Annotated in this window: 99 protein-coding genes, 5 tRNA genes and 1 pseudogene (1 of these 105 cut by a window edge); 52 read left to right on the top strand and 53 right to left on the bottom strand. The window is 54.5% G+C overall.

What is annotated here, in order from left to right:
• The 5 genes from waaA to rfaQ all read right to left on the bottom strand — a co-directional run.
• Positions 1-486, bottom strand: partial view of a lipid IV(A) 3-deoxy-D-manno-octulosonic acid transferase gene (waaA, locus tag AX755_RS23605; RefSeq protein WP_013094897.1) — the 5' portion only. 789 nt of this gene lie to the left of the window's left edge; only the first 486 of its 1,275 coding nucleotides appear in the window; it begins with the start codon at positions 484-486; its stop codon lies beyond the left edge, outside the window.
• Between the two features lie 66 nt (positions 487-552).
• A complete protein-coding gene (locus tag AX755_RS23610) occupies positions 553-1,542 on the bottom strand; it encodes a glycosyltransferase (RefSeq protein WP_013094898.1) in 990 nt (329 codons plus the stop codon).
• 11 nt (positions 1,543-1,553) lie between these two features.
• Complete coding sequence (locus AX755_RS23615; RefSeq protein WP_062857566.1) at positions 1,554-2,654, bottom strand: glycosyltransferase; 1,101 nt, start codon at positions 2,652-2,654, stop codon at positions 1,554-1,556.
• Between the two features lie 2 nt (positions 2,655-2,656).
• Positions 2,657-3,784 carry a glycosyltransferase family 4 protein gene (locus AX755_RS23620; RefSeq protein ID WP_062857567.1) on the bottom strand — a complete coding sequence of 376 codons (1,128 nt, stop codon included), beginning with the start codon at positions 3,782-3,784 and terminating at the stop codon, positions 2,657-2,659.
• Positions 3,781-4,851: a putative lipopolysaccharide heptosyltransferase III gene (gene rfaQ / locus AX755_RS23625; protein ID WP_013094901.1), complete on the bottom strand. Its 1,071-nt coding sequence runs from the start codon at positions 4,849-4,851 to the stop codon at positions 3,781-3,783. The genes AX755_RS23620 and rfaQ overlap by 4 nt, the downstream gene beginning before the upstream one ends.
• Positions 4,852-5,001: 150 nt before the next feature.
• On the opposite strand from rfaQ, the gene AX755_RS23630 reads away from it, so the two are divergent.
• A complete protein-coding gene (locus AX755_RS23630; RefSeq protein WP_013094902.1) occupies positions 5,002-5,958 on the top strand; it encodes a polysaccharide deacetylase family protein in 957 nt (318 codons plus the stop codon).
• A gap of 23 nt (positions 5,959-5,981) precedes the next feature.
• Here the strand turns inward: AX755_RS23630 and AX755_RS23635 are convergent, their stop codons facing one another.
• From AX755_RS23635 to rfaD, 6 genes are read right to left on the bottom strand one after another with little or no spacing between them, the layout of a single operon-like run.
• The gene (locus AX755_RS23635; protein WP_062857568.1) at positions 5,982-7,193 is read right to left on the bottom strand and encodes an O-antigen ligase family protein; all 1,212 of its coding nucleotides are present in this window, start codon (positions 7,191-7,193) and stop codon (positions 5,982-5,984) included.
• A complete protein-coding gene (locus AX755_RS23640) occupies positions 7,181-8,089 on the bottom strand; it encodes a glycosyltransferase family 2 protein (protein ID WP_062857569.1) in 909 nt (302 codons plus the stop codon). Before AX755_RS23640 ends, AX755_RS23635 begins: the two co-directional genes overlap by 13 nt.
• A 6-nt stretch (positions 8,090-8,095) precedes the next feature.
• Positions 8,096-9,205, bottom strand: a complete 1,110-nt coding sequence (locus AX755_RS23645; protein ID WP_038982555.1) for a glycosyltransferase family 9 protein — start codon at positions 9,203-9,205, stop codon at positions 8,096-8,098.
• 3 nt (positions 9,206-9,208) lie between these two features.
• Positions 9,209-10,192: a lipopolysaccharide heptosyltransferase RfaC gene (rfaC, locus tag AX755_RS23650; RefSeq protein WP_062857570.1), complete on the bottom strand. Its 984-nt coding sequence runs from the start codon at positions 10,190-10,192 to the stop codon at positions 9,209-9,211.
• 3 nt (positions 10,193-10,195) lie between these two features.
• A complete protein-coding gene (rfaF, locus tag AX755_RS23655) occupies positions 10,196-11,242 on the bottom strand; it encodes an ADP-heptose--LPS heptosyltransferase RfaF (protein ID WP_013094907.1) in 1,047 nt (348 codons plus the stop codon).
• Positions 11,243-11,244: 2 nt separating this feature from the next.
• Complete coding sequence (gene rfaD / locus AX755_RS23660; protein ID WP_013094908.1) at positions 11,245-12,177, bottom strand: ADP-glyceromanno-heptose 6-epimerase; 933 nt, start codon at positions 12,175-12,177, stop codon at positions 11,245-11,247.
• Positions 12,178-12,392: 215 nt separating this feature from the next.
• Here rfaD and kbl point away from each other — a divergent pair, with 215 nt between their 5' ends.
• The 3 genes from kbl (at position 12,393) to AX755_RS23675 (ending at position 16,369) form a co-directional block, all read left to right on the top strand.
• Entirely contained in the window at positions 12,393-13,589 is a 1,197-nt protein-coding gene (gene kbl, locus AX755_RS23665) for a glycine C-acetyltransferase (RefSeq protein ID WP_013094909.1), read from the top strand.
• 9 nt (positions 13,590-13,598) lie between these two features.
• Entirely contained in the window at positions 13,599-14,624 is a 1,026-nt protein-coding gene (gene tdh, locus AX755_RS23670; protein ID WP_062857571.1) for an L-threonine 3-dehydrogenase, read from the top strand.
• A 164-nt stretch (positions 14,625-14,788) separates the two neighbouring features.
• Complete coding sequence (locus AX755_RS23675; protein ID WP_062857572.1) at positions 14,789-16,369, top strand: phosphoethanolamine transferase; 1,581 nt, start codon at positions 14,789-14,791, stop codon at positions 16,367-16,369.
• 71 nt (positions 16,370-16,440) lie between these two features.
• Here the strand turns inward: AX755_RS23675 and AX755_RS23680 are convergent, their stop codons facing one another.
• Together AX755_RS23680 and AX755_RS23685 are read right to left on the bottom strand one after the other, a co-directional pair.
• The gene (locus AX755_RS23680; RefSeq protein WP_038982551.1) at positions 16,441-17,355 is read right to left on the bottom strand and encodes a hypothetical protein; all 915 of its coding nucleotides are present in this window, start codon (positions 17,353-17,355) and stop codon (positions 16,441-16,443) included.
• 15 nt (positions 17,356-17,370) lie between these two features.
• Positions 17,371-18,576 carry a glycosyltransferase gene (locus tag AX755_RS23685; protein ID WP_062857598.1) on the bottom strand — a complete coding sequence of 402 codons (1,206 nt, stop codon included), beginning with the start codon at positions 18,574-18,576 and terminating at the stop codon, positions 17,371-17,373.
• A gap of 206 nt (positions 18,577-18,782) precedes the next feature.
• On the opposite strand from AX755_RS23685, the gene AX755_RS23690 reads away from it, so the two are divergent.
• A complete protein-coding gene (locus AX755_RS23690) occupies positions 18,783-19,583 on the top strand; it encodes a glycosyltransferase family 2 protein (RefSeq protein ID WP_058683613.1) in 801 nt (266 codons plus the stop codon).
• Positions 19,584-19,594: 11 nt separating this feature from the next.
• Here the strand turns inward: AX755_RS23690 and AX755_RS23695 are convergent, their stop codons facing one another.
• The 3 genes from AX755_RS23695 to gpmM are packed head-to-tail and all read right to left on the bottom strand — an operon-like array spanning position 19,595 to position 23,368.
• Positions 19,595-20,527, bottom strand: coding sequence for a divergent polysaccharide deacetylase family protein (locus AX755_RS23695; RefSeq protein ID WP_062857573.1), 933 nt, complete (start codon positions 20,525-20,527; stop codon positions 19,595-19,597).
• A 3-nt stretch (positions 20,528-20,530) separates the two neighbouring features.
• Positions 20,531-21,790 carry a murein hydrolase activator EnvC gene (gene envC, locus AX755_RS23700; protein ID WP_231883376.1) on the bottom strand — a complete coding sequence of 420 codons (1,260 nt, stop codon included), beginning with the start codon at positions 21,788-21,790 and terminating at the stop codon, positions 20,531-20,533.
• Between the two features lie 33 nt (positions 21,791-21,823).
• The gene (gpmM, locus tag AX755_RS23705) at positions 21,824-23,368 is read right to left on the bottom strand and encodes a 2,3-bisphosphoglycerate-independent phosphoglycerate mutase (RefSeq protein ID WP_058650592.1); all 1,545 of its coding nucleotides are present in this window, start codon (positions 23,366-23,368) and stop codon (positions 21,824-21,826) included.
• A gap of 248 nt (positions 23,369-23,616) precedes the next feature.
• Between gpmM and AX755_RS23710 the strand changes: the two genes are divergently transcribed.
• The 5 genes from AX755_RS23710 (at position 23,617) to cysE (ending at position 26,728) form a co-directional block, all read left to right on the top strand.
• On the top strand, positions 23,617-24,048 hold the full coding sequence (locus AX755_RS23710) for a rhodanese-like domain-containing protein (protein WP_013094920.1): 432 nt from the start codon (positions 23,617-23,619) through the stop codon (positions 24,046-24,048).
• An 11-nt stretch (positions 24,049-24,059) separates the two neighbouring features.
• Positions 24,060-24,311, top strand: a complete 252-nt coding sequence (grxC, locus tag AX755_RS23715; protein ID WP_010426371.1) for a glutaredoxin 3 — start codon at positions 24,060-24,062, stop codon at positions 24,309-24,311.
• A gap of 33 nt (positions 24,312-24,344) precedes the next feature.
• Positions 24,345-24,812, top strand: a complete 468-nt coding sequence (secB, locus tag AX755_RS23720) for a protein-export chaperone SecB (RefSeq protein WP_003860835.1) — start codon at positions 24,345-24,347, stop codon at positions 24,810-24,812.
• Entirely contained in the window at positions 24,812-25,831 is a 1,020-nt protein-coding gene (gene gpsA / locus AX755_RS23725) for an NAD(P)H-dependent glycerol-3-phosphate dehydrogenase (protein ID WP_013094921.1), read from the top strand. Before secB ends, gpsA begins: the two co-directional genes overlap by 1 nt.
• Positions 25,832-25,906: 75 nt before the next feature.
• Positions 25,907-26,728 carry a serine O-acetyltransferase gene (gene cysE, locus AX755_RS23730; RefSeq protein ID WP_013094922.1) on the top strand — a complete coding sequence of 274 codons (822 nt, stop codon included), beginning with the start codon at positions 25,907-25,909 and terminating at the stop codon, positions 26,726-26,728.
• Here cysE and trmL read toward each other — a convergent pair.
• The 5 genes from trmL to lldP form a co-directional block, all read right to left on the bottom strand.
• Complete coding sequence (trmL, locus tag AX755_RS23735) at positions 26,725-27,198, bottom strand: tRNA (uridine(34)/cytosine(34)/5-carboxymethylaminomethyluridine(34)-2'-O)-methyltransferase TrmL (protein WP_013094923.1); 474 nt, start codon at positions 27,196-27,198, stop codon at positions 26,725-26,727. The genes cysE and trmL overlap by 4 nt on opposite strands.
• A gap of 45 nt (positions 27,199-27,243) precedes the next feature.
• Positions 27,244-28,584 (bottom strand): MFS transporter, encoded by a 1,341-nt coding sequence (locus tag AX755_RS23740; RefSeq protein WP_029881909.1) that lies wholly within the window; start codon positions 28,582-28,584, stop codon positions 27,244-27,246.
• A 181-nt stretch (positions 28,585-28,765) separates the two neighbouring features.
• Entirely contained in the window at positions 28,766-29,953 is a 1,188-nt protein-coding gene (gene lldD, locus AX755_RS23745) for an FMN-dependent L-lactate dehydrogenase LldD (RefSeq protein WP_013094925.1), read from the bottom strand.
• Complete coding sequence (gene lldR, locus AX755_RS23750) at positions 29,950-30,723, bottom strand: transcriptional regulator LldR (protein ID WP_020686511.1); 774 nt, start codon at positions 30,721-30,723, stop codon at positions 29,950-29,952. Before lldR ends, lldD begins: the two co-directional genes overlap by 4 nt.
• The gene (lldP, locus tag AX755_RS23755) at positions 30,720-32,375 is read right to left on the bottom strand and encodes an L-lactate permease (protein WP_023621174.1); all 1,656 of its coding nucleotides are present in this window, start codon (positions 32,373-32,375) and stop codon (positions 30,720-30,722) included. The genes lldR and lldP overlap by 4 nt, the downstream gene beginning before the upstream one ends.
• Positions 32,376-33,458: 1,083 nt before the next feature.
• Between lldP and AX755_RS23760 the strand changes: the two genes are divergently transcribed.
• Genes AX755_RS23760 through AX755_RS23775 form a run of 4 tightly spaced genes read left to right on the top strand, consistent with a single transcriptional unit; the run spans position 33,459 to position 38,331 of the window.
• Positions 33,459-34,040, top strand: a complete 582-nt coding sequence (locus AX755_RS23760) for a fimbrial protein (RefSeq protein ID WP_062857575.1) — start codon at positions 33,459-33,461, stop codon at positions 34,038-34,040.
• 31 nt (positions 34,041-34,071) lie between these two features.
• Positions 34,072-34,743, top strand: a complete 672-nt coding sequence (locus tag AX755_RS23765) for a fimbrial biogenesis chaperone (RefSeq protein ID WP_062857576.1) — start codon at positions 34,072-34,074, stop codon at positions 34,741-34,743.
• 3 nt (positions 34,744-34,746) lie between these two features.
• Complete coding sequence (locus AX755_RS23770; protein ID WP_062857577.1) at positions 34,747-37,227, top strand: fimbria/pilus outer membrane usher protein; 2,481 nt, start codon at positions 34,747-34,749, stop codon at positions 37,225-37,227.
• 9 nt (positions 37,228-37,236) lie between these two features.
• Positions 37,237-38,331, top strand: a complete 1,095-nt coding sequence (locus tag AX755_RS23775) for a fimbrial protein (RefSeq protein ID WP_038418375.1) — start codon at positions 37,237-37,239, stop codon at positions 38,329-38,331.
• A gap of 33 nt (positions 38,332-38,364) precedes the next feature.
• On the opposite strand, the gene AX755_RS23780 is transcribed toward AX755_RS23775, so the two are convergent.
• The 4 genes from AX755_RS23780 to AX755_RS23795 form a co-directional block, all read right to left on the bottom strand.
• Positions 38,365-38,727, bottom strand: coding sequence for a YibL family ribosome-associated protein (locus tag AX755_RS23780; RefSeq protein ID WP_023621173.1), 363 nt, complete (start codon positions 38,725-38,727; stop codon positions 38,365-38,367).
• A 58-nt stretch (positions 38,728-38,785) separates the two neighbouring features.
• Positions 38,786-39,376 carry a mannitol operon repressor MtlR gene (mtlR, locus tag AX755_RS23785; RefSeq protein ID WP_013094931.1) on the bottom strand — a complete coding sequence of 197 codons (591 nt, stop codon included), beginning with the start codon at positions 39,374-39,376 and terminating at the stop codon, positions 38,786-38,788.
• A complete protein-coding gene (mtlD, locus tag AX755_RS23790) occupies positions 39,373-40,521 on the bottom strand; it encodes a mannitol-1-phosphate 5-dehydrogenase (protein WP_013094932.1) in 1,149 nt (382 codons plus the stop codon). Before mtlD ends, mtlR begins: the two co-directional genes overlap by 4 nt.
• A gap of 102 nt (positions 40,522-40,623) precedes the next feature.
• Positions 40,624-42,531 carry a PTS mannitol transporter subunit IICBA gene (locus AX755_RS23795; protein ID WP_013094933.1) on the bottom strand — a complete coding sequence of 636 codons (1,908 nt, stop codon included), beginning with the start codon at positions 42,529-42,531 and terminating at the stop codon, positions 40,624-40,626.
• 659 nt (positions 42,532-43,190) lie between these two features.
• Here AX755_RS23795 and AX755_RS23800 point away from each other — a divergent pair.
• The 6 genes from AX755_RS23800 to exaC all read left to right on the top strand — a co-directional run bounded on the left by AX755_RS23800 (position 43,191) and on the right by exaC (position 50,342).
• On the top strand, positions 43,191-43,547 hold the full coding sequence (locus tag AX755_RS23800) for a DUF3302 domain-containing protein (protein ID WP_013094935.1): 357 nt from the start codon (positions 43,191-43,193) through the stop codon (positions 43,545-43,547).
• Positions 43,548-43,549: 2 nt separating this feature from the next.
• Complete coding sequence (locus AX755_RS23805; protein WP_062857578.1) at positions 43,550-44,686, top strand: HlyD family secretion protein; 1,137 nt, start codon at positions 43,550-43,552, stop codon at positions 44,684-44,686.
• A gap of 89 nt (positions 44,687-44,775) precedes the next feature.
• Positions 44,776-45,384, top strand: coding sequence for a glutathione S-transferase (locus AX755_RS23810; RefSeq protein ID WP_013094937.1), 609 nt, complete (start codon positions 44,776-44,778; stop codon positions 45,382-45,384).
• Between the two features lie 103 nt (positions 45,385-45,487).
• The gene (gene selA, locus AX755_RS23815; protein WP_062857579.1) at positions 45,488-46,873 is read left to right on the top strand and encodes an L-seryl-tRNA(Sec) selenium transferase; all 1,386 of its coding nucleotides are present in this window, start codon (positions 45,488-45,490) and stop codon (positions 46,871-46,873) included.
• Positions 46,870-48,717, top strand: coding sequence for a selenocysteine-specific translation elongation factor (gene selB / locus AX755_RS23820; RefSeq protein ID WP_062857580.1), 1,848 nt, complete (start codon positions 46,870-46,872; stop codon positions 48,715-48,717). Before selA ends, selB begins: the two co-directional genes overlap by 4 nt.
• A gap of 86 nt (positions 48,718-48,803) precedes the next feature.
• Positions 48,804-50,342 carry an acetaldehyde dehydrogenase ExaC gene (exaC, locus tag AX755_RS23825; RefSeq protein WP_045901928.1) on the top strand — a complete coding sequence of 513 codons (1,539 nt, stop codon included), beginning with the start codon at positions 48,804-48,806 and terminating at the stop codon, positions 50,340-50,342.
• On the opposite strand, the gene AX755_RS23830 is transcribed toward exaC, so the two are convergent.
• Positions 50,339-51,304, bottom strand: a complete 966-nt coding sequence (locus AX755_RS23830) for a LysR family transcriptional regulator (protein WP_061771396.1) — start codon at positions 51,302-51,304, stop codon at positions 50,339-50,341. The two genes, exaC and AX755_RS23830, sit on opposite strands and share 4 nt — an antisense overlap.
• A gap of 117 nt (positions 51,305-51,421) precedes the next feature.
• On the opposite strand from AX755_RS23830, the gene AX755_RS23835 reads away from it, so the two are divergent.
• The 3 genes from AX755_RS23835 to AX755_RS23840 all read left to right on the top strand — a co-directional run bounded on the left by AX755_RS23835 (position 51,422) and on the right by AX755_RS23840 (position 52,977).
• Entirely contained in the window at positions 51,422-52,162 is a 741-nt protein-coding gene (locus AX755_RS23835; RefSeq protein ID WP_013094942.1) for a MipA/OmpV family protein, read from the top strand.
• A gap of 210 nt (positions 52,163-52,372) precedes the next feature.
• Entirely contained in the window at positions 52,373-52,558 is a 186-nt protein-coding gene (locus AX755_RS25035) for a type II toxin-antitoxin system HicA family toxin (protein ID WP_071843252.1), read from the top strand.
• Between the two features lie 14 nt (positions 52,559-52,572).
• Positions 52,573-52,977 (top strand): type II toxin-antitoxin system HicB family antitoxin, encoded by a 405-nt coding sequence (locus tag AX755_RS23840; protein WP_013094943.1) that lies wholly within the window; start codon positions 52,573-52,575, stop codon positions 52,975-52,977.
• 53 nt (positions 52,978-53,030) lie between these two features.
• Here AX755_RS23840 and AX755_RS23845 read toward each other — a convergent pair whose 3' ends face one another.
• Both AX755_RS23845 and AX755_RS23850 read right to left on the bottom strand, forming a co-directional pair.
• Positions 53,031-54,986: a glycoside hydrolase family 127 protein gene (locus AX755_RS23845; RefSeq protein WP_062857581.1), complete on the bottom strand. Its 1,956-nt coding sequence runs from the start codon at positions 54,984-54,986 to the stop codon at positions 53,031-53,033.
• Between the two features lie 10 nt (positions 54,987-54,996).
• Positions 54,997-56,397 carry an MFS transporter gene (locus AX755_RS23850; protein WP_020686524.1) on the bottom strand — a complete coding sequence of 467 codons (1,401 nt, stop codon included), beginning with the start codon at positions 56,395-56,397 and terminating at the stop codon, positions 54,997-54,999.
• 224 nt (positions 56,398-56,621) lie between these two features.
• On the opposite strand from AX755_RS23850, the gene AX755_RS23855 reads away from it, so the two are divergent.
• Positions 56,622-57,440: a helix-turn-helix domain-containing protein gene (locus AX755_RS23855; protein ID WP_020686525.1), complete on the top strand. Its 819-nt coding sequence runs from the start codon at positions 56,622-56,624 to the stop codon at positions 57,438-57,440.
• Here the strand turns inward: AX755_RS23855 and araD are convergent, their stop codons facing one another.
• The 8 genes and pseudogenes from araD to yiaK form a co-directional block, all read right to left on the bottom strand.
• Entirely contained in the window at positions 57,441-58,136 is a 696-nt protein-coding gene (araD, locus tag AX755_RS23860) for an L-ribulose-5-phosphate 4-epimerase (RefSeq protein WP_062857582.1), read from the bottom strand.
• Positions 58,130-58,990 (bottom strand): L-ribulose-5-phosphate 3-epimerase, encoded by an 861-nt coding sequence (locus AX755_RS23865; RefSeq protein ID WP_020686527.1) that lies wholly within the window; start codon positions 58,988-58,990, stop codon positions 58,130-58,132. Before AX755_RS23865 ends, araD begins: the two co-directional genes overlap by 7 nt.
• 2 nt (positions 58,991-58,992) lie before the next feature.
• A complete protein-coding gene (gene ulaD, locus AX755_RS23870) occupies positions 58,993-59,646 on the bottom strand; it encodes a 3-keto-L-gulonate-6-phosphate decarboxylase UlaD (protein WP_062857583.1) in 654 nt (217 codons plus the stop codon).
• Entirely contained in the window at positions 59,643-61,148 is a 1,506-nt protein-coding gene (locus tag AX755_RS23875; RefSeq protein WP_062857584.1) for an FGGY-family carbohydrate kinase, read from the bottom strand. The genes ulaD and AX755_RS23875 overlap by 4 nt, the downstream gene beginning before the upstream one ends.
• 96 nt (positions 61,149-61,244) lie before the next feature.
• Positions 61,245-62,564: an MFS transporter gene (locus tag AX755_RS23880; RefSeq protein ID WP_062857585.1), complete on the bottom strand. Its 1,320-nt coding sequence runs from the start codon at positions 62,562-62,564 to the stop codon at positions 61,245-61,247.
• Between the two features lie 45 nt (positions 62,565-62,609).
• A pseudogene (locus AX755_RS23885) lies at positions 62,610-63,536 on the bottom strand (DUF4862 family protein).
• A gap of 151 nt (positions 63,537-63,687) precedes the next feature.
• Positions 63,688-64,155, bottom strand: a complete 468-nt coding sequence (locus AX755_RS23890) for a YhcH/YjgK/YiaL family protein (protein ID WP_045901943.1) — start codon at positions 64,153-64,155, stop codon at positions 63,688-63,690.
• 10 nt (positions 64,156-64,165) lie between these two features.
• On the bottom strand, positions 64,166-65,164 hold the full coding sequence (yiaK, locus tag AX755_RS23895) for a 3-dehydro-L-gulonate 2-dehydrogenase (protein WP_062857586.1): 999 nt from the start codon (positions 65,162-65,164) through the stop codon (positions 64,166-64,168).
• A 225-nt stretch (positions 65,165-65,389) separates the two neighbouring features.
• Here yiaK and yiaJ point away from each other — a divergent pair, with 225 nt between their 5' ends.
• The gene (gene yiaJ, locus AX755_RS23900) at positions 65,390-66,208 is read left to right on the top strand and encodes an IclR family transcriptional regulator YiaJ (RefSeq protein WP_062857587.1); all 819 of its coding nucleotides are present in this window, start codon (positions 65,390-65,392) and stop codon (positions 66,206-66,208) included.
• Between the two features lie 3 nt (positions 66,209-66,211).
• Complete coding sequence (locus AX755_RS23905) at positions 66,212-66,667, top strand: 4Fe-4S dicluster domain-containing protein (RefSeq protein ID WP_013094956.1); 456 nt, start codon at positions 66,212-66,214, stop codon at positions 66,665-66,667.
• Positions 66,668-66,671: 4 nt separating this feature from the next.
• On the opposite strand, the gene avtA is transcribed toward AX755_RS23905, so the two are convergent.
• Together avtA and AX755_RS23915 are read right to left on the bottom strand one after the other, a co-directional pair.
• A complete protein-coding gene (avtA, locus tag AX755_RS23910) occupies positions 66,672-67,928 on the bottom strand; it encodes a valine--pyruvate transaminase (protein WP_062857588.1) in 1,257 nt (418 codons plus the stop codon).
• Positions 67,929-68,122: 194 nt separating this feature from the next.
• A complete protein-coding gene (locus tag AX755_RS23915; protein WP_062857589.1) occupies positions 68,123-70,153 on the bottom strand; it encodes an alpha-amylase in 2,031 nt (676 codons plus the stop codon).
• Between the two features lie 314 nt (positions 70,154-70,467).
• Here AX755_RS23915 and AX755_RS23920 point away from each other — a divergent pair, with 314 nt between their 5' ends.
• Positions 70,468-71,292 (top strand): protein bax, encoded by an 825-nt coding sequence (locus AX755_RS23920; RefSeq protein WP_014830204.1) that lies wholly within the window; start codon positions 70,468-70,470, stop codon positions 71,290-71,292.
• Between the two features lie 37 nt (positions 71,293-71,329).
• Here AX755_RS23920 and xylR read toward each other — a convergent pair whose 3' ends face one another.
• The 4 genes from xylR to xylF all read right to left on the bottom strand — a co-directional run bounded on the left by xylR (position 71,330) and on the right by xylF (position 76,307).
• Positions 71,330-72,508, bottom strand: a complete 1,179-nt coding sequence (gene xylR / locus AX755_RS23925) for a D-xylose utilization transcriptional activator XylR (protein ID WP_062857590.1) — start codon at positions 72,506-72,508, stop codon at positions 71,330-71,332.
• A gap of 33 nt (positions 72,509-72,541) precedes the next feature.
• Positions 72,542-73,723, bottom strand: a complete 1,182-nt coding sequence (gene xylH, locus AX755_RS23930; protein WP_047024124.1) for a xylose ABC transporter permease XylH — start codon at positions 73,721-73,723, stop codon at positions 72,542-72,544.
• Positions 73,701-75,242, bottom strand: a complete 1,542-nt coding sequence (locus AX755_RS23935) for a xylose ABC transporter ATP-binding protein (protein ID WP_062857591.1) — start codon at positions 75,240-75,242, stop codon at positions 73,701-73,703. Before AX755_RS23935 ends, xylH begins: the two co-directional genes overlap by 23 nt.
• Positions 75,243-75,314: 72 nt before the next feature.
• Positions 75,315-76,307, bottom strand: coding sequence for a D-xylose ABC transporter substrate-binding protein (xylF, locus tag AX755_RS23940; RefSeq protein ID WP_013094963.1), 993 nt, complete (start codon positions 76,305-76,307; stop codon positions 75,315-75,317).
• 370 nt (positions 76,308-76,677) lie between these two features.
• Between xylF and xylA the strand changes: the two genes are divergently transcribed.
• The 4 genes from xylA to AX755_RS23960 all read left to right on the top strand — a co-directional run bounded on the left by xylA (position 76,678) and on the right by AX755_RS23960 (position 81,077).
• Positions 76,678-78,000 carry a xylose isomerase gene (gene xylA, locus AX755_RS23945; RefSeq protein ID WP_014830210.1) on the top strand — a complete coding sequence of 441 codons (1,323 nt, stop codon included), beginning with the start codon at positions 76,678-76,680 and terminating at the stop codon, positions 77,998-78,000.
• A 59-nt stretch (positions 78,001-78,059) separates the two neighbouring features.
• On the top strand, positions 78,060-79,514 hold the full coding sequence (gene xylB / locus AX755_RS23950; protein ID WP_062857592.1) for a xylulokinase: 1,455 nt from the start codon (positions 78,060-78,062) through the stop codon (positions 79,512-79,514).
• A 103-nt stretch (positions 79,515-79,617) separates the two neighbouring features.
• Positions 79,618-80,157: an isochorismatase family protein gene (locus AX755_RS23955; protein WP_020686540.1), complete on the top strand. Its 540-nt coding sequence runs from the start codon at positions 79,618-79,620 to the stop codon at positions 80,155-80,157.
• On the top strand, positions 80,157-81,077 hold the full coding sequence (locus AX755_RS23960) for a GlxA family transcriptional regulator (protein WP_040020961.1): 921 nt from the start codon (positions 80,157-80,159) through the stop codon (positions 81,075-81,077). Before AX755_RS23955 ends, AX755_RS23960 begins: the two co-directional genes overlap by 1 nt.
• Here the strand turns inward: AX755_RS23960 and AX755_RS23965 are convergent.
• Positions 81,070-82,065, bottom strand: a complete 996-nt coding sequence (locus AX755_RS23965) for an acyltransferase (protein WP_029882714.1) — start codon at positions 82,063-82,065, stop codon at positions 81,070-81,072. The genes AX755_RS23960 and AX755_RS23965 overlap by 8 nt on opposite strands.
• 183 nt (positions 82,066-82,248) lie before the next feature.
• Between AX755_RS23965 and AX755_RS23970 the strand changes: the two genes are divergently transcribed.
• The 4 genes from AX755_RS23970 (at position 82,249) to AX755_RS23985 (ending at position 87,557) form a co-directional block, all read left to right on the top strand.
• Positions 82,249-82,554 carry a YsaB family lipoprotein gene (locus tag AX755_RS23970; protein WP_023620070.1) on the top strand — a complete coding sequence of 102 codons (306 nt, stop codon included), beginning with the start codon at positions 82,249-82,251 and terminating at the stop codon, positions 82,552-82,554.
• A 160-nt stretch (positions 82,555-82,714) separates the two neighbouring features.
• Positions 82,715-83,626: a glycine--tRNA ligase subunit alpha gene (glyQ, locus tag AX755_RS23975; protein ID WP_003860141.1), complete on the top strand. Its 912-nt coding sequence runs from the start codon at positions 82,715-82,717 to the stop codon at positions 83,624-83,626.
• 9 nt (positions 83,627-83,635) lie between these two features.
• On the top strand, positions 83,636-85,705 hold the full coding sequence (gene glyS, locus AX755_RS23980; protein WP_013094970.1) for a glycine--tRNA ligase subunit beta: 2,070 nt from the start codon (positions 83,636-83,638) through the stop codon (positions 85,703-85,705).
• A gap of 232 nt (positions 85,706-85,937) precedes the next feature.
• Positions 85,938-87,557 carry an ABC-F family ATP-binding cassette domain-containing protein gene (locus tag AX755_RS23985; RefSeq protein ID WP_062857593.1) on the top strand — a complete coding sequence of 540 codons (1,620 nt, stop codon included), beginning with the start codon at positions 85,938-85,940 and terminating at the stop codon, positions 87,555-87,557.
• 46 nt (positions 87,558-87,603) lie between these two features.
• Here AX755_RS23985 and AX755_RS23990 read toward each other — a convergent pair whose 3' ends face one another.
• Positions 87,604-87,891, bottom strand: a complete 288-nt coding sequence (locus AX755_RS23990; protein ID WP_013094972.1) for an HTH-type transcriptional regulator — start codon at positions 87,889-87,891, stop codon at positions 87,604-87,606.
• Between the two features lie 331 nt (positions 87,892-88,222).
• Here AX755_RS23990 and AX755_RS24000 point away from each other — a divergent pair, with 331 nt between their 5' ends.
• Both AX755_RS24000 and cspE read left to right on the top strand, forming a co-directional pair.
• Positions 88,223-88,933: a DUF3053 domain-containing protein gene (locus AX755_RS24000; protein WP_013094974.1), complete on the top strand. Its 711-nt coding sequence runs from the start codon at positions 88,223-88,225 to the stop codon at positions 88,931-88,933.
• Positions 88,934-89,179: 246 nt separating this feature from the next.
• The gene (gene cspE / locus AX755_RS24005; protein ID WP_003860775.1) at positions 89,180-89,392 is read left to right on the top strand and encodes a transcription antiterminator/RNA stability regulator CspE; all 213 of its coding nucleotides are present in this window, start codon (positions 89,180-89,182) and stop codon (positions 89,390-89,392) included.
• 58 nt (positions 89,393-89,450) lie between these two features.
• Here cspE and ghrB read toward each other — a convergent pair whose 3' ends face one another.
• The 6 genes from ghrB to AX755_RS24035 all read right to left on the bottom strand — a co-directional run bounded on the left by ghrB (position 89,451) and on the right by AX755_RS24035 (position 95,486).
• Positions 89,451-90,425: a glyoxylate/hydroxypyruvate reductase GhrB gene (ghrB, locus tag AX755_RS24010; RefSeq protein WP_062857594.1), complete on the bottom strand. Its 975-nt coding sequence runs from the start codon at positions 90,423-90,425 to the stop codon at positions 89,451-89,453.
• 26 nt (positions 90,426-90,451) lie between these two features.
• Positions 90,452-91,732, bottom strand: coding sequence for an MFS transporter (locus AX755_RS24015; RefSeq protein WP_013094976.1), 1,281 nt, complete (start codon positions 91,730-91,732; stop codon positions 90,452-90,454).
• A 115-nt stretch (positions 91,733-91,847) separates the two neighbouring features.
• A complete protein-coding gene (locus AX755_RS24020; RefSeq protein WP_013094977.1) occupies positions 91,848-92,786 on the bottom strand; it encodes a sugar kinase in 939 nt (312 codons plus the stop codon).
• Positions 92,787-92,789: 3 nt separating this feature from the next.
• Positions 92,790-93,539, bottom strand: coding sequence for a sugar phosphate isomerase/epimerase family protein (locus AX755_RS24025; protein ID WP_062857595.1), 750 nt, complete (start codon positions 93,537-93,539; stop codon positions 92,790-92,792).
• A gap of 104 nt (positions 93,540-93,643) precedes the next feature.
• Complete coding sequence (locus tag AX755_RS24030; RefSeq protein ID WP_062857596.1) at positions 93,644-94,660, bottom strand: LacI family DNA-binding transcriptional regulator; 1,017 nt, start codon at positions 94,658-94,660, stop codon at positions 93,644-93,646.
• 163 nt (positions 94,661-94,823) lie between these two features.
• Positions 94,824-95,486 (bottom strand): OmpA family lipoprotein, encoded by a 663-nt coding sequence (locus tag AX755_RS24035; RefSeq protein ID WP_023620074.1) that lies wholly within the window; start codon positions 95,484-95,486, stop codon positions 94,824-94,826.
• A 164-nt stretch (positions 95,487-95,650) separates the two neighbouring features.
• Between AX755_RS24035 and AX755_RS24040 the strand changes: the two genes are divergently transcribed.
• Positions 95,651-97,972 carry a molybdopterin guanine dinucleotide-containing S/N-oxide reductase gene (locus tag AX755_RS24040; RefSeq protein ID WP_073971508.1) on the top strand — a complete coding sequence of 774 codons (2,322 nt, stop codon included), beginning with the start codon at positions 95,651-95,653 and terminating at the stop codon, positions 97,970-97,972.
• On the opposite strand, the gene AX755_RS24045 is transcribed toward AX755_RS24040, so the two are convergent.
• Both AX755_RS24045 and tag read right to left on the bottom strand, forming a co-directional pair.
• Positions 97,935-98,381, bottom strand: coding sequence for an N-acetyltransferase (locus tag AX755_RS24045; RefSeq protein ID WP_013094983.1), 447 nt, complete (start codon positions 98,379-98,381; stop codon positions 97,935-97,937). The genes AX755_RS24040 and AX755_RS24045 overlap by 38 nt on opposite strands.
• The gene (tag, locus tag AX755_RS24050) at positions 98,359-98,940 is read right to left on the bottom strand and encodes a DNA-3-methyladenine glycosylase I (RefSeq protein WP_013094984.1); all 582 of its coding nucleotides are present in this window, start codon (positions 98,938-98,940) and stop codon (positions 98,359-98,361) included. Before tag ends, AX755_RS24045 begins: the two co-directional genes overlap by 23 nt.
• Positions 98,941-99,099: 159 nt before the next feature.
• Here tag and AX755_RS24055 point away from each other — a divergent pair, with 159 nt between their 5' ends.
• The 9 genes from AX755_RS24055 to dppF all read left to right on the top strand — a co-directional run bounded on the left by AX755_RS24055 (position 99,100) and on the right by dppF (position 109,665).
• Positions 99,100-99,798, top strand: coding sequence for an autotransporter domain-containing protein (locus tag AX755_RS24055; RefSeq protein ID WP_023620076.1), 699 nt, complete (start codon positions 99,100-99,102; stop codon positions 99,796-99,798).
• 238 nt (positions 99,799-100,036) lie between these two features.
• A complete protein-coding gene (locus AX755_RS24060; RefSeq protein ID WP_062857597.1) occupies positions 100,037-101,239 on the top strand; it encodes an L-lactate MFS transporter in 1,203 nt (400 codons plus the stop codon).
• 239 nt (positions 101,240-101,478) lie between these two features.
• Positions 101,479-103,173 (top strand): kdo(2)-lipid A phosphoethanolamine 7''-transferase, encoded by a 1,695-nt coding sequence (gene eptB, locus AX755_RS24065; RefSeq protein WP_023620079.1) that lies wholly within the window; start codon positions 101,479-101,481, stop codon positions 103,171-103,173.
• 91 nt (positions 103,174-103,264) lie between these two features.
• Positions 103,265-103,341 (top strand) — tRNA-Pro (locus tag AX755_RS24070).
• A gap of 620 nt (positions 103,342-103,961) precedes the next feature.
• The gene (gene dppA / locus AX755_RS24075; RefSeq protein WP_023620080.1) at positions 103,962-105,569 is read left to right on the top strand and encodes a dipeptide ABC transporter periplasmic-binding protein DppA; all 1,608 of its coding nucleotides are present in this window, start codon (positions 103,962-103,964) and stop codon (positions 105,567-105,569) included.
• Positions 105,570-105,729: 160 nt separating this feature from the next.
• The gene (gene dppB, locus AX755_RS24080) at positions 105,730-106,749 is read left to right on the top strand and encodes a dipeptide ABC transporter permease DppB (protein WP_014830232.1); all 1,020 of its coding nucleotides are present in this window, start codon (positions 105,730-105,732) and stop codon (positions 106,747-106,749) included.
• A 9-nt stretch (positions 106,750-106,758) separates the two neighbouring features.
• On the top strand, positions 106,759-107,661 hold the full coding sequence (dppC, locus tag AX755_RS24085; RefSeq protein ID WP_020684504.1) for a dipeptide ABC transporter permease DppC: 903 nt from the start codon (positions 106,759-106,761) through the stop codon (positions 107,659-107,661).
• 10 nt (positions 107,662-107,671) lie between these two features.
• Complete coding sequence (gene dppD / locus AX755_RS24090) at positions 107,672-108,655, top strand: dipeptide ABC transporter ATP-binding protein (protein ID WP_013094994.1); 984 nt, start codon at positions 107,672-107,674, stop codon at positions 108,653-108,655.
• A complete protein-coding gene (gene dppF, locus AX755_RS24095; protein ID WP_014830234.1) occupies positions 108,652-109,665 on the top strand; it encodes a dipeptide ABC transporter ATP-binding subunit DppF in 1,014 nt (337 codons plus the stop codon). The genes dppD and dppF overlap by 4 nt, the downstream gene beginning before the upstream one ends.
• A 43-nt stretch (positions 109,666-109,708) precedes the next feature.
• On the opposite strand, the gene coaA is transcribed toward dppF, so the two are convergent.
• Positions 109,709-110,659: a type I pantothenate kinase gene (gene coaA / locus AX755_RS24100; protein ID WP_013094996.1), complete on the bottom strand. Its 951-nt coding sequence runs from the start codon at positions 110,657-110,659 to the stop codon at positions 109,709-109,711.
• 317 nt (positions 110,660-110,976) lie between these two features.
• Here coaA and AX755_RS24105 point away from each other — a divergent pair.
• The 5 genes from AX755_RS24105 to AX755_RS24125 all read left to right on the top strand — a co-directional run.
• A tRNA-Thr gene (locus tag AX755_RS24105) sits at positions 110,977-111,052 on the top strand.
• Positions 111,053-111,060: 8 nt separating this feature from the next.
• A tRNA-Tyr gene (locus AX755_RS24110) sits at positions 111,061-111,145 on the top strand.
• Positions 111,146-111,262: 117 nt separating this feature from the next.
• A tRNA-Gly gene (locus AX755_RS24115) sits at positions 111,263-111,337 on the top strand.
• Between the two features lie 6 nt (positions 111,338-111,343).
• Positions 111,344-111,419, top strand: a tRNA-Thr gene (locus AX755_RS24120).
• 118 nt (positions 111,420-111,537) lie between these two features.
• The coding region (locus AX755_RS24125; protein WP_146095415.1) for an elongation factor Tu at positions 111,538-112,245 on the top strand (708 nt) is incomplete at its 3' end.

Consider the following 112,245-nt stretch of genomic DNA (forward strand, 5'->3'; position numbering starts at 1 on the left):
GTAGCCTTTCGCCGACCGCTCAGACAGACGCGCGTTAGCGATCACCAGTGGAATTTTACGGGCATGCAGAGCGGAAATCATATTCGGCCACAGCTCGGTTTCCATCACGATCACCAGTTTAGGGCGAACGGTTTCCAGAAAACGGTTCATGGCGCAGGGAAGGTCGTAGGGCAGATAGACGTGATGCACGTCTTTACCGAAGGCGGACATCACGCGCTCAGAGCCGGTCGGCGTCATGGTCGTGACGGTGATCGGCAGCGACGGATAACGGTGACGCAGGGCGCGAACCAGCGGGATCGCTGCCAGCGTTTCGCCAACAGAAACGGAATGCAGCAAAATACCGTCCGGGGCAACTTTATTGCGACAGAAGCCATAACGTTCAGCCCAGCGTTTTCGGTACGCAGGCGCTTTACGGCTACGAAGCAGCAGTCTCAGCCACACCAGTGGCTGAATGATATAGAGCAGGGCGGTATACAACAATTCCAAGCGATTATCCGTCTTTTTAGTTTCGGCGGGCAAATTCTAAGCATTTGGGCCAGGTAAAGCTATCTCTTATGCCACATAGCGCTTCAAACGGAAGTAACGACGGCCCAGTCGCCAGCGCAGTCGGGGACTTTTTGCATTTTTCCAGATGAGTTTCCAGATCCCTTTATCGAAAAACTCTTTGATAATAAATGCCTTTTTCTGCTCATCTTTCATGTTGTCGAAAGTATGAATGATGCCCAGCCCTTCTTTGGCAATTTGCCAGTGGCAAGCAGGGATCCCTTTCACTTTATCGGGGTAGCGCTGATTAATGGCATCGAGCATCTGCAGGATTTTCATGTAGTGACGCGCCGAGCGAATGAGCGTGTCGTCATTGTCCGGCATATGAGACACCGACGCAGAGTGAATGTAGTAGTCGTAGTAACGTTCACTGGTGTACTGCACCCGCTCCGCCGCCAGCAGTACTTCTGTGGTCCACGGAATATCCTGATGGCGTAGCCCCGGTTCAAAGTGAAAACCGTGCTCGCGAATAAAGTCATGACGATAGATGTTCAGCCAGGTCACGTGCAGGAACTTACGGGAGTCGAGCGCCATTTTGAGCCATGCAGGGCCGGACATGACGCCCGTTGATGCCAGTTTGTCTTCAGGGAAAATAGGGCGTGAAGGCTTCTTATTATTTTCCCAGACGTAGTTGCCGTTACAGGTAGCGACATCAAGACGTTGCGTAACAGCCATATCAAGCAGGTGCTGATACATGCCGGGTTTAAAGACATCATCAATATCAGGGAAAGAAAGATATTGGCCCGTCGCGACGGCCAGACCGGTATTACGCGCGATGGATACGCCCTGATTTTGCTGCTCAATAACCTGCATCTGCGGCAGCTTTTCGCGCCAGTTTTCGACGATCTGCATCGAACGGTCCGTGGAGCCGTCATTGACGATGATGACTTCCATGCTGTCGATGCGTTGATCCACAAGGCAGGTAAAGAACTGATCCAGGAACGCTTCACCGTTATAAACGGCTACCACCACGCTTAATAATGGCGCTGAATTTTGCATAAGAAACCTGATTATTTTTGATTGTCGACCAAAGCAATATATTGCTGGCAAATGGCCTTGATACCGAACGATGCAATGGTTGCGCGATCAACGACCGGTGGAGAGGTATAAATATCCGCCAGCGTTTTTGCCAGCGACTCGTCATTCATCTCTGCCAGACCGCGGGATAAGTCTCCCTTGAGGATTTCGGCGGGGCCACCTGGACAATGTGTACTGACGGGTGGCGTCTGGCAGATAATGGATTCAACCAGCACATTACCAAAACCTTCGCAGTCAGAACTTAACACTAAAAGGCGTGCCCCTTTAATCCAGGGATAAGGATTAGGTTCGAACGGACGGAAAACCGTTTTGTCTTCAATGCCCAGTTCGCGGGCAAGCTGCTTAAGCTTTTGAATTTTAGCCTCAGAGCCATTGCCCATCATAACCAGCGTAGTATCGAGCTGACTCAGCGCGAACGCCCGTAGCAGGCGATCGTGGCGCTTGTGTTCATGGAAGCGGCCGACGTGAATGATGTAATCCTTTCCCTGCATCTCAAAGGGGGCGTCCGCCAGACGCTGGATTTCAGGAATATCAAAAGGATTATGGATTACCGCCGTGCGTCGGAGATTCAGGGCCAGCGTTTCTGAAAGATCTTTCAACACGGCGCCTGAGACGGCGACCACGTTGCGGTTTTCGTAGGTATGGCGAATTTTAGTGTGTTTAAACCAGCGTGAAAGCCCACGGCGATGGCGAAGGTAGGAGAATGAGAACATGCCATGCACGCAGAACCACACTTTATCGCGCTCCAGGGCGCGGCAGTGCGCCACGATGCGGTCAGTTTTGTGCAGATGCGAGAACACCACATCAAATTTGCCGCTGCGCTCCGCCCGCTCGATAGCCTGATCCAGCAGCCTGGCGCGGCGTGGGATCTCCGTTAGCTTCCGCCACGGTTTTTTGCAGGTATCCTGAACGACCTGATAATCGATGCCTTCCGGAATGGCGTAGTCGCACACTTTCCGCAGCGAGAAGAGAGAGACCTGATGCCCCATCTCTGTTAATCCGCTGGAGAGTGTAAGAACCGTTTTTTCAGCTCCTCCACCGGGTAAACCATCAATAATCATTAGGATGCGCATTTTTAATCCAGTAATTTTTGATAAAGCGAAATAAGCTGACTTGACAGTTTTTCGGGGGTGGCGTCTTTTACACGTTCACGTGCCGCTCGTCCCATATCGTTATTTTTTTCCAGCGAAGGGGTGGCCGCTACCGCCTCCTTCAGGGTGCTGATATCAAGTGCGTCACAGTAAAATCCGTTCTGGCCTTGCTGAATAAATTCTGCCCCACCGCAACTCTCTGATGTAATGACCGGCAAACCGCAGGCCATCGCTTCAAGAATGACGTTAGGGAAAGGATCATACAGCGTTGGTAGCAGTAAACCATCAGATAGCTGATAAAATGGCAGCGTCTCTTTTTGCATCCCCAGAAAACGGATTTGCCCCTCGCAGCCTAATGAACGGGCGAGGTCGCGATAGCGACGTTCTGCTTTATCCTGCCCAACCACAATCAGCCATGCCGTAGTACCCGCAACGGCGCGTATAGCGCTGGCCAATCCTTTTCGTTCAAATCCTGACCCTACGAAGCAGAAAATGACGGCATCGGTCGGCAAACCAAACTGCTGACGCAATGCGATACGTTGTGCCTCTTCTGCCGGAACGAAACGGGTGGAGTCAATTGAATTATAAATCACATGTATTTTTTTTGCGTCAATATCAAAGTCTTCGACGATTTCGCGCTTGATCATCTCCGCATTACAGATAACCGCTTTTAACTCCGGCGCCTGGTACATTTCACGTTCGGCATTCATCACATAGCGGTGATAGCGATCATGCATCAGCAGTTTTGCACGCCAGGCAGGCAGAATGCGTGCGCGCTGCAGGAGCCAGCGTCGGTGTACGCCATCGCCTGCACGATAAATGTCACAGCCCGGAATGCGCTCGTGGCTTTGCACAATATCAAACTGCTGCTGCTGCCAGAGCGCACGTGCGGCATGCGCAAACCCGCGCTCGCGGCTGATGCGGCCCCATTTGCGCGGATCGCAAATATGAATATGCCAGTCGTCCTGCTTCTCACCCTGCCACTCGCGCGTGATGACGTTGAGCTCGAGATTTTGGTTGCTCAGCGCGGTAAGGGCGCGAGACACGAAGCGTTCTGCCCCGCCATCCGGGCGATACTTTTGGCGAACAATCGCCAGGCGATGGTGTTTCATGACAGATATCTCCTTGCGGCGGAGACGACAGCATCAACGGGAATGGCGTCGAGATAGCGTTCTTTTGTTTTGGTATCAATGGCGTCTGGATCGGGCAGTGGGCCGTAATCACCTGCCCAGATGACTTCCCCATTAACCTGCCAGGGTGACCAGAAGGTAAGTTTTGATGGGCCAAACAATGCCACACAGGGGGTCTGAAGCGCAGCGGCCATATGCATCGGAACGGAGTCAACACCAATAAACAGAGACGCATGATCGATAAGCGAAGCCAGTTGACGCAACGTGAGCTGACCTGCCAGCGAGACGACCCCCGTCTCTGGCGAGGCGGCGAGAATGCGATCGATCATCGCCAGCTCTTTTTTATCCGGCCCGGCGGTGAGGACGACAGTGTGGCCATCCTGCTGCAGCGCCGTGATGGTTTGCGCCATTTTGCCTTCGTCCCAGCATTTAAAGAACCAGCGCGACGTAGGCTGAATCACGATGTAGTTGTCTCCCACACCGTTTTGCATCAACTTTTGGTGAGCCTCGTGCCAGTCTTCAGCATGGTAGGCCATGGTCACGGCAGGTTGAGCGGTGACCGGTAATGGCGACAAAATAGAGAGGTTCTGTTCGACAGTGTGCAACGCGTTGTGCCCGGCCACAGAGACCAAATCGCTATGGCAAAACCGCCAGAATGCGTTGTTGCGCTTATTAAAAGCGAACCCGAGTCGTACCGGTGCGCCGGTGAAACGGGTAACGATAGCGCTGCGCCACTGATCGGCAAGATTAATCACCAGGTGATAATGCTGTTTCCTTAACGCACAGAGCAACTGCCACTCTTTTTGCAGATGTTTCAGCGTGCCCAGCTGCTTCCATTTACGGTCGATCCCGTAAACAGTACCGATCGCCGGGTGTGCGGCGAGCATATCGCGGGTTTCTTCATACAACAGCACATCAATCTGTGCCTGCGGCCATTTTTGACGTAACGAATCAATGACGGGAGTGGTCAGCAACATGTCGCCATGATGGCGGAGTTTGATAAGTAAAATGCGCAAATCAGGCGTGTCAGGTAAGTTATTCATCATCATCTTATTGGCGTTGTACTGTTGGCAATTCTAATAGACCTGATAGCGACTTGCACTCTTTCTCCATAATCTCAGGAAATTCCCTGGAAGGGTTTACTCATGCTTCGGTGAGTGCGTAACATAGCGCTAACTTTCCTGTCTTGCGGACTCATTATGAAAAAACCAGCGTTTATCATCACGATTGATACTGAAGGCGATAATCTCTGGCAAAATCACCGCGTCATTAAAACGGAGAATGCGCGCTATCTGGCGCGATTCCAGACGCTTTGTGAGCGTTTCGGTTTCAAACCCGTATGGCTGACAAATTATGAGATGGCGATTGAGCCGGTTTTCATTGAGTTTGCCAAAGATGTGATCGCCCGCGGTCAGGGTGAAGTCGGGATGCACCTTCACGCGTGGAATAGCCCTCCGGAACACGATCTCACCGGAGATGACTGGCGCTGGCAGCCGTATTTGATTGAATTTTCAGATGAGGTGATGCGCGAGAAAGTGTTGTTCATGACCCGTCTGCTGGAAGAGACCTTCCAGACCAAAATGTTAAGCCATCGCGCCGGGCGCTGGGCCTTTGATAGCCGTTACGCCAGACTGCTGATCGAACTGGGCTACCAGGTTGATTGCTCTGTTACGCCGCGCGTGAACTGGCGCAACGCGAAAGGCGCACCGCAGGGGAATGGCGGAACCAATTATCAGCACTTTCCAGACCACGCCTACTTTATTGATACAGACGATATCTCACGAGCGGGCAATAGCCCCTTACTCGAAGTGCCGATGAGCATCCAGTATAAGCATCCGGCCTGGTTGAACACCGTCAAACAGGGCTACGATCGCCTGCGCGGTAAATATCGTTCACCGTCCGTAAACTGGTTGAGACCGTCCGGTGGTAATGCGTCGCAGATGATTCAGGTCGCACAGCAATGCCTGTCTCAGGGACATGACTACGTGGAGTTTATGCTGCATTCCTCGGAATTTATGCCGGGCGGAAGTCCTACGTTTAAAGATGAGGCGGCGATTGAAGGGTTGTATCAGGATCTGGAAGTGCTCTTTAGCTGGTTATCCGATAAGACGGTGGGGATGACGTTGGCGGAGTTTTATCAATACAAGAAAAATTAATGCCCGCATCGCGGGCATTATCTTTAACGTTGCCTTGTTTGCGAAAAAGGTGTGCTCAACGCAAACAGGGTAACAAAGAAGATTAAGGCTTCTGAACTAAGTAATATGACGTCCGTCAGACCATAGAATAATAAAAGAAGCATGGTCGTTAGCAGTAGACCATTTCTGTTTTTGAGCGCGTAAGCGAGCATCGATATATAGAAAAATAATAATATTGCCAGCCCGGGGATACCTTGCAGAGAATATTTTTCAATAAACTCATTGTGCAGATGCACCCGAACAAAACCGAGGGCTGCTGCGAGATGCGGATGTCCATTTTTCACATACTGCTGTGTCCATACTTCTCTCTCTTCGACTGACTGCCCCAATGGGTGGGCAAGTCCATTTTGAATACCAGCACCCCACATGGCAAAACGCGCACCGAGTGACGATGCGCCATAACCTTTTTGATAATTACCTAATTCAACTTGAGTTTGATTTATCTTCGGCTCAATCAATGGCTTGTAACTAATGATAACAATACCTGCTAAAATACATAAGATGATCAGCGTCGATTTAAAATGAATCCTTCTAAAATGATAAAGTGTGAGTACAATTGCCTGAAGTAAATATAATCCCATCGCCGCACGTGTACCAGTCAACAATATGATTAACCAAGAAATTAAAATCGTAATAGCAGCGATAAAATACAGTTTTATTTTTTTCTGCAGATAAAGGCTGTATACAAAAGCGAGTGACAAAACAGAGTAGACATAAGCTGACACAGTGGCGCGATTAATAGCCATTTCGATTCTATCCATACCCTGTGTTACCTGCCACAAGCCATAACCAGTGGCAAGAATAAACCCTGCACCTGAGGCATAAAAGAAATAGTTCTGGAAGGATTCTTCATCAATGTACGACTTAAATCTGTCAAGGTAGAAAATAAGGATACTCGCCAGAATCAATTTTTTACTTGCACCAAGATAATCGCTATAAACGTTCAGGCCTTCGCTATGGTATTCGTACGTCATATACCAGCCAAAATTAAGCAACCCAACTAATAAAATCGGCAATGCGATGGAAAAAGGACGCAGTGTGATCTTTTTATATTCACAAGCTAAGCCAATAATGCTGGCATAAATCGCAATATAGAAAAACTCTCGTTGCTTACCTGAACTGAGCAACGCCAACGCAAGCGAAATAAGACTCAAAATCAGCGTCAGCTGATAGAGCCGCAGTTTTACTTTTTCCATAATGCCTCAATAACCCTTTTTTTATAGCTGAAGCGAACATCGCTGGATAAGAAAAATGAGAGAGAATAAAGTGCTTTTACCCGTTGTTTAACAAGCTGGAAATGCTGGTCGGTCAGATGTTGCCGATGATTACTGTAAATATCAAACCAATGACAATTTATGAGATGTTGAAACGGCTGCGGGAATGTTTTTTCCATCAGCAATGTGCATTCCACAAGCGTTTTGATTTTGCTCGCGTCGAGTTTGCTCGACAAACTGTCGCTACGCTTGATGTAGTAATAGTGCCCGCGACGTTGATAGGCTATTTTACTCGATTGCATCAACATGCCAGGGAATACCGCAAAATCCTCATAACACACCATCGAAGGAATCGGATTACTTTCGTATAACTTGCGATGAATGAATTGACCAATGAGATGTGCCTGAAAATCTTTATGCAGCAGGAAACGTTTTATAGCCTCCCGTTGCGACAACGCAACGGGAGAAAATCCTTGCCAGTTGGGGGTGATTTTTTTGATATCACGAATTTCTAGCAGGCGCGTCAGCAGCATATCAGGACGCTCTGTCTTGAGGAATGCTACAGCGTCCCTGATGCTACCCGGTTTCAGTCGGTCATCACTATCCAGCATGGTAATGTAGTCACCTGATGCCAGAGAGAATGCGCTATTGCGAACAAGGCCTACATTACGAAACTGAACGTGCCGGGAGTGTACATTCGGAAACGCTGGCAACCACGTCTCAATAATATCTTGCGTGGAATCATCGGAGCTGTCGTTAAAGATAATCACCTCAACATCGTCGCCCACATTATCGATGGCATCGTGCAGGCTTTCTAACGTTGTGTGAAGGGTATCTTCGGCGTTATGTGCAGCAATAATGATGCTTAGAAAAGCCATAAAAAATTAGTTTCCCAGGGCATCAAAGGTATATGGGGTTGCGGTAGCTTTTGGTAACGCGCAAATGAAACGTTTGAGTTCGTTTAAGGATTCGTCTGTTACAGCAAAGAGTTCTTCCCTGTCTTGCGAGAAATAGTATTTAGTCTCAAAAACATAAGAACAAATATTGTCGTCGTTACCTATCAGCATCACATTTCCAAGTGGGCGTTGTTCATAGTGGCAGCATGGGCCAAACAGCAGCACTACGGGTACATCTACTGCATCGGCAATATAGACATTGCCTGAATCAGACGCGATATAACAATCCATCCTGGAAATCGCCCACGGAAGATCTTCGAGAGGGATTTTGCCGATGAGGTTAACGACATTAGGAATGTCACCGTAAGCACGGGTGATATCGTCCAGCCACGACTGTTCATCAGGGGCGCCAAACACATAAAACTCGCAGGGCAGGTCGGCGAGACGGTCAATAATTCGCTTCCAGATGACCGGCGGCACCGTTTTGGCTTTATTACCTGCGGCAATGCTGATGCCGATGCGGATCACATCAGGTTTGTCGAGAATTGCCGGGTAGGTCGCCGGTTTGAACAGCGGCTTTGTGGCGTGCTTGGGCGAGTCCTGCCACGTCAACGAACGGTCGGCCAGCTTCAGGTAATTGGTCACTGATAGCGTTTTTTTGCCGTGCTCAACGGTACCGTCGGCGGTGAGATAGAAAATCCCGTGATACCATCTGCGGGTGTAAATGCTTAAAAATTGTTTGTTTTTGGCATTACAGACGGCGGCAAAAAAGAGATTTACACTGTTGGGTTGCAGAAGATAGACGTTGTCGTAGCGGTTCATGATGCGGCAGGCAAAGCTGAGCTTACGCCACAGACTACGCTTATGCTGCTCGATAAAAAAAATCTCTTCGATCGTTTCGTCATGCTTCGCCAGCGCACCTACGCTGCGACTGATGAGCACATCACTTTTTTGCAGGTATGCCAGCAGGGGCGTCGCATTAACAAAATCACCGATTTTGGCTGTCTGAATGACCAGGTTTTTACCTGTATCTTTGCGGAACAGCTTCCGGATAAGCTTCACCGGAAGGAGTAAAATCAGCAGAAATACGTAACTCATTCGTTAGATATCCCTGTCGGAAAGCCAGTGGCTGTCCTGTAAAAATGAAAAAATGGCATCTGCGCTAATGTCCCTCGTTTGTTGAGTCGGGCTGACCATTTGATGCTGGTTTTTACCGTAACCCCCAATCAAACCGGGATCGGTCGGGCCAAAAATCGTGATGTTTGGACGATCCAGCGCCGCGGTTAAATGGCTTAAACCCGTATCAACGGAAACGACAGCTTTAGCTCCGGCCAGCTCTGCAGCAACTTGCGCCAGCGTGAGTTTTGGTAAAACCTCGACGTGCGAAAAACCGGCTGCCAGACGTTCAGCACGCTGGCGCTCATGTTCAGCACCCCACGGCAGTTTAATATGGATGCCGGCAGGTTGCATTAGTTCAATGAGTCTTCGCCAGTGCGTTTCCGGCCAGTGCTTATCATCGCGCGTTGTGGCATGCAGGAAGACCAGCCAGGGCTGCGCTGGCTTCTCTGCATCACGCAGAAAATGCTGCGAAATCGCGTAATCACCCTGCATTTCCGGCTTTGTGTAACCGAGGCTTTTTGCGAATAGCTCGCGGGTGCGTTCCACTGCGTGCTGCTGCTTTGCAATATGGTGACGACGGTTATAGAACAGGCTGGCGAGTGGTTCGCGGGCGGTTTGCCAGTCCATGCCGTGCTTTACACCGTGTGCCAGGCGCGTGACCAGCGCGGCGCTTTTGACCAGCCCCTGCGCGTCGATAATGGCGTCGTAACGCTGCGCCTGCACCGCATCGCGGAAGGCTTTGCGCTCGGCTTTAATCGGTGTGGAAAACCACGCTTTACGCCAGCGGCGGATGGCCACCGGGATCACGCGGTCGACCGCTTCGTGCCAGGTAGGGATCTGCGCGAAGCCTTCTTCCACCACCCAGTCAAAACGAATGCCTGGAATGGCCCGCATGGCGTCCGTCAGCGACGGAAGTGTATGCAGCACATCACCCATCGAAGAGGTTTTAACGATCAGTACCCGCATTCGTTATCCTTCTTCGCTCAGCAGCAGTTCGTTGAGTTCTTCGAGAACGCGCTGCGGCGTGATGTCGATCAGGCTCTGGTGATAACCTTGCGCGGCATCGCCTTTACGCACCTTATGGTAACCCGTGATCAGACGAATAACGCGCGCCTTATTTGAGAGCGGCGGCGTGAAGTCCGGGCTACTTGGACCGTACAACGCAACCAGCGGGCGGTTGAGCGCGGCGGCGACGTGCATCAGCCCGGAGTCGTTGGTGACTACGGCTTTACAGGCAGCAAGTAAAATCACCGCCTGCTCAAGCTGGGTTTCCCCGGCCAGGTTGCGGCACCAGGCCTGCTGTTCTGTGCTGAGGGCTGCAAGAATTTCGTTCCCCGCCTCGTGGTCTTTGGCCGAGCCGAACAGAACGATCTGGTAGCCTTCGTCAATCAACTGCTTTGCCAGCTCTGCGTAGTGATAGTGCGGCCAGCGTTTTGCCGGGCCGAATTCCGCGCCCGGGCAGAAGCCAATCATCGGCCGTTCAGAGGAAAGACCAAACGCGTTACAGGTCTGGGATTTTTCACCCTCGCTGACCTGTAGCTGTGGCCACAGCAGCGGCTGCGGCAGGTCTTTTGCGCTGCGCATCACGCCCTTGTCGTAGGCCAGCGCCACATAGCGCTCCACCATTAATGGCCAGGCCTCTTTATCCAGCACGCGTGCGTCATTCAGCAGACCGTAGCGCATCTCACCGCGCCAGCCGGTACGGTGCGGCACACCGGCGAAGAAGGGCACAAGCGCGGATTTAAACGAATTGGGTAACACGTAAGCACGGTCATAACGCTTCTCGCGCAGACTGTGACCGAGTTTACGGCGTTCGCCAATTTCCAGCGCCCCGTGGCCGAGCGGCATTGGGATGGCTTCATTCACTTCCGGCATACGCGATAACAACGGACGGCACCATGCGGGTGCCATCACGTCGATTATCGCCTGGGGATAACGCGCCTTGAGCGTGCGATAGAGACTTTGCGACATCATCATGTCGCCCACCCATGACGGGCCGATCACCAGAATTCTCATACTTACGCGTCGCGATTCAGCCAGGCCATATATTCCGTTACGCCTTCGGCAACGGTCTTGAACGGCTTGTCATAACCCGCTGCGCGCAGGTTGGTCAGATCGGCCTGGGTGAATGCCTGGTAGCGGCCTTTCAGTTTGTCCGGGAAAGGAATGTACTCAATGCTGCCTTTCTTGTGATACGCCAGCGTTGCGTCAGCCACGGCCTGGAAAGACTCCGCGCGGCCGGTGCCAAGGTTGAAAATACCGGATACCCCATTTTCCCAGAACCACAGGTTCACGGCGGCAACGTCGCCTACGTAGACGAAGTCACGCTTAAAGCCGTCGCTGCCTTCGAACAGTTTTGGACTTTCGCCGTTATTCAACTGAGTGTTCAGATGGAACGCCACGCTCGCCATGCTGCCTTTGTGGCCTTCGCGCGGCCCGTAGACGTTGAAGTAGCGGAAACCAACGATTTGGGAGTTCGCTTCTGGCAACACCTGACGCACATATTCGTCGAAAAGGAACTTGGAGTAACCGTAAACGTTCAACGGCTGCTCATATTCGCGGGATTCAATGAAATCAGAGGTACGTCCGCCGTAGGTGGCCGCCGAAGAGGCATACAGGAACGGAATTTCACGCTCCAGACAGTAGTGAAGCAGCTCTTTAGAGTACTGATAGTTGTTGTCCATCATGTACTTGCCGTCCCACTCTGTGGTGGAGGAGCATGCCCCTTCGTGGAAGATGGCTTCGATCTCGCCGAACTCTTCACCTGCCATAATCTGGATAAGGAAGTCTTCTTTATCCATGTAGTCAGCGATGTTCAGATCCACCAGGTTGACGAACTTGGTGCCGTCTTTCAGGTTGTCAACCACCAGGATGTCGGTGATGCCTTTGTCATTGAGAGCTTTAACAATATTGCTGCCGATAAAGCCCGCGCCGCCGGTAACGATGATCATAACTGTAACCTTTGAAGTGTGGAGTCCGGGGACAATCCCGGACGCTAATGGTTCTATCATATCATTAGTATGGCTGCCCTTCAGCCATTCACCGACATAGCGCAAGGGTACACGTGATTTATGCTGCAAAAACGAGAAGAGATAATGTGTCATCTCGTCATGAACTATAGGTTTGGGTAATATGTGCCGAAATTTGCCGAGTCTGGAGAATTGCAATGCGTGGTGATTTTTACAAACAGTTAAACAGCGACCTTGAAACCGCGCGTGCGGAAGGGTTGTTTAAAGAAGAGCGTATTATCACGTCTGCTCAGCAGGCGGACATCACCGTTGCCGATGGCAGCCATGTGATCAACTTTTGTGCGAACAACTACCTGGGTCTTGCGAATCACCCTGAGCTGATTGCTGCGGCGAAAAGCGGTATGGATACCCACGGTTTTGGTATGGCCTCCGTACGCTTTATCTGCGGCACGCAGGACAGTCACAAGCAGCTTGAGAAAAAGCTGGCGAACTTCTTAGGCATGGAAGACGCAATTCTGTACTCCTCCTGCTTCGACGCCAACGGCGGTCTGTTTGAGACGCTGCTGGGTGCAGAAGATGCCATTATCTCCGACGCTCTTAACCACGCTTCCATCATTGATGGTGTGCGCCTGTGTAAAGCGAAGCGTTTCCGCTATGCCAACAACGATATGGTTGAACTGGAAGCACGCCTGAAAGAGGCGCGTGAAGCGGGTGCTCGCCATGTGCTCATCGCCACCGACGGCGTGTTCTCTATGGACGGCGTGATCGCCAACCTGAAGGGCGTGTGCGACCTGGCGGATAAATACGATGCGCTGGTGATGGTCGATGACTCGCACGCGGTCGGTTTTGTGGGTGAAAACGGCCGTGGCTCGCATGAATACTGTGACGTGATGGGCCGCGTGGACATCATCACCGGTACGCTGGGTAAAGCGCTTGGTGGCGCGTCTGGCGGTTATACCGCTGCGCGTAAAGAGGTGGTGGAGTGGCTGCGCCAGCGCTCCCGTCCGTACCTGTTCTCCAACTCCCTCGCGCCGGCCATTGTTGCCGCCTCCATCAAAGTGCTGGAGATGGTGGAATCCGGGGCTGAACTGCGCGACCGTCTGTGGTCCAACGCGCGCCTGTTCCGCGAAAAAATGAGTGCGGCAGGGTTTACCCTGGCCGGTGCTGACCACGCCATTATCCCGGTCATGCTGGGTGATGCCGTCGTGGCGCAGAACTTTGCCCGTGAGCTGCAAAAAGAAGGCATTTATGTGACCGGGTTCTTCTTCCCGGTCGTACCAAAAGGCCAGGCGCGTATCCGCACCCAGATGTCCGCGGCGCATTCGCCTGAACAAATTGAACGTGCGGTGGAAGCCTTTACCCGCATCGGTAAACAGCTGGGCGTAATTGCCTGAGGACGTGTGATGAAAGCGTTATCCAAACTGAAAGCGGAAGAAGGGATTTGGATGACCGACGTGCCGGAGCCGGAAGTCGGTCATAACGATCTGCTGATCAAAATTCGTAAAACCGCCATTTGCGGCACTGACGTTCATATCTACAACTGGGATCAGTGGTCGCAAAAAACCATTCCAGTACCCATGGTTGTCGGCCACGAATACGTTGGTGAAGTGGTTGGGATTGGTCAGGAAGTGAAAGGTTTTAACATTGGCGACCGCGTCTCGGGTGAAGGACACATCACCTGCGGCCACTGCCGTAACTGCCGCGGTGGGCGTACGCACCTGTGCCGTAATACCATTGGCGTGGGCGTGAACCGTCCGGGCTGCTTTGCCGAGTACCTGGTGATCCCGGCCTTTAACGCGTTCAAAATTCCGGACAATATTTCTGACGATCTGGCCTCCATCTTTGACCCGTTCGGCAACGCGGTACATACGGCGCTCTCTTTCGACCTGGTCGGCGAGGATGTGCTGGTCTCCGGTGCGGGCCCTATCGGGATTATGGCCGCAGCGGTGGCGAAGCACGTGGGGGCACGTAATGTGGTGATTACCGACGTGAACGAATACCGTCTGTCGCTGGCCCGCAAGATGGGCGTCACCCGTGCGGTGGATGTCTCTAAAGAGAGCCTGGCCAATGTGATGGAAGAGCTGGGCATGACCGAAGGGTTTGACGTGGGTCTGGAGATGTCTGGCGCACCACCGGCGTTCCGTACTATGTTGGATACCATGAACCACGGCGGTCGTATTGCGATGCTGGGTATTCCGCCGTCGGATATGTCTATCGACTGGAATAAAGTTATCTTCAAAGGGCTGTTCATTAAAGGCATCTATGGCCGTGAAATGTTCGAAACCTGGTATAAGATGGCGGCATTAATTCAGTCTGGCCTGGATCTGTCCCCGATTATTACACATCGTTTCTCCGTTGATGATTTCCAGAAAGGCTTTGACGCGATGCGTTCGGGTCAGTCCGGGAAAGTTATTTTGAGCTGGGATTAAACCCGCCAGCTGGCACCCGTGTGAACGGGTGCCAGTGCTAATTTTGGTAGTTTGACTTTTCGGAATTTTCTTGTTAATTTTCAATAAAATACCAATCTTTCTTCTCCACGCGTTTATTAATAATAATTACGTCAGGAAGACACTGTCAGGCTTGTCAAAACATTATGTCCACGCACCTTTCGCTGAAGCTGGTTGATACAACTTCACGGTTTACCTCTTTTTTAAATCTGGCGATTTCTCTTTTAATACTTATGGCTGTAAATATTTTACATGCCCGATATAATTTGGTAATTAACAGATCGTTTGTTTTTTTATTGATGTTGTTGATGCTTAAGTGCATAGACAATAAATTAATACGCAATGTACTGGCGATTGTACTCCTCATTCCAGTTGCGGCAGATATTTCTCTCCAGCTATACGCATGGAGAAATTTCGATTCTGCGTTTAGTTATGGGTTTGCAATGAGCATAATCCACACCACACCGGATGAAGCAAGTTCAATGCTCAGCGTGTACTGGCGTGAATGCATTATTTTTATCACACTCTCTGCTTTTTTTATTTATATCGCAAATACGGGTGCATGGCCCGTTGCACCGCGATTTCGTCGCTGGCCTGCCATTGTGCTTGGCGTGACGTTGTTGGCTTTCTATGGTCAGGCACTACAGCACCAGCTCAGGAAAAGCAGCGTCGAAAGTCTGGCGCAGCGCGTGGTTCAGGCGACACCAGTCAGTACGGCAAAAGTTTTTATGCAGGCTTTTGAAGATAACGCGGTCATTGCCAATATCGGTAACAACATTCCTGATTACAAACTCACGCTTTCGGATACCGGTATTGAGAACTACGTACTGGTTATCGGTGAGTCTGAGCGAGCGGCGAATATGGGCATCTATGGTTATCAACGAGATACTACGCCGGAGCTGGAAAAGCAGAAATCGCAGCTCTTGCTGTTCCGTAATGCTGTAGCGCCAGCGCCGGTCACAATTATGGCCGTACCGTTGGCCATGACCGCTGATAAAGTGCATATTCGCGATCCGAAAAAATATGGTGATAATGTTATTAATATTGCCAATAAAGCAGGCTATGAAACTTATTGGTTTAGTCATCAGGGTAAAGGCGGGGCGCATAACAACGTCATCACCGGGATTGCCATGAATACGAAAAAGCATGAATGGCTCGAAGGCGGTTACGATGAAGATCTTCTACCTCTGTTGCAGAATGCATTAAAAGCCCCGGGTAAAAAAGTGATCGTCTTGCATTTATACGGCAGCCATGAACCATCCTGTACGCGCTTTCCGGCAAACCAGGCGGTGTTACATGGTACCAATGAGGCCGATGACTGTTATGACAACTCGGTACGGTATACAGACACATTGATGGGCAAGATGTTTAGTATGCTGGCCAACTCGCGTTCTTCGGTTATGTATTTTTCCGATCATGGTTTGATTCGTGATCCGCAACGCGCTGTCGTTTACTCTCACGGTAATGTGAACCCTCCACGAGAGGCTCTGCACATCCCTGTGTTTATCTGGTATGGGCAACAGGTTGATAAAGCCAGGCAATACACAGGAGACTATTACACCGTCTGGTCTGCTGATGATGTGAACACGCTTGCTGAATTGTGGTTGGGGATCCATCGTCAGGGTCAACCTGTCCAGTCGGTACACTCATGGCTTGCCGGTTACGATAAGAATGTCTCAGTACTGGATACCACAGGTAAGACCTATTACTGGAGCAATATACGTTAGCCTGGACGTGTGATATCTACTGCACATCAAGGTGACGTAAAATAATAAAAGGGGCCTGAGGCCCCTTTTATTTACTGGTTCTTTTTCTCTTCGTCAGTCAAATACCGCACTTTGCGGGTATAATCTTGACCTTTGAACAGTAATTTATTATCTGCTGACTTTATATATTTCTGCCATTCGGAGAGAGGGAAACCGCCATGAGCGCCAATCACCTCTTTTGGAATTACGGCTTCCTGTCCGCCAATTTTTTTGGAAACAGGCCAGTTTACCCAGTCCCCCAGGTTGACGGTTTTTAAATCCAGCATGTCCAGTAGGGCAGTGAGCGGCAACTGGTCAGTTGGGGGCTGACTGTCGTCCATGAGTTCCCAGGTATCCTGAAATAGCGCCAGCCACAATGGGCAAATACGACGCCAGGTCTTTTTGGTAGCCGCAAGGAAGGCACTGTTAACATGGTCAACCAGATACGGCCGTACCATATCTTTATAATACGCTGGCACTTTTTCAACCGGTGCACCGTCCAGTTTGGCAATCATTTTCCCCTGGCGGAAGCTTGAGTAAAGGTGCATATCCGCGATTTTAATCTCTGGCATTTTTAGCAGATTGAGGTCGGAATCGATCATCAATACACCTTCACCGCGCGCCTGTAGCGGGGCGTTAAGTTTCATCAGGCGGCTGAGGTAGATCTGCTTATAACGATAATTTTCCTCACGGACCGGAAGGCTAAGCGTCACTACGCGGGTTTTAGGCGGCAATGTACCAAAGGCTGACTCTGGCTGATCGCTGACGATGACTATTTCGCTAATCCCGGTGGCATAGCGCTCCGCGAAAGTGGCAGAGAGTAATGCTTCTTCGACGAAATCTGCACCGGTACAGGGAATGACAATTGAATCAACCGTAGCCAGTTCGCCCGTCAGGTGAAGAGAGCTGTAAGGAATATTGTGCCGCCCGGTGATATGACGATAGCGAGCGTTAAGAAATTTAAACATATTTATCTCGTTAGTTTATTGCGCGCCAAGCACGGCTTCGACACCGCTGACATACTTTTCAATGGCATAGTTACGACAAACATTTTGCCAGGCCGCTGCAGCCAGTCGAGCCCGCAGGTCAGCATCCGTCCAGATACTATCCAGATGTTGCGCTAGTTGTGAAACATCGCTCCAGGGGAAAAGCAACCCGGTAGAGGCATGGTCAATGAGTTCACCTGTGCCGGTCACCTGGGATCCAATAACGGGGATATTAAGTAGCATCGCTTCCAGCACTACGCGAGGAAGGCCTTCACTTTTAGAGGCGAGGATAAATGCGTCAAACGTGGCGAGGTAATCAAAAGGGGTATTCTGAAAACCAGTGAAGATCACGTGACTTGCAATACCCAGGTTTTGGGCCTGTGCTGCTAACGCATCACGCTCAGGGCCTTCACCGACCAGCACCATTTTCCACTTCGCCTCAGGATGCTTCAGGCTGAACTGCGCCAGTGCTTCAAGCGTATGGTGGTTAGCTTTACGTGGGATCAATGAGCCAATGCTGCCAAACACAAAGGTCTCGTCATCTATGCCCAGTCGCTGACGCATTGCGCTGCGATCCGGTAAAGGCTGGTGGATGTCGATGGCATTGTTAACGGTCGTACACAGATCGGGTCGGATACCATGCTGCAGCAGCACCTGTTCAACGCCATGCGAGACCGCGATGATCTTTGTGGCATGCGCATTGACCAGTTTCACCAGTGGTGGGGACAGAACAGGTTCAATACGGCAGTGCTGAATTAATCGCGCCTGTAGTTTCGCCGCCGCGAGATAACCTTCTTCGTTCGAGCCAGGTTGGTTATTCATATAGAGCGTATCGAAACCACCATGCGAGAAAAGCGTTTCGATTTTGCTGACATTGGGCCTGATACGCCACAGAGTATCGACGTGTCGTGTAAACGCTTTACGGGCATTGCGCGAGAAAAACAGCAGACCACGTCCTGCTTCTTTCAACAATTTTGCCCATGCCGGTTGCTTATGTTGAGGAATGACGATCAGCGGGATCCCAATGCTGTTTAGCACCTGGCCTATGGTTTGACCTCCAGCACGACTATAATCGTTGTAAAAACAACAAGTAATGTCGAATTTGTCGCGATCAATTCGCTTCAGAAGCTCAAGCATACTGTTGGTGCCTCCCCCCCATTCTTTGCCTGTGTCCAGGAGGAGGATTTTACGTTTTTGCGGCATGTCTGAATCCATGTGCTACCCTTGATCTGACCGCATTATAAAGAATCTGCTGAAATAAAATAGATTTTTCTATTGTGATAGTTTTTTCTGTAAGATAAATTTTCAAACACGATTATTTTAAAAGTGTGATTTAAGACTTTAATCGTCTCTTCTCATTTAGATAGTATTAATGAAAAAAATTATGCTGTTATTGAGTGAGTGGAAAAATGTTTAAAATAACGGTCTGCTTATTAACTTTCAACTCAGAAAGGTTGTTACGTGACGTAATTCCGCCTCTTTTAAAAATAGCGGATGAAATCGTCATTGTTGATTCCGGAAGCACAGATAATACACTACATATTTGCCAGAGTTATGGTTTGTCGCCAGTATACAAAAAATATGGCTGGCATGGCGAGCAGATGAACCATGCCGTGTCATTAGCGAGTCATGACTGGGTCCTGTGCATCGACAGTGATGAAATTCTCGATTCAGACACTGTTGATGCTATTTTAAAATTAAAAAGGAGTGACGAACCCGATCCTGGAATGGCATGGCGGATATGTCGTCACTGGTATGTTTTGGGCGAAAAAGTCCGAACATTATATCCTGTCTCTTCTCCTGATTTCCCGGTACGACTTTTTAACCGTAAGCAGGCACGATTTAATAACAGACCCGTAGACGATAAGGTAGAAGGTTTTCACCACTCTGAACGTATGCCCGGTTATGTCAGACATGATACATTTCACACATTGCATGAACTTTTTAGCAAATTGAATGGTTATACAACCCGCCTGGTGCAATATCAAACGATACGCCCCTCTATCGGTCGAGGTGTGATCAGCGCCATCGGCGCCTTTTTCAAATGGTATCTGTTCAGTGGTGCCTGGCGTCAGGGCAGAGTGGGGGCAGCAACAGGCTTGTATGCCACGGCCTACAGTTTTTTGAAGTATTTCAAAGCCTGGTATCAATATCAGGAAAGAAAAGAGCCCGTTACAAAAGAGCAAACGGACTCTCACATTACAGAATAAGCGTTAGCCGATCAGGCTTTCTTACCCCAGCCCTGCCACTGATGTTGAAAATATTGCACCAGCGTACTCTGGCTCATGCTTTCACCAATCACAGAGAAGAACCGGGTCGCATAAACCGGTTCAGGGGCATGTTTCGGCACACAGCGTTTTACGCCGCGGAACGGGTTACGCGGCGCTGATGACCCTGGTTTCCCCTGGTTCGGCGTCGACGTATCAACCTGTGGTTCGTTCAGGAGATCGCTCGGGCGGACCAGCGTGATATCCGAAGGCAAGGTCGGCAGCATTTGCTGCAGGACGCGAACGGTCGACGGATGCGGGTGGCCGATGGCAATCGCGGAGCCATTGCGGCGGGCCAGCTGCACAGCGCGATTAAACTGCACGCGAATGTCTGCTTCGTTCTGCGTATCGTCAAGGAACACCTTGCGCTTAATCACCTTCACCCCCGTTCCCTGCGCGGCACGCATCGCCTGACTGTTGCCGATGGTCATGCTGTCGAGGAAGTAGAGGTTGTAACGCTCCAGCGCCTGCATCACTTTGAGCATCCCGTACAGGCTGGATGTCATCGCGCTGCCCATATGGTTGTTTAACCCCACGGCATACGGCACTTTATTGTAAGCGTCGCGGATAATGCGATCGATCTCATCGCTGCTCATCTCAGGGCGCAGAGTATCTTTTTCCAGCGGTTGTCTGCTGATGGGGGCCATCGGCAGATGGATCAATACCTGGTGGCCGCTGTTGTGGGCCTTGGTCGCCATCTCACGCGCGTGTGGCGCATTCGGGAGGACGGCGACAGAAATGGCTGCCGGCATCGCCAGCACCTGATTTTCATAGTGCGGACGATAACCGAAGTCATCAATCACAATGGCGAGTTTACCGGCGTATACCGGTGCGACCAGCGCCAGTGCGCTGGCGACGGAGAGAACAATTCGACGAAATTGAAGCAAAACTTATCTTCCCAACCACGGCTGTGGATTGACCGCCTGACCCTGGCGACGAATTTCGAAATAGAGTGACGGGCGGCCCTGACCGCCACTGCTGCCCACAAGGGCGATGGGTTGACCCGCGCGCACCTGAGTGCCAACGCTGACCAGTGCGCTCTGGTTGTAACCGTAGAGGCTCATGTCGCCTTTACCGTGTTCAACCACTACCACAAGCCCGTAACCCTGCAGCCAGTCGGCCAGGATCACGCGGCCATCGGCGATGGCTTTTACTTCGCTACCTTCAGACGCACCGATAACTATCCCTTTCCAACGTAGTTCACCCTGCAGCTGTTCGCCATAACGATGCAGAATTGAACCGCGAACGGGCCAGTAAGCCTGACCGCGAGGGGAGCCCAGGCCACCGGTTCGTGACATCAATGAGCGTTCGCTTTCGCTTGGTTTATAGGTCGTGCCTTTACGGGAGGCTTCCTGCTGCTTATCGCGAACGGCCTGCGCCTCGCGAGCCTCTTTTTCAGCGCGGGCTTTTGCCGCGGCCTCCGCTCGGGCGATGCTGTTACGCAGCTTCGATTCGTTGGCGCGCATTTCGCTCAACTGGCTCTGACCAGCCTGAATGGAGGATTCAAGCCCGGAAAGGGTTTTCTTACGTTCGTTGCGAGCCTGCTCGAGCTTTGCCTGCTGGGCCTGCTGTTCGTAGAGCAGCGTCTGCTGCTGGCTCTGCTTCTCTTCCAGCTCGGCTTTTTGCGTGGTGACCTCTTCGCGCGTCTGTTTTAGCTGCGCGATAGTCTCCTGACGCGCCTGGTTCAGATAGCCGAAATAAGCCTGCAGGCGCTGACCGCGCTGGCTCTCTTCACCGCTGAGGATCAGCTGAAGGCCGGTGTGTTCACCCTGGCGGAATGCGGCGTCAAGTTGCGCCGCAAGATTACGTTCCTGCGCATCGCGCTGACGCTCCAGTTTGGCAATCGACGCGTTCATCTCGTCGATCTGTTTATTCAACTGGGAGAGGGTGTTTTGTGTTTCGCGGAGCTTACGTGCGGCGGCGGAGATCGCCTCTTCCTGCTGCTTAAGCTGAGCAAGCAGCGACGCGCGTTGCTGTTGCTGCTGACGTACCGCACGCTCTTTGGCGGCGATATCGGCCTGAATGGATTTCAGCTGATCGCGATCATCCGCGTGGGCGGATGAGGCGCACAGCAATACGCCAGCGCTGAGTGCGCTGGCGTAAAACAGAGGTCTGACTGATAACCTAAGCGGTTTCACGACCCATGTGATTGAAAAAATCGCCTTTCCCCTCATGGGGAGCGATTATTCCACGATGAACAGCGGCTTACCAGTCATCTCTTCAGGGATCGGCATACCCATCAGCGACAACATGGTTGGCGCGATGTCAGAAAGCTTGCCGCCTTCCACTGCTTTCAGTGCTTTATCACCTACATAAATCAGCGGAACCGGCAGGTTGGTGTGGGCGGTGTGCGCCTGTCCGGTTGCCGGGTCGCGCATCTGTTCTGCGTTACCGTGGTCAGCGGTAATCAGCAGCTGGCCGCCAACGGATTCAACCGCTTTGGCAACCTGCTCAACGCAGTGATCCAGCGCTTCAACCGCTTTAATAGCCGCTTCCATCACCCCGGTATGACCCACCATGTCACCGTTCGGATAGTTACAGATGATGGTGTCGTATTTACCGCTAACGATCGCCGCAACCAGTTTTTCGGTCAATTCCGCAGAGCTCATCTCTGGCTGCAGGTCATAGGTAGCGACTTTTGGTGAATTAATCAGAATGCGATCTTCGCCTTTGAACGGCTCTTCTACACCGCCGTTAAAGAAGAAGGTGACGTGGGCATATTTCTCGGTTTCGGAGATACGCAACTGCGTCTTATCGTTTTTCGCCATCCACTCACCGAAGGTATTGGCCAGTGAAGCCGGTGGGTATGCGCATGGGGCGTTGATGTCTGCGGCGTACTCGGTTAACTGGATGAAGTTGATGTTCACCGCTTTCTTACGGGCGAAACCGTCGAAATCGCTGTTAACGAATGCGCGGGTGATTTCACGCGCACGGTCAGCACGGAAGTTCATGAAGATCAGCGCGTCGCCATCTTCCATGGCGGCATCAGCCTGGCCTTCTGCGCGAATGACGGTCGCTTTCACGAATTCGTCGTTTTCATCGCGCGCGTACGCGGCTTCAAGGCCCTCAACGGCAGTCGCAAACTGGAACTCACCTTTTGCCAGCGTCATCAGGTCATAGGCCTGTTCCACACGATCCCAGCGATTATCGCGATCCATGGCGTAGTAGCGGCCAATGATAGATGCCACGCGGCCTTTGCCCAGTGCGGCAAATTTCTCTTCGAAGGCTTCCAGCGAACCTTTAGCGCTACGCGGTGGCGTATCGCGGCCATCCAGGAACGCGTGCAGGTAGATTTTTTCCGCACCGCGCTCAGCGGCCAGTTCAACCATCGCCATAATATGATCTTCATGGCTATGAACGCCGCCGGCAGACAGCAGACCCATGATATGCACGGCTTTTCCTGCGGCAACGGCTTTATCCACCGCACCACACAGCACAGGGTTGGCGAAGAAGGTGCGTTCTTTGATTTCAACATCCAGACGCGTCAGATCCTGATAGACAATGCGCCCGGCGCCCAGGTTGACGTGACCGACTTCAGAGTTACCCATCTGACGATCCGGCAGACCCACTTCCAGGCCGGACGCGTCAATCAGAGTGTGGGGACGTTTCGCCCACAGCGCATCCATGACCGGGGTTTTAGCGTTGAAAATGGCGTTATCCTGTTGATCTTCACGGTAGCCATAGCCATCCAGAATCACCAGTACCATAGGTTTTTTAGAAACCGACATTGCGACAACCTCATGCTCAAGAGTCAAAAATTTGCGTAATTTTACTACAGCTGAATCGTTCAAATAGCCGCAGAAGATCAAAGAAAGGGCAGGGGCAAGATGCTTCTCCGACCATTTTGAGGCATTTTTTTAGGTGGCATGCCGCAGAAAATGGATTAGCTTAGGGTCGCTGGCTGTATTTGCCACAACGCACAGGTATACTCCTGTCTTGGTTTTTTTAATCACTAAGTCGGGAGTAGTTACCCTCCATGCAAGAAATTATGCAATTCGTTAGCCGCCATCCGGTTCTGAGCATCGCGTGGATTGGCCTGCTGGCCGCTGTGCTGTTCACCACATTTAAGGGCCTGACGTCTAAGATTAAGGTTATCACCCGTGGTGAAGCGACGCGTCTGATTAACAAAGAAGATGCCGTCGTGGTCGATCTGCGTCAGCGTGACGATTTCCGCAAAGGGCACATTGCAGGCGCTATCAACCTGCTGCCAGCTGAAATCAAAGCCAACAACGTGGGCGAGCTTGAGAAGCATAAAGCCCAGCCGATTATCGTTGTTGACGGTACCGGCATGCAGGCGCAGGAATCTGCTAGCCTGCTTCATAAAGCAGGCTTCGAAAACGTCTCTGTACTGAAAGAAGGCATTTCCGGCTGGAGCGGAGAAAACCTTCCTTTGGTGCGCGGTAAATAAGGAGTTCAGTGATGGCCAATATCGAGATCTACACCAAAGCGACCTGCCCGTTCTGTCACCGTGCGAAAGCGCTGCTGAACAGCAAAGGCGTAACGTTCCAGGAACTGCCGATCGATGGTGACGCGATAAAACGCGAAGAGATGATTCAACGTAGTGGTCGCACGACGGTTCCGCAGATTTTTATTGATGCGCAGCACATTGGCGGCTGTGATGACTTGTATGCGCTCGACGCCCGTGGTGGACTCGATCCCCTGCTGAGCTAAGAGACTTTAGGACAATTTAAAAAGGGTTTTTCCATGTCAGAACAAAACAACACCGAAATGACTTTCCAGATCCAGCGTATCTACACCAAGGATGTCTCTTTCGAAGCGCCAAATGCGCCACATGTTTTCCAGAAAGATTGGCAGCCAGAGGTTAAACTTGATCTGGATACCGCATCAACCCAGCTGGCTGATGACGTGTATGAAGTCGTACTGCGTGTGACCGTGACCGCCTCTCTGGGCGAAGAAACTGCATTCCTGTGTGAAGTACAGCAGGGTGGTATCTTCTCCATCGGTGGTATTGAAGGCAACCAGATGGCGCATTGCCTGGGTGCATACTGCCCGAACATCCTGTTCCCGTATGCGCGTGAATGCATCACCAGCCTGGTTTCTCGCGGTACATTCCCGCAACTGAACCTTGCGCCAGTTAACTTTGATGCGCTGTTCATGAACTATCTGCAGCAGCAGGCTGGCGAAGGTGCTGAACAACATCAGGATGCCTGATGAGCACTGTCAATGCGTCAATGACTGTGATCGGTGCCGGCTCTTACGGCACCGCTCTTGCCATCACGCTGGCAAGAAATGGTCACGAGGTGGTCCTGTGGGGCCACGACCCAAAACATATCGCAACGCTGCAGCACGACCGCTGCAACGTGGCGTTCCTTCCTGACGTTCCGTTCCCTGACTCCCTGCACCTGGAAAGCGATCTTGCGACCGCGCTGGCAGCCAGCCGCAATATTTTGATTGTGGTGCCGAGCCATGTGTTTGGCGACGTGCTACAGCAGATCAAGCCGCTGATGCGCCCGGATGCGCGCATTGTGTGGGCAACGAAGGGGCTGGAAGCCGAAACCGGTCGTCTGTTGCAGGACGTTGCCCGCGAAGTGCTGGGTACCGAGATCCCGCTGGCGGTTATCTCCGGCCCAACGTTTGCCAAAGAGCTGGCCGCTGGCCTGCCGACAGCGATTTCGCTGGCATCCACCGACCAGGCCTTCTCCGACGATCTCCAGCAGCTGCTGCACTGCGGCAAGAGTTTCCGCGTCTACAGCAATCCCGATTTTATCGGCGTGCAGCTGGGCGGTGCGGTGAAGAACGTCATCGCCATTGGCGCCGGGATGTCCGACGGCATTGGCTTTGGTGCCAATGCACGTACTGCGCTGATCACCCGTGGGTTAACCGAGATGTCCCGTCTCGGGGCGGCACTGGGTGCCGATCCGGCCACCTTTATGGGGATGGCGGGTTTAGGCGATCTGGTGCTGACCTGTACCGACAACCAGTCGCGTAACCGCCGTTTTGGCATGATGCTCGGTCAGGGCATGGATGTAAAAGGCGCGCAGGAGAAGATTGGTCAGGTGGTTGAAGGCTACCGCAATACCAAAGAAGTCCGCGAATTGGCGCACCGTTTTGGTGTCGAAATGCCAATAACCGAGGAAATTTATCAGGTATTGTATTGCGGAAAAAATGCGCGCGAGGCAGCATTGACCTTATTAGGTCGTGCGCGCAAGGACGAGCGCAGCAGTAACTAGTCGGAACCATTGTCACCTGAATGACCCAGCCAGCGCAGAACTGGCTGGTCATTATACTATCGTCTGGAGTAAGCAATGCCGTGTGAAGAACTGGATATCGTCTGGAATAATATTAAAGCCGAAGCCCGGGCGTTGGCCGACTGTGAGCCGATGCTGGCCAGTTTCTACCATGCAACGTTACTCAAGCACGAAAACCTCGGTAGTGCCCTGAGCTATATGCTCGCCAACAAGCTGGCGTCTTCAATCATGCCCGCCATCGCCATTCGTGAAGTGGTGGAAGAGGCCTACGCCGCAGACCCGGAAATGATCGCCTCTGCCGCCTGTGATATTCAGGCCGTGCGCACGCGTGATCCAGCGGTCGATAAATATTCTACGCCGCTGCTGTACCTTAAGGGTTTCCATGCCTTACAGGCGTACCGCATCGGCCACTGGTTATGGAAGGAAGGCCGCCGCGCGCTGGCAATTTTCCTGCAAAACCAGGTTTCTGTGACCTTCCAGGTTGATATTCACCCGGCGGCCAAAATTGGTCGGGGGATCATGCTCGACCATGCCACCGGGATTGTTGTGGGTGAGACGGCGGTCATTGAAGATGACGTGTCGATCCTGCAGTCGGTTACCCTGGGCGGTACCGGCAAAACCAGCGGCGATCGCCATCCGAAAATTCGTGAAGGGGTGATGATTGGCGCGGGTGCCAAAATCCTCGGCAATATCGAAGTGGGCCGCGGCGCGAAAATCGGCGCGGGCTCTGTGGTGCTGCAGCCCGTGCCGCCGCACACCACCGCCGCTGGCGTACCGGCGCGCATCGTCGGTAAGCCAGACAGTGATAAACCATCGATGGACATGGATCAGCACTTCAACGGCATTCACCATACGTTTGAGTATGGTGACGGCATTTAACTTCTGAGAATGGCGCCCGGATACCCCAGCTGGCGCCAGGCTTCATACACCACCACGGACACGGCGTTCGACAGGTTCATGCTACGGCTGTCCGGCATCATCGGAATACGGATTTTCTGCTCAGCGGGCAGGGCGTCCAGAATCGTGGCCGGCAGGCCGCGGGTTTCCGGGCCAAACATCAGATAGTCGCCTGCCTGGTAGCTCACGGCGCTGTGCGCGGGCGTGCCTTTGGTCGTCAGGGCAAACATGCGCTCTGGCTTTTCGCTTTCCAGAAACGCGGCGTAATCATGATGGCGAACCACTGCGGTAAATTCATGATAATCCAGCCCCGCACGACGCAGGCGTTTATCATCCCACGTAAAACCCATCGGCTCGATAATATGCAGGCGAAACCCGGTGTTGGCGCACAGGCGGATAATGTTGCCGGTATTAGGCGGAATTTCTGGTTCGAATAAAACGATGTTAAGCATGCTGCCCCCTTAATTGCGGGGGCAGCATAGCAGAAATGACGGGCACTACGCGACGCCGGGTTCCTGTGGGCGACAGCGCAGCATTTTGTAGACGGTGGCACCCGCGGCCACCAGCGCAGGCAGGCTGAGGATCATCAAAATACTGTCTGCCTGCCACTGCATGGAGAGAAGCTGCGCGCTGGTCATGGTACCCGCCACGCCACCAAAACGGCCAATTCCCTGCATCCACGCGATACCCGTCGCGCGGCATTCGGTTGGGTAGAAGGTGGCGGCCAGGGTTTGCATCCCTGATTGCGCGCCGTTCATGGCGATCCCCATCAGGAAAATCAATCCGCCAAACAGGGCGATGTGATTATGCTCCATGCCGAGCAGCAGGATGAGCGCCATGGTCAGCATAAACCCACCTGCCACCACCCTGTGCGCCTCCCAGCGGTCCATCATCCACCCGGCGAGAAGAATGCCTGCGGTACCGCCGAAGGTGAACAGCGAGGTGAGCCAGGCAGATTCCGCCAGCGGATAACCCATCCCCAGCATCAGCGTCGGCATCCAGCTCAGCAGGACGTAATAAATCACCAGCCCCATAAAGTAGGTCACCCACAGCATCAGGGTGCCGGGCAGCCAGGGCATAGAAAACAGCTGTGCCACGCTCCCTTTCTTAGACGCGACCCGCTCCTCCGCCAGGAAAAAGCCGGTCACGCCATCCAGCGTGCCGCGGGCGAAGCGGCTGGCGATACGGCGGATCTGCATCACGTCTCTTCCACGCTGAACCAGAAACTTCACCGACTCCGGAAAAAATAGCGCCAGCAGCAGCGTCAGGATCAGCGGGGCAATTGCGCCGGTCAGCAGTACGCTTCGCCAGCCGTGGTGAGGAATCAGCCAGGAGGAGATTGCCCCACCCCCCGCCGCGCCCAGAGGAAAACCGCAGTACATGGTATTGATCGCCATGGCGCGACAGCGCTTAGGGGCAAACTCTGAGATCAGCGTGATGGCGTTAGGCATTGCCGCACCCAAACCCAGGCCGGTGAGAAATCGCCACAGCGTCAGGGTGTTCAGGGTTTGCGCCCAGGCGGCGCCCAGGCTTGCAAGACCAAAGAATAAACACGAAAAGACCAGCACGCGCTTGCGGCCCATCCGGTCCGATACCGGACCTGCGATCAGCGCACCCAGCGACAGTCCCAACAGCGCGGCACTCAGTACCGGCCCCAGATCCTGTTTGTGGATCCCCCATTCTGCCGAGAGTGTCGGGGCAATGTAGCCCATTGCCGCTGTATCGAAACCATCGATTGCCAGCACCAGAAAGCCCAGCACAATGAGTAGCCAGTGAAACCATGAAAAGGAACTGTCGTCGATTACCTGCTGAATATCCACCTTACCTGAATAGGCCATACGCTCCTCTCTGATGTGATGTTGTTTTTGTGTTCTTGTATTTGCTTGTCTATACAATTGCGTGTGGCAGGGGATGTCAAATATTCTTATCTAATATGTTATCTAGATGTTATTTACGACACAAAAACGCGCCCGATGGAGGAGATCGGACGCGTGAGTAAGGTTGGTTAAGGGGAGGGGGTCAGGCCGCGTCTCCGTGGGTAAGCGGTGCCAGTGCCGCAGGGATCTTGCTCAGCTCCTGCACCAGAGAATCCTTGCTGATCTCGCCGATTGTTTTCGCCCCGGTGAGAGTCATTGCAACCTTCATCTCTTTCTCAATCAGGTTGAGCAGGTTTGCTACCCCTGCCTGGCCGCTGGTGGCCAGCGCGTAAAGATAAGCGCGTCCCAGAAGTACGCTGTCGGCGCCGAGCGCAATCATACGTACCACGTCCAGCCCGTTACGAATACCGCTGTCGGCGAGGATAGCGATGTCGCCTTTAACCGCATCGGCAATCGCCGGAAGGGCGCGTGCGGATGAGAGCACGCCATCGAGCTGACGTCCGCCGTGGTTCGAGACCACTATCCCGTCTGCGCCAAAACGCACCGCATCGCGGGCGTCGTCCGGGTCGAGGATCCCTTTGATCACCATTGGGCCGTCCCAGAATTCGCGGATCCACTCCAGGTCTTTCCAGGAGATGGACGGATCGAAATTGTTCGCCAGCCAGCCGATATAATCTTCCAGCCCGGTAGGTTTACCGAGATAAGCCGAGATGTTACCCAGATCGTGTGGACGGCCATTCAGGCCCACGTCCCACGCCCACTGCGGATGTGTTACCGCCTGCCAGTAACGACGCATAGCAGCATTCGGGCCGCTCATGCCGGAGTGGGCATCACGGTAGCGCGCGCCGGGAGTGGGCATATCAACGGTAAAGACCAGCGTGGAACAGCCCGCCGCTTTGGCGCGCTCCAGCGCGTTACGCATAAAGCCGCGATCGCGCAGGACGTACAGCTGGAACCACATCGGGCGTTTGATGGTCGGGGCGACCTCTTCAATCGGGCAGACAGACACGGTGGAGAGGGTAAACGGGATGCCTTTGGCATCCGCCGCGGCTGCGGCCTGCACTTCACCGCGACGGGCGTACATGCCACACAGCCCGACCGGGGCAAGCGCTACCGGCATGGAGAGCGTTTCGTTAAACAGTTTCGTCTCAAGGCTCAGATCCGACATATTCTTCAGCACGCGCTGACGCAGAGCCACCTCCGACAGATCTTCCACGTTACGGCGCAGGGTATATTCGGCATAGGCCCCGCCGTCGATATAGTGGAACAGGAACGGCGGCAAAATACGCTGCGCCGCGGCGCGGTAGTCACTGGCTGCTGAAATAATCATGCTTTGTTCTCCCTGGATATATCACTGTCGCCAGGCAGACGGGTAATACGCGCCTGTCGGGCCTGATCTTCATCAAATCGTTTAATGGTGGTGTGGACGAAGCCCAGATGCGCCATCATCGCCTTGCGTGCGGCCTCGGCATCGCCGGCCAGAATGGCGTTGAGCACCGCCTCGTGCTGTTCGGTCAGTTGAGCAAAGACCGGCGGGACCAGATACATGCGCTGGCGGCTCTGCTTCACGGAGGATTGCAGCAGGTCGAAAAAACCGCGCATGGTCTGGAGCAGCACCACGTTGTGCGACGCCTCGGCAATCGCCAGGTGAAAGCGGACATCCGCCTGCGAAGCGATATCCGGGTCGCTGCTTTGCGTGGCGTCGAAGCAGGCCCTGAGCTTCTCTTTATCGGCTTCGGTTGCCCGCATGGCCGCATGCCAGGCGGTACTGGTTTCGATGGCGTGACGGGCTTCGAGGATGTCGAAGCTGTAGTCCGGGTCATTCTCCATCAGGGTTTTGAGCGGCTGGACGATGTTTTGCTCGGACCAGTCGTCATGTTGCCAGCGCACAAAGGTGCCGCCGCCGCGACGGCTTACCAGTACTCCTTCGCTGACCAGCGTCGCCAGCGCTTCACGCAGGGAATTGCGTGACACGCCAAGCTGGGCGGCGAGTTGACGTTCGGCGGGCAATTTCATGCCCGCTTCCAGCTGTTGTTCTTCAATCAGCGCCCGCACGCGAGAGGCAATCTCGTCGGACAGGCGTCTGGGCATGACTATCATGGGATCATCCAGGTTAAGACATAGGCCTGCAGGGTGGTGATCACCCCGACCATGCAGGTGAATATCAGGCTGTGTTTCACGGTAAAACGGAACAGATCCGACTCTTTACCCACCAGCCCTACTGCCGCACAGGCAATGGCGATGGACTGTGGAGAGATCATCTTCCCGGTCACGCCGCCGGTGGTATTCGCGGCCACCAGCAGTACGTCAGAGACGCCAATCTGCTGAGCCGCCGTCGCCTGCAGGGCGGCGAACAGGGCGTTCGACGAGGTATCTGAACCGGTCAGGAACACCCCCAGCCAGCCGAGGAACGGCGAGAAGAAGGTGAAGGCGTGGCCGGTATGGGCCAGCGCCAGTGCCAGCGTTGATGACAGGCCGGAGTAGTTCGAGATAAACGCGAACGCCAGCACCATGCCGATGGAGTAGATCGGCAGCATCAATTCTTTAATGGTCGCCGCAAAGGTCTGTACCGCGGCGGCCGGCTTCATGCGCAGCCACACCACAGAAAGGAGTGCGGCAAACAGGATGGCCGTGCCGGTGGCGGAGAACCAGTCAAACTTAAATACCGCCGCGTACGGCGTGGCGTCGTGCACCACTGGCGGCATACGGGCGACCATCTTGTCGAGGAACGGCACGGAGATGTTAATCACCATGTCGTACAGCGCACCGCCCGGGGCGAACAGGGCCTTAAACGGCGGGATGCTCCACAGCGTTACGGTGGCGGTCAGGAACAGGAACGGTGACCAGGCGCGAACGATCTGCCCGGCGGTATAGCCCGTGCGGGCGAGCGTCTGATCCACGTGCGACGCGCCCATATCGGCAAAGCGGAAGATGCGCACAGGCTGCCAGCGTTTCAGGAACAGCGTCAGACAGACCAGCGACACCAGGGAAGAGATAATGTCCGGCAGCTCCGGGCCAAGGAAGTTCGAGCTGAGATACTGGGCAATCGCGAACGAACCGCCCGCCACCATCACCGCAGGCCAGGTCTCCTTCACGCCGCGCCAGCCGTCCATAATCGCCATGATCCAGAACAGCACGATAATGGTCAGGAACGGCAACTGGCGGCCAACCATCTGACCAATCTCGAAGCTGTCCAGGCCAGTCACCTGGCCTGCGACCAGAATCGGAATACCCATCGCGCCAAACGCCACCGGCGCGGTGTTGACGATCAGGCAAAGACCGGCGGCATAGAGCGGGTTAAAGCCCAGCCCCACCAGTAGCGCGGCGGTGATTGCCACCGGCGCACCAAACCCTGCCGCCCCTTCCAGAAACGCCCCGAAGGAGAAGCCGACAATCAGCATCTGCAGGCGCTGGTCCGGCGTGATGGAGAGAATCGACGAGCGAATGATGTCGAACTGCCCGGTTTTGACTGAGATTTTATAGACAAAGACTGCGGCGATGATGATCCACGCAATCGGCCACAGGCCGTAGAAGAAACCGTAAACAACGGATGCCAGCGCGCGATCGATCGGCATTTTGTAGAAGAACAGCGCCACCAGCAGCGCGATGGCGACGGTGTACGTCGCGGCGAGGTAGCCCTTCAGCTTGAGCTTAATCAGCGCAAAGAAGAAGAACAGGATCGGCAGCGATGCGATCAGGCTGGACAGCCAGATATTCCCGGCCGGGTCGTAGTTTTGTTGCCAGAGGCTCATGCAGGTCTCCTGGGGACCAGACAGCCTATGCTGCGGGTGAGTCTCCGCTCATCTCTGCGTCACAGCCTGTGTAAAAGTGGTCCTGCCAATATTGTGTTGTAGGGGTAATGACAATGAATGGTTAATCAACTGTTGCTATTCGGCAATATATTTGTGACGTGAATCATTGAAACTGTGAACGAAGGATAGCTTTAAAACCCATTGGTAGGACCAAATCCACAATGTTCAGGGGTGAGCATGAACCGGGTCAAAATCGTGTCATTCAGTCAGGCGCGGTGCGTAGCGAAGGGGATAAAGAGAAGCAAGTACCGCAATTATGTTAACTTTAGGAGGGGTTTATGTTTTATTCTGGTTTGTGTTGGGTGTCTTGCGTGTTAAGGGTGTGATTTTTTACCTAAAAATAAAAAATTTTTTTAGGTAAAAATGCGGAATATCATGTTTAGCAAAAAATTACATTTAAGGTAAATTTCACATATAGGATTTAACAGCTTATTACAAACGATCATTTGCTGATCAATGATAAAATATCCTTTATAAGCGCACCTGGCCAGTATAAAAACGATGTTTTTCGGACGATGCTAATAATTTCTTCTAATAATATTCTTAAAAAAATTGATCAAACAATGATCAGTTGTGTAAGTAAAATAATTTAGCTTCGGTATTAGGAGGTAGTTAATAATTCTCAGGGCTATGGAAATGCGTTAAATATGTTATCTGGCTGTTAAATATGAAATGTGAAACAGGCCTGCTGAGCGCTTTTAAGTGCGTAGACGTTAAAAGACATTTGATTTACTATTTATTCAGATACAACGTTACAGAAGATGCTGAATTAAATTTTAACCACAAACTAATCATTGTTATTTGCGGCCTGACGAGTTTTCCAAAACTGTAGGATATAGCGAAAGGGTTTGCAGAAAATATACGGATTGTCACGCTGGGATGGACCCTGATTTATTCTTTGAGGTCGCGTCACCAATTCTGTTAGTACCCTTTGGGTGACGGTTTTAAAATCCTTATAGAACTTATTGTACCTGGTACAACAAATCAATATCTGTTTAATTTACAGAGGGGAAAGTGTTCCTAATGAAAATCAAAAATGTGGCGCTGGCATTTGCCACGGCGGGGTTTCTGTTATCTTCTCAGGCGGTGCTGGCAAGCAGTAATTCAGGCGTTAATACTAGCCTTAATACAGACGCAGGTACACAGAGCACAGGCGGTACAATCAACTTCACCGGCAAGATTACCCTTATTTCCTGTAACATTACTACGGCATCAAAAACCAGAACGGTAGATCTTGGGGCGTGGGCGAAAAGCTACTTCGATGAGCACGTCGAAACAACGCCGCGTGAGTTCAAAATCAACGTCGAAAAATGCCCGGAAACGGTTAAATCTGTGGCGGTGCTGTTTGACGGGAATAAAGATGCGGTTGATGACTCGCTGTTGCAGGTTACGCCAGGCACGGGTATGGCGACGGGCGTCGGGGTGAAGCTTTATAACAGCGATCGCAGCACGGTTATTAAGCCGGGTACGGTTTCAAAAACCACCGCACCAGATGCTCAAGGCAATGCAGAATTAACGTTCTTTGCCGCACTGGACAAAGATGGAACGGAAATCAAAGCGGGTGATGTCAACGCTGTGTCCAATTTCCTGATGGTTTATAACTGATTATTTTTAGCCACCTCCAGAGATAATAGAGATGAAACGTTTGTCGTATATTATGCTCACTGCATTAATGGTTAGCTCTGCGTCAGTTTCCGCAGGCGTAGTAATGGGGGGAACACGGATCGTATACCCGCAAAACAGTAAGGAGGTGGCATTTTCTGTATCTAATATGGAAAGTGCAGTTCCCTATCTGATTCAGTCTTGGGTTGAGAATGACGCTGAAGGGAAAAACCGCGCCGCGCCATTTATCGTTACGCCGCCACTATTCAGGCTTGATCCGGATCAGACCAATACGCTTCGTATTCAATATACCGGCGCGCCGCTGCCCGCAGATCGTGAATCCGTATTTTGGCTCGATATTAAGGCCATTGCGCCAAAGCCAAAAGAGAGCAGCAATGAATTACAAATTAACGTTAAATCGAAATTTAAAATTTTCTACCGCCCTGAAAACCTGAAAGGCGATGCTGCAACCGCCTGGCAAAAGGTGAGATTCTCAACGACGCAGAAAGGGCTTGAGGCCACCAACCCGACGTCGTACTACGTCTCTTTTTATCGCCTCAGCGTCTCGGGGCACAACATTGAGCAACCGGGCATGATCGGCCCAGGCGAAACCCGCGAATGGCCTGTGGCAGCCTCCGGCAGCGTTACCTGGTCGGCTATTAATGATTTTGGCGCTATTACCGCGACCCGGTCGCAACCTCTTTAAACCATGCCTTCTCGCCTGTTTCGTTATGCGCCACTTTCGGTGCTGCTGCTCAGCATAAGCCGCACAGGATGGGCCGAGGATTATTTCGATCCCGCCGCGCTGGAGCTTTCCTCTGCCGAACAGAAAACGGCGGATCTGCACTATTTATCCGAAAAGGGCGGGCAGATGCCCGGCACGTGGCTCGTAACGATTGAGGTTAACGGACGCGAGGAACGGCATCAGGAGATTACTTTCGTCAATGAGAAAGGTAGCCTGCAGCCCGTGTTTAGCGTGCCGCTGCTGGAGACGCTCGGGGTGAATGTGGGGGCGATCCCGGCGCTTTCCCGGTTGCAGGAGGGAGAGACCTTCACGCATATCGCCGATTTTATCCCGGCGGCGCGGACCTCCTATGATTTTAACCAGCAGCGCCTGTTTCTCAGCCTGCCGCAGGCGGCGATGACGCACCGCAGCCGTGGCTATGTGCCTCCGTCGCAGTGGGATGACGGTATTCCGGCGGCATTTGTTGATTACAGTCTCACGGGCGGGCAGGCCCATCATCAAAACGGCGACACGACGTCAAGCTATCTCAGCCTGCGTAACGGCGTAAACCTGGGACCGTGGCGGCTGCGTAATACGTCGGCCTGGAGCTACAGCAACGCGGGCGGCAATCGTTTTCAGTCACAAAGCAGCTGGCTGAGCAGGGATATTCGCAGCCTGAACAGTCAACTGCGGATCGGCGATGCCTGGACTGCCGGCGACCTGTTCGATAGCGTGGCGTTTCGCGGGGTTCAGCTCTCATCCAGCGAAAGTATGTTACCCGACAGCCAGCGCGGCTTCGCGCCGACAATTCGCGGCGTCGCGCACAGCTATGCCAGGGTTTCTGTTTCGCAAAATGGCTATGTGATTTATGAAACCTGGGTAGCAGCCGGGCCGTTTGTTATTAACGATCTGTTCCCCGGCGCGCAAAGCGGCGATTTGCAGGTGACCATCACGGAAAGCGACGGCTCGAAACGCGTATTTACCCAGCCTTATTCTGCAGTACCGTTTATGCGGCGCCAGGGCAGCCTGAAATACAGCCTCAACGCCGGACGCTTTCACTCCGGCTCCAGCGATGCCCGGTCGCCGGACTTTGTTGAAGGCGCTTTTTTCTACGGCTTGTTCTCCAGTATGACGGTATACGGCGGCTTTCGTACGGCGAATAACTACCAGGCCGGCGCCATTGGCGTGGGCAGAGGGTTTGGCGCGTTCGGCTCGCTGGGCGTTGACGATACGCTGGCAAAAAGCCGTTTATCTGACGGCAAAAGCGTAATCGGGCAGGCGTGGCGCGTTCAGTATCAGAAGGATTTTAATACCACCGGCACCGCCTTCAATCTGGCGAGCTATCGTTATGCTTCGCGCAACTTTTATGAGTTTAGCGAGCTGAATCAGTCTGACAGCCAGCAGTTACGGCTCAATAACCGCCGTAGCCGCTCGCAAATAACCTTCTCACAGACGCTGGGGCAGTTCGGCAGTCTTAGCGTTTCGGCGTGGATGCAGGATTACTGGCACACCTCCGGGCAGGATAAAACCATACACCTTGGCTGGTACACCAGCTGGCGGGGCATTTCATGGGGAGCGGGGTATGACTATACCGACTCAGCACGTGAGCAACATCCCGATCGCACCGTGTCGTTTAATATCAATATTCCGCTCGGTAACTGGCTACCGGACAGCTCGGTGAGTTACTTCATCAATAAAAATAACCGTGGGATGTCCACGCAGCAGGTGTCACTCAACGGCAGCGCGCTGGCGAACCGCAACCTCAACTATAGCGTTCAGCAGAGTAAAGCCAGCGAGGGACAAGCCGACAGCACCAGTCTGGCGCTGCAATATAACGGCGGCTACGGCAACGTAAGCCTCGGTTATGATCGCAGCCGAAACGGCGATAATGCCAGTCTCGGCCTCGCCGGGGGCGTTATCGCCACGCAGTATGGCGTCACGCTCAGCCAGCCGCTGGGCGATAGCGTCGCCCTGCTGCGCGTGCCTGGCGCGGCGAATGTTGAGCCGGAGGGCTACAGCGGCATCCATACCGACAGTCGCGGCTACGCGGTTATGCCCGCGCTTTCGGCCTATCGTAAGAATACCGTCAATCTTGATACGGCGACGCTTGGCGAAAACGTCGACGTTGAGCAGAGCGGTCTGACGCTCGTTCCCACCAGCGGCGCGGTGGTGCTTGCTAATTACGCAACGCACATTGGCTATCGCGTGCTGTTCTCCCTGCGATACCACGGCGAGCCATTACCATTTGGCGCCCAGGCCGAGGTGGTGGAGCAAAAACGTCGTTCAGCCAACCGAAGCATGGTGGCTGACGGCGGTCAGGCTTACCTGAGCGGAGTACCGGAGCGCGGCACGCTGCGCGTAACCTGGTATGAAGACGGAGAGCCGCGTCAGTGCCAGACGCCGTTCAAACTGGGGGCGGCTCATATGGCTCCCGGCATCGCTACGCTGTCTCTTGAGTGCCACTAGAGGAATATTATGCGTCACTTTATTCAATGGGTTTTCTACCTCAGTCTACTTTCTCTTTTTGGCATGCTGAGTTTTCATGCGCACGCTCAGGCCTCGCCCTGCCACACCACGCGCAATCAGTGGGTTGTCCAGGTACCCTACGCCATTGGATATGCTCCTGGCACAGCGGACTGGACGCCGGTTTCCGCGCCGATACAGTCTACCGGGGCGGATTTTTACAGCTGCGATGGCGGAAATGACGCCTGGCGAAGTATCGGATTTGTCGAGATGGATAATCCCGTCGGCACCGTGGTGGGGGAAGACGGTGCGTCGCGGCACGTCTACAAAACCCAGATTGAAGGCATCGGCTACGCGCTCGGGTTCCGCGAGCAGCAGTACTGTGGTGCGGATGCCGTGCGGTATATTGACGGCACCAGCCCGGTAGACGGCAACGAGTCCCGCCGTATCTGCGACGCCTCACAGAATCCTGCTTTTGCCAGCGCCTCAACCTATAAGATGCAGTTCTGGGTGGTGTTTTACAAAATACCGACGTCCAGCGCCATGCCTGATGATAACGCCAACTCCCAGGAGCAAAACGTCGGATCGCTGATATTACAGGCGGGAGAAAACAAAGCCAGCGCGACCAGCGTCGCGACACCGGTGCAGATCCGTCTCGCCAGCTTCACGGTCAGGCATACCAGCTGTTCCGTTGGTTCCCGCAGCATTCTGGTGCCGATGGGAACCGTAAGCCAGCGTGAATTTCACGGCACAGGCTCCCGCGCCGGTGGCGGACGCTTCAGCATTCCGGTGACCTGTGAAAATAACACGACGGTGAAGATGGGCTTTTTCGGCGATACCACGCCGGGCAACGATCGGGCGCTGGCGTTAACGAAGCAGCAGGACAGCGCCAGCGGCGTCGGGATCGAACTGCTTTATGGCGACAATACCGGTGCGGTTCAGGGGCAGGTGGTGCCGTGGAACACCCCGCAGGTGTCGGCGCTTGGGCAGGTGGGAGATAACCAGACGCAGACCTTCTGGTTTGATGCGCATTATATTCAGACAGAAGAGAACGTGACGGCGGGAAAAGCGGATGCGATGGCCACGTTTAACCTGATTTACAACTGAGTGTTCCCCTGCCGCTGCGGCAGGGGAGACCGATCAGAACGCCGTCTTACAAAAACCCGTCATCTCTTTCAGGCCCATCTCGCGGCCAAGCTCGGTCATCGGGTGGACCACCACCAGACCCCGTACGCTTTTCTTCAGCTTGCCCATATCGGCCTGCTCTTTTTTGGTAATGGCGCGGCGGTGCGGCATATTCATCAGCTTCTGCGCTTCTTTACTCAGCTTCTGGCTTTTCACTTCGCGCAGGCGCTCGATCTCCGCTTCCAGCTTCGCGGTCTCTTTCTCAAGCTCGGCGTACTTCTCGGCGGAGTCTACCAGCGAGAGACCGGCCATCTGATGGCGGATCAGATCCAGGCGGTCGCTCAGGCGTTTAATTTCGTTCTTTTCGACTTCTTTCATGACAAATAACTCTGAAAACGGGGAATTTAGAGGGAAGGATACACCAATGTGAGCAGGCTTACTTCTGAAACGCTTTTTTTAAGCTGATTCGGGAAATCAGCTCAGTCAGGGAAAGAACCATCGTGGAACGGACAACCTGTTGATAACGCAGCTTTTGCATGGCGTACAGTTCCGGGTCGCTGTTATCAAAATGGGGGGCAGGGGGGAGCGCGGTAACGCAATGCAGCTCGCCGAAGGGGCCAAGGATCTCGTCATCGGTAAAAGTGTACTCATTACCGTCATGATTGAGCTCTTCGCGCAGCGCCATCAACAGCTCCGCATCTTCATACTCTTGCCGGTTCAGCACGCCAAGACCATAAATCAGCTTCAGACGCACGGATAAATCGCCCAGCGGTCCGTCGCCGTCCAGTAACGGTTCTACAGCATATTTTACCGCGTAGTCGTCTTTGCGAAACACCTGAAGTACCAGGATATTCACCGCCTCGGTTAACAACTCGACGGCGGTAATCAGGAAACTTCGTACGGTTTTGCCAGCATTCAGACGCTCAAGCACACGATTTTCAAAGGCCTGGGTTTGTTCCATTATTGCCTGCATATCTGACAATCTGTAATCAGGGCGCAGGATCACCTGCGCCTCACTGTGCATCATTTGGTTGCGTTATATGCGTTAACCGCCTCCGCAACCACGTCGCTGTTGGCGTCCAGACCGGAAATCTGCGCCAGCGCAGCCTGTGCGCCCTGGTCATCAATTAGCTGAGCCAGCTCCTGCGCCTGCGGATCCTGCTCGCTGCGGTAGTGCATCGCGGCGGCAATCCCTTTCACCAGGTTGGCGTGCGGCAGGCCGTATTCCAGCGTACCCAGCAGCGGCTTAATCAGGCGATCGCCCGCGCTCAGCTTACGCAATGGCTGGCGGCCCACGCGCTCAACGTCATCTTTCAGATACGGGTTTTCAAAACGACCGAGGATTTTCTGGATGTATGCTGCGTGTTTATCAGCATCAAAACCGTAGCGTTTGATCAGCACCGCGCCGCTCTCTTCCATTGCCCCTTTTACCACCGCGCGGATCTTCTCGTCGAGGATCGCATCACGAATAGTCTGATGACCGGCCAATTTTCCGAGGTACGCGGTTATAGCATGACCCGTGTTCAGCGTGAAGAGTTTACGTTCCACAAATGCCATCAGGTTATCCGTTAATTCCATACCTGGAATGGTCGGCAGCGCGCCTTTAAATTGGGTTTTGTCCACGATCCACTCGCTGAAGGTTTCCACCGTCACTTCCAGCGGGTCGTTAGTTGCAGATTCTGACGGCGGAACGATACGGTCAACGGCAGAATCCACGAAGCCAACGTGCGCTTCAACCCAGGCTTTGTCTTCGTCCGCAACGGCGGCCAGAACGTGGCCTTTCAGCTGTGTGGTGCCACGCACCATATTTTCACAGGCAATGATGTTCAGCGGGGTATCGATGCCCTGCGCTTTACGTTTTGCCAGGCCTTTTGCGACCGCAGGCGCGATGCGCTCAAGTACCACCGGGCCCACTGCGGTGGTCACCAGGTCAACGCTGGCGATGAGGTCGATAACATCGTCGCCAATGCTGCTTACCGCGTTGACGCCAGAGACCGTTTCAACCTGCTCGTTTTCTCCCACCACGTGTACCTGGTAGCTATGACGGGCATTCAGGGCATCCAGAACGACCTGATTCACATCGGCGAATGTCAGCGTAATGCCCGCGTCTGCCAGCAGTTTGCCGATAAAGCCACGACCGATATTACCTGCGCCAAAATGTAATGCTTTCATAGTGTTAACCTTTATCAATGTTTTTACCCGAGAGGGCTGGGGTGAGGAACGTATACCCCTCACCCTAGCCCTCTCCCCTAAGGGGAGAGGGAAGATACGCTGTTATTTGTTGAGGAGTGCCAGCACTTCTTCAACGCTTTCAGTCTGTGCCAGACGCTCGATGACGGACTCATCATCCAGCGCGTTGGTCAGGCTGGTAATCACCTGGATGTGCTCGTTATTGCGAGCGGCGATACCAATCACCAGACGGGCAATGTCGTCTTCTTCTTCACCGAAGCGCACGCCATCAGGATACTGGCAGAACACCACGCCGGTTTTGAGCACGCGGTCTTTCGCTTCCACCGTACCGTGCGGCACCGCGATGGATTCGCCCAGGTAGGTTGGCGTCAGTTTTTCGCGTTCCAGCATCGCGTCGACATATTCAGGCTGAACGTAGCCGCCTTTCACCAGCTGCTCACCGGCAAAGCGAATTGCCTCTTCTTTGGTGCTCGCGGTACGGCCGAGGAAGATGTTCTCCGCGCCCAGCTTAAACAGGTGAGCATTGCTCTCGTCAAAGCTGTCCTGCAGGCTGGTCCGCACTTTCACTTCGTTGTCTTCGTGACGCTGTGCGGCCACCAGACGTTCAGTCAGGCTGGTGTACAGGCCGCTGTCGAGGAAGTTGGTCAGCGAAATATGCTGTGCCTGCGGTACCTGGCGCATGGCACGTTCGGTCAGGTCACGGTGCGTAATTACCAGGTCAACATCCGGTGGCAGGCTGTTAATGGCGCTGTTGGTCACTGAGATATTGGTCAGGCCTGCATCCTGCACTTTCTTACGCAGCACGCCGGCACCCATTGCGCTGGAACCCATACCGGCATCACAGGCAACGATGATTTTACGCACGTGGCTCAGGTCGTTAGAAACATCACCCGCTGACAGCGGCGTTGCGCCTTTGGACTCGGCTTTCATGTCGTGCATACGACGGGTGGCCGCTTCGATATCGTCATCTTCTTTCACTTTGCTGGTTTTCAGCAGGATAGAAGCGACCACGAAGGAGACTGCCATTGCCGCACAGATAGCCGCGATGTTAGCAAAATAGGCACCTTTCGGCGTCATTGCCAGTACCGCCAGGATAGAGCCCGGAGACGCCGGAGAAACCAGACCACCGTTCAGCACGCTCAGAGTGAACACACCGGTCATACCGCCGAGGATAACGGCCAGGATCAGACGTGGGTTCATCAGCACGTACGGGAAGTAAATTTCGTGAATACCGCCCAGGAAGTGAATGATAGCCGCACCGCCAGCAGACTGCTTCGCGCTGCCGCGACCAAAGAACATGTACGCCAGCAGAACGCCCATACCCGGACCCGGGTTCGCTTCAATCAGGAAGAAGATGGACTTGCCGAGGTCATGAGACTGCTGAATACCCAGCGGTGAGAAGATACCGTGGTTGATGGCGTTGTTCAGGAACAGGATTTTCGCCGGTTCAACAAAGATAGACGCCAGCGGCAGCATGTCGTGCGCCACCATGAAGTTAACGCCCGCCGCCAGAATCTTGGACAGGACTTCAACTGCCGGGCCAATGCCGAGGAACGCCAGAATCGCGAGGATCATCCCGATGATGCCCGCAGAGAAGTTGTTCACCAGCATCTCGAAGCCGGATTTGATTTTGCCATCAACCCAAACGTCGAATTTCTTAATCGCCCAGCCACCCAGAGGACCGGCGATCATCGCACCGAGGAACATCGGCATATCCGCACCGACGATAACACCCATGGTTGTGATGGCACCCACTACGCCACCACGGTCACCGCCCACCAGACGACCACCGGTATAACCGATGAGCAGCGGCAGCAGGTAAGTAATCATTGGGCCAACAAGTTTCGCCAGCGTTTCGTTAGGCAACCACCCTGTCGGAATGAATAATGCAGTGATGATACCCCACGCGATAAACGCGCCGATATTTGGCATCACCATATTGCTGAGGAAACGACCAAAGCTTTGAACTTTGATCTTGAAATCGGATGACATAAAACACCCCTTCTTCTGTTTACGCTTAGGCTTGCGGCCCGAGGTTTATTGTTAATGAGGCGGCAGAGGTAGCCGGGCCCTGTTCTGATGCTGTGAAATCTGGCACTGAATCGTTCAACTGTCCAGACAGCGAAAAATTGTGTGATCACAATCACGTAAATGCAGGGGGTGTGGCGGGAAAAGAGGTGATCTGAATCACAAAACCACAGTCTAAAAAAAACACAATGGGGAGAAAATCGGCAAAACACCCCTGTTTTTGTGAGATGAATCACATTTAGTTGTCGCGGGTTTGTTTCTGAGTTGTGATTTAATTCACAAAAAATTTTTATACGGATTTCTCCGGCTGTGATCGGCGGCAAATTCTTCCTGACGAATGAGCGTCACGATGGTTCTGGGCAACACGCAAAGCTAAAAAACCACTTTTCATGTGTGGTATGGCGAAAAGCGAAAACGTGGATTACGCTCATAATGTAAGGTTAAGTATATTATTATTCAGGATATATTTTGACACGTTTATAAACTTGCATGGAGATATTATAAAAACCGATACTCCCCGGCTCTGAAATAACCAGTCTACCTTTTATGTTTAAAAATAAATTAATTAGGTTGCGTACTGTTTTATTAATTTAATGAGTTGACGTTGTTTAAGTGAGGAGAATATGTTTCTCAACTATTTTGCGCTGGGCGTATTGATTTTTGTTTTTCTGGTTCTGTTTTATGGAATCATCGCCATTCATGACATCCCCTATAACATGGCCAAAAAGCGTAATCATCCCCATGCCGATGCAATCCACACGGCGGGCTGGATTAGCCTGTTTACGCTCCATGCCATCTGGCCGTTCCTGTGGATCTGGGCCACGCTGTACCGGGAAGATCGCGGTTGGGGCATGCAAAACCACATCACCAAACCTGATGAGGTGCCGGGTATGGATGCGCTGGCCAAACGCGTGGCCGAATTAGAACAAAAGCTGGCAGCGGTACAGCCCACTGCTGATACGAAAACGCTGGAGCGCTAATTATGGATCTGTTGATTATTTTGACCTACGTGGCGTTTGCCTGGGCGATTTTTAAAATATTCCGTATTCCGGTCAACCAGTGGACGCTCGCCACCGCTACATTAGGTGGGGTGTTTATTGTGGCGGGCCTTATTTTATTAATGAACTATAACCACCCGTATACGTTTACGGCGCAAAAAGCGGTTATTTCAATCCCAATTACGCCGCAGGTGACCGGCGTGGTCAGCGAAGTCACTGATAAAAATAACCAGCTTATTAAAAAAGGCGAAGTGTTATTTAAACTTGACCCGGGCCGCTATCAGGCACGGGTCGACAGACTGCAGGCCGACCTGGTGACCGCGACGCACAATATCGACGTGCTCAAAGCGCAACTGTCGGAAGCAGTAGCCAACACCACGCGCGTGTCCGCCGAGCGGGACCGTCTGTATAAAGATTACCAGCGCTATCTCAAAGGCAGCCAGGCGAAGGTAAACCCGTTCTCTGAGAGCGATATCGACAACGCGCGGCAGAACTATCTGGCTCAGGACGCGCTGGTAAAAGGTTCAGTGGCGGAACAGACGCAGATCAAAAGCCAGTTAGACAGCATGGTGAACGGCGAACAGTCGCAGATAGCCTCTTTACGCGCCCAGCTGGCCGAAGCCAAATACAACCTGGATCAGACCGTGGTGCGTGCGCCGAGTAATGACTACATCACTCAGGTGCTGATTCGCCCGGGGACGTATGCCGCCGCGCTGCCGCTGCGCCCGGTCATGGTCTTTATTCCTGAACAGAAACGCCAGATTGTGGCCCAGTTCCGTCAGAACTCGCTGCTGCGTCTGAAGCCGGGCGATGAAGCGGAAGTGGTGTTTAACGCCCTGCCGGGGCAGGTCTTCTCCGGCAAGCTCACCAGCATTCTGCCGGTGGTGCCAGGGGGCTCGTATCAGGCGCAGGGGGCGCTGCAGTCGCTAACGGTAACACCGGGAACGGATGGCGTGCAGGCGCTGATAGAACTGGAGCCTAACGCCGACGTTGATGCGTTGCCGGACGGTATTTACGCGCAGGTGGCGGTCTATTCCGACCATTTCGCGCACGTCTCGGTGATGCGTAAAGTCCTGCTGCGCATGACCAGCTGGATGCACTATCTCTATCTTGATCATTAATCCTCGCCGGGCAGGAATGCGACATGCATACCTGCCCTTTTTTCAGTGCTTGATCCATACTGACTTTTTCTGGCATCAAGGATCAGGCAATGAAACTCATCGGCAGCTACACCAGTCCCTTCGTGCGAAAGATCTCGATTCTCCTGCTGGAGAAAGGGATTGAATTTGAATTCGTTAATGAACAGCCCTATAACGCCGAAAACGGCGTTGCGCAGTACAACCCGCTGGGGAAAGTCCCGGCGCTGGTAACGGACGAGGGCGAATACTGGTTTGATTCCCCGATTATCGCTGAGTACATCGAGCTGCTCGGCGTTGCGCCAGCCATGTTACCGGCAGATCCGAAGGCGGCCCTGGCAGTGAAGCAAATTGAAGCGCTGGCCGATGGCATCATGGATGCGGCGTTAACTTCCGTGCGCGAGCAGGCAAGGCCCGTTGCTCAGCAGTCGGAAACGGAGCTGCTGCGCCAGCGTGAGAAAATCAGCCGCAGCCTGGACAGGTGCGAGCAGCTCATCCAGGAGGGCAAAATAGCAACGGATAGCCTGAATCTGGCGACGATCGCTATCGCCTGCGCCATTGGTTATCTCAACTTTCGTCGCGTCTCCCCTGGCTGGTGCGTCGACCGTCCGCTGCTGGTGAAGCTCGCCGAAACGCTCTTCCAGCGCGAGAGCTTCGCCCGTACCGAACCGCCAAAGGCTTGACGCGGGTTATAACACTTCGCGTCAGGAGGCGGTACAATCCCTCCACATGTTAACTCCCTCTCCCGTCGGGAGGGGGGATGATATTTACTCGCCAGGCGCTTCCATGACTACTCATCACTCCCTGTACAGCCAGATCCCCGCTACCGACCGACTCCTTCGTGAACCCCTTATTCATTCCGCTGTTGAGCGGTTCGGCCATACCGCGACGGTTGAGATGTTACGTCTGCTTCAGGACGAGGCCCGGCGCCATATTCAGGCAGAAAATGCCTTGCCCGGCTGGTGCGTGGCGTGGGAGCAGGAGCTGGAACAGAGGCTGGTTGAGAAAGGGCAAAGCGCGTTGCGCCCGGTGTTTAACCTGACGGGGACCGTCCTGCATACCAATCTCGGGCGTGCGCAGCAGGCGGAAGAGGCGGTAGATGCCGTAACGCAGGCCATGCGTTCGCCTGTCACGCTGGAGTACGATCTCGACGGTGCAGGACGCGGGCATCGTGATCGGGCCCTGGCGGATCTGCTTTGTCAGCTCACCGGTGCTGAAGATGCCTGCATTGTGAATAACAACGCGGCGGCGGTCCTGTTGATGCTGGCAGCGACCGCCAGCGGCAAAGAGGTGGTCGTCTCGCGCGGCGAACTGGTGGAGATTGGCGGCGCGTTTCGCATCCCGGACGTGATGCGCCAGGCGGGCTGTACCCTGCATGAAGTGGGTACCACTAACCGGACCCATGCGAAAGATTATCGTGCGGCGATTAATGAAAACACCGCCCTGCTGATGAAGGTCCACACCAGTAATTATCATATCGAAGGATTCACTAAAACCGTTGAAGAGGCCGAGCTGGCGGTGATAGGCCAGGAGCTGAATGTGCCGGTCGTTGCCGATCTCGGCAGCGGCTCGCTGGTGGATCTGAGCCAGTATGGTCTGCCGAAAGAGCCGATGGTGCAGGAGATGATTGCGGCGGGCGTTAGCCTGGTCAGTTTTTCCGGTGATAAGCTGCTGGGCGGGCCGCAGGCCGGGATCATCGTCGGTAAGCGTGAATTGATTGCGAAACTGCAGCAGCATCCGCTGAAGCGCGCCCTGCGTGCCGATAAAATGACGCTTGCCGCGCTGGACGCGACGCTGCGGCTCTATCTCCACCCGGAGAAACTGGCGGAACGCCTGCCAACGCTGCGTCTGTTAACGCGTGATGCCGCCTCGATTCGCGCGCAGGCCGAGTTACTGTTGCCGAATGTCGCGTCGCATTACGCCGATTTCGACGTGCGCATTGAGTCCTGCCAGTCGCAAATTGGCAGTGGCTCGTTACCGGTGGATCGGCTGCCCAGCGCGGCCCTGACCTTCACCCCGCGCGATGACCGCGGCAGCAGGCTTGATGCGCTCTCTGCGCGCTGGCGTGCCCTGCCAACGCCGGTTATCGGGCGAATTTACGATGGCCGAATGTGGCTGGATCTACGCTGTCTTGAAGATGAAGAGCGATTTCTGGAGATGCTGTTGAAATGATTATTGCCACCGCCGGTCATGTTGACCACGGAAAAACCACCTTGTTGCAGGCCATCACGGGCGTGAATGCCGATCGCCTGCCGGAAGAGAAAAAGCGCGGTATGACCATCGATCTGGGTTATGCCTACTGGCCGCAGCCCGATGGTCGCGTGCTGGGCTTTATTGACGTCCCCGGACACGAACAGTTTCTTTCCAACATGCTGGCGGGGGTCGGAGGTATTGACCATGCCCTGCTGGTGGTGGCCTGTGATGACGGCGTTATGGCGCAAACGCGTGAACACCTGGCGATCCTGCAGTTGACGGGCAACCCACAGCTAACCGTGGCGCTGACTAAAGCCGATCGTGTGGACGCGACGCGTATTAACGAGGTGCGCGAGGCGGTGCAGGCCACGTTGCGCGAATATGGCTTTACCGATGCTGCGCTGTTTGAAACAGTCGCCACAGAAGGGCGCGGGATCGACGCACTTCGCCACCATTTGCAGCAGCTTTCGTCGCGGGAACATGCCAGCCATCATCGCTTTCGTCTGGCCATCGACAGGGCGTTTACCGTTAAAGGTGCGGGTCTGGTGGTGACCGGTACCGCCCTGAGTGGGGAAGTGAAGGTGGGCGATACCGTATGGCTGACGGGTATTAACAAGCCGATGCGGGTGCGCGGGTTGCATGCACAAAACCAGCCCGTTGATCATGCCCATGCCGGGCAGCGTATCGCCCTCAATATTGCCGGCGATGCGGAGAAAGCGCAGCTAAACCGCGGCGACTGGCTGCTGTCTGAGGCGCCGCCAGAACCGTCTGAGCGGGTGATTGTCTCCCTGCAGACGCATATCCCGCTCAGTCAGTGGCAGCCGCTGCATATCCACCATGCGGCCAGCCATATCACCGGGCGCGTGTCGCTGCTGGAAAACGATCTCGCTGAACTGGTTTTCGATACGCCACTCTGGCTGGCAGATAATGACCGTCTGGTGCTGCGTGATATTTCGGCGCGAGAAACGCTGGCCGGGGCGCGGGTGGTGACGCTCAACCCGCCGCGTCGCGGGAAGCGTAAACCGGAGTATTTGCAGTGGCTGTCGGCACTGGCGCAGGCCAGTAACGACAAGGCTGCGCTGGAGGTGCATCTTGAACGCGGTGCGGTGAACCTGACCGACTTCGCCTGGGCACGACAGCTCAGCAACGAAGGCCTCCTCCCGCTGACCCAGCAGCCGGGATTTATCCAGGCCGGTAATAACCTGCTGAACGCGCCGGTTGCGGCGTGCTGGCAGCGAAAGGTGTTAAACACGCTTGCCACCTACCATGAACAGCATCAGGATGAGCCTGGCCCGGGGCGCGAGCGCCTGCGTCGTATGGCGCTGCCAATGGAAGACGATGCGCTGGTGCTGTTGCTGATAGAAAACATGCGTGAAAGCGGCGTGATCAAAAGCCACCACGGCTGGCTGCATCTGCCGGATCACAAAGCCGGGTTCACCGCAGAGCAAGAGGCAATCTGGCAAAAAGCGGCCCCTCTGTTTGGCGATGAGCCCTGGTGGGTTCGCGATCTCGCCCGTGAAACGAATACCGACGAGCAGGTGATGCGCCAGGTATTGCGCCATGCCGCGCAGCAGGGGCTCATCGTTGCGATCGTGAAAGATCGTTATTACCGCAACGATCGTATCGTCGCGTTTGCCAGCCTGATCCGCGAACTGGATCAGGCGCGAGGCTCCACCTGTGCGGCTGATTTCCGCGATCGTCTGAACGTGGGGCGAAAGCTTGCCATTCAGATCCTGGAATATTTCAACCGCATCGGTTTTACCCGCCGTCGCGGTAACGACCATTTATTACGGGATTCGTTGCTCTTTCCAGAAACAGCGTGACCCCTGTCGTAAACACCACTCCCGGCTGGCGATAAAATCACCAGCCGGTACTACCCTTGTTGTACACCAACAGCAAGGAGACGGTCATGACAAACAATCCTCCCTCTTCACGCATTCAGCCAGGCGAGTACGGTTTCCCTCTCAAGCTAAAACCCCGTTATGACAACTTTATTGGCGGCGACTGGGTGGCACCCGTCGACGGCGAATACTATTCCAACCTGACCCCCGTCACCGGCCAGCCGCTGTGCGAGATAGCCAGCTCAGGCAAGCGCGATATCGATTTGGCGCTGGATGCGGCGCATAAAGCCAAAGATAAATGGGGACAGACTTCCGTGCAGGACAGGGCGGCGATCCTGTTCAAAATTGCCGACCGGATGGAGCAAAATCTTGAACTGCTGGCGACGGCAGAAACCTGGGATAACGGCAAGCCGATCCGTGAAACGATGGCGGCCGATGTGCCGCTGGCGATTGACCACTTCCGCTATTTTGCCTCCTGTATTCGTGCTCAGGAGGGGGGAATCAGTGAAGTCGATAGCGACACCGTGGCGTATCACTTCCACGAGCCGCTGGGCGTGGTGGGGCAGATTATCCCGTGGAACTTCCCGCTGCTGATGGCGAGCTGGAAAATGGCGCCCGCGCTGGCGGCCGGGAACTGCATTGTGCTGAAACCGGCCCGCTTAACGCCGCTTTCAGTACTGCTGCTGATGGACATTATCGGTGACCTGCTGCCCCCGGGGGTGATTAACGTGGTCAACGGGGCCGGGGGGGAGATTGGGGAATATCTGGCGACCTCAAAACGCATCGCCAAAGTGGCGTTTACCGGCTCGACGGAAGTGGGTCAGCAGATCATGCAGTACGCCACCCAGAACATCATTCCGGTGACGCTGGAGCTGGGCGGAAAATCCCCGAACATCTTCTTCGAGGACGTGATGGCGGAAGAGGACGCCTTCTTCGATAAAGCGCTGGAAGGGTTTGCGCTGTTTGCCTTTAACCAGGGCGAAGTCTGCACCTGTCCAAGCCGCGCGCTGGTGCAGGAGTCCATCTATGATCGCTTTATGGAACGGGCCATTCGCCGCGTGGAGTCGATCCGCAGCGGTAACCCGCTAGATAACGTGACGCAGATGGGCGCGCAGGTGTCGCATGGACAGCTGGAAACCATCCTTAATTACATTGATATCGGCAAAAAAGAAGGGGCGGATGTCCTCACCGGTGGACGCCGTAAAGTGCTCGGCGGCGATCTGCAGGAAGGGTATTACCTTGAGCCGACCATTCTGTCTGGCAAAAACAATATGCGCGTTTTCCAGGAGGAAATTTTTGGACCGGTGCTGGCCGTGACCACCTTCAAAACGATGGAGGAGGCGCTGGAGATTGCCAACGATACGCCGTATGGCCTGGGGGCAGGCGTCTGGAGCCGCAACGGCAATCTGGCGTATAAAATGGGCCGGGGGATCCAGGCCGGACGCGTATGGACCAACTGCTATCACGCCTACCCGGCGCACGCGGCCTTTGGGGGCTATAAGCAGTCAGGCATCGGGCGTGAAACGCACAAAATGATGCTGGAGCATTATCAGCAGACGAAATGCCTGCTGGTCAGCTACTCCGATAAACCGCTGGGGCTGTTCTAGTCATCCAGCTCAGGCCGTCCGTGGGCGGCCTGAGCTATTTGCTGGCGAAGATTATTCAGGACGCCATCCAGAACATATTGCACGCGCCATGGCTGGTATTCACGCTTGCGGAAGATGGCCGTCAGATCCAGCCACCACTCTTCCTGATGCGGGAAGCAGGGAACAAGTGAACCGTTTTTTAACTCTTTTCTCAGGCTCTCTTTCGGCGCAAAGACGATACCGAGATTATTCCTCGCCAGCTCCAGGGCAGTTTGTGTATTGTCGCAAATATAATTCCCGGTAACCCGGTAATCCTGTACATCATCACTGCCATGAACGCGGAACCGCCAGATGTTAGCATCATCCACCAGCATGGAGTCGATTAAAATACAGGAATGATGAATTAAATCTTCCGGGCCGTTTAACGGGTGCTGATTTAAATACTCTTCGGTCGCGAAGGCGGTAACGGAATATTGGGTTAATACACTTGCGACCAGACTTTCATCTTTCGGCTGAGCATAGGTAATTAAAATATCGCAGTCATCCGGAAAGGTCACCCCCTCAGAAAATTCATTGCGGTCCAGATTGTATGTTTTCAGCGAAATACGAATATCGCCAATGTCTTTTATCTGGTGGATCACATGACGAGAGAGATATGTCACGATGCCTGTCGGGGCGTAAATCGTCACCTTTCCACGCTTTTCATGCTTATAATCGGCAATAAAATTAATAAGCTGACTATTTTTATCCAGCGTGGCGTTCACGTAAGGAAGCAAGGCCTCACCAAACTGCGTTAGCGCAAGCTGACGAGTGGTGCGCTCAAAGACCTTGAGACCGACTCGTGTTTCAAAATCAGAGAGATATTTACTGACGTTGGCCTGTGCCATGCCCAGCAGGGCGGCGGCGTCGCCAATGCTGTGGGTGGCGGCGATGACGGAAATTATTTTTAATTCACGGGGTTTTAGTTGTAATTTATTCATCATGCCCACCCATCTATATGATTTTATATATAATATTATATAAACAGCGGCGTTGCATACGCAAATTTGTAACCATTATTATTCGCCTCGCTTGTTCGGCGTTTAAATGGATTACATGGAATGACTATTAAAAACAATTTACTCATCGCTGCCACGTTATTTGCGACCTCATCCGCAATGGCCGGTGACTTTTCACTTGGCGCGGGGGCTGTATTTAATGAGTCACCTTATAAAGGGTATAATGAAAATACCACCGCGGTTCCGTTAATTAGCTATGAAGGTGACCGATTCTATGTGCGCCAGACCACAGGTGGATGGATCCTGTGGAAAGACGAAAAAAATGAATTTAGCCTGACCGCGTCGTGGATGCCGCTGCATTTTGATCCCGACGATAACGACGACCCTCAGATGAAACATCTGGATGAGCGTAAAGCGTCTGCTTTCCTGGGGGGCGCCTATTACCGCCATGAAAACTGGGGCTCGCTGAAAGTGGCCGTTTCCGGCGATGCGATGGATGAAAGCGGTGGCGTAGTCGGTGAGATTTCCTACTTCCGCCCCATCCGCATGGAACGCCTCACGCTGACGCCATCTGTGGGCATTTTCTACAGTGACGAGAGCTATAACGACTACTACTACGGGGTTTCCGGCAGCGAGTCTCGCCGCTCAGGTCTCAATGAATACGCCGCCGGTGACAGCTGGACGCCATACGTGGGTCTGGCGGCAAAATATCAGTTAACCCAGAACCTGTTCCTTAACGCCAGCGCGGTTTATACCGTATTGCCTGACGACGTGAAGAACAGCCCGATGATCGACCGCGACGACAGCTTCGCGCTGATGACCGGGCTGAGCTGGCGCTTCTGATGCTGTAAAGCCGGGTGGCGGCTTCGCCTTACCCGGCGTTGTGATAGCGCCTGTATTTTGATCTGCAATTAACCTGTTCCGCCTTTCTTTTTGCGTTGCTCCTTCCTGTTCAGACAAAACCCGGCTGCGTTTGCATTTCCTTTCGTCTATTGTCATCTGCACCAGTAGCGATGGTGTGTATGATGTGTATAATCATGGAAGGATTGGAATGTGAAAAGTGCGGATGTCATTACTGTTCTGGTCAGGCATGGCTGGAAATGTGTAAGAACGAAAGGAAGCCATCATCAGTTTCGCCACCCAGTACATGCGGGGTTGGTGACCGTTCCACATCCCAAAAAGGACATAAAACCCGGCACCCTCGCGCAAATCTGGCGGCAGGCGGGAATCAAACACTGATATCAGGAGTAGTTATGTTTTATCCGGCTTACATTCATTCTGATCCCGACGGTAGCGCCAGCGGTTTTTTTCCTGACGTTCCTGGTTGTTTTTTTGCCGGCAATTCTCTGGATGATGCTTTTCAGGATGCACGTGATGCACTGACAGCTCACTTCGAAGCGCTATTTGAAATGGATGAAGAGTTACCTCTCCCTGGCAATGTTGAAGCACATCTTGAAGCCACACCGGGTGATTTTATCGGCGGACAATGGTTGCTTGTAGATATCAATATGAAGCAATTCGACGGTAAGGCCGAGCGTATCAATATCACCCTGCCTCGTCGATTGCTGGTGAAAATTGATTCTTTTGTGAATGAGCATCCGCAGTTTAGTAACCGAAGCGCTTTTCTTGCTGAGGCAGCGCGTCGCGTGCTGCCTTAACGATCCCTCTCCCGTGGGAGAGGGTTGGGGTGAGGGCATCAGGCCGCAGATATTCAGCCCTCATCCACCCAAATGCGCATTTCCCCTTCTCCCCGGTTAGCCCAGCTAAACCACGGAATAAAGGTCAACGTTTTGGGTTGACGTTGCACCGCAGGACGGTCGTACTGCCATAACGCCTCCGATCCCGCTTCTGCGGCGTCATGCGTGACACCTTCCGCCTGAATCAGCATCTTATGAGCGAAAATTCCTTTACCCTCGAAAACCCGGAATTCACTGTTGGCAGGCAGGGCAAGATTATGCAGGTTGGCGCCATTGTCGGCTTCTTCCAGGCAGTAGACCAGCGGACCGCGCTGCAGCGCGACCTTTCCGGCCTGCTGACGAACCTGTGGGTGACCGTACACGCGGCGGACCGGCATCGGTAAGGTTAGCGTGAGCGTATCGCCCTCCTGCCAGCGACGGGTGAGGTGAAGATAGCCCCGTGATACCTCGCCCGTCATGCCTTCTCCGTTCAGCGACACGTGAGGATTTGCGCACCAGTCCGGCAGTCGCAGGGCCAGGGTGTGCGTCACCGGTACGGGCGAGACGATCTCAATGTTGACCTCTTCCTGCCACGGATAATTACCGCTGATCCGCAGCTTAAGCGTCTCATTGCCCACAGGGATGGTGACCTCATTCCCTACGTAGAGATTAATGAAAAGCGCATCCGGGCGAACGGTGTAAATGTAATGCCCCAGCGACGTCAGCACGCGGGCGATATTCGGCGGGCAACAGGCGCAGCCGAACCAGCGCTGACGAACCGGTTTGACGTGGTCATAGATGTGGTTAAAGGCCAGCGTCCTGGGGTGCACTTCCAGCGGGTTAACATAGAAGAAATGTTTACCGTCCAGCGCCATGCCGCCCAGCACCGTGTTGTACAGGGCGCGCTCCATCACGTCGGCGTAGCGGCTATCCGCTTCCATCTCCAGCATCCGACGGGCAAACATCATCAGGCCAATCGAGGCGCAGCTTTCGGCATACACCGTATCGTTGGGCAGATCGTAATCGCTACTGAAGGCTTCACCGCTACTTTGCGAACCAATCCCGCCGGTAATGTACAACTGGCGCTGCGCCATGTTGTTCCACAGGCGTAAGCAGTCCTGACGTTTTGCGTCGTCTTTGCTCAGACGAGCCAGGTGTGCCATACCCGCCATCAGGTAGACAAAACGCACCGCATGGCCAATCGCTGTTTGTTGTTCAGCAAGCGGTTGATGCGCCTGGCTGTAAGCTTTGTCCTTGACCATCCATGCCGGGCCGTAGGTGTGCCAGTACGATGTTCTGCCGCGCTTCTCGTATTCGATATCATAGAAGTGAGGCTGCGTACCGCGCGCCTCGATGAAGTATTTCACCAGGTTCAGGTAGCGTGGCTCCTCAGTAACGTCGTACAGCCGCATCAGGGCCAGCTCGATTTCCGGGTGTCCCGGATAGCCGTGAAGCTGGCCTTCCCGGGGGCCGAAAACGGTGTCGATATGATCTGCCAGTTTACACACCACCTCCAGCAGTCGGCGTTTTCCGGTGCCCTGAAAATACGCCACGCCAGCTTCGATCATATGCCCGGCGCAGTAAAGCTCGTGGCACTCGGCCAGATTTGTCCAGCGTTCGTCGGGCGCTTTGACGGTGAAGTACGTATTGAGATAACCATCTTCACACTGCGCCGCGGCGATCAGTTCAATCACCTCATCGGCGGTTTTTTCCAGTTCAGCATCGGGTTTCTGACACAGCGACCACGCCACGGCTTCCAGCCATTTCGCCACGTCACTGTCCTGAAATACCATGCCGTAGAACTCACCTTCTTCAAGACCTGCCGCAATGCGGAAGTTGGTGATGGCATGACTGGGCTCGGCTTCTGCCACGCGATCGTTGAGCGCATCCCACTGATAGGGGATGACCACATCACGCACCAGCCGCTGATACTGGCCAAGAAACGGATCGTTGATTTTCAGGTTATGCAGGTCGGCTTCCATTATGGACATCACGTTCTCCTCAGGACGGTACATGACGCTGGCGCAAATCGGTGGCAATGCGCGACATCATCGGATTGTTGAGTCTGCACCAGCGGATTGAGACCGCCAGCAGCAGGTGGAAAAGGGCAGGGAGCAGCGTCTCCATGGCGGTAATGCCCTGCAGCGAGGCGGGCGTCTGGTTACCCGCTCCCGGCTGATAGGCGACGGCGATAAACACCAGGCTGATGATCCCGGCGCTGGAGGCCCACGCCAGCTTGATGAAAAACAGGTTGAAGGCGAAGTTCATGCCCGACGATCGCACGCCGGTCTTCCACTCGCCGTAGTCGTCGGCAAAAGCCATCAGCGAGAAGTGCAGCGGCAGGGTAAAGCCCAGGATGACGCCGTTACTCAGAATTACGATCAGCCAGAGCGTCTGATGCGCCGGGCCGCCGGGCAGGAACCACATGCCAGCCGCGATCGCGGCGAGCACCAGGTTGGTGTAGTAGTAGAGTTTGACCGTATCAATACGGCGAGAGAGGGGGCTGACGATCACCGCCCCGAGGATCGCTGCGAAGGTCACCATGGTGAAAAACAGCGAGGTGTAGGCGGTGCTGCCCTGAAGCACATAGGTGATGAAGTACATGTATCCGCCGCCACGGATATTGAAGACGTTGATCAGCAAAAACGACATCACCAGCATCAGCAGCAGCTGGTCATTTTTACGCAGCCCTGCCAGGTGTTCGCGCAGGGTGAATTTACCCATCAGCGCCAGTGGGACGCGTTCACGGACCCAGAAGAAGCAGCAGAGAAACATCACCACGGCGAGGGTGCACAGGACGCCAACGCCCAGCTGATAACCCCGGGCGGCGTTGCCTTGCCCCAGCGCTGCCACCAGCCACGGCAGGCCGACGGAGACCAAAAATCCCGCAACGCCGCACAGCACAAAGCGCCATGACTGGCAGGAAATGACCTCGCTGTGGCGGGTGGTCATGGTGTTGATCAGCGCGCAGTAGGGCACGTTGATGGCGGTATAGCCGACGGACAGCAGCAGGTAGGTGCCGAATGCCCACGCAATTTTCACGCCCATGCTGGCTTCAGGTACGGTGAAGGTCAGCACGCCGATGATGCCAATAGGGAATGCCACCCACAGCTGCCAGGGACGAAAGCGCCCCCATCGGCTTTGGGTGCGGTCAGCAATTACGCCCATGACAGGGTCAGAAATCGCGTCAAATACGCGCAGGGCAATAAACAGCGTGCCGACAAGCGCCGGGGTCAGGCCAAAAATATCGGTATAGAAAAAGGTCAGGAAATTCATTATCAGACAGGTAATGACCGTGCCGCCCGCGTCGCCCAGGCCGTAGCCAATTTTCTCGCGAACGGACAAACGTTCTTCTCTCACCCGTTGTGCAACGTCAGACTCGGTAATCGGTGTGGAAGTCATGAGATAACTCCTCGGTAATCGATTTTTATCGTATTTGTGCAAGGTACCTCATTCATTCTGCACTGAACGCAAAGGGCAACAAGGGAAGGGAAAAGTATAAAAAGATGACGATTCCGACCTGATGAAGAAAGTGTGAGTTTGATCGGGCAGCTATAACGTTAATTGTTAATAATCAATGGATAAGTCAATTAAATGCGGCAATAAAAGCGGAATGGTGAATATCCATGCTCGAATTATCCATAGCGCTTCCGATTAAAGTGCAAAACGGCGGATTGTTTATTTCGCGGGGTGTGGGTCGCCACCCGGCGCGTAAATTAACGTCGTGGGAAATCATTTTCGTCGAAAAGGGGACATTAACGATCCAGGAGGAGAACCGTCTTTTTGAGGTGAAGGCGGGGGAGAGTTTATTGCTCTGGCCGAAGCGGCGGCATGTGGGTACAGAAGATTTTCCGGCCGATCTGCGATTCTACTGGCTGCATTTTGAGGTGAAACCTGGGCCTTCTGCTTTGCCGGAGGCTTCTCCGCTGACCATTGAACAACATTGCTGCGTGAGGGATGTCCCGTCGGTGATTGCGCTTTTTCGCCAGTTCCTCAGCGAGCAGGAAAAATTACAGCGCAGCGTGGCGCTGGAAATGCTTTTGCTACTGATTTTGCAGCAAATATCCCTCTCAGCAGGGTATGAGGACCGCCCCGATGAGGCTGGTGCAGCACTGGCCTGGAAGGCAAAACAGCTTATTCGCACGCAGTTTCATTTACCGCTCTCCACCTCGCTGCTGGCAAAATCGCTGCACTGTAATGCCGATTACCTCGGGCGCGTGTTTCGTCGGACATTTCATTTAACCCTGACGGAGGCGATTCATCGCCAGCGCGTCAGGGCGGCAGAAAAAATGCTGCTGAATGACTCAGCGTCATTAACGGAAGTGGCCACCCGCTGCGGTTTTAACGACGTGGGGTATTTCCGGCAGATATTTTCGAAGCATACCGGGTTAACACCCGCCGTCTGGAAACGGCGGTACTGTAAGGAACACATTAATTCCGGTTGATCACTGCCCGTAATAGGCATGCGCACCGTGCTTGCGCAGATAATGTTTGTCGAGCAGTTCCTGCTGCATAACCGGAAGCTGGGGCGCAAGCTGGCGCGAAAACAGGCCCATGTACGCGCACTCTTCCAGCACCACGGCGTTGTGTACCGCATCGGCGGCATCTTTACCCCAGGCGAACGGTCCGTGGGAGTGCACCAGCACTGCCGGGATCTGCATGGGGCTGATGTCGCGCTCTTCAAAGGTTTTGATGATCACTTCACCGGTCTGATACTCGTAGTCTCCTGCGATCTCCGCCGTGGTCATCCGCCGCGTGCAGGGGATCGCGCCGTAGAAGTAGTCCGCGTGCGTCGTGCCCCATGCAGGCAGATCCTGACCTGCCTGAGACCAGATGGTGGCATGGCGGGAATGGGTATGGACGATGCCGCCAATGTCCGGGTAGCGACGGTACAGCGCAAGATGGGTAGGCGTGTCTGACGACGGTTTCATGCTGCCCTCGACCACCTCACCGGTGGCGATATTCACCACCACCATATCTTCCACCGTCATCACGTCATACTCCACGCCGGACGGTTTGATCACCATCAGACCGCTGTCGCGATCCACCGCGCTGACGTTACCCCAGGTGAAGGTCACCAGCTGGTGGGCGGGCAGTGCCAGGTTGGCTGCCAGCACCTCGGCTTTGAGTTGTTCTAACATGTCATGCCTCCTTCCTGCATACGGGCTTCAATCCAGCGGCGCGCCTGGATAATCTCCAGCACCGGCTCTTTTGCTTTTTCGGTCCACATTTCAATCAGAAACGCGCCGCGGTAGTTCAGCTTATTGAGCGTGTTAAACACGCCAACGAAATCGACGCAGCCCTCGCCAAAGGGCACGTCGCGGAACTGTCCTGGGCTTTGTGCCGTGACGGGCTGGGTATCTTTCAGGTGAATTGCCGCGATGCGGTCAATGCCCAGCGTCAGTTCGGCGGCCACATCGTTACCCCACGCGCTGAGGTTGCCGACATCCGGGTAAACGCTAAACCACGGCGAGGCCAGCATCTCGTCCCACTTTTTCCATTTGCTGATGGAGTTCATAAACGCGGTGTCCATGATCTCAACGGCCACCATCACCTGTGCGGCGGCGGCCTGCTCGACTGCCCATGCCAGCCCTTCGGCGAAGCGTTGCCGGGTGCCTTCATCATGCTCTTCGTAATACACGTCATACCCGGCCAGCTGGATGGTGCGAATACCCAAATCACGCGCCAGTTTAATGGCGCTGGACATGATCTCCCGGGCGCGGGCGCGCACGGTTTCGTCCCGGCTGCCAAACGGGAAGCGGCGGTGGGCAGACAGGCACATGGAGGGGATCGACACACCGGTCTCCAGCATCGCTTCCACCAGCGATGCACGCTGTGTGGTGCTCCACGCCAGGCGTGACAGGCGTTCGTCCGTTTCATCTACCGACATTTCAACAAAATCAAAGCCACAGCTTTTTGCCAGCACCAGGCGCTCCGGCCAGGTGAGGGATTTCGGCAGCGCTTTTTCGTAAATACCTAACGGATGCTGACGCATGATTACGCTCCCCAGATGTCACGGATTTGCGAATGGAAGGCCTCGGCCACCTGCGGTGGATTGGCAGCGCCTGCCAGTGCGCGACCGGCGATAAAGGCTTTGACGTTGATCTGCTTAAACAGCGGCAGGTCGGCCGGGGTGATGCCGCCGGTGACGGACAGCTGCAAACCAATGTCGGAGAGCGCTTTCATTCGGGCGAGATCTGCCTCACCCCACTGCTGGCCGCTGGCCTGCGCGTCGCGTCCCCGGTGGTAGATGGCCTGCTTCACGCCGATGCGGTGCCAGGCGCGGGCATCATCCAGCGTCCAGCTGCCAAACAGCTCCATCTGAATTTCCCCACCGCAGCGCATCGCCACCGCGTGACCTTTTTCAACCGTGGCCAGCGGCGCGGCGCAGATGATGGTCATCCAGTTCGCGCCTGCGCCAAACGCCTGCTCTGCCAGCGTTTCTCCGGCGTCGGCCACCTTCCAGTCCGCCACGAGGGTTTTCCCTGGACACTGCTCGCGCAGCGCACGCACGGCGTTAAGCCCTTCGGTCAGACATAAAATGGTGCCCGCTTCGATAATATCGACGTGATCGGAAAGCCTGGCGACATCGCGCTGGGCAGCCTGAAGTGAGGTGTGGTCGAGCGCCAGCTGCAGTAATGGTCGGCTCATAGGTCGTGCTCCTTAACACGGGCGTGATAACCCTGTAGTGCTGAAATCAGTAACTGGTAGCGCTGATACTTGCGCTGATAGGCCGCATGGGCGTGCATGTCGGGTTCAATGACCCGAATGTCGTGTCTGAGCGCGTGCTGCGCTGCGTAAAAATCGGGATAAACGCCGGTGCCAACCAGGGCGGCCAGCGCCGCGCCGGAACAGCCAGTTTCTTCCACCTGCGGCAGCGCAATCGCCAGACCGCTGACATCCGCCAGCATCTGCATCCATACGTCAGAGTGGGTCGGGCCGCCGGTGACGCGCAGTGCCTGTACGTCGGTAAAGCGTTCGAGCATGCGGTTTAGATGGGTCATATGGCTGAACACCACGCCTTCGTAAACTGCCTGTAAAAGATGCGCGCGAGTGTGCAGCGCCTGCATGCCGTAGAAGCCGCTCGTCATCTCCAGCCCGGCGTTGCTGCCATAGAGAAACGGCAGAAAGAACAGATCGCTTTCGGCTTTCGGCAGGCTGGCCACGGCGCGGTTGATCTCACTGAAAGACATTTCTCCCCACTGGGCGGTCAACCACTCAAGGTTGCCGGAAGAGGTGGGGCTGGCTTCGTGGACAATGTACTGCTGCGGGTGGACGTAACGCCCATAGACATAGGGATGCGGTTCGTCGTCCCGAAGCGCATTGGCAATCCCGCTGGTGACGGCCCAGGTGCCCATGACGGCGTTCAGCGTATGTTCGTCGTGCAGTCCGGCACAGATCGCGGTGGAAACCACATCAAACAGCCCTCCAACGACGGGGGTTCCCGCCGCGAGACCGGTAAGTGCGGCAGCCTGAGCGGTGATTTCCCCGCAGATTTCTGCTGAACCGACAACGGGCGGCAGAGCGTTGTCGATTTCACTGATACCCAGCCAGCGCGTGAGCTGCGGATCGTACTGGCCGGTGTTCATGTTGTAGAGATTGGATTCAGAGATGTTGCTCTCTTCGCAGCCTTTTACGCCGGTGAGGCACCAGCGCAGGTAGTCGTGTGCCATCATCACGCAGCCAATCTGCTGATAGCGTTGTGGCTCATTCTCTTTGACCCAGCGCAGAAGAGAGGCCGGATGCCCGGTCCAGAGCGTCTGTCGCGTGTGCGGATAGAGTTTTTCGGGAATACCGTCCTGCTGCCAGCGCTGCACGATGTCCAGTGCCCGACGGTCTGAGGAGAGCATCGCATTGCCCAGGGGACGATCCTGTTTATCGAGAAGAAACAGCCCCTTGCCCTGCGCTGAAATGCCCACGCCTTTGATCTGCTCGCCGCTAACCCGGGCGTTGTTGAGCAGAAGAGCGACGGTGGTGTGACACTGCTGCCACAGCTGGTTCATGTCCCGCTCCGCATAGCCTGCTCGCGGGCTGAGCGTGGCAACCGTGCGGCGTTCAATACAGACCTCTTTTCCCTCGCGGGTATATAAACCGGCTTTCAGATAAGTACCGCCACAATCGATACCCAGCCAGAAGGGTTCTTTTTCACTCATCTTTGACTCTCTCGTCTTGCTTCCTCTCCCCGTGGGAGAGGGCGGGGGTTCTCGTCTTGCTCCCTCTCCCTGTGGGAGAGGGCTGGGGTGAGGGCATCAGGCCGCACGCTTATGCGGATTCACCGTAGGGTTAGGCTCCGCACCGGCATCGCACTTCGCCGGTAGCAGCAGGGCCAGTAGAGAGGCCAGTGCCAGTGACACCGCCAGGCAGTAAACTCCCGCATCTTTGCTGTACAAGGTGATCAGCACGCCGACCGCATAAGGGCCACAGAACCCGCCGAGGTTACCCAGGGCGTTAATCACACCCCGCGCACCGCCTGCCATCTCCGCGCTGAACAGGCGTGCCGGAATGGTCCAGAACACGCCCGCCGCCGACTGCAGGAAGAACCCACACCCCACCAGTGCGGCGTAGGCCAGCCAGGTATGCTCTTTCAGCGCCACGGAGAGGAACATGCAGAGCGCAAAACCAATCAGCGGCAGGGAGACAAACAGCTTGCGTTTACCGGTACGGTCAGAGAGCGAAGAGAAGAGGAACATACCCGCAATGGCCCCGATATAAGGCAGGATCGCGAGCACGCCTACCTGGCCGATGCTGGTGTGCGTGAGCTCTTTGAGAATGGTGGGTAGCCAGAGGGTGTAACCGTAAATGCCGGTCTGGTAGAAGAAGTTCAGGGCAATCAGCTGCCACATGGTTTTGTCGGACAGCACCGCGCTCAGCGAGGCGTTTTTCACCTCTTTACCGGCAATGGCCTGCTGTTCTGCGGCCAGGGTTTTGACCAGATAGTTTTTTTCCGCTTCAGAAATCCAGCGTGCTTCCTGCGGGCGGTCGTACACCGTGAAGGCCCACAGCACCAGTACAAAGATGGACATCAGCCCTTCAATGATGAACAACCAGCGCCAGTCGAGTGCGGTAATAATCCAGCCCGACAGGGGCGCGGTGATGATCCCGGCAATGGGGACGAACATAATTACAATCGCATTGGCACGACCGCGTTCAGCGTCAGGGAACCAGTTACTGATCATCGTCAGCACAACCGGCAGCATCCCACCTTCTGCTACCCCGAGTAAGAAACGCAGCACCAGCAGTTGATACTGACTGGTGACGAGCCCGGTCAGGACCGAAATCACCGCCCAGGCGACCAGCGACCAGCCGATAAATTTCTTCCCGCTGCCATGAACGGCAATCTTGCCGCCAGGCACCTGCAAAAACAGATAGCCAATAAAGAAGATCCCACCCGCCAGGCCTGCCATGGTGGCAGAAATACCTAACTCTTCATCCATACCGCCGGGCATGGCAAAAGCAATATTCACACGGTCCATATAAGAAATAATGCAGGCGATAAGAATCGGGGGAATAATTCTTAGCCAGCGCTGGCGCGGAATGTCCGCATGTAGAGCTTGAGTAGACGTATTCATATTTAATATCTCAGTGTAGGTAACCGGAATAAGATTTTTTTATTGTTATTGCGTTGCTTTTTTCATTTGGCTAATGCCGTCTCGCAAAATAGCGATGCGATGGCTGATATCAGCATTAGCATTTATTTCCAGTAATTTAATACCGGAAAATTTCAATGTTGCGGCGCTCGCCGCAGTAAAGAGTGCTTTTGCATGTTCAGTGGTCAGCAAACTGTCGGCACAGTACGATGAAAACGGTGCGTGCAGATCCTGCCATTCACCGTACTCTCCGCGGATGGTGGTGCCGGAGAACATCAGCGCGGCCAGTTTTCCGGCCTGAAGGGCGGTCTGAACGTGCTCAACCGGAAGCGTGGTGTTGCGCCCTTCAATGGCTGAGCGCGCCCAGTTAATACAGATGCTGATATCTGTCTCTTATATCACCTCCAGCACCTGCTCTAAGGGTAAAAATCCCTTACGCGGTGCGGGACCGGTCATGGCATCGCAGTGTTCAAGCACCAGATCGCAGGACCAGTCCCAGCCCGCGATTTCACGAATGGAACGGGCGAACGCCTCGATAGCCTGCTCGACTGAAGCATTGCCCGCCTGCGGTGCGGCCTGCATTTCCAGAGCGATCACCTTTCCAGGAAAACGGGCGTTAACGGCAGCAATTTTCTGGCACAGATGGCGGTAAAATTCGACGCTGGCTTTACGCTGATCTTCATCAGCGGAGGCCAGGCCAAACGCACCGTTTGTGCCGCGGCGGCGCATGGTTTCCATCACGGCGGTCACCACGATTTGCCATTCACCCGGCGTATGGCGGAACAGCCATTCATCCCCATAAGGATGGAGATGTTCAAGGCAGGGTTGTTCCAGCCCGCGAATGTGTGGCGTGTCAGAAAGTTCCCGCCAGAAGGTTTGTTCTTCTTGTTCCCCTTTCTGGTGAAACGAGGGTGCGCAGGGGTACGCACCAATAATAAAACCGGTGTTGGTCATTTCGCGTTCCTGTATTTATACCCGTCATACTTCAAGTTGCATGTGCGTTGGCTGCGCTCGTTCACCCCAGTCACTTACTTATGTAAGCTCCTGGAGATTCACTCTCTTGCCGCCTTCCTGCAACTCGAATTATTTAGGGTATATCAGAAAATTAATCTAATTCGCTGATTGCCACTTTCACCACAATTTTGCGAATTGCAGTTTCCTTGTTTTTAATACAGGCAGGACGGTGTACATCCTGCGGGAAAAATATGGCGTAACTGCCGGGTATCATTTCGATAAACGATTCATTTTCACTGTTGTGATAAAAAATAATATCCCGTTGTTCCAGTAATGATTCGCTGATGTTGTTATTTCCGGTATCGATAGCAATACCGATTTTTTCTTCACCCCACGCCAGAAATTGAATATCAAGATAGCGGCGATGCACTTCGGGGCGATTTTCGTGCTGTTCCCGGGTGGTGAGATCAAGCACCTGGGCAAAGATGTTGTGTCCCTCAATTTCAACGACACCCGGCTTTAGCATGCTGAAATCCGTGGTACGCAGAAAATCTAACGCTTTTTCAATCGCCCGCGGCAGGCGACACGGATTTGGCTGTGAAATATGTCCGAATATCATGGCCCACTCCTTACAGCGCCTGGATTTTCGCCCACACGCTGTCATCAATGGTGATGCCGTTGCGGCGGTTCTCTTCAAGCAGTCGCGTAAATTCATGCCCCGGCAGACGGACAGCGACCTTTTCGTCTGCCCGCTCGGCGGTGGTGATGAAGTCCATAATACGCTGCAGTTTGGCATCGCGGGTTGGGCCGTCGATCAGGCGGTCGACCTCGATGGCGATAAAGATCTGCGACACACCATACTCGTCGCTGTTGTCCTGGGTAACTTCCGCCACGGAGGAGCCGTTAGAGAGCAGGGTGGCGATCATGTCGAGCACAATCGATAAGCCGGAACCTTTCCAGTAGCCCATCGGCAGAATACGGCGGTTTTTCTCAATCACGCCAGGCTCTTTGGTCAGATTGCCCTCGTCGTCGAATCCGCCGTCGACCGGTAACGTGCGTCCGGCCAGTCGGTTCACTTCCAGCATGCCGTAGGAGAACATTGACATCGACATATCGACCATGGTGATTGGGGAGGAGGGGATCGCCACGATCAGCGGGTTGGTGCCGATGCAACATTCTTTTGACCCCCACGCGGGCATCACCGCAATGGAGTTGGTCCAGCAGATCCCGATGTAGCCCTTCTCTGCGGCTTGCCAGCCATAGCTCCCTCCGCGCATCCAGTGGTTAGCGTTACGCAGCGCAACCAGACCGATACCGTGATCGGAGGCCAGTTCGGTGGCGCGATCCATCATTTTTTTCGCCGTCAGGTTACCGATGGCGCGTTGGGCATCCCACTGTTCGATGGCCCCTAATGTGGTCACCCGTTTTGGCTGGGCATCAGGAATGATGTCGCCCGCGTCCAGTTGCTGAATAAAACGCGGGAAGCGGTTCACGCCGTGGGAATAGACGCCAGATTCCGTGGTGCGGGCAAACATCTCCGCGCAGGCATCCGCCGTTTCTGCTTTTACACCGCGATCGAGCAGAACCCGATTGAACGCTGCTTTCAACTCTTCGAATGTCACTTTCATCCCTGTTCTCCTGTTCTTCGTAGGGGCAAGTGCGAGTGCTTTTTTATCGCTAAATTTCACTATGCGAAATCTGATTTCAAATATAGCGATCAAATTTTGCCAGATCAACGACATTCATGATTTTCAAAATCGATTAAAATCAAATGGTTGTGTTTTTTCTGTTGAGATCGTGAACTGAACCACACTTTGCGCTACCATCAGGGCGCGATAAAAAGGAGCCATGGGATGAGCATGAAAGAGAGCGACATGACGCAAGAAAAAGAGAGGCCAGCAGGTAGCCAGAGCTTGTTTCGCGGTCTGATGCTGATTGAGATCCTCAGTAACTATCCGAACGGCTGTCCTCTGGCCCATTTATCGGAACTGGCCGGGCTGAATAAGAGCACCGTGCACCGGTTACTGCAGGGATTGCAGTCGTGCGGGTACGTCACCCCGGCACCGGCGGCGGGCAGCTATCGTCTGACCACCAAATTTATCGCCGTCGGGCAAAAGGCGCTGTCGTCGCTGAATATCATCCACGTGGCTGCTCCGCATCTTGAGTCGCTGAATATCGCCACCGGCGAGACGGTGAACTTCTCCAGCCGCGAAGACGATCACGCGATCCTGATTTATAAGCTTGAGCCGACCACCGGTATGCTGCGCACGCGCGCCTATATCGGCCAGCATATGCCGCTTTACTGCTCGGCAATGGGCAAGATCTACATGGCATTCGGTCACCAGAACTATGTGGCGAGCTACTGGGAAAGCCACCGGGATCAGATCCAGCCGCTGACCCGCAACACCATCACTGAACTGAGCGCGATGTATGACGAGCTGGCGGAAATCCGCGAGCACAGCATGGCGATGGACAAAGAAGAGAACGAGCTGGGGGTCTCCTGTATCGCGGTGCCGGTGTTTGATATTCATGGCCGCGTGCCGTATGCGATCTCAATTTCGCTGTCGACCTCCCGCATGAAGCAGATTGGCGAAAAAAATCTGCTTACACCTCTGCGTGAAACGGCGGACGCGATCTCCAGAGAGCTGGGTTTTAACGTGCGCGAGGGATAACAGATGAACCGGTTCATCATGGCGGATTCGGCAAAATGCATCGGCTGTCGCACCTGCGAAGTGGCGTGTGTCGTGTCGCATCAGGACGCCATCTCAACAGACGCCTTTACGCCCCGCATTCGGGTAGTCAAAGGGGACGCTTTCACCACGGCGGTGGGTTGCCATCAGTGTGAAGATGCCCCTTGCGCGAATGTCTGCCCGACGCAGGCGATTCGCCGTGGCGAGGGAGCCTGGCAGGTTGAGCAGGCACGGTGTATTGGGTGTAAACGCTGTATGGTGGCGTGCCCGTTTGGGGCGATGCAGGTGCAGTGGGCAGGAGATACGCTTCAGGCGCTGAAATGCGATTTATGCGCGCACCGCGCGGACGGACCGGCCTGTGTGGAAGCCTGTCCGACCCACGCGCTGAGCTGTGTCGATCCCGCCAGATTACGCACCGAGCGGTTGCGTCATCTGGCGTAGGTTCTTACTGGACGTCTTCGCGCCAGGCGAATTCGATCTCTTCGACGAGAATTTTCACTCCGGCTTCGATTTTTTCCGGATCGGGCACGTAGTTCATGCGCATACATTGATGCGTATGCGGCCACGGCTTGTCCAGCCCCGGGAAGAAGTAATCACCCGGCACCATCAATACGCCTCGCTTCTTCAGGCGCTGGTAAAGCAGCTCGGTGGTGATCGGCAGATCTTTAAACCACAACCACAGGAAAATCGCCCCTTCAGGTTTGTGGATCAGGCAGCGTTCTTCCGGTAAATAGCGGCGAAGTATGGCAATCGTCTCCTGAACGCGCTGATAATAGAACGGCTTAATCACGTCATTAGACAGGCGCAGCAGATCGTTGCGTTTAATCATTTCGCACATCATCGCCGGGCCAATACCGCCAGGAGAAAGGCTGATAATGCCGTTCATGTTGGTAATGGCGGTGATGATTTTTTCATTGGCGACGATGATCCCGCAGCGGCTGCCCGGCAGGCCGAGCTTGGAGAGGCTCATACACAGGACGATGTTCGGGTTCCACAGCGGGCGTGCTTCGCTGAAGATAATACCCGGGAACGGCACGCCATAGGCGTTATCGATCACCAGCGGGATGCCATGCTGATTTGCCAGCGCATCCAGTTTCATCAGCTCGTCGTCGGTGATGACGTTGCCCGTTGGGTTGGTTGGACGTGATACGCAGATCATGCCCGTCTCTTCACCAATGTGCAGATGTTCAAAATCGACGTGGTATTTGAACTGACCTTCCGGCAGCAGCTCAATATTCGGGCGCGCGGAGACGAACAGATCCTCTTCCAGACCAGAATCGGCGTAGCCGATATACTCCGGTGCCAGCGGGAACAGTACTTTTTTGGTGGTGCCGTCGGCGCGACGTCCTGCGAAAAGGTTAAACAAGTAGAAAAACGCGCTCTGACTGCCGTTTGTCAGTGCAATATTCTGCGGTTCGATATCCCAACCCAGCTCTTCACGCAGCATGTCGGCGAGGAGTTTCAGCAGTTCGGTTTTACCCTGAGGGCCGTCGTAATTGCAAAGCGCATCGGTTGCTTTGCCGTTTTCCAGCATCTGAGCGAGCAGCGTCTGGAAATAGGTATTCATCTCCGGGATTTGAGCCGGGTTTCCGCCGCCGAGCATGATGGCGCCCGGTGTGCGCAGCCCGTCGTTGAGGTCCTCCATCAGGCGGGTAATGCCTGAATGGCGGGTAAATTTGTCGCCGAAAAGTGAAAACGTCATAGCAGGTGATCTGTCGAGCTTGTTTTGAAAGTGGGTAACCATAACGCTAGCACCGTGCGGGTGCAAATCGGCTGGTGTGGTCGGATTTGTGGTTTTATGTGGTGGATGTGGATTTTTGTAGTGAATAGTTCTGGTGAGTGCCCCTCACCCCGGCCCTCTCCCTAAGGGAGAGGGAGAAAACCGCGATGAGGGGGCTATTGGTTCCCCGCCCAAACGACCATCACTTTATCGCCATCATGTTCACGTACGAATCCATACCCCTCTTTCAGCGAAAGCGTGGTTTGCTTGCCTTCACCTATCGCCGGATGGCGGGCGCGGAACTGACCCAGCGTTTGCCAGTGGGCGACGGTTAACGCCTGTTTGCCCGTCACATCCTGCCAGTTCATATCCGAGCGTGTTCCCTGCAGAGGGTCGGAACCCGTCGGCCCGAACGGACGCTCTGATTCATCCCCATAATAGATTTGTACGCTGCCTGGCGCTAACAGCAGCAGTTCTGCCGCGCGCTGGCCCCCTTCGCGGAACAGGCGGGTGTCATGCGAAGAGAGATAGCTCAGGACGTTAAAGCTTTGCAGTTTTTCCGCCATCTGCTGCCAGGTCAGATCGATATCGGCCAGGCAGTTCACCGCTTTTGCCGCCTGCTCCTGATAATCGAAGTTAATCATCGCATCGAAGCCGTGGCGGTAATAATCGCTCTGCATGACCCCGTGGCCCCAGGATTCACCCGTCATCCAGAACGGCGCATTGTCGAGTTTTTTGTCCGGGTGAGCACCTTTCCAGGCCGCCAGCGCCTGGCTTGCCTGGTCCTTCAACTGTTGCCAGGCCGCCAGCTCCACGTGTTTCGCCGTATCAACACGGAAACCGTCAATGCCATACTCGCGTACCCACTGGCTGAGCCAGTGGGTCAGGTAATCGCGCGGGGTGTATCCCGGGATAGCTTTTGCCTGGGTATCGGGCTTGTGCTGATAGAAGTTTGGCAAACCGGACGGCGTGGTGGATTCCGTTTTCAGGTCGGGTAAAAACGCCAGCGACATGGTCAGGTCATCAAAGCCCGGATTGTCGTAATCGCCAATATCGGTGCGGATCCATTTTTTACCCCACCATTTTTCCCATGCGGCTTTATCGCTGAAGTTGATGTAATCATTAAAGCTGTGCCAGCTTTGTCCCGTGCCCGGCTTCCAGTCGGTCCAGCGTTCACCCAGCGTCTTCTTCAGTTCATCACCTTGCAGATAGAGTGCGCCAAACTGGTACTCCTGCATGTCGGCAAGCGTTGCGTAGCCCACATGGTTCATGACGATATCGAACAGAATGCGGATGCCGCGCTTGTGCGCTTCATCGACGAGATGACGTAAATCATCTTCGGTGCCCATGTTGGCATCAAGCCTGGTCCAGTCCTGCGTGTAGTAGCCATGGTAGGCATAGTGGGGGAAATCCCCTTTGGTGCCACCGCCGACCCAGCCATGGATCTGCTCCAGCGGGGAGCTTATCCAGAGCGCGTTTACCCCTAGTTGCTGCAGATAATCAAGCTTGCTCGCAAGCCCTTTCAGATCGCCGCCGTGGAAAGTGCCAATCTCCTGCATGCCGTCTTTGTGGCGGCCATAGCTATTGTCATTCGTGGGGTCACCATTCACGAAGCGGTCGGTCAGCACGAAATAGACCGTAGCGTTTTGCCAGCTAAACGGCGCGGGTTTGTCGGTTTCGGCGCGCTCAAGCAGCAGCAGGCCGTTGCTGTTGGCGGCAGGCTGAAGGGTAATTTTTCCCTGCTGCACCGTCGCGGTTTGTTTGCTGTAGAAATCTCGCACCACGGAGCCTTCCGGGAAGGTGTTTCCCACCTCCAGCGTCAGGGGTTTTCCATCCCATTTTGGGCACTGGCGGATAACGTTTGCCACCGGTTGTTCTGCTGCGCTCTTGATGGTCAGCATCAGGGTTGGCGTGCCGGAACGGGTATCGACACGCATCTGGTACTCTCCGTCGCGGAACAGACGCCACTGCGGCGGCGTGCCGTCACACGGTTTGAGCGACAGCATCTCGTTGAGTTTTATCGCTTCTGTTGGCTGCCAGCACGTGTTGTCAAAACTCACTGTTAAAGGACGCGTACCCTTCGCAAGCTTTGCCTGGCTGGTGAATATTCCGGTGCCTTCGGCGCTGAACGCGTTAAATCCCGGCGATGACCAGTCAGCGTGTGCCAGTGCGGGTAACATCAGAAAAGCTACGGCGGTGCGTTTCATTCCATCTTCCTGTCGCGGCATTTTTGACCAGTGTGCCATCAGGTGAGGCGTAAAAACTCATCCCCCGGCGCTTTCTGCAAGGATGACGCGAGAGGATGAGTGATCCCGCGCAAAATTAGGCAGTTATCTGCGAGATCGCACACAAATTTTCAGAATTGATGCTTAAGTGAGCACGTTTCAGGTGACATAATTTCGGAATTGGACTATTTCTATACGTGCTCTTGAAGTCTATTTTTGATATGATTTGAGATTCCGCTCTCAAATTTGTGAAAAAAATAAGGTGTTGGAATGTTTATATCCGACCAGGAGACCTAATGATATCGACTCCCATTCGACGATATGGGGCCGCGATACTCATGTTACTCACCACGACATTTTCGGGTGGGGTGCTTGCAAAGACGCACACGGATACAACGAGTAAGAAAGCCCACGTAATAAAGACGACAAGCAGTAAGGTTAGCAGTAAACAAGAGTATTCTCGCAATAGTGCAAAGAGTAGTTCACTTCCTGATTTGCGAAAATACCCTTCCGGAACACCAAGGAAAAAAGCGTTTCTCCGGACAGTAATGCCTTACATCACAAGTCAAAACGCCGCGATTACGGCAGATCGTAACTGGTTGATCGCCAAACAGTACGATAGCCGCTGGACGCCGTCCGAGCGCGCGCGCCTGAAAGATATCGCAAAGCGCTACAAGGTAAGCTGGAACGGTAACACCCGTCGTGTGCCGTGGAACTCGCTCCTTGAGCGTGTCGACATCATCCCGGGCAGCATGGTTGCGACAATGGCTGCAGCCGAAAGTGGCTGGGGCACCTCGAAGCTGGCACGCAACAACAACAACCTCTTCGGCATGAAGTGTGTGAAGGGGCGTTGTAAAAATGCGCCGGGCAAGGTGAAGGGCTACTCGCAGTTTGAATCGGTGAAAGACTCAGTAAATGCCTATGTGGTAAACCTGAACACCCATCCGGCCTACTCGTCGTTCCGTAAGTCACGCGCACAGCTGCGTAAAGCGGATCAGGAAGTAACGGCCAGTACGATGATCCACAAGCTGAAAGGTTATTCCACCCAGGGTCAGCGCTATAACAACTATCTGTTTGCGATGTACCAGGATAACCAGCGACTTATCGCCGCCCATATGTAATCCCAATAACGCCTTCCACTGGAAGGCGTTTTCTTTTCTACATCATGACTTCGCTGTGGCGTTCCCGATACTCTTTCGGTGTGTTGTCATACTCTTTACGGAACACCGAATAAAAATACTGCAGCGACGGATAGCCGCACATCTGCGAGATTTCGTTGATCGACAGCGACGTGGAGATGAGCAAACTGCGCGCTTTCTCCAGCTTCTCTGCGTGAATGACCGCATGAATGGTTTCGCCCACTTCCTCTTTAAAACGCTTCTCCAGATTTGAACGGGAAATACCCACGGAATCCAGCACCTGATCGACCTTGATACCTTTGCAGGCGTGGTTGCGGATAAAGTGCATCGCCTGAATGACTGCCGGGTCGTTTAAGGAGCGGTAATCCGTTGAGCGACGTTCTACCACGCGGACCGGGGGAACCAGCAGGCGCTGAAGCGGCAGGGATTCGTTATCCAGCAGACGATGCAGTAATTTTGCGGCCTGATACCCCATCTGTCGGGTGCCCTGCGCCACTGAGGAAAGGGCCACGCGAGAAAGGTAGCGGGTCAGCTCTTCGTTATCGATGCCAATCACGCACAGCTTCTCCGGCACCGGAATGTGCAAATGCTCGCAGACCTGCAATACGTGACGCGCGCGAGCGTCCGTCACGGCAATAATGCCGGTTTGCGGCGGCAGCGTCTGCAGCCAGTCAGCCAGACGGTTTTGCGCGTGCTGCCAGTTTTCCGGTGCGGTTTCCAGCCCCTGATAGACCACGCCGCGGTACTTCTCCTGGGCGACAAGCTGACAAAAGGCGTGTTCGCGCTCAACGGCCCAGCGCTTGCCGCTGGAGGCTGGTAAACCATAGAACGCAAAGCGATGGACGCCTTTCTCCTTTAAATGCAGAAACGCGCTTTCGACCAGCGCATGGTTATCGGTGGCGATATAGTGGACGGGAGGATAGTGCTCGGGCGAATGGTAAGAGCCGCCGACGCCCACAATCGGGACGTCGACGTCAGTCAGTAACTGCTCAATGACCGGGTCGTCATAGTCAGCGATGATGCCATCGCCCAGCCAGTCTTTGATGTTCTCGAGTCGGGTGCGGAAATCCTCTTCGATAAAGATATCCCACTCAGATTGCGACGCCTGCAAATATTCACCAACGCCCTCTACCACCTGTCGGTCGTAAGCTTTGTTGGCATTGAATAACAACGTAATGCGGTGACGCTTTTCAAACATGGCTCGCTTCCCAAATAAGTCACAATACGGTTATCAGGTACGCCGCTTGGTGGCAGAGTCCATCCAGACTGCCAGCAAAAGAATGGCCCCCTTGACGATATACTGCCAAAACGTCGGGACGTCCATCATACTCATCCCGTTATCCAACGAAGCCATGATAAATGCCCCCATCACCGCGCCCGCCACGCTGCCGACACCGCCTGCGAGGCTGGTACCGCCAATGACGCAGGCGGCGATAGCATCCAGCTCGGCAATGTTCCCGGCAGACGGGGAGCCCGCCCCGAGACGCGAGCTGAGGATCAACCCTGCGATAGCAACCATCAGGCCGTTAATGGCAAAGACCGCCAGTTTGGTGCGCTCTACGTTAATGCCCGACAGACGGGCGGCCTCAAGGTTACCGCCGATGGCGTAAATACGGCGGCCAAACGCGGTGCGCGTGGCCATAAACATGCCGCCCAGCAGCAGGAGGGCCAGCAGGAGAACTGGCGTAGGCACGCCGCGATAGTCATTCAGGAGCCAAATCGCGCCGAGCACGATCACCGCAGTCAGTGCCTGACGTCCCACCACGGATGTTGATGGGGAGGAGGCCAGCCCCAGCGACTGACGGCGCATACGGCCACGCCATTGCCAGGCCACGAACGCCAGCAGCCCGACCACGCCGATGGTAAAGCCCACGCTGTCGGAGAGGTAGCTCTGACCAATCTGTGACATGGCGGCGCTGGTGGGAGAGACGGTGGTGCCGTTGGTGATGCCAATCAATACGCCGCGGAAGGCCAGCATTCCTGCCAGAGTAACAATGAACGACGGGACCTTCCGGTAGGCAACCCACCAGCCATTCCAGGCACCCAGCACCAGACCTAATATCAGCGTCACCGCCACGGTCAGCGGCAGCGGCCAGCCGAGCCAGACGTCAAAAATGGCCGCGACGCCGCCGAGCAGGCCCATCATCGACCCCACCGACAGGTCGATTTCCGCCGAAATAATGACGAAGACCATGCCCACAGCCAGAATGCCGGTGATGGCAGTCTGGCGCAGCAGGTTAGAGACGTTACGCGCGCTCAGGTAGGAGCCATCGGTCATCCAGGTAAAAAACAGCATGATGGCGATAATGGCCGCGATCATCACGAATACCTGCAGGTTCAGCGCTTTTAACCCCGCGAATGCGCCGGGCGTCTGAACAGCGACTTTGATATCAGACGGATTGCTTTTCGACATGACGTTCGCTCCTTAAAGCGGCTTCCATCACCTGCTCCTGCGTCAGGTTCTGGTTAATCAGATTGGCTTTCAGTTTGCCCTCGTGCATGACCAGCACACGGTCGCTCAGGCCGAGCACTTCGGGTAATTCAGAGGAGATGACAATGACGGCGATCCCTTGCTGTACAAGCTGATTAATCAGTTTGTAGATTTCGTACTTTGCACCGATATCAATGCCGCGCGTCGGCTCATCCAGGATCAAGATGCGTGGATTGAGGAGCAGACAGCGCGCCAGAATGGCTTTTTGCTGGTTGCCTCCGCTCAGGCGTCCAATGGCCAGTTCCGGTGAGGATGTTTTCACTTTGAGGCGGGCGAGAGATTGCAAAATGCACTGCTGCTCTGCGGCATCATCAAGGCTGCTCAGCGCGCCGGAGAACTGATCGAGTGCCGCGAGCGTGATGTTTTTACCCACCGCCATCACCGGCACGATGCCGTCTTTTTTGCGGTCTTCCGGCACCATGGCAATTCCGTGGGCAATTGCCTGCTGGCAGTTGTGGATTTTCACCGGCTTGCCATCAATATAAACCGTGCCTTCCCAGCGCCCTGGCCAGACGCCGAACAGGCACTGCACGGCTTCAGTACGTCCGGCGCCGACGAGCCCGGCAACACCGAGAATTTCACCCCGGTGCAGGGAAAAGGAGATGTTGTTTACGCGTTTGATATGGCGATTTACCGGGTGCCACGCGGTCAGGTTTTCTACGCGTAACACTTCATCACCCGTTGTGTGAGGTTCATTCGGGTAGAGCGCCGTCAGTTCGCGGCCCACCATCATGGTGATGATGTCATCCTCGCTCATGCCTTCGGCTTCGCGTGTGCCGATGTGTTGACCATCGCGGATCACGCAGATGGTGTCCGAAATGGCTTTGACCTCGTTGAGTTTGTGAGAAATGTAGATGCAGGCGATACCGTGATTTTGCAGATCGCGGATGATATCCAGCAGGACGGCCGTTTCCTGTTCGGTTAGAGAGGCCGTGGGTTCGTCGAGGATCAGCAGCCTGACCTGTTTGTTCAGCGCCTTAGCGATTTCAACCAGCTGTTGCTGCCCCAGACCCAGGTCTCCCACGCGGGTATCCGGCGAAATGGCCAGACTGACCTGCGCCAGCAGTTTTTCACAGCGTAGCGTCATGGTGTCGTAATCCAGCACGCCGTGGCGCGAAATTTCGGCCCCGAGGAAAATGTTCTCCAGCACGGTGAGATGCTTCACCAGCGCCAGCTCCTGGTGAATGATGGCGATACCCTTACGTTCAGTATCGCGAATGTGGGTGGCCTGAATGACCTCGCCGGCAAAGACAATTTCACCTTCGTAGCTGCCATGCGGATAGATCCCGCACAACACTTTCATCAGCGTCGACTTACCCGAACCGTTTTCGCCGCAGAGCGAAACCACTTCACCAGGATTTAGCCGCAGGCTCACGTTATCGACCGCTTTCACCGCGCCAAAACGCTTGGTGATGCTCTTCATTTCAAGTAAATAAGGCATAACTGCTCCACATGACCCGAGGTAAAAACAGTACAAGTCGATGCGCCCCCGCAGGGCAGGGGCTGCGCTGGATTACAGTTCACTCTTCTTGTGGAAACCGTCTTTGATAACGGTGGCGTCAATGTTCTCTTTATTGACTTCAATTGGCGTGAGCAGGCGTGCCGGCACATCTTTCAGACCGTTGTTCAGCGTCGCGTCGGCTTTCGGTTGTTTACCGTTCCCCAGCTCTACGGCGATCTCTGCAGCCGTGTTGGCCAGTTCAGTGATGGGCTTATACACCGTCATGGTCTGGGTGCCCGCAATGATGCGTTTTACACCGGCGAGATCCGCATCCTGGCCTGAAATGGCCACTTTCCCGGCCAGCCCCTGCGCGCTCAGCGCCTGAATGGCACCCCCGGCGGTGGCGTCGTTGGAGGCGACGACGGCATCAATTTTGTTGTTATTCGCGGTTAGCGCGTTTTCCATAATTTTCAGCGCGTTTTCAGGCAACCAGCCGTCCGCCCACTGATCGCCAACCACTTTAATCTTGCCGCTGTCGATATACGGCTTGAGGACTTTCATCTGACCTTCGCGGAACAATTTGGCGTTGTTATCCACCGGTGAGCCGCCCATCAGGAAATAATTGCCCTGCGGCACTTTATCGACCAGGCTTTTTGCCTGCAGTTCGCCCACTTTTTCATTGTCGAACGAAATATAATAATCAATGTCCGCATTATTAATCATGCGGTCATACGCCAGAACTTTAATCCCTTCTTGCTTCGCTTCTTTCACGACGTTACTTAATACCTGGCCGTTATAAGGGATAATGACCAGTACATCAACGCCACGGTTAATCATATTCTCAATTTGCGACATCTGCGTTTCTTCGTTGCCATTTGCAGACTGCACAAACACACTTGCGCCAAGTGATTCCGCTTTTTTAACAAAAATATCGCGATCTTTTTGCCAGCGCTCCAGACGCAGGTCGTCAATCGCCATGCCAATTTTGACCTCTTTGGCATGTCCTGCAAAGCTTGCAAGGAGGAGAGTAGTGCAGAGCGTTAGGGTAAGGTTCTTTATCTTCATAATTATTAGGCCTTTTGTAGGGGTATGTGTTGCTGAGATAAAAGAAACATTCACTGCTTAGACGCAGCAAATTTTTAACGCGGAAAGGCGGGCTGGCAATTACAGATTTTTATCTTCTCATTACGATATTTGGTTTATTTCTGAATTTATGACCGCGATCGGATTTTAAAATACGTAAGGTCTTAATTACATTTGATTATGGAATCTGCGCCGAAAAATAGTTTGCTTGCGCATTATTTTGCGAGCCAGCGCACAGTTGCGCATTCTCTCAATAGCAGTGTGAAATAACGTAATTGAGCAACCCAAAATGTCTATTCACTATTACTCCTGTATCAACGACTCGCCGCATACCCTGATTATGGAGCTCAATATGCAAGCTTATTTCGACCAACTCGATCGTGTTCGTTACGAAGGCCCGAAAACGACCAATCCTTTAGCATTTCGTCACTACAACCCGGATGAGCTGGTGCTGGGTAAGCGCATGGAAGATCATCTGCGCTTTGCCGCCTGTTACTGGCATACCTTCTGCTGGAACGGCGCCGATATGTTCGGTGTGGGTTCCTTTGACCGCCCGTGGCAACAGCCGGGAGAGGCTATCGAGCTGGCGAAGCGCAAAGCGGATGTGGCATTTGAATTCTTCCACAAGCTGAACGTGCCGTATTACTGCTTCCATGACGTGGATGTGTCGCCGGAAGGCGCATCGCTGAAAGAGTACCTGAACAACTTTGCGCAGATGGTGGATGTGCTGGCGGCGAAGCAGCAGCAAAGTGGCGTGAAGCTGCTGTGGGGTACGGCTAACTGCTTCACGAACCCTCGCTATGGTGCCGGGGCAGCAACTAACCCGGATCCAGAAGTATTTAGCTGGGCGGCCACGCAGGTCGTGACCGCAATGAACGCCACGCATCAGTTGGGCGGCGAGAACTATGTTCTGTGGGGCGGACGTGAGGGTTATGAAACCCTGCTTAATACCGATCTGCGTCAGGAGCGTGAGCAGATTGGCCGCTTCATGCAGATGGTGGTTGAGCATAAGCATAAAATCGGTTTCCGCGGCACGCTGCTGATTGAACCGAAGCCACAGGAACCAACCAAGCATCAGTACGATTACGACGTCGCGACCGTGTACGGCTTCCTGAAGCAGTTCGGCCTGGAAAAAGAGATTAAAGTTAACATTGAAGCCAACCATGCCACCCTGGCGGGTCACTCTTTCCATCACGAAATTGCGTCTGCCATTGCGCTGGGCATCTTCGGCTCGGTCGATGCTAACCGTGGTGATGCGCAGCTGGGCTGGGATACCGACCAGTTCCCGAACAGCGTGGAAGAGAATGCGCTGGTGATGTATGAAATCATCAAAGCGGGTGGTTTCACTACCGGCGGCCTGAACTTTGACGCCAAAGTGCGTCGTCAGAGCACCGATAAATACGATCTGTTCTACGGCCATATTGGCGCGATGGATACCATGGCGCTGGCGCTAAAAGTCGCTGCGCGCATGATTGAAGACGGTGAGCTGGATAAACGTGTCGCGAAGCGTTATAGCGGCTGGAACAGTGAGCTGGGCCAGCAAATTTTGAAAGGCCAGTTATCGCTTGCAGAAATCGCGAAGTACGCTGAACAACATCAGCTGGCGCCGCAGCATCAGAGCGGACACCAGGAACTGCTGGAAAATCTGGTAAATCACTATTTGTTCGACAAGTAAAAACGTAGGCCCGGTAAGCGGAAGCGCCACCGGGCATTTCTGTCAAAGGAGCCACCACAATGTATATCGGGATTGATCTTGGCACATCGGGTGTGAAAGCCATCCTCTTAAGCGAGCAGGGTGACGTGTTGGCAACGCAGACTGAAAAACTGCAGGTTTTGCGTCCGCATCCGTTATGGTCGGAACAGGATCCGGAGCAGTGGTGGCAGGCGACGGATCGCGCAATAAAGGGGTTAGGTGAACAGCACAGTTTGCGTGAGGTCACCGCGCTGGGTATCGCCGGACAGATGCACGGCGCTACGCTGCTGGACAGCCAGCATCGTGTGCTGCGTCCTGCGATCCTCTGGAACGATGGCCGCTGTGCGGAAGAGTGCGCGCTCCTGGAAGAGCGAGTGCCTGCGTCCCGTGACATCACCGGCAACCTGATGATGCCCGGCTTCACCGCGCCGAAGCTTCTCTGGGTGCAACGCCATGAGCCGGAGATTTTCCGTCAGGTGGCGAAGGTCTTACTGCCAAAAGATTATCTGCGTTTTCGCATGACGGGGGATTTTGCCAGCGACATGTCCGACGCCGCTGGCACCATGTGGCTCGACGTGGCGAAACGCGACTGGAGCGAGGCGATGCTGGATGCCTGTCATCTCACCCGTGAGCATATGCCCGCACTCTTTGAAGGCAGCGAAATTACCGGCACCTTACAGTCCGCCATAGCGGAACGCTGGAATATGCCTGCTGTGCCGGTGGTGGCTGGCGGCGGGGATAATGCGGCGGGCGCCGTGGGTGTCGGCATGGTTGATGCGGGCCAGGCCATGCTGTCTCTCGGCACCTCTGGCGTCTATTTTGCTGTCAGCGAAGGATATCGCAGCAACCCGGAAAGCGCGGTGCACAGTTTCTGCCATGCGCTGCCAGGAAAATGGCATTTGATGTCGGTGATGCTCAGTGCAGCTTCTTGCCTGGACTGGGCGGCGAAGCTGACCGGGATGGCCGATGTTCCGGCATTGATTACCGCAGCACAGCAGGCGGATGAAAACGCTGGTACCGTCTGGTTTTTACCGTATCTCTCCGGTGAGCGTACGCCGCACAACAACCCGGAAGCGAAAGGGGTATTTTTTGGCTTAACCCATCAGCACGGTCCTGCGGAACTGGCGCGTGCGGTTCTGGAAGGCGTGGGCTATGCGCTGGCGGATGGAATGGACGTGGTGCATGACTGCGGCCTGAAACCAGCAAGCATCACCCTGATCGGCGGCGGCGCACGCAGCAGCTACTGGCGCCAGATGCTCTCTGATATCAGTGGATTGCAGCTGGACTATCGTACCGGGGGCGATGTGGGCCCGGCGCTTGGTGCTGCGCGGCTGGCGCAGATAGCCATGAACCCGGAAAAACCGCTTTCGCAACTGTTGCCACAACTCACGCTGGAACAGGCTCATCTGCCCGACGCAACTCGCCACGCGCGATATGCTGAAAGGCGCGATGTGTTCCGCAAAATTTATCAGCAGTTGCTGCCGCTGATGTCATAAGCGTGATTGTCTGTCAGAGGCACGAGGATGTCCTTTTTTGGTCTGTCCGCGTGCCTGTTTCCTCGCCAGTATGTATTTATACCCACTGGCGAGGAGCACCATCATGTCACGTATTGCATTAATCAACATCGATACCCAACAGTCTTTTCATCACCGCGATTACTGGCAGGAGCAAGATGTTCCGGCCTTTCAGCAGGCAATGCTGGGGCTGACAGAAGGCTGCCAGTCGCGCGGTATTCCCGTCGTCGATATTTTCCATGTGGATGAAAAAGGCCCTTTCTCACTGCAAAGCGGCTATGTCAAACCGATGGCCTTTTTACGTCATCAGCCGGATGTGGTTTTCCAGAAACATGTTCATAATGCCTTCACGGATACGGGCCTGGATCGCTGGCTGCGCGAGCGTGATATCAACCAGCTGATCCTATGCGGTATTCGCACTGAACAGTGCTGCGAAACCACCGCACGGGTGGCATCCGATTTGGGTTATGCTGTGACCTTTGTTAGCGAGGCAATGCTCACGTTTCCTATGACGTACAAGGGCGTAACCCTTAGCGCTGCGGAAATTCGTCATCGTACCGAAACGGTACTGTCAGGGCGATTTGCCGCGATTAAAACGGTAGCGGAGACGCTGGAGTCACTGTAATGCGCATCGACGTTTGGTTCGTTATGTTGCCCGGGGTGTTGTCATTAGACATGACTGGCCCGGCAGAAACCTTTGTCCTGGCAGGCGATGCGTTTTGTCTGCATTACATTGGTCCGCAACCTGAGGTGCAAACGTCGATTGGTTTGATGATGAGCGGTATCGCGCCATTACCGGAAAGGCTTCCGGAAGGGAGCCTGCTGGTTCTGCCTGGTGTAAGCGACTCCCGCGTTCAGTTTTCTACGCCGCAGGCGATGCAGATCCAGCACTGGCTGATGCGCCTGCAGCCGGCTATTCAGCGTCAGGATATCACCGTGATGTGCGTCTGCTCAGGGGCTTTGCTGGCAGCAAAATCAGGGCTGCTGAACAACCGGCAGTGCACAACGCATCATGAGGTTATCGGCCGTTTACGCGTTGCCGCCCCCACGGCGACGATCAAAGAGAACCGGATATTCGTGCAGGATGAGAATGTCTGGACCAGCGCAGGGATCACCTCGGGTATCGACCTGGCGCTGCATATGATTAACCGTCTGTGCGGGCCAGAAAAGGCGCTGGCCGTGGCACGCGAGATGGTGGTCTGGTTCCGCCGGTCCGGGGACGATCCGCAGCTATCGCCATGGTTACGCTATCGCAATCATCTTCATCCGGCTATCCACCGTGCTCAGGATGCGCTAACCGCAGACCCGCAAAAAGCGTGGAACGTGCCGGATATTGCCGCGCTGGCGCATGTCAGCCCGCGCCATTTAACCCGTCTTTTCCAGACGCATTTGGGGATAAGCGTTCGCGATTACCTGGAACAGCTGCGTCTGGCGGTGGCGGAGCAATGGCTATTGCAGGGGCGCGGCGTGGAGCAGGCCTCACTGGCGGCAGGGTTTTCCTCCCCGCGCCAGTTTCATCGGGCCCGACAGCGCGTCGTTAACTGACGAAGCGGCGGGTGTCTAGCTTCTGTAGCAGCATCGACAGCAACAGGCTCACGACCAGTGTGGCGGAGAAAATCCAGACGATATCCAGCACTGGCCAGCTTTTGAGTTCAACGCCTCTCGTGCGTAGTGCGTGGATCACCAGCGCGTGAAAACCATAAATCCCCAGCGAGTGCCGCGAGATAAAACCCAGCACGGGAAGAGGGCGCGCGTTCAGGGTGTTTTTAACGAGCGTCAGCAGGGAAACGGCACAAATGAAGACCATCGGCCCGCAGTACAGGTACCATGTATCGGCAAAATTGCCGCGCCATTGCAGCTCATGCAGCGTCCCGCGTGAAATGATAATCACCCCGATGATAAACAACGCGCCACATAGCCAGCTGATACCCCGCTTTTGGGTATCCATCATCCCGATGGCGCGCCCCAGCATGCCGTAGAGCACGTAGTAAAACGTATCGCCATTGATGTAGAGGTTTACCGGTAGCCACTCAAAACCGTCGATTTTCTGTGAGACGGTATTCGGATTGGCGATGATTCCTATCACCACCATCAGCGCCAGAAGCATCTTTCCGCTGACGTTTTTTACCTGAATCAACGGTGATACCAGGTAGATAACGATAATGGCGAAGAAAAACCACAGGTGGTAAAACACCGGCTTTTGCAGCAGATATTTGAGTGACAGGCCGGGGCTAATGGAGGTAAACAGCGTGATGTAAATCAGCGCGACGGCGCTATAAAACCCGAGACACGCGGCGATACGAATAAAATGTCGCGGTTGTGCGCTACGCTCGCCAAAAAAGAGAAAGCCGGAAATCATAAAGAACAGCGGAACGCTGACACGCGACGCGGAGTTGAGAATATTCGCGACATCCCAGTTAACAGGGCTGATACTGTGTGCGTTCGTAACATACCAGGTCGTCGTGTGGATCATCACCACCATCAGACACGCTATTCCTCGCAGATTATCAATCCAGCTAATTTTTGACTGCATCAGTTCCTCTTTTTCCCTGTAAATAGAGTGTGACTGCTATTGTGTAAAAGTCTTTCCTTGGAAAAATCTGAGTTTTATATCGCGGACTTGTCTGGCCATCGCGAGATTCGCAGAATGCCAGACCGTAATCTATAAAAGCTTTGCTACTAAAAATAACAGCCACTGACCGGGTCGGTAATAAAAATGATGATGAAGCGTGTGGGGTCACTCTTTCTGCTGGTGGTACTGGCCGGATGCAGTACGCCTCAGGAAGCACCTGCGCAAAAAGCGCAGCAGGGCAAAATGAGCCCGGAACGTTCGTTGAATATGGAACAGCTGTGTAAAGATCAGGCGGCTCACCGCTATAACCTGGATACCCAGAAAATTGATGTCACCGGCTTTGAGCGTTTTCAGGGCAGCTATGAGCTTCGGGGCCATACCTCTCGTAAAGAGGGCTTTGTCTGCTCGTTTGATGCGGACGGCCAGTTTTTACATCTCTCCATGCGCTAATCTGCTCGCATAATCGACAGCCAGACGCTCGACGCGTTCTGGCTCGAACGCTTATTTCCCAATTTTCCCTAAACAACCCCGTTTCGTACTGTATATCTTGCAGCCAGCGGGTATACTGGTCCCTTCCATTTAAAACCACACGTATCCAGCACGAAATACTATGCAAAAGTTTGATACCAAGACCTTCCAGGGCCTGATCCTGACCTTACAGGATTACTGGGCTCGCCAGGGCTGCACCATTGTTCAACCTTTGGACATGGAAGTCGGCGCAGGCACCTCACACCCGATGACCAGCTTACGCGCGTTGGGGCCAGAGCCAATGGCGACTGCTTATGTGCAGCCTTCCCGTCGTCCGACCGATGGCCGTTACGGCGAAAACCCGAACCGTCTGCAGCATTACTATCAGTTCCAGGTGGTCATTAAGCCATCGCCAGACAATATTCAGGAACTGTACCTTGGGTCACTGAAAGAGCTGGGTATGGATCCGACCATTCACGACATTCGTTTCGTGGAAGATAACTGGGAAAACCCAACGCTGGGTGCCTGGGGTCTGGGTTGGGAAGTGTGGCTGAACGGCATGGAAGTGACCCAGTTTACCTACTTCCAGCAGGTTGGCGGTCTGGAATGTAAGCCGATCACCGGTGAAATCACCTATGGTCTGGAACGTCTGGCAATGTACATTCAGGGCGTAGACAGCGTTTACGACCTGGTCTGGAGCGACGGCCCGCTGGGTAAAACCACTTACGGCGACGTGTTCCATCAGAACGAAGTGGAACAATCCACCTATAACTTCGAATACGCGGATGTGGACTTCCTGTTCACCTGCTTCGAGCAGTACGAGAAAGAAGCGCAGCAACTGCTGGCGCTGGAGACTCCGCTGCCGCTGCCTGCCTACGAGCGTATTCTGAAGGCCGCCCACAGCTTCAACCTGCTGGACGCCCGCAAAGCGATCTCCGTGACTGAACGTCAGCGCTACATTCTGCGTATTCGTACCCTGACCAAAGCCGTTGCAGAAGCTTACTACGCGTCCCGTGAAGCCCTTGGCTTCCCGATGTGCAACCGAAACAAATAAGAGGCGGCCATGTCTGAGAAAACTTTCCTGGTGGAAATTGGCACCGAAGAGCTGCCACCAAAAGCCCTGCGCAGCCTGGCTGAATCTTTTGCTGCGAACGTGACTGCCGAGCTGGATAACGCTGGCCTGGCGCACGGTAAAATTGAGTGGTTTGCTGCTCCGCGTCGTCTGGCGCTGAAAGTGGCGAACCTGGCGGCGTCTCAGCCGGATCGTGAAGTGGAAAAACGTGGCCCGGCGATTGCCCAGGCGTTCGACGCGGAAGGCAAGCCAAGCAAAGCGGCAGAAGGCTGGGCGCGCGGTTGCGGTATTACCGTTGACCAGGCCGAGCGTCTGACCACTGACAAAGGCGAATGGCTGCTGTATCGCGCTCACGTAAAAGGTGAACGCGCCGAAGCACTGCTGCCAAACATGATCGCCACTTCGCTGGCTAAGCTACCCATTCCTAAGCTGATGCGCTGGGGCGCGTCCGACGTACACTTCGTGCGTCCGGTACACACCGTGACCCTGCTGCTGGGCGACACCGTTATTCCGGCAACCATTCTGGGCGTGGCGTCCGATCGCGTCATTCGCGGGCACCGCTTCATGGGCGAGCCAGAGTTCACCATCGACAATGCCGACCAGTATCCGCAGATCCTGCTGGAGCGCGGTAAAGTCATTGCTGACTACGAACAGCGTAAAGCCAAAATCAAAGCCGATGCAGAAGAGGCGGCGCGCAAGATTGGCGGTAACGCTGACCTGAGCGACAGCCTGCTGGAAGAGGTCACCTCGCTGGTGGAATGGCCGGTTGTGCTGACCGCGAAGTTCGAAGAGAAATTCCTCGCGGTTCCGGCAGAAGCGCTGGTGTACACCATGAAGGGTGACCAGAAATACTTCCCGGTTTATGCCAACGACGGCAAGCTGCTGCCAAACTTTATCTTCGTGGCGAACATCGAATCGAAAGATCCGCAGCAGATTATCTCCGGTAACGAGAAAGTGGTGCGTCCACGTCTGGCGGATGCGGAGTTCTTCTTCAATACCGACCGTAAAAAACGTCTGGAAGATAACCTGCCGCGCCTGCAGACCGTGCTGTTCCAGCAGCAGCTGGGTACGCTGCGCGACAAGACCGACCGTATCGCGGAGCTGTCCGGCTGGATCGCCCGTGAAATTGGCGCGGACGTTAACCATGCCACCCGTGCGGGTCTGCTCTCCAAGTGCGACCTGATGACCAACATGGTCTTTGAGTTTACCGACACCCAGGGCGTTATGGGTATGCACTACGCGCGTCACGATGGCGAAGCGGAAGATGTGGCGGTCGCCCTGAACGAACAGTATCAGCCGCGCTTTGCTGGCGATGAACTGCCGTCTAACCCGGTTGCCTGTGCGGTCGCGATTGCCGATAAAATGGATACCCTGGCGGGGATCTTCGGTATCGGCCAGCATCCAAAAGGCGACAAAGACCCGTTCGCGCTGCGTCGTGCGGCGCTGGGCGTGCTGCGTATCATCGTTGAGAAGAACCTGAACCTCGATCTGCAGACTCTGACTGAAGAAGCGGTGCGTCTGTACGGTGACAAGCTGACCAATGCCAACGTGGTGGATGACGTGATCGACTTTATGCTCGGTCGCTTCCGCGCGTGGTATCAGGACGAAGGTTACACCGTGGATACCATTCAGGCGGTGCTGGCGCGTCGTCCAACGCGTCCGGCTGACTTCGATGCGCGTATGAAGGCGGTTTCTCACTTCCGTACGCTGGAAGCGGCATCTGCCCTGGCGGCGGCGAACAAGCGTGTCTCCAACATTCTGGCGAAATCTGACGAAACGCTGAACGAGCGTGTGAACGCCGCGACGCTGAAAGAGCCGGAAGAGATCGCCCTGGCGATGCAGGTTGTGGTGCTGCGTGACAAGCTGGAGCCATACTTCGCAGAAGGCCGTTATCAGGAAGCGCTGGTAGAACTGGCGGAACTGCGTGACGTTATCGACGCCTTCTTCGAGAAAGTGATGGTCAACGTGGAAGATAAAGATCTGCGTATTAACCGTCTCTCTATGCTCGAAAAACTGCGTGAGCTGTTCCTGCGCGTGGCGGATATCTCGCTGCTGCAGTAATGTGCCCGCCGGGCATGTACAGGCTAAAAACCCGCTTCGGCGGGTTTTTTTATGGCGTGCGGGTGAAAATTTAATCTTGAAATGGTCAACATATTACCGCTATCCTTATCGGCGTTAACTTTCTCCCTCAGGAGCGCATTCCGAAAATGAACAAACACGACTGATGAATTTCGATCCTTGCTAAACGCGACCGCGTCGGCAGGGGATGTTTTGATTTCATTCAGGAGTGCTTATGGCTCATTTTGCGCAGTCACCTTCTTTTATTTTGCATCAGGTCACCTGTCAGTTTGCGACGGGCGATATTCTTTTTGGCCCGCTGAACCTCTCTCTGGAGACATCCCTGTGTGCGCTGGTTGGTCGTAATGGCAGCGGGAAAACGCGTCTGCTGCGCATGCTGGCGGGGCTGGATGAACCTGCCAGTGGTCATATTGAGCGTTTTGCCTCACATGTCTATGTGGCACAACAGCAGGATATCTCCCCACAGACAACGCTTGCTGAACTGCTTGGTTATGAGGCGATTTTTGCAGCGCGTAAGCGCATCGATCGCGGCGATTACCAGCCTGACGATCTGGAGATGCTCGACGGCTACTGGGATTTAGCAGAACGCCTGAACGAGGCGTTTCTCCAGGCGAAACTGCCACCGTTTGACCCCGATAAACCTGCCGCCGAATTCAGCGGTGGCGAGCGGATCCGTGCCCTGTTGTGCGGTGCATTTACGGCTGAGGCGAATTTCCTGTTGCTGGATGAACCCACCAACCATCTGGATCGACAAGGCCGGGCGTGGTTTTACGACCAGTTGAGCCGTTATCAGGGCGGCGTGCTGGTTGCCTCTCACGATCGTGAGCTACTGGCGCAGGTGCCACGTATTCTTGAGCTGAGCGCCTCCGGGCTGCGCAGCTACGGCGGCAATTATGCAGACTATAAACAGCAACGGGATGCCGAACAGCAGGCTGCCCGCGCGGCGCTGGAGCATGCGGCAACGGAGCGCAAACGCACTCGCGCGCGATTGCAAAAAGAGCATGATGACAGCCAACGGCGTTCGGCGAAGACCATACGCACGGTCGATACCCTGAATATCGCGTCGTTTGAGCGGGTCAAATATAAAGCGGCGGCAAAAGAGCGTATCGGCTCGTGGAAAAAACAGCACAGCGATCAAAACGATGCGCTGAATGCCGCGGTAAACAAGGCGCGGGAACGGGTTGAAGAGGACGCACCGATCATGTTTACCCTGCCGGGAAGCCAGATTGCTGAGGGAAAACAGGTGCTGGTGCTGGAGGAACTGCAATTGCCGCATGTCTCACTTCCGCCAATGAACTGGCGGATGGACGGCCCGATGCGCGTGGCGCTCAGGGGGCCCAATGGCTGCGGTAAATCAACGCTGTTAAAAGTCATCCTCGGTGAAACCGCACCCCGTGCAGGCAGTTGTAAGGTATCGGTGACGTGTGCGTATCTCGATCAGCACCTGTCGCAGCTGGATCTGACACTGTCGGTGATGGCACATCTCAATCTGAGCAATACGCCGCTGGAAGAGGGGATGTTGCGCACCCGCCTGGCACAGCTTCAACTTGGGGCAGATAAAGTCTCACTGCCGCTGGCAGAGTTGAGCGGAGGTGAGCGTCTGAAAGCCGCCCTGGCCTGCGTGTTGTGGCGCGAGCATGCCACGCAGCTTTTACTGCTTGATGAACCGACCAACCATCTGGACCTGACATCGGTCCAGGCGATTGAAGCGGCGCTGGCCGGTTTCCCCGGAGCACTGCTGGTGGTGTCCCATGATGAAAGCTTTCTGCAAGGGTTGGCGTTAACGCATGAACTGGTGTGGGAGGAGACGGGCTGGCGTTGTGAAGGCCTTTAAAACACAAACCCCCGCAAAGGCGGGGGCGGTAATTCACGGTACTGCATCACGCTATCTGTTTGCTGAGTGCAGGGTTGGCCTGAATCAGGCGCATCAGCTTTAACTCGGTTGGCGTGGGTTTCTCTCGTTTCGACTCCCACTCCAGCACCATCGCTACGCTGACACCCATCGCTCTGGCGAATTCATCTGTTTTTAAACCTGTCCCTTTGCGCAATTGCTCATATTCTGTAAAGGGATTGGATTTCTGTTGCAGGGTCACTGTCTGCGGTACATCTTTAAAAATAATCTGTTCCAGGCTGCTCAGCAGCTCAAACTCAGGATCTTTATATTCCATTGAGAACTCCTCTTAAATCACACACCGGGATCAAGAACATCAGAGAGCCCATTAAGAATAGTCCCTAATACAAACGAAGGATCATCACGCTTGTGATTAATCGTGCGGTAACGATCGCTTTATCCGTTTCAGCTATGCGGATAGTTATGCTAATTACCTGATTAACCATATGTCGGCTTCGCCAGGTATTTTTTTGTAAAGAGTAAGAAATAAAATGGCAATAGCCGTTTTGCATGAAAAGAGTATCTTGCAGCGCTGACCTGGACTATCCTTGTCAGCGTTGGGCACGCGTGTGCCGATGTGCGCTTTTTTGGGTGAAAGGAGTAATGAAATGGCGACAGGAAAGTCCTGCTCTCGCTGGTTTGCGCCTATTGCGGCGTTGTTGATGGTTGTTAGCCTGAGTGGGTGTTTTGATAAAGAAGGCGATCAGCGCAAAGCGTTTATCGATTTTCTGCAGAATACAGTGATGCGCAGCGGCGAGCGTTTGCCGACGCTGACTGCGGATCAGAAAAAACAGTTTGGCCCCTTCGTGTCTGATTACGCCATTCTGTATGGTTATTCACAGCAGGTAAGCCAGGCGATGGACTCCGGCATTCGTCCGGTTGTGGATAGCGTTAACGCCATCCGTGTCCCGCAGGATTATGTCACCCAACGTGAACCGCTTCGCCAGTCTAACGGTGCGCTCGGCGTGCTGAGCCAGCAATTGCAGAACGCGAAAATGCAGGCTGACGCGTCACGTTCCGCGCTGAAACAGGGCGACGATCTCAAACCGGTCTTCGACAAAGTGTATGAGAAAGTGGTGACCAAACCTTCGGATGCCCTGCAACCGCTGATCCCCGCCGCGCAGATCTTCACGCAGCAGCTGGTTCAGGTAGGGGATTTTATCTCCCAGCAGGGAACGCAGGTGAGCTTTGTTGCCAACGGTATTCAGTTCCCAACCTCGCAGCAGGCGAGTCAGTACAATACGCTGATTGGGCCGCTGGCCTCCCAGCACCAGGCCTTTAGCCAGGCGTGGAGCGCAGCCGTCGCTGCCACAGAATAAACCGAAAAAACCCCGCTTCAGGCGGGGTTTTTTACTTATGACTAAAATAACGCTTGTCATTCCTCTACCACATCGGTATAACTGTTCGCGTCGGTTTGTTACACAGACCTAAAGCAGTTTAGTAAAGCAGTCCAGATTGTTATCCATAGATACCCTTCGTAGTGACCCTTCCTTCATCGCTTAAAAATCTGTAACGCAACCCATCAAGCCGGAAGGCACAATATATTTGTTAATTAAGGTAATTCTATGTCTGCTAAAATGACTGGTCTGGTAAAATGGTTCAACGCTGATAAAGGTTTCGGCTTCATCACTCCTGACGATGGCTCTAAAGACGTGTTCGTACACTTCTCTGCTATCCAGAACGATGGCTACAAATCTCTGGACGAAGGTCAGAAAGTGTCCTTCACCATCGAAAGCGGCGCTAAAGGCCCAGCAGCTGGTAACGTTGTAAGCCTGTAAGCTTCCAACCCAGTAGCAAAGAATTTAAAAACCCGCCTTCTGGCGGGTTTTTTCGTTTCTACTGTTGGACCTGTGGATTGACGCAGTTTTTCTCCACGTTTCCGTTCAGCGCGGCGATCAGATTATCCACCGCGGTGGCCGCCATGTTGTAACGCGTCTCGTGCGTCGCAGAACCAATATGGGGCAGCGCGACCACGTTAGGCAGCGAAAGCAGCGGCGAATCCACCGGCAGCGGCTCCTGTTCAAACACGTCCAGACCGGCCGCATGGATCTCACCGTTTTGTAGCGCCTCAATTAACGCCTTCTCATCCACGACCGGGCCACGACCCGCATTGATGAAAATGGCGGATTTCTTCATCTTTGCAAACGCCGCTTTGCCAATCAGATGCCGGGTTTCGTCCGTCAGAGGCAGGATCAGACAGACAAAATCCGCTTCCTGCAACAGCGTATCCAACTCGCAATAGCGGGCGTTGAAGCGTTCTTCGGCTTCGCTGTGATGGCGACGTGCGTTATACAGAATCGGCATGTTAAAACCGAAATGCGCACGCTGCGCCAGCGCCAGGCCGATCCGGCCCATGCCAACAATCCCCAGCGTTTTGCCATGAACATCCACACCGAACCAGTCCGGGCCGATGCTTTTTGTCCACTCGCCCGCTTTGACGCGCTCGGCCACCTCCACCACGCGGCGGGCAGTGCTGAGCATCAGCGCCATCAGCGTGTCGGCCACGGTCTCCGTCAGGGCATGTGGCGTATGCATCAGCAGGATGTTGCGCGCGTTGAGGGCGTCCACGTCAAAATTGTCGTAACCCACGGAAACGGTTGAGGTAGCACGAAGCTTCGGCATTTTTTCCAGCAACGCGACATCCACTTTTTCGCTTGAACCCAGCAGGCCTTCGGCCCGGGCGAACGCCCCGGCGTGTTGTGCCACCGTCTCCGGGCTTAGGTTCTTCACCTGCGTGACGGCGAAGTGTTCTTCCAGGCGTTTTTGCAGATCATCAGGCAGTGCTTTATACAAAATGACGGACGGCTTCATGCTTATCTCCGTTGATTTTTAATGATTCAGGCGTGGCGTGCGCCGACGGGGAGTTGTTGATTATTAGCAGGCTTAACAATCAGAGTAAGCCATACTGAGGCGAAAAGCGCCACTCCCATAAAGATGTATGAGGCTGACGGGCTGCCGGTTGCACCGTTCAGGTAACCAACGAACCAGGAGCCGCAGAACGAACCGAGCGCACCCATACTGTTAATCAGTGCCATCGCGCCGCCTGCCACATTACGCGGCAGCATCTCCGGGATGATGGCGAAGAAGGGACCATACGGGGCGTACATCGCCGCACCGGCAATCACCAGCAGCGTATAGGAGACCCAGAAGTGGTTTGCGCCCACGGCCCAGGAGCCGATGAAAGCAAAGGCAGCGATCAGCAGCAGTGGCCAGACAAACAGCTTACGATTTTGCAGTTTGTCCGATGCCCAGGAGACGATGATCATCGCGATAGTTGCCGCCAGATAGGGCACGGAGGAGAGCCAGCCGACTTCCACCATACCGAGATTTTCCCCGCCGCTGCGGATAATTGACGGCAACCACAGTACGAAACCGTACACGCCGATACTCCAGGTAAAATACTGCGCGCACAGCAGGATCACGTTGCGGGAGCGGAAGGCTTCGCCATAGTTACGCACCGCCTTCAGCCCTTGCTGCTCTTTATCCAGCTGCGCCTGCAGTGCGGCTTTTTCATCTTCGGAGAGCCATTTCGCCTGAGCAGGCTTATCTTTTACCAGCACCCACCAGCAGAAGGCCCAGATGATTGCCGGCACCCCTTCGATGATAAACATCTCACGCCAGCCGAAAGACTGGATCAGGTAGCCGGACACCACTGACATCCACAGTACGGTGACCGGGTTACCGAGGATCAGGAAGGTGTTCGCACGGGAACGTTCAGATTTGGTAAACCAGTTGCTGATGTAGATCAGCATTGCGGGCATCACCGCCGCCTCAACTACCCCAAGGATAAAGCGAATAGCGGCCAGGGCAGGGATATTATTGACCACGCCGGTAAGCGACGCGCAGGCGCCCCACAGGATCAGACAGACGAAGATCAGCTTACGCACGCTGCGGCGTTCGGCGTAGATCGCGCCGGGGATCTGGAAGAAGAAGTAGCCCAGGAAGAAAAGGGCGCCCAGCAGAGATGAAATACCTTTGGTGATCCCGAGGTCTTCGGTGATCCCCGCGGCGGATGCGAAACTGAAGTTGGCACGATCAAGGTACGCCAGGCTGTACGTGATAAACACGATTGGCATGATGTACCACCAGCGTTTTACTGCATTGGTCGAACTGTTCATAGGCTTGCCTCTGTTGTTGAGGTTGTTACCGCCGTTGTCTGTAGGGTACACGGTGGTTTAATTATATGTGCGGGTCGTTGCCCTCACCCTGGCCCTCTCCCACGGGAGAGGGAATTTACTCGTTAAGCTGCGCGCGCGTCGGCAATCCTTCACTGTCGCCCTGCACCTGAATGGCCAGCGAGCCGATCCAGTTGCCCCGGGCGATGGCCTGCGGCAGCGGTTTGCCTTCCAGCAGGGCGCTAATGACCCCGACGGCAAAGCCATCGCCCGCGCCGACGGTATCGACTACGTTCTCAACCTTCACGGCCGCGACCGCGCCCTGTTCACCATCCGCGGTTTTAAACCATGCGCCATCAGCACCGGTTTTCAGTACCACCGCTTTTACCCCTTTATTCAGGTAAAAATCGGCAATCCCTTCCGGCGTGTTTTCACCGGTGAGGATCACGCCTTCTTTCACCCCCGGCAGAACCCAGTCCGCCTGGAATGCCAGACGGTTCAGCTTCTCGACCATCTCCGCCTCGCTTTTCCACAACACCGGGCGCAGGTTAGGATCGAAAGAGATCGTTTTCCCCTGGGCCTTCATGGTGGTCGCGGCATGATCGAGCAGTTCATACGAGCTGGCTGACAACGCGGCTGCCACACCACTCAGGTGCAGATGGCGTGCACTCGCAAAGTAGTCGGCGTGATAATCTTCCACCGAGAGATGGCTTGCCGCCGACCCTTTGCGGAAGTATTCCACGATGGGATCGGTTCCATTTTCGACTTTAGATTTAAGCTGAAAGCCGGTCGGGAAGCGTCCATCGAGCGTTACGCCTGCGGCATCAATCCCCTCTTTTTTCAGCGAATCAAGAACGAAGTGACCAAAGCTGTCGTCACCCACGCGGCTGACCCAGCCTGTTTTCAGGCCGAGGCGTGCCAGCCCCGTTGCCACATTCAGCTCTGCGCCTGCCACGCGTTTGATAAAGTGCTCAACCGTGCTCAGCTCACCGGTTTCGGTAGCGACAAACATCGCCATGGCTTCACCGATAGTGATCACATCCAGTGTCTTGTGCATGGTTTACTCCTCGCGCAGCAGGTTAACGTAATGCCGGGTGACAGCGGTTAAGTCCGCCCCTTCCAGCGGGAACTCGATCCCGCGTGGGGCATCGGCAGGCAACTGACTGAGCAGGGCCAGCCAGCGCGCATCGGCTCGATCCGGCGCGACGGCGCGGAACTGCGCTTTATGCGGTACGGCGGCTTTCACGTGGATATAGCTGACCGCCGGAGCCAGACGGGCTGCCGCTTCTTCCGGCGAGTCGCCGACCCACAGCCAGTTACCCATGTCGAAGGTCAGCGTGACGGGGAGCGCCATTTCCCGGCAGGCGGCCTGGAAGCGCTGCATCAGCGCAAGCTGGCCGCAGTCGGTCTGGTCGTTTTCCACCACCAGTGCCATGCCGCTCTCATTGAGCAAAGCGCGCAGGGCGGTAAGCGGCCGGGTGCCGCTGAAATGTCCCAGGGATACCTTAAGCCACAGCGCGTTGAGCGTGCTGGCTTCGGAAAGGTAGCGGGGAAGGTCGGGGTTGAGGGCACCGTCGGGCATAAACAGGGGGGCGGGGGCGGAATAACACGCCAGCAGGCCCAGCAGCTCAATGGATTCACCCAGCGCAGGCAGCGCCTGTAGCTCTTCGCTGTTGAACAGCTCCCGGCGGATCTCAACGCCGTCGGCACCCGCACCGGCAATCACGGGCAGCATCGCCCGTTGGCCGCCAGCCTGTCGCACCTGATCCGCACCATACGCGGCGGTGACCACCATTATTTTTCTGCCCATTCAGGAACTCCATCAAACGTACATCGATACTATTACGCTAGATGGAACCGGTTCCAAAGAAAAGTTCAGGATGTTGAATTTATGATCGTCATCACAAGGGGAAATTAACGGGCGGTGGAGCCGCGGACAATCAGCTCGCCAGAAAAGACCTGCTCGCGCACGGCATCGCTGATCCCTTCAATGCGACGAACCACTTGTTCAACAGCGGCATAGCCGATTTGCCAGGTCGGCTGTTTGAGCGTGGTGATGCCTACCCCGGCCAGTTCTGCCCACTCCAGTTCATCGAAGCCCAGCAGGCCGATATCGCTGCCCCAGTGCAGGCCAATGCGTTTGAGCGAGCGGGCGACCTGAAGCGTCAGCGTCCCATTGGCCGAAATCACAGCTTTGCGCATCCCGCGATGGCGCGTGTGGAACTGACGCAGGGTATTGTCGAGCTGGTCGGCTTCATGAAGCGGAGTTTCGGCGTTTTCGGCGATCACTCCGGGATAACGCTCCAGGGTGGCACGAAATGCATTCAGGCGCTCGCGACGGGTATTCACCATGCCCAGCGGCTCGCTCAGGAACAGAATTGCTTCGAAGCCCTGTTCGATCAGATGCTCGGTTGCAGTCGTGGCCGCCTGGGTATTATCCAGCCCGACAACGTCGCAGGCGAACTCCGGGATTTTACGATCGATGAGCACCATCGGCAGGGAAGACTGTTGCAGCCGGTTTAATCCTTCCTCGCGCATACCCACGGCATTGACCACGATACCTTCCACCTGGTAGCTGCGCAGCAGATCGAGATAATGCAGCTCCTGGTCCACCTCGTTGTTGGTGTTACAGACCAGCGGGGTAAAACCTTTCTCGCGACAGGCGGCTTCGATACCACTCAGCACGTTTACTGAGTAGGGGTTGGTAATATCGGCGATGATAAGCCCGATAAGACGGGTACGGCCACGTTTAAGTCCGCGCGCCATGATGCTGGGGCGGTAGTCGAGATCGGCAATGGCCTGTTCAATACGTGCCAGCAGCGCATCGGAAAGCAGGTGTTTCTCGCCGTTGAGATAGCGTGAAATACTCGTTTTACCGGTTCTGGCGGCTTTCGCCACGTCGCTGATGGTGGCCCGCGTTGGTTTGCTCATCACTGAATTCCCTGACTTTAGTGAGAATACCTTAGCGGGAAAATCAACGATGGCAAGTGGTTCATTATGGAAGGTGCTGCTTGATGCCCTCACCCTAACCCTCTCCCACGGGAGAGGGCGCAAACACTTAAAACGGCAACGAATGTTGCCGTTTTGCTTCCACCTACTGCACAGGACTCAACGTAATCTCAACGCGGCGGTTCTGCGCTTTGCCTTCCGCCGTGCTGTTGCTGGCGATAGGGTTTGCCGGGCCCATACCGCTGGTGCGGATACGGTTCGCTTCAACGCCCTGGGTGATCAGCGAGCTGGCCACGGAATCCGCACGCTGCTGAGACAGACGCATGTTCAGCTCCTGGCTGCCGGTGCTGTCGGTGTAGCCAATCACATTCACGGCAGTCTTGTTGTACTCTTTTAGCACCATCGCCACGCCGGTCAGGGTATTCGCACCGGCAGGTTTCAGCGTTGCGCTGCTGCTGTCGAAGGTCACGTTGTTAGGCATATTCAGGATGATGTTGTCACCGCTGCGCGTGACGCTCACGCCTGTGCCTTTCATTTTGTCGCGCAGCTTCGCTTCCTGCACATCCATGTAATAACCCACGCCGCCGCCGAGTGCTGCGCCTGCCGCTGCGCCAATCAGCGCGCCTTTACCGCGGTCTTTTTTGGAGGAGGAGAGCGCACCTACACCCGCCCCGACCAGTGAACCGATACCCGCGCCGATGCCGGATTTACCCGCTTCGCGTTCACCGGTGTATGGGTTTGTTGTGCAGCCAGAAACCGCCAGTGCACCGCTCACCAGAGCGGCAATAACGAGTACGCGTTTTTTCATCTTCTTTCCTTAATCCTTTTTATTCTTTGCCACGACGGACGTGGCAGTTGATTATGACGTCCGGATACGGAGAAAATTCCGGGGATAACTCTGAAATTTGTGACAAACCATAAACGGCCTCAATAACAAGACCGTAAACCTGCACGCAACCAGGAGCGCACGCTTTGAGCACCTCAACAAAAACCATTCTGACCGCCGCCCACTGGGGGCCGATGCTGGTCGAAACCGACGGCGAAAATGTCCTGTCTTCCCGTGGGGCATTGCCAACACAACACCCTAACTCTTTACAGACCGTCGTTCGCGATCAGGTGCACAGCAAAACCCGTGTGCGCTGGCCGATGGTGCGTAAAGGATTTCTGGCTTCGCCGGACAAGCCGCAGGGCATTCGTGGTCAGGATGAGTTTGTGCGTGTGAGCTGGGATGACGCGCTGGCGCTGATCCACGCCCAGCACAAGCGCATTCGCGACAGCTATGGGCCTGCATCCATTTTTGCCGGCTCTTACGGCTGGCGTTCTAACGGCGTGCTGCATAAAGCATCGACATTGCTGCAGCGCTACATGAGCCTGGCTGGCGGCTACACGGGCCATCTGGGGGATTACTCCACCGGCGCGGCGCAGGCGATCATGCCGTACGTCGTCGGCGGTAATGAGGTTTATCAGCAGCAGACCAGCTGGCCGCTGGTACTGGAGCATACCGAGGTGGTGGTGCTGTGGAGTGCCAACCCTCTCAACACGCTAAAAATTGCCTGGAATGCTTCCGACGAGCAGGGTATTGGCTATTTTGATGCGCTGCGCAAGAGCGGTAAGCGCATCATCTGTATTGACCCCATGCGCTCTGAAACCCTGGATTTCTTTGGTGACAGTGCCGAATGGCTCGCCCCGCATATGGGGACTGACGTGGCGATGATGCTGGGTATCGCCCACACGCTGGTAGAGAAGGGCTGGCACGACGCCGACTTCCTCGCGCGTTGCACATCGGGCTTCGACAAATTCGCCGATTATCTGACGGGTAAAACGGATGGTGTTGCCAAAACGGCAGCGTGGGCAGCCGATATTTGTGGCATTCCGGCTGACAAGCTCCGTGAACTGGCCGCGTTGTTCCATGAAAACACCACGATGTTGATGTCCGGTTGGGGCATGCAGCGCCAGCAGTTTGGCGAGCAAAAACACTGGATGCTGGTGACGCTTGCCGCGATGCTCGGGCAAATTGGTACGCCGGGCGGCGGGTTTGGGCTCTCTTATCACTTCGCCAATGGCGGCAACCCCACCCGTAAAGCCGCCGTGCTGGCCTCCATGCAGGGATCGGTGAAGGGCGGCGTTGATGCCGTGGATAAAATTCCGGTGGCGCGTATTGTTGAAGCCCTGGAAAACCCGGGCGGGTTTTATCAGCATAACGGTCTGGACCGCCATTTCCCGGATATTAAGTTTGTCTGGTGGGCGGGTGGGGCGAATTTCACGCACCATCAGGATACCAATCGTTTGATCCGCGCCTGGCAGAAGCCAGAGCTGGTGGTGATTTCGGAATGCTTCTGGACCGCCTCCGCCAAACATGCCGATATCGTGCTGCCGGCCACGACCTCGTACGAGCGTAACGATCTCACCATGACCGGTGACTACAGCAATCAGCATATGGTGCCGATGAAGCGTGTGGTCGCACCGCGGGATGAAGCGCGTGATGATTTTGACGTATTTGCGGAACTGAGCGAACGGTGGGAAGCAGGCGGTCGTGAGCGTTTCACCGAAGGGAAAACCGATCTCGAGTGGCTGGAAACGTTCTATCAGATTGCTGCTCAGCGCGGTGCGGCCCAGGGGGTGACGCTGCCGCCGTTTGCGGAATTCTGGGAAGCGAACGCTATTTTCGAAATGCCGGAGAGCGAGCAGAACGCGCAGTTTGTCCGTTTCGCCGATTTCCGTCGCGACCCGGAGAACCATCCGCTGAAAACCGAGAGCGGAAAGATTGTGATTTACAGTGAGCGCATTGCCCGCTTTGGGTACGCGGATTGTCCTGCGCATCCCACATGGCTTGAACCGGATGAGTGGCACGGCAATGCCCAGCCGGAGCAGCTCCAGGTGTTATCCGCGCACCCCGCGCATCGCCTGCACAGCCAGCTTAACTATTCGTCGCTGCGCGAGCAGTATGCGGTCGCCGGGCGGGAGCCGATCACGCTTCATGCTGAAGATGCGAAAGCGCGCGGGATTGCGGATGGCGATCTGGTGCGCGTCTGGAACCATCGTGGGCAGGTGTTGGCCGGAGCGGTGGTGAGCGACGGAATCAAACCAGGCGTGATCTGCATCCACCAGGGCGCGTGGCCGGACCTGGACGAGAGCGGTATTTGTAAAAACGGTGCCGTTAACGTACTGACCAAAGATCTCCCCAGCTCGAAGCTGGGGAATGGCTGCGCAGGCAATACGGCGCTGGCATGGGTTGAGAAATATCTGGGCCCCGAGCTTACTCTGACGGCGTTTGATCCGCCTGCCAGCTCATGATCCACGTCGGGTGTTGGGTGTCATCCTGCCAGGCGCTGTCTTCGATACGAAAGCCCTGAGCATGGTAGAAATTCACCGCCCGGACATTTTTTTGATACACCTCCAGGCTTAAATGCGGGAAGCGCTGTTGAACGTGGTTCAGCAGCGCGCGTCCGATGCCTTTGCCGATGTACGCCGGTGCGACAAATAGTGCGCCGACAAACTGAGACTGCATCACGCTGATAAACCCGTAAGGTTCGCCATCCTGTTCCCAGACCCAGGTTTCGGCCGACGGCAGATAAACGTCCCGCACCATGGCTTCGTTCTCTTTCCAGTAGCTCGCCTCAATAAACGGATGCGCTTCCGTGGTACTTTCAAGCCATAGGCTCAACAGCGACGCGGTATTCTCACTTTGCCATTTGCGGATCATGATGGCCTCCCGGATGACAGAAGCAGCCGGTAACATGGTCATTGACCAGGCCACAGGCCTGCATAAAGGCGTAGCAGATGGTGGAGCCGACAAACTTAAAGCCGCGTTTTTTCAGCGCTTTCGAGAGTGCGTCCGAGGCCGGAGTCGAGGCGGGAATTTCCGCGAGCGTGGCGGCCTGCGTGATTTGCGGATCGTTATTCACAAACGTCCAGACAAACTCTGAGAACGGTTCACCGTTTTGTTCCATTGCCAGGTAAGCGCGTGCGTTACCGATAATGGCCTGGATCTTACCGCGATGGCGGATGATGCCTGCATCCTGCACCAGTCGCTCCACGTCGTCGTCGGTCATCGCGGCGACCCGGACGGGATCGAACTGATGAAAGGCATTGCGGTAGTTTTCGCGTTTCTTCAATACCGTAATCCATGACAAACCCGCCTGCTGACCCTCCAGGCAGATCATCTCGAAAAGTTTTTTGCCGTCCGTTTCCGGCACGCCCCATTCCCGATCGTGATAGTCGATATAGAGCTGATCCTGGCTTACCCAACCGCAACGTTGCATCGGTTATCTCCCTTATGACACGGTTATCGCAAAAATTTCATTCCGTCAGGCTTGACGTGTGACCTGTAAAGACAATAGTTAATACAGGGCCATAAGCCCTAAAAACCTCTTCCTGAACAATGATAAAAATCGCCGAATTCGGCTCTCTCTGGAGTCGCTTTGATGATAAAAAAAATCAGTGGTCGCCATGCTGTTTCTGGCCTGGTGGGGATTTCAGCCTGTCTGCTTTCTGGTCACTCAGCATTTGCCTGGCAACAGGAATATATCGTTTCAGACCCGCAAAGTAATACGGCGGAACGCTATACATGGGATGCGGATCACCAACCGCGTTATGACGATATCCTGGCGGAGCGCATCCAGTCTTCGCAAAATGCGCCGGGGCTGGCTCTGAATCTGCCCTCTGGCTCGACCTCCGCGGGGGCGATGAGCGTCGGCTGGAATTTTCCGCTGGCGGGTCATGTCACGACCGGCCCGGTGGTGGCATGGCGTTATGACGGCACCACGCCCATGATGATTAATGAGTTTGGTGATAGCGTGACAACCCAGGCGCTGACCGATCCCCTGTGGCATGCCAGCGTGAGTACGCTAGGCTGGCGCGTGGATACGCAATATGGCGAACTTCGTCCCTGGGCGCAGATTAGCTATAACCAGCAGTATGGTGAAAATCAGTGGAAATCCCAGTTCGGGATGCCGCAAACGCCTGCCCCGGCTCAAAATGGCAACTGGATGGATGTCACCGTAGGCACCGATATTCCTTTCACCTCGCACATGGCGGCGTATGCTTCCTTAGCGCAGGGGGAGGACAGCACGACGGGAGAGCAGTTTTTGTACACGCTGGGCGTAAGTGCAAATTTCTAACGTTGTTACTATTTTAAACGTCACGTTAACATCTTGAATACAATAACCGTGGGGGTTGTAGCGATAGCGGGCACTAACATTCTGTCGCTTCACTCCCCGGCAAGGTCGTTCATTCCCGATTCCAGGCATTTCATTCCGTTTCTCCTGCATCTCATGCCGTTTTCCCCCAGCGGTATCAGGGTTTTGTTTATCGTTGTCCTCAGCAAATTCCCTTACTTTCTCTTGCAGGACAACTGCCATGAATACATCTTCCTACAATCGTACACGCTGGCTGACGCTCTTTGGCACCATCGTCACCCAGTTTGCGTTGGGCTCGGTCTATACCTGGAGCCTGTTTAACAGTGCCCTTTCCGACAAGCTCGGCGCGCCGATCAGTCAGGTGGCGTTCTCTTTCGGTTTGCTAAGCCTTGGGCTGGCGCTGTCCTCTTCGGTTGCGGGCAAATTGCAGGAGCGGTTCGGCGTGAAACGCGTCACGATGGCCTCGGGGATCCTGCTGGGATTGGGCTTTTTCCTGACGGCGTATTCAAACAACCTGATGATGCTCTGGCTGAGCGCCGGGGTACTGGTCGGTCTGGCGGACGGTGCCGGTTATCTGCTGACCCTGTCGAACTGCGTCAAATGGTTCCCGGAGCGTAAAGGGTTAATCTCCGCGTTTGCCATCGGTTCTTATGGCCTGGGTAGCCTCGGATTTAAATTTATCGACTCTCATCTGCTGGCGTCGGTTGGCCTCGAAAAAACCTTCATGATCTGGGGGGCTATCGTCCTGGTGATGATCCTGTTTGGCGCGACGCTGATGAAAGACGCACCGCAGCAGGAAGTGAAAACCGTTAACGGCGTGATGGAGAATGACTTCACCCTGGCTCAATCCATGCGTAAACCCCAGTACTGGATGCTGGCGGTGATGTTCCTGACGGCCTGCATGAGTGGCCTGTATGTGATTGGTGTGGCGAAAGATATCGCGCAGGGCATGGTTAAACTGGATGCCATGACGGCGGCAAATGCGGTGACCGTGATCTCTATCGCTAACCTGTCTGGTCGTCTGGTGCTGGGTATCCTGTCCGACAAGATTGCCCGTATCCGCGTGATTACCCTTGGACAGGTGGTTTCACTGGTGGGTATGGCGGCTCTGCTGTTTGCGCCCCTGAATGAAGCGACTTTCTTTGCTGCGATTGCCTGCGTGGCCTTTAACTTCGGCGGCACCATCACGGTGTTCCCGTCACTGGTGAGCGAGTTCTTTGGTCTGAACAACCTGGCGAAAAATTACGGCGTGATTTACTTAGGCTTTGGCATCGGCAGCATTTGCGGCTCGTTAATTGCCTCGCTGTTCGGCGGATTCTATGTCACCTTCTGCGTGATATTCGCCCTGTTGATTATTTCGCTGGCCCTGTCGACGACGATTCGGCAGCCGCAGCGCGAAGTGTTTAATGAAGCACATGCTTAACTTAAATTAAAGAGGCCTTAACGGCCTCTTTAACCTTTATTTGATATGCTTCCAGACTTGTTATTTTGTAAAAATTTGCACCGATCACATTCTCCGCTGCCACTTTTCTCTCCCGCTGTGGTCTACTTACGGCGCTTGTAGACGTTTCTGATAACGCTTTCTTACGCATTTACTTACTCTGTCCGCTTTCTCACTGAGATTCGGCGGGTCTTTATACCCCTTCCCCCAGGGTTGTTTGCATGAAATACATTAGGTCTATTACCCAGCAAAGATTGTGTCTGATGCTGGCTGTCTATATCGGATTATTTCTGAATGGCGCGGTGCTGTTCAGACGAGTGGAAGGTTATTTCGAAGACCTCACCGTAAGAAATGGAATTTTTGCCGCTATTGAAGTGTTCGGCTCAGTCCTCGCGACATTTTTCTTGTTACGCCTGTTATCTCTCTTCGGCCGTCGTACGTGGCAAATTCTGGCCTCGCTGGTGGTGATAATTTCCGCCGCCGCCAGCTATTACATGACCTTTATGAACGTAGTCATTGGCTACGGTATCGTTGCGTCGGTAATGACCACTGATATTGACCTCTCGAAAGAGGTTGTGGGTAAAGGCTTTATCGTCTGGACAATTTTAACCTGTCTGCTCCCACTCTTCTTTATCTGGAGTAATACCTGCCGCTATACGTTGTTACGCCAGTTGCGCACTCGTGGACAGCGGATCCGCACTGTCGCCGTGGTCCTGCTGGCCGGTTTGCTGGTATGGGCGCCTATTCGCCTGATGGAAAAACAGCAAAAACGCATCGAAAAGGCAACGGGTGTCGATATGCCAAGCTATGGCGGCGTTGTGGCCAACTCGTATCTGCCGTCAAACTGGCTTTCAGCGTTAGGTCTCTATGCCTGGGCGCAGGCGGATGAATCCAGCGATGTGAAATCGCTGATGAATCCGACCAAAAAATTCCACTACGAGGCACCCGCTGACGGGCTCGATGATACTTACGTCGTGTTTGTTATTGGTGAAACAACGCGCTGGGATCATATGGGTATTCTGGGCTATGACCGTGATACCACGCCTAAACTGGCACAGGAAAAGAACCTGGTGGCTTACCGCGGCTATTCTTGTGATACCGCCACAAAGCTTTCGCTGCGCTGTATGTTTGTACGTGAAGGCGGTGCGAGTGATAACCCGCAGCGTACTCTTAAAGAGCAGAATGTATTTGCCGTACTGAAGCAGCTTGGCTTCAGCTCAGACTTGTTCGCCATGCAAAGTGAGATGTGGTTCTACACCAACACCCTTGCCGATAACATCGCGTACCGTGAGCAGATTGGCGCCGAGCCGCGTAACCGCGGTAAGACCGTTGATGACATGCTGCTACTCTCAGAAATGGAGCAGTCGCTGAAAAATCATCCGCAGGGTAAGCATCTTATTGTTCTGCACACCAAGGGATCGCACTACAGCTACTATCAGCGTTACACGCGTGATTTCGCAAAATGGCAACCTGAGTGCATCGGTATTAATAAATACTGCAGCAAGCAGGAGCTGATTAATGCCTATGATAACTCGGTGCTGTATGTGGATACGTTCCTCAGCCGGGTAATTGACCAGCTTCGCGATAAGAAAGCGATTGTGATCTATGCGGCTGATCACGGCGAGTCCATCAACGAGCAAGAGCATTTGCACGGTACGCCGCGTAAGCTGGCGCCGCCGGAGCAATTCCGTGTACCGATGATTATGTGGATGTCAGATAAGTACCTGGAGAACCCTGACAAAGCCAAAATGTTTGCTCATCTGAAACAGCAGGCAGAAATTAAGGTACCGCGCCGTCACGTTGAGTTGTACGACACCATCATGGGTTGCCTGGGTTATACCTCTCCGGACGGGGGGATTAACGAAAATAACAACTGGTGCAAACTGCCTGAAAGCAGCCAGAAAGCCGCGCAGTAGCTTGCCTGGCGAGTTTATCGCCAGTTGGATGGCTTTTTTAAATTAAGGGATTGACGGGGGCGCACCTCAGCAGTAAGATGCGCTCCGCATTCGGCGAGTAGCGCAGCTTGGTAGCGCAACTGGTTTGGGACCAGTGGGTCGGAGGTTCGAATCCTCTCTCGCCGACCACATTCAAAAAAGGGCTAACCGCAAGGTTAGCCCTTTTTGCATTAATGCTTTATTCGTCCAGATTAGCCAAAACACCTCTTAGTCCTGCTTCTTCCTGCCTGTTCGTGATTTTGTGACATAATCCATTGTATTTTTTTATATATAGATTGATCTTTTTTCGCGTTGCTTATGGATAACCTCAGCATTTTTCGCTGTGCGTTTTAACGTTCGCGGTATTTAGTGCTCAGATAATCACCGTTCTGCAAGAAAATTTACCCATCCTGAATAAAAGTTAATCACTGATTGTTGCGAAATATGAAGATATTTGTGCTGCAACATGGCGAGTAGCATAAATTTCCCTGCTGAAAACTGGCGTACATAGTTTTTTTAATCTTTGTTTGCGGTTTCTCACACTCAGCGTAAATCCCCGTCACCTGTATTGACGTTTTCACATTCTGTTGACAGATTGTAGGGCACGAGGGGCATTTCAGGGACGATCTGCGCTGCAACTCCAACGCTCTTCTGAAAGGATTCTCCATCCCTTTAACGCCTTCGGGCATCACCGACCGGACCGGGTAAAAAATAAATAAAGGTCAGGCGGCGTAACACAACAAAGCAAAACATCACATTGGAGCAGAATAATGAGTATTTCCTTGAAGAAGTCAGGGATGCTGAAGCTTGGTCTGAGCCTGGTGGCTATGACCGTGGCAGCAAGCGTACAGGCAAAAACCCTGGTTTACTGTTCTGAAGGCTCGCCGGAAGGCTTTAACCCACAGCTCTTTACCTCTGGTACGACTTACGACGCAAGCTCTGTGCCCATCTATAACCGTCTGGTTGAATTCAAAACCGGCACCACGGAAGTGATTCCTGGCCTGGCGGAGAAGTGGGACGTCAGCGAAGACGGTAAAACCTATACCTTCCACCTGCGCCAGGGCGTGAAGTGGCAGGACAGCAAAGAATTCAAACCAACGCGCGACTTCAACGCCGATGACGTTGTGTTCTCCTTCGATCGTCAGAAAAACGCTCAGAACCCGTACCACAAAGTGTCCGGCGGCAGCTATGAGTACTTCGAAGGGATGGGTCTGCCAGACCTGATCGCTGAAGTGAAAAAAGTGGACGATAAAACCGTTCAGTTCGTGCTGACTCGCCCGGAAGCGCCATTCCTGGCGGACCTGGCCATGGACTTCGCCTCTATCCTCTCTAAAGAGTACGCGGACAACATGCTGAAAGCCGGCACGCCGGAAAAAGTGGACCTGAACCCAATCGGTACCGGTCCGTTCCAGCTGCTGCAGTACCAGAAAGACTCCCGTATTCTGTACAAAGCGTTCCCGGGCTACTGGGGTACCAAACCACAGATCGACCGTCTGGTCTTCTCCATCACGCCTGACGCGTCTGTGCGTTACGCAAAACTGCAGAAAAACGAATGCCAGGTTATGCCATACCCGAACCCGGCTGATATCGCCCGCATGAAGCAGGACAAGAATATCAACCTGATGGAGCAGGCTGGCCTGAACGTGGGCTATCTCTCCTTCAACACCGAGAAGAAACCGTTTGATGACGTGAAAGTGCGTCAGGCGCTGACTTATGCGGTGAACAAAGAAGCGATCATCAAGGCCGTTTACCAGGGCGCCGGCGTTGCGGCTAAAAACCTGATCCCACCAACCATGTGGGGCTATAACGATGACGTTAAAGACTACACCTACGATCCAGAGAAAGCGAAAGCGCTGCTGAAGGAAGCTGGGCAGGATAAAGGCTTTACCGTTGAGCTGTGGGCGATGCCGGTACAGCGTCCGTACAACCCGAACGCACGCCGTATGGCTGAAATGGTTCAGGCTGACTGGGCGAAAATCGGCGTTCAGGCCAAGATTGTTACCTACGAGTGGGGCGAGTATCTGAAGCGCGCCAAAGCGGGTGAGCATCAGGCAGTGATGATGGGCTGGACCGGTGACAACGGGGATCCGGACAACTTCTTCGCCACCCTCTTCAGCTGTGCGGCGGCAAAAGACGGCTCTAACTACTCTCGCTGGTGTTACAAGCCGTTTGAAGACCTGATCCAGCCGGCACGTGCCACCGACGATCACAACAAACGTATTGAACTCTACAAGCAGGCACAGGTTGTTATGCACGATCAGGCTCCGGCTCTGATTGTTGCTCACTCCACCGTGTACGAGCCAGTGCGCAAAGAAGTGAAAGGCTACGTGGTTGATCCACTGGGCAAACACCACTTCGAAAACGTATCTGTTGAATAATCAGTAGGGTGTTCTCCCTCTCCCTGTGGGAGAGGGCAGGGGTGAGGGGCTTGCATGCTAGTCCTCACCCTAACCCTCTCCTGCGGGAGAGGGAATTTACATTTGTGAGCAATACAGACGCCACGCCACTGGTCGTGCGTCTTCAGAGAGAATCCGGGTTATGTTGCAGTTCATCCTCCGACGTCTGGGACTTGTCATCCCCACGTTTATCGGTATCACCCTTCTCACTTTTGCCTTCGTCCATATGATCCCCGGCGACCCGGTAATGATTATGGCGGGCGAGCGTGGTATTTCCCCTGAACGTCATGCGCAGCTACTGGCTGAACTCGGCCTCGATAAGCCGATGTGGCAGCAGTACCTCCACTATATCTGGGGCGTTATGCATGGTGACTTAGGGATTTCACTGAAAAGCCGTCTTCCGGTGTGGGACGAGTTCGTGCCGCGTTTTAAAGCGACACTGGAGCTTGGCATCTGCGCCATGATTTTTGCCACTGCGGTGGGTATCCCTGTCGGGGTGCTGGCTGCCGTTAAACGTGGCTCTATTTTTGACCATACCGCCGTGGGCCTGGCGCTGACCGGCTACTCCATGCCGATCTTCTGGTGGGGCATGATGCTGATTATGCTGGTCTCGGTGCAGCTTAACCTGACGCCGGTCTCCGGACGCGTCAGCGATATGGTCTTCCTCGATGATTCCAACCCGTTGACCGGCTTTATGCTGATTGATACGGCGATATGGGGCGAAGAGGGCAACTTTATTGATGCGGTCGCGCATATGATCCTGCCGGCGATGGTGCTCGGCACGATCCCTCTGGCGGTGATCGTGCGTATGACCCGTTCGTCAATGCTGGAAGTGCTGGGCGAGGATTATATTCGTACCGCGCGTGCCAAGGGCCTGACGCGTATGCGAGTCATCATCGTTCATGCGCTGCGTAACGCCATGCTGCCGGTGGTGACCGTTATCGGTCTGCAGGTGGGTACGCTGCTGGCAGGGGCGATCCTGACCGAAACCATCTTCTCCTGGCCGGGCCTTGGCCGCTGGCTGATTGACGCGCTGCAACGCCGTGACTATCCGGTCGTGCAGGGCGGTGTATTGCTGGTCGCGACGATGATTATTCTCGTCAACCTGCTGGTCGATTTGCTGTACGGCGTGGTGAACCCGCGTATTCGTCATAAGAAGTAAGGGGCCATCATGTCACACGTTTCTGAAAATAAAGTGGTTGCTGCACCGGTTCCAATGACGCCGCTGCAGGAATTCTGGCACTACTTCAAGCGTAATAAAGGCGCGGTAGTGGGGCTGGTCTATGTCTCTGTCATGATCCTGATTGCCGTGTTTGCAAACGTGCTTGCACCGTATAACCCGGCGGATCAGTTCCGTGACGCGCTGCTGGCCCCCCCTGCATGGCAGGACGGCGGGAGCCTGGCTCACCTGTTGGGTACCGATGATGTAGGTCGCGACGTGTTGTCGCGTCTGATGTACGGCGCGCGTCTGTCGCTGCTGGTGGGCTGCCTGGTGGTGGTGCTGTCCCTGATCATGGGGATCATCCTCGGCCTGGTTGCGGGTTATTTTGGTGGCATTGTTGATAACATCATCATGCGTATCGTCGACATCATGCTGGCGCTGCCAAGCCTGCTGCTGGCCCTGGTGCTGGTGGCGATATTTGGCCCGTCGATCGGTAATGCCGCGCTTGCGCTGACCTTCGTGGCACTCCCTCACTACGTGCGTTTAACCCGTGCGGCAGTGCTGGTGGAAGTGAACCGCGACTACGTCACCGCGTCCCGCGTGGCCGGTGCCGGTGCGATGCGCCAGATGTTCGTCAATATCTTCCCGAACTGCCTTGCGCCGCTGATTGTTCAGGCGTCGCTCGGCTTCTCTAACGCCATTCTTGATATGGCCGCTCTTGGCTTCCTGGGCATGGGTGCGCAGCCGCCAACACCGGAGTGGGGCACGATGCTCTCCGACGTGTTGCAGTTCGCACAAAGCGCCTGGTGGGTTGTCACCTTCCCGGGTCTGGCAATTCTGCTGACGGTGCTGGCATTTAACCTGATGGGTGATGGTCTGCGCGATGCACTTGATCCCAAACTGAAGCAGTAAGAGGCACGAGATGGCGTTATTAAATGTAGATAAATTATCGGTGCACTTCGGCGATGAAGGCACCCCGTTTCGCGCCGTGGACCGCATCAGCTACAGCGTAAATCAGGGCGAAGTGGTTGGCATTGTTGGGGAATCCGGTTCCGGTAAGTCCGTAAGCTCGCTGGCGATTATGGGGCTGATCGATTATCCGGGCCGGGTGATGGCGGAAAACCTGCAGTTCAATGGTCAGGATCTGAAGCGCATTTCCGAGAAACAGCGCCGCCAGCTGGTGGGCGCGGAAGTGGCGATGATCTTCCAGGACCCGATGACCAGCCTGAACCCCTGCTACACCGTGGGCTTCCAGATTATGGAGGCGATCAAGGTCCATCAGGGCGGTAATAAGAAAACCCGTCGTCAGCGGGCGATCGACCTGCTGAACCAGGTGGGGATCCCTGACCCGGCATCGCGCCTTGATGTCTACCCGCATCAGCTTTCTGGCGGGATGAGTCAGCGTGTGATGATCGCGATGGCGATTGCCTGTCGGCCAAAACTGCTGATTGCCGATGAGCCGACCACAGCGCTGGACGTGACCATCCAGGCGCAAATCATCGAGCTGCTGCTGGAACTGCAGCAGAAAGAGAACATGGCGCTGGTGCTGATTACGCACGACCTGGCGCTGGTGGCTGAAGCAGCACACAAAATCATCGTGATGTATGCAGGGCAGGTGGTGGAGACCGGAAGTTCGCATGATATCTTCCGTGCACCGCGTCATCCGTATACCCAGGCGCTTTTACGTGCGCTGCCGGAGTTTGCCCAGGATAAAGCGCGTCTGGCGTCGCTGCCGGGTGTGGTACCAGGTAAATATGACCGTCCGCAGGGCTGCCTGCTGAATCCGCGTTGCCCGTATGCGACGGATAAATGCCGTGCAGAAGAGCCTGAGCTGAACCAGCTGGCTGACGGTCGTCAGTCGAAATGCCACTACCCACTCGATGATGCCGGGAGGCCAACACTATGAGTACGCAACAGGCCACCACGCAACAACCGCTGTTGCAGGCTATCGACCTGAAAAAACACTACCCGGTGAAGAAGGGGATTTTTGCCCCTGAGCGCCTGGTGAAAGCGCTGGACGGCGTCTCCTTTACCCTCGAACGCGGTAAAACGCTGGCGGTGGTCGGGGAGTCGGGCTGCGGCAAATCAACCTTAGGCCGTCTGCTGACGATGATTGAAACGCCTACCGGCGGCGAGCTCTATTATCAGGGACAGGATCTGCTCAAGCACGATCCGCAGGCGCAGAAGCTGCGTCGCCAGAAAATCCAGATTGTGTTCCAGAACCCGTACGGTTCATTGAACCCGCGCAAGAAAGTGGGGCAGATACTGGAAGAGCCGCTGCTGATTAACAGCAATCTCAGCAAAGAGCAGCGTCGTGAAAAAGCGCTGGCGATGATGGCGAAAGTCGGCCTGAAAACCGAGCATTACGATCGCTACCCGCATATGTTCTCTGGCGGTCAGCGCCAGCGTATCGCCATCGCCCGTGGTCTGATGCTCGACCCGGATGTCGTGATTGCCGATGAACCGGTCTCAGCGCTCGACGTTTCCGTGCGCGCACAGGTGCTGAATCTGATGATGGATCTGCAGCAGGAGCTGGGGCTGTCTTACGTATTTATCTCCCACGACCTGTCGGTGGTAGAGCATATCGCTGATGAAGTAATGGTAATGTATCTGGGGCGCTGCGTGGAGAAGGGGACGAAAGATCAGATCTTTAATAACCCTCGCCACCCGTACACCCAGGCGCTGCTCTCTGCGACACCGCGCCTGAACCCGGACGATCGTCGCGAGCGTATTAAGCTGACCGGTGAACTGCCAAGTCCGCTGAATCCACCTCCGGGATGTGCGTTCAACGCCCGTTGCAGTCGCCGCTTTGGCCCTTGCACCCAGCTACAGCCGCAGCTGAAAGATTATCGCGGTCAGCTGGTGGCCTGCTTTGCGGTCGATCAGGATGAAAACGGCGAAAAGCCGCAGGCGTAAACAAAAAAACCGGCGTTAAGCCGGTTTTTTTATGTCTGCTAACCTATTTCCGCAAACGAATCTGGTCGACAGCGTGTTTCTCGCTCTTGGTGAGGATCAGGCTCGCCCGCTCGCGGGTAGGGAGAATGTTCTCTTTCAGGTTTACGTAGTTGATCTCGTTCCACAGGCCTGTCGCCACCTTCACCGCCTCTTCTTCAGAAAGCTGGGCGTAGTGATGGAAATAGGAGTCCGGGTCGGTGAACGCCCCTTCGCGGAACTTCAGGAAGCGGTTGATATACCAGCTTTGCAGCAAATCTTCCGGTGCATCGACATAAATAGAGAAATCGACGAAGTCAGAGACAAACACGTGATGCGGATCGTGAGGGTAATCCATCCCGCTTTGCAGCACATTTAACCCTTCCAGAATCAGAATGTCTGGCTGCACCACCGTTTTGTCTCCGCCCGGAATGCGATCGTAGATCAGGTGCGAATAGACCGGCGCCGTGACGTTAGGCACGCCGGATTTCAGGTCAGAGACAAATTTCACCAGACGGTGCATGTCATAAGAGAGCGGGAAGCCCTTCTTCTTCATCAGCCCGCGTTCTTTTAGCACCTCATTGGGGTGCAGAAAGCCGTCGGTGGTGATCAGCTCCACGCTGCGGTGTTCTGGCCAGCGGCTCAGGAGAGCCTGCAAGACACGCGCGGTTGTGCTTTTACCTACCGCCACGCTGCCAGCAATACTGATGATATAAGGAATGCGTTGACCATTGGTTCCAAGGAACTGCTCCAGCACCGCCTGACGGCGCAGGTTGGAACTGATATAGAAGTTAAGCAAGCGTGAGAGGGGGAGATAAATTTCTGCCACTTCTTCCAGGGACAGATCTTCGTTTATCCCTTTTAACCGTGCGATTTCACCTTCCGTCAGCGTCATAGGGACGGAATCACGCAGGGCAGCCCACTGGCTGCGGTTAAAGTGAAGATAAGGCGTCATTAACGTTTGCTCTTTTTTGCTCATAAGCATGCTTCAGTGAGCCAGCATCACACTGCCGGATCATGGCTCATCACACAGTTAATTTTGGACAATGGGCAGGAGGTTAACACCAGATGACAGGAATAATAAGAAAAAAGATGGAAAGCGCTGCGTTACGCGGAAGCCGTCACGCTACGGTGTATGCGATGCAATTCGCTCATATATGTTGAATATTTGACCGCGAATGACTACTTTTACAGCGCTTGATGCGTGGTTAGCATAAAATGTGAGCGAAAGAACGTTTTATGCAAATTTTTAGTTGCATGACCGCGCAGGTATCCATAGAATGCGCGCTACTTGATGCCGACTTAGCTCAGTAGGTAGAGCAACTGACTTGTAATCAGTAGGTCACCAGTTCGATTCCGGTAGTCGGCACCATCAAGTCCGGTGGGGTTCCCGAGCGGCCAAAGGGAGCAGACTGTAAATCTGCCGTCACAGACTTCGAAGGTTCGAATCCTTCCCCCACCACCACTTTCTGGCAGCGTAAATGCCGCCGGAGCTGGTTTAAAAGCTGAATCAGCTCGAACTTAAAAAGAGAGAAATCTCTTTTTTTGTTACAGAAAGAACTGGGTAGCCGAGTTTCAGGATGCGGGCATCGTATAATGGCTATTACCTCAGCCTTCCAAGCTGATGATGCGGGTTCGATTCCCGCTGCCCGCTCCAATACGTGCTGATATGGCTCAGTTGGTAGAGCGCACCCTTGGTAAGGGTGAGGTCCCCAGTTCGACTCTGGGTATCAGCACCACTTCACTTCTCCTTCCCGTTTCTCTCTGTTTCAATTTTACTTGATTCAACAGTTCAGGCATTTCGCCTGGTTGATGTGGTGATATCACCGATTTATCCGTGTCTTAGAGGGACAATCGATGTCTAAAGAAAAGTTTGAACGTACAAAACCGCACGTTAACGTCGGTACTATCGGCCACGTTGACCATGGTAAAACAACGCTGACCGCTGCAATCACTACCGTTCTGGCAAAAACCTATGGTGGTTCTGCTCGTGCATTCGACCAGATCGATAACGCACCAGAAGAAAAAGCTCGTGGTATCACCATCAACACCTCTCACGTTGAGTATGACACCCCGACTCGCCACTACGCACACGTAGACTGCCCAGGCCACGCCGACTATGTTAAAAACATGATCACCGGTGCTGCGCAGATGGACGGCGCGATCCTGGTAGTAGCTGCGACTGACGGCCCAATGCCTCAGACTCGTGAGCACATCCTGCTGGGTCGTCAGGTAGGCGTTCCTTACATCATCGTGTTCCTGAACAAATGCGACATGGTTGATGACGAAGAGCTGCTGGAACTGGTAGAGATGGAAGTTCGTGAACTGCTGTCTCAGTACGATTTCCCAGGCGACGATACCCCAATCGTTCGTGGTTCCGCGCTGAAAGCGCTGGAAGGCGACGCAGAGTGGGAAGCAAAAATCATCGAACTGGCTGGCTACCTGGATTCTTACATTCCAGAACCAGAGCGTGCGATTGATAAGCCATTCCTGCTGCCAATCGAAGACGTATTCTCCATCTCCGGTCGTGGTACCGTTGTTACCGGTCGTGTAGAGCGCGGTATC

It is taken from the genome of Enterobacter sp. SENG-6 (genome assembly GCF_001605945.1).
GTDB classification, from domain to species: domain Bacteria; phylum Pseudomonadota; class Gammaproteobacteria; order Enterobacterales; family Enterobacteriaceae; genus Enterobacter; species Enterobacter cloacae.

Coding starts and splice junctions, on each gene's coding strand:
- AX755_RS23610 (WP_013094898.1), bottom strand. CDS start 1,542: ATGCAAAATTCAGCGCCATTATTAAGCGTGGTGGTAGCCGTTTATAAC.
- AX755_RS23615 (WP_062857566.1), bottom strand. CDS start 2,654: ATGCGCATCCTAATGATTATTGATGGTTTACCCGGTGGAGGAGCTGAA.
- AX755_RS23620 (WP_062857567.1), bottom strand. CDS start 3,784: ATGAAACACCATCGCCTGGCGATTGTTCGCCAAAAGTATCGCCCGGAT.
- rfaQ (WP_013094901.1), bottom strand. CDS start 4,851: ATGATGATGAATAACTTACCTGACACGCCTGATTTGCGCATTTTACTT.
- AX755_RS23630 (WP_013094902.1), top strand. CDS start 5,002: ATGAAAAAACCAGCGTTTATCATCACGATTGATACTGAAGGCGATAAT.
- AX755_RS23635 (WP_062857568.1), bottom strand. CDS start 7,193: ATGGAAAAAGTAAAACTGCGGCTCTATCAGCTGACGCTGATTTTGAGT.
- AX755_RS23640 (WP_062857569.1), bottom strand. CDS start 8,089: ATGGCTTTTCTAAGCATCATTATTGCTGCACATAACGCCGAAGATACC.
- AX755_RS23645 (WP_038982555.1), bottom strand. CDS start 9,205: ATGAGTTACGTATTTCTGCTGATTTTACTCCTTCCGGTGAAGCTTATC.
- rfaC (WP_062857570.1), bottom strand. CDS start 10,192: ATGCGGGTACTGATCGTTAAAACCTCTTCGATGGGTGATGTGCTGCAT.
- rfaF (WP_013094907.1), bottom strand. CDS start 11,242: ATGAGAATTCTGGTGATCGGCCCGTCATGGGTGGGCGACATGATGATG.
- rfaD (WP_013094908.1), bottom strand. CDS start 12,177: ATGATCATCGTTACCGGCGGCGCGGGCTTTATCGGCAGCAATATTGTT.
- kbl (WP_013094909.1), top strand. CDS start 12,393: ATGCGTGGTGATTTTTACAAACAGTTAAACAGCGACCTTGAAACCGCG.
- tdh (WP_062857571.1), top strand. CDS start 13,599: ATGAAAGCGTTATCCAAACTGAAAGCGGAAGAAGGGATTTGGATGACC.
- AX755_RS23675 (WP_062857572.1), top strand. CDS start 14,789: ATGTCCACGCACCTTTCGCTGAAGCTGGTTGATACAACTTCACGGTTT.
- AX755_RS23680 (WP_038982551.1), bottom strand. CDS start 17,355: ATGTTTAAATTTCTTAACGCTCGCTATCGTCATATCACCGGGCGGCAC.
- AX755_RS23685 (WP_062857598.1), bottom strand. CDS start 18,576: ATGCCGCAAAAACGTAAAATCCTCCTCCTGGACACAGGCAAAGAATGG.
- AX755_RS23690 (WP_058683613.1), top strand. CDS start 18,783: ATGTTTAAAATAACGGTCTGCTTATTAACTTTCAACTCAGAAAGGTTG.
- gpmM (WP_058650592.1), bottom strand. CDS start 23,368: ATGTCGGTTTCTAAAAAACCTATGGTACTGGTGATTCTGGATGGCTAT.
- AX755_RS23710 (WP_013094920.1), top strand. CDS start 23,617: ATGCAAGAAATTATGCAATTCGTTAGCCGCCATCCGGTTCTGAGCATC.
- grxC (WP_010426371.1), top strand. CDS start 24,060: ATGGCCAATATCGAGATCTACACCAAAGCGACCTGCCCGTTCTGTCAC.
- secB (WP_003860835.1), top strand. CDS start 24,345: ATGTCAGAACAAAACAACACCGAAATGACTTTCCAGATCCAGCGTATC.
- gpsA (WP_013094921.1), top strand. CDS start 24,812: ATGAGCACTGTCAATGCGTCAATGACTGTGATCGGTGCCGGCTCTTAC.
- cysE (WP_013094922.1), top strand. CDS start 25,907: ATGCCGTGTGAAGAACTGGATATCGTCTGGAATAATATTAAAGCCGAA.
- trmL (WP_013094923.1), bottom strand. CDS start 27,198: ATGCTTAACATCGTTTTATTCGAACCAGAAATTCCGCCTAATACCGGC.
- AX755_RS23740 (WP_029881909.1), bottom strand. CDS start 28,584: ATGGCCTATTCAGGTAAGGTGGATATTCAGCAGGTAATCGACGACAGT.
- lldD (WP_013094925.1), bottom strand. CDS start 29,953: ATGATTATTTCAGCAGCCAGTGACTACCGCGCCGCGGCGCAGCGTATT.
- lldR (WP_020686511.1), bottom strand. CDS start 30,723: ATGATAGTCATGCCCAGACGCCTGTCCGACGAGATTGCCTCTCGCGTG.
- lldP (WP_023621174.1), bottom strand. CDS start 32,375: ATGAGCCTCTGGCAACAAAACTACGACCCGGCCGGGAATATCTGGCTG.
- AX755_RS23760 (WP_062857575.1), top strand. CDS start 33,459: ATGAAAATCAAAAATGTGGCGCTGGCATTTGCCACGGCGGGGTTTCTG.
- AX755_RS23765 (WP_062857576.1), top strand. CDS start 34,072: ATGAAACGTTTGTCGTATATTATGCTCACTGCATTAATGGTTAGCTCT.
- AX755_RS23770 (WP_062857577.1), top strand. CDS start 34,747: ATGCCTTCTCGCCTGTTTCGTTATGCGCCACTTTCGGTGCTGCTGCTC.
- AX755_RS23775 (WP_038418375.1), top strand. CDS start 37,237: ATGCGTCACTTTATTCAATGGGTTTTCTACCTCAGTCTACTTTCTCTT.
- AX755_RS23780 (WP_023621173.1), bottom strand. CDS start 38,727: ATGAAAGAAGTCGAAAAGAACGAAATTAAACGCCTGAGCGACCGCCTG.
- mtlR (WP_013094931.1), bottom strand. CDS start 39,376: ATGATGCACAGTGAGGCGCAGGTGATCCTGCGCCCTGATTACAGATTG.
- mtlD (WP_013094932.1), bottom strand. CDS start 40,521: ATGAAAGCATTACATTTTGGCGCAGGTAATATCGGTCGTGGCTTTATC.
- AX755_RS23795 (WP_013094933.1), bottom strand. CDS start 42,531: ATGTCATCCGATTTCAAGATCAAAGTTCAAAGCTTTGGTCGTTTCCTC.
- AX755_RS23800 (WP_013094935.1), top strand. CDS start 43,191: ATGTTTCTCAACTATTTTGCGCTGGGCGTATTGATTTTTGTTTTTCTG.
- AX755_RS23805 (WP_062857578.1), top strand. CDS start 43,550: ATGGATCTGTTGATTATTTTGACCTACGTGGCGTTTGCCTGGGCGATT.
- AX755_RS23810 (WP_013094937.1), top strand. CDS start 44,776: ATGAAACTCATCGGCAGCTACACCAGTCCCTTCGTGCGAAAGATCTCG.
- selA (WP_062857579.1), top strand. CDS start 45,488: ATGACTACTCATCACTCCCTGTACAGCCAGATCCCCGCTACCGACCGA.
- selB (WP_062857580.1), top strand. CDS start 46,870: ATGATTATTGCCACCGCCGGTCATGTTGACCACGGAAAAACCACCTTG.
- exaC (WP_045901928.1), top strand. CDS start 48,804: ATGACAAACAATCCTCCCTCTTCACGCATTCAGCCAGGCGAGTACGGT.
- AX755_RS23830 (WP_061771396.1), bottom strand. CDS start 51,304: ATGATGAATAAATTACAACTAAAACCCCGTGAATTAAAAATAATTTCC.
- AX755_RS23835 (WP_013094942.1), top strand. CDS start 51,422: ATGACTATTAAAAACAATTTACTCATCGCTGCCACGTTATTTGCGACC.
- AX755_RS23840 (WP_013094943.1), top strand. CDS start 52,573: ATGTTTTATCCGGCTTACATTCATTCTGATCCCGACGGTAGCGCCAGC.
- AX755_RS23845 (WP_062857581.1), bottom strand. CDS start 54,986: ATGTCCATAATGGAAGCCGACCTGCATAACCTGAAAATCAACGATCCG.
- AX755_RS23850 (WP_020686524.1), bottom strand. CDS start 56,397: ATGACTTCCACACCGATTACCGAGTCTGACGTTGCACAACGGGTGAGA.
- AX755_RS23855 (WP_020686525.1), top strand. CDS start 56,622: ATGCTCGAATTATCCATAGCGCTTCCGATTAAAGTGCAAAACGGCGGA.
- araD (WP_062857582.1), bottom strand. CDS start 58,136: ATGTTAGAACAACTCAAAGCCGAGGTGCTGGCAGCCAACCTGGCACTG.
- AX755_RS23865 (WP_020686527.1), bottom strand. CDS start 58,990: ATGCGTCAGCATCCGTTAGGTATTTACGAAAAAGCGCTGCCGAAATCC.
- ulaD (WP_062857583.1), bottom strand. CDS start 59,646: ATGAGCCGACCATTACTGCAGCTGGCGCTCGACCACACCTCACTTCAG.
- AX755_RS23875 (WP_062857584.1), bottom strand. CDS start 61,148: ATGAGTGAAAAAGAACCCTTCTGGCTGGGTATCGATTGTGGCGGTACT.
- AX755_RS23880 (WP_062857585.1), bottom strand. CDS start 62,564: ATGAATACGTCTACTCAAGCTCTACATGCGGACATTCCGCGCCAGCGC.
- AX755_RS23890 (WP_045901943.1), bottom strand. CDS start 64,155: ATGATATTCGGACATATTTCACAGCCAAATCCGTGTCGCCTGCCGCGG.
- yiaK (WP_062857586.1), bottom strand. CDS start 65,164: ATGAAAGTGACATTCGAAGAGTTGAAAGCAGCGTTCAATCGGGTTCTG.
- yiaJ (WP_062857587.1), top strand. CDS start 65,390: ATGAGCATGAAAGAGAGCGACATGACGCAAGAAAAAGAGAGGCCAGCA.
- AX755_RS23905 (WP_013094956.1), top strand. CDS start 66,212: ATGAACCGGTTCATCATGGCGGATTCGGCAAAATGCATCGGCTGTCGC.
- avtA (WP_062857588.1), bottom strand. CDS start 67,928: ATGACGTTTTCACTTTTCGGCGACAAATTTACCCGCCATTCAGGCATT.
- AX755_RS23915 (WP_062857589.1), bottom strand. CDS start 70,153: ATGAAACGCACCGCCGTAGCTTTTCTGATGTTACCCGCACTGGCACAC.
- AX755_RS23920 (WP_014830204.1), top strand. CDS start 70,468: ATGATATCGACTCCCATTCGACGATATGGGGCCGCGATACTCATGTTA.
- xylR (WP_062857590.1), bottom strand. CDS start 72,508: ATGTTTGAAAAGCGTCACCGCATTACGTTGTTATTCAATGCCAACAAA.
- xylH (WP_047024124.1), bottom strand. CDS start 73,723: ATGTCGAAAAGCAATCCGTCTGATATCAAAGTCGCTGTTCAGACGCCC.
- AX755_RS23935 (WP_062857591.1), bottom strand. CDS start 75,242: ATGCCTTATTTACTTGAAATGAAGAGCATCACCAAGCGTTTTGGCGCG.
- xylF (WP_013094963.1), bottom strand. CDS start 76,307: ATGAAGATAAAGAACCTTACCCTAACGCTCTGCACTACTCTCCTCCTT.
- xylA (WP_014830210.1), top strand. CDS start 76,678: ATGCAAGCTTATTTCGACCAACTCGATCGTGTTCGTTACGAAGGCCCG.
- xylB (WP_062857592.1), top strand. CDS start 78,060: ATGTATATCGGGATTGATCTTGGCACATCGGGTGTGAAAGCCATCCTC.
- AX755_RS23955 (WP_020686540.1), top strand. CDS start 79,618: ATGTCACGTATTGCATTAATCAACATCGATACCCAACAGTCTTTTCAT.
- AX755_RS23960 (WP_040020961.1), top strand. CDS start 80,157: ATGCGCATCGACGTTTGGTTCGTTATGTTGCCCGGGGTGTTGTCATTA.
- AX755_RS23965 (WP_029882714.1), bottom strand. CDS start 82,065: ATGCAGTCAAAAATTAGCTGGATTGATAATCTGCGAGGAATAGCGTGT.
- AX755_RS23970 (WP_023620070.1), top strand. CDS start 82,249: ATGATGATGAAGCGTGTGGGGTCACTCTTTCTGCTGGTGGTACTGGCC.
- glyQ (WP_003860141.1), top strand. CDS start 82,715: ATGCAAAAGTTTGATACCAAGACCTTCCAGGGCCTGATCCTGACCTTA.
- glyS (WP_013094970.1), top strand. CDS start 83,636: ATGTCTGAGAAAACTTTCCTGGTGGAAATTGGCACCGAAGAGCTGCCA.
- AX755_RS23985 (WP_062857593.1), top strand. CDS start 85,938: ATGGCTCATTTTGCGCAGTCACCTTCTTTTATTTTGCATCAGGTCACC.
- AX755_RS23990 (WP_013094972.1), bottom strand. CDS start 87,891: ATGGAATATAAAGATCCTGAGTTTGAGCTGCTGAGCAGCCTGGAACAG.
- AX755_RS24000 (WP_013094974.1), top strand. CDS start 88,223: ATGGCGACAGGAAAGTCCTGCTCTCGCTGGTTTGCGCCTATTGCGGCG.
- cspE (WP_003860775.1), top strand. CDS start 89,180: ATGTCTGCTAAAATGACTGGTCTGGTAAAATGGTTCAACGCTGATAAA.
- ghrB (WP_062857594.1), bottom strand. CDS start 90,425: ATGAAGCCGTCCGTCATTTTGTATAAAGCACTGCCTGATGATCTGCAA.
- AX755_RS24015 (WP_013094976.1), bottom strand. CDS start 91,732: ATGAACAGTTCGACCAATGCAGTAAAACGCTGGTGGTACATCATGCCA.
- AX755_RS24020 (WP_013094977.1), bottom strand. CDS start 92,786: ATGCACAAGACACTGGATGTGATCACTATCGGTGAAGCCATGGCGATG.
- AX755_RS24025 (WP_062857595.1), bottom strand. CDS start 93,539: ATGGGCAGAAAAATAATGGTGGTCACCGCCGCGTATGGTGCGGATCAG.
- AX755_RS24030 (WP_062857596.1), bottom strand. CDS start 94,660: ATGAGCAAACCAACGCGGGCCACCATCAGCGACGTGGCGAAAGCCGCC.
- AX755_RS24035 (WP_023620074.1), bottom strand. CDS start 95,486: ATGAAAAAACGCGTACTCGTTATTGCCGCTCTGGTGAGCGGTGCACTG.
- AX755_RS24045 (WP_013094983.1), bottom strand. CDS start 98,381: ATGATCCGCAAATGGCAAAGTGAGAATACCGCGTCGCTGTTGAGCCTA.
- tag (WP_013094984.1), bottom strand. CDS start 98,940: ATGCAACGTTGCGGTTGGGTAAGCCAGGATCAGCTCTATATCGACTAT.
- AX755_RS24060 (WP_062857597.1), top strand. CDS start 100,037: ATGAATACATCTTCCTACAATCGTACACGCTGGCTGACGCTCTTTGGC.
- eptB (WP_023620079.1), top strand. CDS start 101,479: ATGAAATACATTAGGTCTATTACCCAGCAAAGATTGTGTCTGATGCTG.
- dppA (WP_023620080.1), top strand. CDS start 103,962: ATGAGTATTTCCTTGAAGAAGTCAGGGATGCTGAAGCTTGGTCTGAGC.
- dppB (WP_014830232.1), top strand. CDS start 105,730: ATGTTGCAGTTCATCCTCCGACGTCTGGGACTTGTCATCCCCACGTTT.
- dppC (WP_020684504.1), top strand. CDS start 106,759: ATGTCACACGTTTCTGAAAATAAAGTGGTTGCTGCACCGGTTCCAATG.
- dppD (WP_013094994.1), top strand. CDS start 107,672: ATGGCGTTATTAAATGTAGATAAATTATCGGTGCACTTCGGCGATGAA.
- dppF (WP_014830234.1), top strand. CDS start 108,652: ATGAGTACGCAACAGGCCACCACGCAACAACCGCTGTTGCAGGCTATC.
- coaA (WP_013094996.1), bottom strand. CDS start 110,659: ATGAGCAAAAAAGAGCAAACGTTAATGACGCCTTATCTTCACTTTAAC.